This window comes from Flavobacterium sp. IB48 (assembly GCF_016405855.1).
GTDB lineage: Bacteria > Bacteroidota > Bacteroidia > Flavobacteriales > Flavobacteriaceae > Flavobacterium > Flavobacterium ginsengisoli.
The window spans coordinates 269,089-384,431 of the sequence record NZ_JAEFCA010000004.1 but is presented as its reverse complement, the minus strand read 5'-3'; the positions used below and the strand labels follow the sequence as shown (position 1 = coordinate 384,431).

At 32.4% G+C, this 115,343-nt stretch carries 109 protein-coding genes (2 of these 109 only partly in view); 69 read left to right on the top strand and 40 right to left on the bottom strand.

Going from position 1 to position 115,343, the window contains the following annotated elements; genetic code table 11:
- Positions 1-120: the end of a Gfo/Idh/MocA family protein gene (locus JC605_RS15195; protein ID WP_198857007.1), read on the top strand. 1,260 nt of this gene lie to the left of the window's left edge; 120 of the gene's 1,380 nt are visible here — the last part of the coding sequence; its start codon lies beyond the left edge, outside the window; the stop codon is at positions 118-120.
- A gap of 278 nt (positions 121-398) precedes the next feature.
- Here JC605_RS15195 and JC605_RS15190 read toward each other — a convergent pair whose 3' ends face one another.
- The 4 genes from JC605_RS15190 to guaA all read right to left on the bottom strand — a co-directional run bounded on the left by JC605_RS15190 (position 399) and on the right by guaA (position 6,463).
- The gene (locus JC605_RS15190) at positions 399-800 is read right to left on the bottom strand and encodes an OsmC family protein (protein WP_198857006.1); all 402 of its coding nucleotides are present in this window, start codon (positions 798-800) and stop codon (positions 399-401) included.
- Entirely contained in the window at positions 800-2,863 is a 2,064-nt protein-coding gene (locus tag JC605_RS15185; RefSeq protein ID WP_198857005.1) for a LysM peptidoglycan-binding domain-containing protein, read from the bottom strand. Before JC605_RS15185 ends, JC605_RS15190 begins: the two co-directional genes overlap by 1 nt.
- A 93-nt stretch (positions 2,864-2,956) precedes the next feature.
- On the bottom strand, positions 2,957-4,870 hold the full coding sequence (locus JC605_RS15180) for a LysM peptidoglycan-binding domain-containing protein (protein WP_198857004.1): 1,914 nt from the start codon (positions 4,868-4,870) through the stop codon (positions 2,957-2,959).
- 63 nt (positions 4,871-4,933) lie between these two features.
- A complete protein-coding gene (gene guaA, locus JC605_RS15175) occupies positions 4,934-6,463 on the bottom strand; it encodes a glutamine-hydrolyzing GMP synthase (RefSeq protein ID WP_198857003.1) in 1,530 nt (509 codons plus the stop codon).
- 347 nt (positions 6,464-6,810) lie between these two features.
- Here guaA and JC605_RS15170 point away from each other — a divergent pair, with 347 nt between their 5' ends.
- The 7 genes from JC605_RS15170 to JC605_RS15140 all read left to right on the top strand — a co-directional run bounded on the left by JC605_RS15170 (position 6,811) and on the right by JC605_RS15140 (position 15,411).
- Positions 6,811-8,151 carry a TolC family protein gene (locus JC605_RS15170; protein WP_233074124.1) on the top strand — a complete coding sequence of 447 codons (1,341 nt, stop codon included), beginning with the start codon at positions 6,811-6,813 and terminating at the stop codon, positions 8,149-8,151.
- Positions 8,152-8,161: 10 nt separating this feature from the next.
- A complete protein-coding gene (locus JC605_RS15165; protein ID WP_198857002.1) occupies positions 8,162-9,433 on the top strand; it encodes an efflux RND transporter periplasmic adaptor subunit in 1,272 nt (423 codons plus the stop codon).
- Between the two features lie 26 nt (positions 9,434-9,459).
- Positions 9,460-10,221, top strand: coding sequence for an ABC transporter ATP-binding protein (locus JC605_RS15160; RefSeq protein WP_198857001.1), 762 nt, complete (start codon positions 9,460-9,462; stop codon positions 10,219-10,221).
- Positions 10,208-11,428, top strand: coding sequence for an ABC transporter permease (locus JC605_RS15155; RefSeq protein WP_177210290.1), 1,221 nt, complete (start codon positions 10,208-10,210; stop codon positions 11,426-11,428). The genes JC605_RS15160 and JC605_RS15155 overlap by 14 nt, the downstream gene beginning before the upstream one ends.
- 145 nt (positions 11,429-11,573) lie before the next feature.
- Positions 11,574-12,101: a hypothetical protein gene (locus tag JC605_RS15150; protein ID WP_198857000.1), complete on the top strand. Its 528-nt coding sequence runs from the start codon at positions 11,574-11,576 to the stop codon at positions 12,099-12,101.
- 281 nt (positions 12,102-12,382) lie between these two features.
- Positions 12,383-14,119 carry a thiamine pyrophosphate-dependent enzyme gene (locus tag JC605_RS15145; RefSeq protein ID WP_198856999.1) on the top strand — a complete coding sequence of 579 codons (1,737 nt, stop codon included), beginning with the start codon at positions 12,383-12,385 and terminating at the stop codon, positions 14,117-14,119.
- A 29-nt stretch (positions 14,120-14,148) separates the two neighbouring features.
- Positions 14,149-15,411, top strand: coding sequence for an MFS transporter (locus JC605_RS15140; protein ID WP_198856998.1), 1,263 nt, complete (start codon positions 14,149-14,151; stop codon positions 15,409-15,411).
- Positions 15,412-15,464: 53 nt separating this feature from the next.
- Here the strand turns inward: JC605_RS15140 and JC605_RS15135 are convergent, their stop codons facing one another.
- Positions 15,465-16,142: a hypothetical protein gene (locus JC605_RS15135; protein ID WP_233074122.1), complete on the bottom strand. Its 678-nt coding sequence runs from the start codon at positions 16,140-16,142 to the stop codon at positions 15,465-15,467.
- Positions 16,143-16,499: 357 nt separating this feature from the next.
- On the opposite strand from JC605_RS15135, the gene JC605_RS15130 reads away from it, so the two are divergent.
- The 4 genes from JC605_RS15130 to JC605_RS15115 all read left to right on the top strand — a co-directional run bounded on the left by JC605_RS15130 (position 16,500) and on the right by JC605_RS15115 (position 19,651).
- Positions 16,500-17,423, top strand: coding sequence for a DnaJ C-terminal domain-containing protein (locus JC605_RS15130; RefSeq protein WP_198856996.1), 924 nt, complete (start codon positions 16,500-16,502; stop codon positions 17,421-17,423).
- A complete protein-coding gene (locus JC605_RS15125) occupies positions 17,420-17,725 on the top strand; it encodes a chaperone modulator CbpM (RefSeq protein ID WP_198856995.1) in 306 nt (101 codons plus the stop codon). The genes JC605_RS15130 and JC605_RS15125 overlap by 4 nt, the downstream gene beginning before the upstream one ends.
- A 151-nt stretch (positions 17,726-17,876) precedes the next feature.
- A complete protein-coding gene (locus JC605_RS15120) occupies positions 17,877-18,260 on the top strand; it encodes a RidA family protein (protein ID WP_198856994.1) in 384 nt (127 codons plus the stop codon).
- Positions 18,261-18,394: 134 nt separating this feature from the next.
- On the top strand, positions 18,395-19,651 hold the full coding sequence (locus JC605_RS15115) for a voltage-gated chloride channel family protein (RefSeq protein ID WP_198856993.1): 1,257 nt from the start codon (positions 18,395-18,397) through the stop codon (positions 19,649-19,651).
- A 410-nt stretch (positions 19,652-20,061) separates the two neighbouring features.
- On the opposite strand, the gene JC605_RS15110 is transcribed toward JC605_RS15115, so the two are convergent.
- Together JC605_RS15110 and JC605_RS15105 are read right to left on the bottom strand one after the other, a co-directional pair.
- On the bottom strand, positions 20,062-20,655 hold the full coding sequence (locus JC605_RS15110) for a hypothetical protein (RefSeq protein WP_198856992.1): 594 nt from the start codon (positions 20,653-20,655) through the stop codon (positions 20,062-20,064).
- 10 nt (positions 20,656-20,665) lie between these two features.
- Positions 20,666-21,910 carry a hypothetical protein gene (locus JC605_RS15105; RefSeq protein ID WP_198856991.1) on the bottom strand — a complete coding sequence of 415 codons (1,245 nt, stop codon included), beginning with the start codon at positions 21,908-21,910 and terminating at the stop codon, positions 20,666-20,668.
- A 254-nt stretch (positions 21,911-22,164) separates the two neighbouring features.
- Between JC605_RS15105 and JC605_RS15100 the strand changes: the two genes are divergently transcribed.
- The 11 genes from JC605_RS15100 (at position 22,165) to JC605_RS15050 (ending at position 31,969) form a co-directional block, all read left to right on the top strand.
- Positions 22,165-23,172: a bifunctional oligoribonuclease/PAP phosphatase NrnA gene (locus JC605_RS15100; protein ID WP_198856990.1), complete on the top strand. Its 1,008-nt coding sequence runs from the start codon at positions 22,165-22,167 to the stop codon at positions 23,170-23,172.
- A gap of 8 nt (positions 23,173-23,180) precedes the next feature.
- A complete protein-coding gene (gene gldI, locus JC605_RS15095) occupies positions 23,181-23,834 on the top strand; it encodes a gliding motility-associated peptidyl-prolyl isomerase GldI (RefSeq protein ID WP_198856989.1) in 654 nt (217 codons plus the stop codon).
- A gap of 15 nt (positions 23,835-23,849) precedes the next feature.
- Positions 23,850-24,926, top strand: coding sequence for a peptidylprolyl isomerase (locus JC605_RS15090; RefSeq protein WP_198856988.1), 1,077 nt, complete (start codon positions 23,850-23,852; stop codon positions 24,924-24,926).
- 29 nt (positions 24,927-24,955) lie between these two features.
- Positions 24,956-26,080 (top strand): peptidylprolyl isomerase, encoded by a 1,125-nt coding sequence (locus JC605_RS15085; protein WP_198856987.1) that lies wholly within the window; start codon positions 24,956-24,958, stop codon positions 26,078-26,080.
- A 221-nt stretch (positions 26,081-26,301) separates the two neighbouring features.
- Complete coding sequence (locus tag JC605_RS15080) at positions 26,302-27,201, top strand: DMT family transporter (protein WP_198856986.1); 900 nt, start codon at positions 26,302-26,304, stop codon at positions 27,199-27,201.
- An 88-nt stretch (positions 27,202-27,289) separates the two neighbouring features.
- Positions 27,290-27,646, top strand: coding sequence for a DoxX family membrane protein (locus tag JC605_RS15075; protein ID WP_198856985.1), 357 nt, complete (start codon positions 27,290-27,292; stop codon positions 27,644-27,646).
- A 25-nt stretch (positions 27,647-27,671) separates the two neighbouring features.
- Entirely contained in the window at positions 27,672-28,379 is a 708-nt protein-coding gene (aqpZ, locus tag JC605_RS15070) for an aquaporin Z (protein WP_198856984.1), read from the top strand.
- A gap of 42 nt (positions 28,380-28,421) precedes the next feature.
- Positions 28,422-28,661 (top strand): GlsB/YeaQ/YmgE family stress response membrane protein, encoded by a 240-nt coding sequence (locus tag JC605_RS15065; RefSeq protein WP_198856983.1) that lies wholly within the window; start codon positions 28,422-28,424, stop codon positions 28,659-28,661.
- A 113-nt stretch (positions 28,662-28,774) separates the two neighbouring features.
- Entirely contained in the window at positions 28,775-29,602 is an 828-nt protein-coding gene (locus JC605_RS15060) for a sterol desaturase family protein (protein ID WP_198856982.1), read from the top strand.
- A gap of 121 nt (positions 29,603-29,723) precedes the next feature.
- Entirely contained in the window at positions 29,724-30,002 is a 279-nt protein-coding gene (locus tag JC605_RS15055; RefSeq protein ID WP_095929894.1) for a DUF2805 domain-containing protein, read from the top strand.
- Positions 30,003-30,112: 110 nt separating this feature from the next.
- On the top strand, positions 30,113-31,969 hold the full coding sequence (locus JC605_RS15050) for a peptidase M61 (RefSeq protein WP_198856981.1): 1,857 nt from the start codon (positions 30,113-30,115) through the stop codon (positions 31,967-31,969).
- A gap of 104 nt (positions 31,970-32,073) precedes the next feature.
- On the opposite strand, the gene JC605_RS15045 is transcribed toward JC605_RS15050, so the two are convergent.
- Positions 32,074-32,517, bottom strand: coding sequence for a hypothetical protein (locus JC605_RS15045; protein ID WP_198856980.1), 444 nt, complete (start codon positions 32,515-32,517; stop codon positions 32,074-32,076).
- Between the two features lie 170 nt (positions 32,518-32,687).
- Positions 32,688-35,024, bottom strand: coding sequence for a GH92 family glycosyl hydrolase (locus JC605_RS15040; RefSeq protein WP_198856979.1), 2,337 nt, complete (start codon positions 35,022-35,024; stop codon positions 32,688-32,690).
- A 138-nt stretch (positions 35,025-35,162) separates the two neighbouring features.
- Here JC605_RS15040 and JC605_RS15035 point away from each other — a divergent pair, with 138 nt between their 5' ends.
- Positions 35,163-35,786, top strand: coding sequence for a M949_RS01915 family surface polysaccharide biosynthesis protein (locus tag JC605_RS15035; RefSeq protein WP_198856978.1), 624 nt, complete (start codon positions 35,163-35,165; stop codon positions 35,784-35,786).
- A 72-nt stretch (positions 35,787-35,858) separates the two neighbouring features.
- On the opposite strand, the gene JC605_RS15030 is transcribed toward JC605_RS15035, so the two are convergent.
- The 10 genes from JC605_RS15030 to JC605_RS14985 all read right to left on the bottom strand — a co-directional run bounded on the left by JC605_RS15030 (position 35,859) and on the right by JC605_RS14985 (position 45,794).
- Positions 35,859-36,215, bottom strand: coding sequence for a hypothetical protein (locus JC605_RS15030; RefSeq protein WP_198856977.1), 357 nt, complete (start codon positions 36,213-36,215; stop codon positions 35,859-35,861).
- A gap of 150 nt (positions 36,216-36,365) precedes the next feature.
- On the bottom strand, positions 36,366-37,544 hold the full coding sequence (locus JC605_RS15025; protein WP_198856976.1) for an AIR synthase related protein: 1,179 nt from the start codon (positions 37,542-37,544) through the stop codon (positions 36,366-36,368).
- Between the two features lie 153 nt (positions 37,545-37,697).
- Positions 37,698-39,182, bottom strand: a complete 1,485-nt coding sequence (locus JC605_RS15020) for a carboxypeptidase regulatory-like domain-containing protein (protein ID WP_198856975.1) — start codon at positions 39,180-39,182, stop codon at positions 37,698-37,700.
- Positions 39,183-39,237: 55 nt separating this feature from the next.
- Entirely contained in the window at positions 39,238-40,602 is a 1,365-nt protein-coding gene (locus JC605_RS15015) for a CsgG/HfaB family protein (protein ID WP_198856974.1), read from the bottom strand.
- Between the two features lies 1 nt (position 40,603).
- Positions 40,604-41,008 carry a curli production assembly/transport component CsgF gene (locus JC605_RS15010; RefSeq protein WP_198856973.1) on the bottom strand — a complete coding sequence of 135 codons (405 nt, stop codon included), beginning with the start codon at positions 41,006-41,008 and terminating at the stop codon, positions 40,604-40,606.
- Positions 41,009-41,024: 16 nt separating this feature from the next.
- Complete coding sequence (locus tag JC605_RS15005; RefSeq protein WP_198856972.1) at positions 41,025-41,324, bottom strand: CsgE family curli-type amyloid fiber assembly protein; 300 nt, start codon at positions 41,322-41,324, stop codon at positions 41,025-41,027.
- Between the two features lie 26 nt (positions 41,325-41,350).
- Positions 41,351-41,755 (bottom strand): curli-like amyloid fiber formation chaperone CsgH, encoded by a 405-nt coding sequence (gene csgH / locus JC605_RS15000; protein WP_198856971.1) that lies wholly within the window; start codon positions 41,753-41,755, stop codon positions 41,351-41,353.
- Positions 41,756-41,762: 7 nt separating this feature from the next.
- Positions 41,763-42,284 (bottom strand): hypothetical protein, encoded by a 522-nt coding sequence (locus JC605_RS14995; protein WP_198856970.1) that lies wholly within the window; start codon positions 42,282-42,284, stop codon positions 41,763-41,765.
- 69 nt (positions 42,285-42,353) lie between these two features.
- Positions 42,354-43,205 (bottom strand): hypothetical protein, encoded by an 852-nt coding sequence (locus tag JC605_RS14990; protein ID WP_198856969.1) that lies wholly within the window; start codon positions 43,203-43,205, stop codon positions 42,354-42,356.
- 399 nt (positions 43,206-43,604) lie between these two features.
- Entirely contained in the window at positions 43,605-45,794 is a 2,190-nt protein-coding gene (locus JC605_RS14985; protein ID WP_198856968.1) for a glutamine synthetase III, read from the bottom strand.
- Between the two features lie 429 nt (positions 45,795-46,223).
- Between JC605_RS14985 and JC605_RS14980 the strand changes: the two genes are divergently transcribed.
- Both JC605_RS14980 and JC605_RS14975 read left to right on the top strand, forming a co-directional pair.
- Positions 46,224-47,240 carry a glutamine synthetase beta-grasp domain-containing protein gene (locus JC605_RS14980; protein WP_177210321.1) on the top strand — a complete coding sequence of 339 codons (1,017 nt, stop codon included), beginning with the start codon at positions 46,224-46,226 and terminating at the stop codon, positions 47,238-47,240.
- 232 nt (positions 47,241-47,472) lie between these two features.
- Entirely contained in the window at positions 47,473-48,444 is a 972-nt protein-coding gene (locus JC605_RS14975) for a TerC family protein (RefSeq protein ID WP_198856967.1), read from the top strand.
- 82 nt (positions 48,445-48,526) lie between these two features.
- Here the strand turns inward: JC605_RS14975 and JC605_RS14970 are convergent, their stop codons facing one another.
- The 3 genes from JC605_RS14970 to JC605_RS14960 form a co-directional block, all read right to left on the bottom strand.
- Positions 48,527-49,048 (bottom strand): hypothetical protein, encoded by a 522-nt coding sequence (locus JC605_RS14970; RefSeq protein ID WP_198856966.1) that lies wholly within the window; start codon positions 49,046-49,048, stop codon positions 48,527-48,529.
- An 89-nt stretch (positions 49,049-49,137) separates the two neighbouring features.
- Entirely contained in the window at positions 49,138-50,007 is an 870-nt protein-coding gene (locus JC605_RS14965) for an alpha/beta hydrolase family protein (RefSeq protein WP_198856965.1), read from the bottom strand.
- Between the two features lie 259 nt (positions 50,008-50,266).
- Entirely contained in the window at positions 50,267-51,139 is an 873-nt protein-coding gene (locus JC605_RS14960) for an AraC family transcriptional regulator (RefSeq protein ID WP_198856964.1), read from the bottom strand.
- A gap of 450 nt (positions 51,140-51,589) precedes the next feature.
- On the opposite strand from JC605_RS14960, the gene JC605_RS14955 reads away from it, so the two are divergent.
- From JC605_RS14955 to JC605_RS14940, 4 genes are all read left to right on the top strand, one after another.
- Positions 51,590-51,955 carry a DUF3244 domain-containing protein gene (locus tag JC605_RS14955; protein ID WP_198856963.1) on the top strand — a complete coding sequence of 122 codons (366 nt, stop codon included), beginning with the start codon at positions 51,590-51,592 and terminating at the stop codon, positions 51,953-51,955.
- Positions 51,956-52,862: 907 nt separating this feature from the next.
- Positions 52,863-53,267, top strand: coding sequence for a T9SS type A sorting domain-containing protein (locus JC605_RS14950; RefSeq protein ID WP_198856962.1), 405 nt, complete (start codon positions 52,863-52,865; stop codon positions 53,265-53,267).
- 505 nt (positions 53,268-53,772) lie between these two features.
- Entirely contained in the window at positions 53,773-54,174 is a 402-nt protein-coding gene (locus JC605_RS14945) for a secretion protein (protein WP_198856961.1), read from the top strand.
- Between the two features lie 610 nt (positions 54,175-54,784).
- Positions 54,785-55,171, top strand: a complete 387-nt coding sequence (locus JC605_RS14940) for a secretion protein (RefSeq protein WP_198856960.1) — start codon at positions 54,785-54,787, stop codon at positions 55,169-55,171.
- A gap of 66 nt (positions 55,172-55,237) precedes the next feature.
- On the opposite strand, the gene JC605_RS14935 is transcribed toward JC605_RS14940, so the two are convergent.
- A complete protein-coding gene (locus JC605_RS14935) occupies positions 55,238-55,774 on the bottom strand; it encodes a hypothetical protein (protein WP_198856959.1) in 537 nt (178 codons plus the stop codon).
- 99 nt (positions 55,775-55,873) lie between these two features.
- Complete coding sequence (locus tag JC605_RS14930) at positions 55,874-56,329, bottom strand: hypothetical protein (RefSeq protein WP_198856958.1); 456 nt, start codon at positions 56,327-56,329, stop codon at positions 55,874-55,876.
- A gap of 287 nt (positions 56,330-56,616) precedes the next feature.
- On the opposite strand from JC605_RS14930, the gene JC605_RS14925 reads away from it, so the two are divergent.
- Complete coding sequence (locus JC605_RS14925) at positions 56,617-57,003, top strand: flagellar motor protein MotB (protein ID WP_198856957.1); 387 nt, start codon at positions 56,617-56,619, stop codon at positions 57,001-57,003.
- Positions 57,004-57,110: 107 nt separating this feature from the next.
- Here the strand turns inward: JC605_RS14925 and JC605_RS14920 are convergent, their stop codons facing one another.
- Both JC605_RS14920 and JC605_RS14915 read right to left on the bottom strand, forming a co-directional pair.
- Positions 57,111-58,682 (bottom strand): T9SS type A sorting domain-containing protein, encoded by a 1,572-nt coding sequence (locus tag JC605_RS14920; protein ID WP_198856956.1) that lies wholly within the window; start codon positions 58,680-58,682, stop codon positions 57,111-57,113.
- 104 nt (positions 58,683-58,786) lie between these two features.
- Complete coding sequence (locus tag JC605_RS14915; protein WP_198856955.1) at positions 58,787-59,206, bottom strand: helix-turn-helix domain-containing protein; 420 nt, start codon at positions 59,204-59,206, stop codon at positions 58,787-58,789.
- A gap of 190 nt (positions 59,207-59,396) precedes the next feature.
- Here JC605_RS14915 and JC605_RS14910 point away from each other — a divergent pair, with 190 nt between their 5' ends.
- The gene (locus JC605_RS14910; RefSeq protein ID WP_198856954.1) at positions 59,397-59,711 is read left to right on the top strand and encodes a hypothetical protein; all 315 of its coding nucleotides are present in this window, start codon (positions 59,397-59,399) and stop codon (positions 59,709-59,711) included.
- 479 nt (positions 59,712-60,190) lie between these two features.
- Here JC605_RS14910 and JC605_RS14905 read toward each other — a convergent pair whose 3' ends face one another.
- Both JC605_RS14905 and JC605_RS14900 read right to left on the bottom strand, forming a co-directional pair.
- A complete protein-coding gene (locus JC605_RS14905) occupies positions 60,191-61,708 on the bottom strand; it encodes a reverse transcriptase/maturase family protein (protein ID WP_198856953.1) in 1,518 nt (505 codons plus the stop codon).
- Between the two features lie 529 nt (positions 61,709-62,237).
- Positions 62,238-65,678, bottom strand: coding sequence for a methylmalonyl-CoA mutase family protein (locus tag JC605_RS14900; RefSeq protein WP_198856952.1), 3,441 nt, complete (start codon positions 65,676-65,678; stop codon positions 62,238-62,240).
- Positions 65,679-65,969: 291 nt separating this feature from the next.
- Between JC605_RS14900 and JC605_RS14895 the strand changes: the two genes are divergently transcribed.
- From JC605_RS14895 to purU, 6 genes are all read left to right on the top strand, one after another.
- Positions 65,970-67,529 carry a murein L,D-transpeptidase gene (locus JC605_RS14895; RefSeq protein WP_198856951.1) on the top strand — a complete coding sequence of 520 codons (1,560 nt, stop codon included), beginning with the start codon at positions 65,970-65,972 and terminating at the stop codon, positions 67,527-67,529.
- Between the two features lie 807 nt (positions 67,530-68,336).
- Entirely contained in the window at positions 68,337-68,684 is a 348-nt protein-coding gene (locus JC605_RS14890) for a hypothetical protein (protein ID WP_198856950.1), read from the top strand.
- 184 nt (positions 68,685-68,868) lie between these two features.
- Positions 68,869-69,291: a cytochrome c oxidase assembly factor Coa1 family protein gene (locus JC605_RS14885; RefSeq protein WP_198856949.1), complete on the top strand. Its 423-nt coding sequence runs from the start codon at positions 68,869-68,871 to the stop codon at positions 69,289-69,291.
- 109 nt (positions 69,292-69,400) lie between these two features.
- Positions 69,401-69,733 carry a hypothetical protein gene (locus tag JC605_RS14880; RefSeq protein WP_198856948.1) on the top strand — a complete coding sequence of 111 codons (333 nt, stop codon included), beginning with the start codon at positions 69,401-69,403 and terminating at the stop codon, positions 69,731-69,733.
- Positions 69,734-69,880: 147 nt separating this feature from the next.
- Complete coding sequence (locus JC605_RS14875; RefSeq protein WP_198856947.1) at positions 69,881-70,600, top strand: DUF4197 domain-containing protein; 720 nt, start codon at positions 69,881-69,883, stop codon at positions 70,598-70,600.
- A gap of 97 nt (positions 70,601-70,697) precedes the next feature.
- Positions 70,698-71,552, top strand: coding sequence for a formyltetrahydrofolate deformylase (purU, locus tag JC605_RS14870; RefSeq protein ID WP_198856946.1), 855 nt, complete (start codon positions 70,698-70,700; stop codon positions 71,550-71,552).
- 864 nt (positions 71,553-72,416) lie between these two features.
- Here purU and JC605_RS14865 read toward each other — a convergent pair.
- Both JC605_RS14865 and pyrF read right to left on the bottom strand, forming a co-directional pair.
- On the bottom strand, positions 72,417-73,217 hold the full coding sequence (locus tag JC605_RS14865; RefSeq protein ID WP_198856945.1) for an ABC transporter substrate-binding protein: 801 nt from the start codon (positions 73,215-73,217) through the stop codon (positions 72,417-72,419).
- 239 nt (positions 73,218-73,456) lie between these two features.
- Positions 73,457-74,278, bottom strand: coding sequence for an orotidine-5'-phosphate decarboxylase (gene pyrF / locus JC605_RS14860; RefSeq protein WP_198856944.1), 822 nt, complete (start codon positions 74,276-74,278; stop codon positions 73,457-73,459).
- Between the two features lie 221 nt (positions 74,279-74,499).
- Between pyrF and JC605_RS14855 the strand changes: the two genes are divergently transcribed.
- From JC605_RS14855 to JC605_RS14805, 11 genes are all read left to right on the top strand, one after another.
- The gene (locus tag JC605_RS14855) at positions 74,500-74,973 is read left to right on the top strand and encodes a Dps family protein (RefSeq protein WP_198856943.1); all 474 of its coding nucleotides are present in this window, start codon (positions 74,500-74,502) and stop codon (positions 74,971-74,973) included.
- Positions 74,974-75,081: 108 nt separating this feature from the next.
- Positions 75,082-75,267 carry a CsbD family protein gene (locus JC605_RS14850; RefSeq protein WP_198856942.1) on the top strand — a complete coding sequence of 62 codons (186 nt, stop codon included), beginning with the start codon at positions 75,082-75,084 and terminating at the stop codon, positions 75,265-75,267.
- Positions 75,268-75,424: 157 nt separating this feature from the next.
- A complete protein-coding gene (locus tag JC605_RS14845; protein WP_198856941.1) occupies positions 75,425-75,976 on the top strand; it encodes an AraC family transcriptional regulator in 552 nt (183 codons plus the stop codon).
- A 21-nt stretch (positions 75,977-75,997) separates the two neighbouring features.
- Entirely contained in the window at positions 75,998-76,447 is a 450-nt protein-coding gene (locus tag JC605_RS14840) for a response regulator (protein WP_198856940.1), read from the top strand.
- A 9-nt stretch (positions 76,448-76,456) separates the two neighbouring features.
- Positions 76,457-78,241: a CHASE3 domain-containing protein gene (locus tag JC605_RS14835; protein ID WP_198856939.1), complete on the top strand. Its 1,785-nt coding sequence runs from the start codon at positions 76,457-76,459 to the stop codon at positions 78,239-78,241.
- Between the two features lie 247 nt (positions 78,242-78,488).
- Positions 78,489-79,058 (top strand): DUF4142 domain-containing protein, encoded by a 570-nt coding sequence (locus JC605_RS14830; RefSeq protein WP_198856938.1) that lies wholly within the window; start codon positions 78,489-78,491, stop codon positions 79,056-79,058.
- A gap of 36 nt (positions 79,059-79,094) precedes the next feature.
- On the top strand, positions 79,095-79,742 hold the full coding sequence (locus tag JC605_RS14825) for a porin family protein (RefSeq protein WP_198856937.1): 648 nt from the start codon (positions 79,095-79,097) through the stop codon (positions 79,740-79,742).
- A gap of 34 nt (positions 79,743-79,776) precedes the next feature.
- Positions 79,777-79,929 (top strand): lmo0937 family membrane protein, encoded by a 153-nt coding sequence (locus tag JC605_RS14820; protein ID WP_111365189.1) that lies wholly within the window; start codon positions 79,777-79,779, stop codon positions 79,927-79,929.
- Positions 79,930-79,990: 61 nt separating this feature from the next.
- The gene (locus tag JC605_RS14815) at positions 79,991-80,275 is read left to right on the top strand and encodes a YtxH domain-containing protein (protein WP_198856936.1); all 285 of its coding nucleotides are present in this window, start codon (positions 79,991-79,993) and stop codon (positions 80,273-80,275) included.
- Between the two features lie 46 nt (positions 80,276-80,321).
- Positions 80,322-80,681: a hypothetical protein gene (locus JC605_RS14810; RefSeq protein ID WP_198856935.1), complete on the top strand. Its 360-nt coding sequence runs from the start codon at positions 80,322-80,324 to the stop codon at positions 80,679-80,681.
- Between the two features lie 28 nt (positions 80,682-80,709).
- Positions 80,710-81,084, top strand: a complete 375-nt coding sequence (locus JC605_RS14805) for a hypothetical protein (RefSeq protein ID WP_198856934.1) — start codon at positions 80,710-80,712, stop codon at positions 81,082-81,084.
- Positions 81,085-81,452: 368 nt separating this feature from the next.
- Here JC605_RS14805 and JC605_RS14800 read toward each other — a convergent pair whose 3' ends face one another.
- The 3 genes from JC605_RS14800 to prfA all read right to left on the bottom strand — a co-directional run bounded on the left by JC605_RS14800 (position 81,453) and on the right by prfA (position 85,591).
- Entirely contained in the window at positions 81,453-82,784 is a 1,332-nt protein-coding gene (locus tag JC605_RS14800; RefSeq protein WP_198856933.1) for a DUF5723 family protein, read from the bottom strand.
- Between the two features lie 316 nt (positions 82,785-83,100).
- Complete coding sequence (locus JC605_RS14795; RefSeq protein ID WP_198856932.1) at positions 83,101-84,234, bottom strand: lipoprotein; 1,134 nt, start codon at positions 84,232-84,234, stop codon at positions 83,101-83,103.
- Positions 84,235-84,514: 280 nt separating this feature from the next.
- Positions 84,515-85,591 (bottom strand): peptide chain release factor 1, encoded by a 1,077-nt coding sequence (prfA, locus tag JC605_RS14790; protein WP_119789747.1) that lies wholly within the window; start codon positions 85,589-85,591, stop codon positions 84,515-84,517.
- A 347-nt stretch (positions 85,592-85,938) separates the two neighbouring features.
- Here prfA and JC605_RS14785 point away from each other — a divergent pair, with 347 nt between their 5' ends.
- The 3 genes from JC605_RS14785 to JC605_RS14775 all read left to right on the top strand — a co-directional run bounded on the left by JC605_RS14785 (position 85,939) and on the right by JC605_RS14775 (position 89,203).
- Complete coding sequence (locus JC605_RS14785) at positions 85,939-88,056, top strand: hypothetical protein (protein ID WP_198856931.1); 2,118 nt, start codon at positions 85,939-85,941, stop codon at positions 88,054-88,056.
- A gap of 13 nt (positions 88,057-88,069) precedes the next feature.
- The gene (locus JC605_RS14780) at positions 88,070-88,810 is read left to right on the top strand and encodes an abortive infection system antitoxin AbiGi family protein (protein WP_198856930.1); all 741 of its coding nucleotides are present in this window, start codon (positions 88,070-88,072) and stop codon (positions 88,808-88,810) included.
- Positions 88,811-88,882: 72 nt separating this feature from the next.
- A complete protein-coding gene (locus JC605_RS14775; protein WP_198856929.1) occupies positions 88,883-89,203 on the top strand; it encodes a hypothetical protein in 321 nt (106 codons plus the stop codon).
- Positions 89,204-89,323: 120 nt separating this feature from the next.
- Here the strand turns inward: JC605_RS14775 and JC605_RS14770 are convergent, their stop codons facing one another.
- Positions 89,324-89,647, bottom strand: a complete 324-nt coding sequence (locus tag JC605_RS14770) for a hypothetical protein (protein ID WP_198856928.1) — start codon at positions 89,645-89,647, stop codon at positions 89,324-89,326.
- 111 nt (positions 89,648-89,758) lie between these two features.
- Between JC605_RS14770 and JC605_RS14765 the strand changes: the two genes are divergently transcribed.
- Positions 89,759-89,995 carry a helix-turn-helix domain-containing protein gene (locus tag JC605_RS14765; RefSeq protein ID WP_198856927.1) on the top strand — a complete coding sequence of 79 codons (237 nt, stop codon included), beginning with the start codon at positions 89,759-89,761 and terminating at the stop codon, positions 89,993-89,995.
- Here JC605_RS14765 and JC605_RS14760 read toward each other — a convergent pair.
- Together JC605_RS14760 and JC605_RS14755 are read right to left on the bottom strand one after the other, a co-directional pair.
- Positions 89,982-90,617 (bottom strand): transposase, encoded by a 636-nt coding sequence (locus JC605_RS14760; RefSeq protein WP_198856926.1) that lies wholly within the window; start codon positions 90,615-90,617, stop codon positions 89,982-89,984. The two genes, JC605_RS14765 and JC605_RS14760, sit on opposite strands and share 14 nt — an antisense overlap.
- Complete coding sequence (locus JC605_RS14755; protein WP_198856925.1) at positions 90,614-91,774, bottom strand: IS3 family transposase; 1,161 nt, start codon at positions 91,772-91,774, stop codon at positions 90,614-90,616. Before JC605_RS14755 ends, JC605_RS14760 begins: the two co-directional genes overlap by 4 nt.
- Positions 91,775-92,286: 512 nt before the next feature.
- On the opposite strand from JC605_RS14755, the gene JC605_RS14750 reads away from it, so the two are divergent.
- On the top strand, positions 92,287-93,111 hold the full coding sequence (locus tag JC605_RS14750) for a DoxX family membrane protein (RefSeq protein WP_198856924.1): 825 nt from the start codon (positions 92,287-92,289) through the stop codon (positions 93,109-93,111).
- Between the two features lie 74 nt (positions 93,112-93,185).
- Here JC605_RS14750 and JC605_RS14745 read toward each other — a convergent pair whose 3' ends face one another.
- The gene (locus JC605_RS14745) at positions 93,186-93,560 is read right to left on the bottom strand and encodes a GreA/GreB family elongation factor (RefSeq protein ID WP_198856923.1); all 375 of its coding nucleotides are present in this window, start codon (positions 93,558-93,560) and stop codon (positions 93,186-93,188) included.
- Between the two features lie 639 nt (positions 93,561-94,199).
- Here JC605_RS14745 and JC605_RS14740 point away from each other — a divergent pair.
- Genes JC605_RS14740 through JC605_RS14725 form a run of 4 tightly spaced genes read left to right on the top strand, consistent with a single transcriptional unit; the run spans position 94,200 to position 96,763 of the window.
- On the top strand, positions 94,200-95,360 hold the full coding sequence (locus JC605_RS14740) for a hypothetical protein (RefSeq protein ID WP_198856922.1): 1,161 nt from the start codon (positions 94,200-94,202) through the stop codon (positions 95,358-95,360).
- A 56-nt stretch (positions 95,361-95,416) separates the two neighbouring features.
- A complete protein-coding gene (locus tag JC605_RS14735) occupies positions 95,417-95,911 on the top strand; it encodes an SRPBCC domain-containing protein (RefSeq protein ID WP_198856921.1) in 495 nt (164 codons plus the stop codon).
- Between the two features lie 5 nt (positions 95,912-95,916).
- Positions 95,917-96,345 (top strand): copper resistance protein NlpE N-terminal domain-containing protein, encoded by a 429-nt coding sequence (locus JC605_RS14730; protein WP_198856920.1) that lies wholly within the window; start codon positions 95,917-95,919, stop codon positions 96,343-96,345.
- Positions 96,346-96,349: 4 nt separating this feature from the next.
- Positions 96,350-96,763 (top strand): lysozyme inhibitor LprI family protein, encoded by a 414-nt coding sequence (locus JC605_RS14725; RefSeq protein WP_198856919.1) that lies wholly within the window; start codon positions 96,350-96,352, stop codon positions 96,761-96,763.
- 70 nt (positions 96,764-96,833) lie between these two features.
- Here the strand turns inward: JC605_RS14725 and JC605_RS14720 are convergent, their stop codons facing one another.
- Entirely contained in the window at positions 96,834-98,321 is a 1,488-nt protein-coding gene (locus JC605_RS14720; protein ID WP_198856918.1) for a carboxypeptidase regulatory-like domain-containing protein, read from the bottom strand.
- A 232-nt stretch (positions 98,322-98,553) separates the two neighbouring features.
- Between JC605_RS14720 and JC605_RS14715 the strand changes: the two genes are divergently transcribed.
- The 5 genes from JC605_RS14715 to JC605_RS14695 all read left to right on the top strand — a co-directional run bounded on the left by JC605_RS14715 (position 98,554) and on the right by JC605_RS14695 (position 102,955).
- A complete protein-coding gene (locus JC605_RS14715) occupies positions 98,554-100,863 on the top strand; it encodes a type IA DNA topoisomerase (RefSeq protein ID WP_198856917.1) in 2,310 nt (769 codons plus the stop codon).
- A gap of 350 nt (positions 100,864-101,213) precedes the next feature.
- On the top strand, positions 101,214-101,690 hold the full coding sequence (locus JC605_RS14710) for a DUF6265 family protein (protein WP_198856916.1): 477 nt from the start codon (positions 101,214-101,216) through the stop codon (positions 101,688-101,690).
- 65 nt (positions 101,691-101,755) lie between these two features.
- Entirely contained in the window at positions 101,756-102,259 is a 504-nt protein-coding gene (locus JC605_RS14705) for a DUF6265 family protein (protein WP_198856915.1), read from the top strand.
- 11 nt (positions 102,260-102,270) lie between these two features.
- Positions 102,271-102,621, top strand: a complete 351-nt coding sequence (locus JC605_RS14700) for a hypothetical protein (protein WP_198856914.1) — start codon at positions 102,271-102,273, stop codon at positions 102,619-102,621.
- Positions 102,587-102,955 carry a hypothetical protein gene (locus tag JC605_RS14695; protein ID WP_198856913.1) on the top strand — a complete coding sequence of 123 codons (369 nt, stop codon included), beginning with the start codon at positions 102,587-102,589 and terminating at the stop codon, positions 102,953-102,955. The genes JC605_RS14700 and JC605_RS14695 overlap by 35 nt, the downstream gene beginning before the upstream one ends.
- 57 nt (positions 102,956-103,012) lie before the next feature.
- Here the strand turns inward: JC605_RS14695 and JC605_RS14690 are convergent, their stop codons facing one another.
- The gene (locus tag JC605_RS14690) at positions 103,013-104,173 is read right to left on the bottom strand and encodes an MFS transporter (protein ID WP_198856912.1); all 1,161 of its coding nucleotides are present in this window, start codon (positions 104,171-104,173) and stop codon (positions 103,013-103,015) included.
- A gap of 217 nt (positions 104,174-104,390) precedes the next feature.
- On the opposite strand from JC605_RS14690, the gene JC605_RS14685 reads away from it, so the two are divergent.
- The 5 genes from JC605_RS14685 to JC605_RS14665 all read left to right on the top strand — a co-directional run bounded on the left by JC605_RS14685 (position 104,391) and on the right by JC605_RS14665 (position 111,996).
- On the top strand, positions 104,391-106,697 hold the full coding sequence (locus JC605_RS14685; protein WP_198856911.1) for a TonB-dependent receptor: 2,307 nt from the start codon (positions 104,391-104,393) through the stop codon (positions 106,695-106,697).
- Positions 106,698-106,780: 83 nt separating this feature from the next.
- Positions 106,781-107,935: a PepSY domain-containing protein gene (locus tag JC605_RS14680; RefSeq protein WP_198856910.1), complete on the top strand. Its 1,155-nt coding sequence runs from the start codon at positions 106,781-106,783 to the stop codon at positions 107,933-107,935.
- 108 nt (positions 107,936-108,043) lie between these two features.
- Positions 108,044-108,769 carry a DUF4198 domain-containing protein gene (locus JC605_RS14675; protein WP_198856909.1) on the top strand — a complete coding sequence of 242 codons (726 nt, stop codon included), beginning with the start codon at positions 108,044-108,046 and terminating at the stop codon, positions 108,767-108,769.
- A 235-nt stretch (positions 108,770-109,004) separates the two neighbouring features.
- Positions 109,005-111,224 (top strand): TonB-dependent siderophore receptor, encoded by a 2,220-nt coding sequence (locus tag JC605_RS14670; RefSeq protein WP_198856908.1) that lies wholly within the window; start codon positions 109,005-109,007, stop codon positions 111,222-111,224.
- A gap of 145 nt (positions 111,225-111,369) precedes the next feature.
- Entirely contained in the window at positions 111,370-111,996 is a 627-nt protein-coding gene (locus tag JC605_RS14665; protein WP_198856907.1) for a hypothetical protein, read from the top strand.
- Positions 111,997-112,086: 90 nt separating this feature from the next.
- Here JC605_RS14665 and JC605_RS14660 read toward each other — a convergent pair whose 3' ends face one another.
- Positions 112,087-114,720 carry a valine--tRNA ligase gene (locus tag JC605_RS14660; RefSeq protein ID WP_198856906.1) on the bottom strand — a complete coding sequence of 878 codons (2,634 nt, stop codon included), beginning with the start codon at positions 114,718-114,720 and terminating at the stop codon, positions 112,087-112,089.
- 288 nt (positions 114,721-115,008) lie between these two features.
- Here JC605_RS14660 and JC605_RS14655 point away from each other — a divergent pair, with 288 nt between their 5' ends.
- On the top strand, positions 115,009-115,343 hold the 5' portion of the coding sequence (locus JC605_RS14655; protein WP_198856905.1) for a DUF1573 domain-containing protein. Its footprint extends 46 nt past the window's final position; the window shows 335 of its 381 coding nt (coding positions 1-335); the start codon lies at positions 115,009-115,011; its stop codon lies beyond the right edge, outside the window.

Genomic DNA, 115,343 nt, shown 5'->3' with positions numbered 1-115,343 from the left:
TGGTCTTGTTTAGGTCCTTTAACAGAAATCTCGCTTGATAACGGTTCTGCTCCTGTAGAAATCCCGGATTTTACCCGCGGAGGCTGGAATAAATTGAAAAAATTAGAGTTTTCAGAGTAATAAATATTTTGGTGGTTAGTTATTGCAGAAAAGGGTGCTCTTTGTTAAGAGCACCCTTTTCTATTAATTTATAAAATTCCTTAGGAACTATTTATGTTGTAGCAACGGATTTCAATCCGTTGAAAAAATGATATATCACAATTCAGGAGTTCCGTAGGAACGATTCATATTATAATTTTATAAAATGGATCGAACAGATGGTTCTTTTTCCTTTCTATTTCTTTTAAACTGGATTAAAATCCAGCCCTACAATATGGATCGAGCCTAATGGCTCTTTTTTACTTCCAGTTGAAGGTAATTTTCTTTTCGATTTCACTGCTTAAACTTAAAAATACTGGGCAAGTCATTGCAGCACGTTCTAAAATAGTTTTACTTTTTTCGTCAGCGTTGCTTTTCATTTGAAATACAATTTCGATTGCTCCAATTCTTCTAGGTTCTGCATTCATAATTTTAGTTACTTCTGCTGTAGATCCAACAAAATCAACTTCTAAATCACGAGCTTTGATTCCCATAATTGTCATCATGCAACTTGCTAATGCGTTCGCTACAGTATCTGTTGGAGAAAATGCTTCTCCTTTTCCGTTATTATCTAATGGTGCGTCAGAAATGATTTCGCTTCCTGATTGCACGTGAATTGAACTTGTTCTTAAATCTCCTAAATAGGTTACTTTTGATGTCATTAATTTGCTACTTTTAAAGTTAAGTCACTATCATAATATAAGATGTAAACGCCTTTATTAGCGTGTCCGCCATCTTCTTTTCTATAATATTGAAATTTATTATCTACTTGCTGAGTCGTCATCATATCAGCAGTTTCTTGGAATGTTTTTCCTTGAGACAAACGCATCATCGTGTCAAATGTAACGTCAAATCCTCTTGTTGCATAAGTTGTCGGATTTGCTTTGTTTTTTAGACGATACTGCTTTTCATAAATTAAAACGGGTTGTTCATCACTTTCACGAGTTACAGAAGGATACATTAATTTCAATTTTACCAAATTATCAAAACTAATTTCGTCTGTATCTAATGTGCTGTTTGGTTCCAAAATTACCAATTGAACTTGGCATGTTTTCTGAGAATCAAGTAAAGCTTTTATAGTGGCTTTAACCATTGCAGTATTACCTGTTTCCATTACCACATAATTCAATCGATTAGGAATCAATAAGCTTTTTAAATTAGCTACATCCAAACCACCAGTTTCTGTTAAAGAAGCAAATGCAACTCCTTTTTGGTTTTGTTTGATGTAATTAATAACCGATTCTTTTTTCTTATCTACTACCGCAACAATATTACCGTTTTTAGAACGCATATAATCAAAAATAGAATTTCTGATCACGTCATTTGAAGGTATTGTTTGATACAAATTGTCAATCGGATTGGCGCTATCTTTTGATAAAGGCGAAATTACCGGAACATCGTATGAACGCAACATGTTTGCTGTCGTTTCTGCATTACTTTGGTAAAATGGCCCAATTACAGCATCTGCATCTTGCAATTTCGGAGTTAAGCCTACAACATTAGAAGTTGTTTTAGTTTCTTGCGAATCGTAAATAGCAACATCAATTGGAAGTTTCAATGTTTTTGCAGAATCAATCGCCATCATAGCTCCGGCATAAAAATCTAGAGTCATGTTTAAGAACTTATCGTTTTTAATTCTGTTCGCTGTTCCAGAAGTATCACTTTGAACTTTAGCCAAATTAAACGGAAGCAATAGAACTACTTTTTTACGCTCATTAAGCCCTTTCTTTTTGGTCAATTCTACAATTTCTACGTTTTCATTTTCAGTCGATTTTACTTTATCAACAATTTTAATTCCTCCTCCCGTATTTTCAACCGGTTTGTACACTGAAGAATCAGCTGGTTTATCCGGTACTTGAGCCGCAACAATTGGAGCTGGAGCAATATATCCAGCAGGAACTTTCAAAACCATTCCTTCTTTTACACCTTCAGAAAGCGACGGATTTAATGCCACTAATTCATCTTGTGTTAAATGAAAAACCCTTCCTAAACTATAAAAAGTTTCTTTTGGCTTTACTTGATATTCCATGTAAGTAACTGCTTTTTTAGAAGTCTCAGCAGACTTTTTACTTTCTACAGCTTTTGCAGGAGTAGATTCTGTTTTAGGAGCTGTTCCTTTTATGGTTAATCTGTAACCAACTGGCAAGCTATTAACAATATCTGGATTTCTTTTTTCCAATTCATCAACAGTTATATTGTACTGTTTTGCAATACCAAATTTTGTTTCTTTTGGCTGTACATCGTGATATACATATTTTTCAGCACCTTTTTCTTTAACTGGTTTTTCTGCTGTTTTTGGCGTAGAGCCTTTTGCAGGAATAACCAATTTTTGTCCGATTTGAACACCCGTTTTTTCTAAAAATGGATTTGCCGCTTTTAAAGCTTCATCTGAAATTCCGTACTTATGCTCAATGCTGTAAAAGGTTTCTTTAGGCTGCACTTCATGGATTATTTCTTTTCCTGAAGCTGTAGGAGTTTTAGTTTCAGAAACTTCTTTTTTTGCTTCCCCTGTTTTTGTTGGAATCAACAGCACAGAGTTTGGCACCAATCCTGTTCTAGCATCTGGATTGAGCTGGTAAATATCGTAAGGTGTTACCTTAAATTTTTGTGCAATCTGATTAATTGTCTCACCGCTTGACACTTTATACTTAACCACTTTTTCTTGCGAAAATGCGCTTGAAGTTATAAAAAATACAAGAGACAATACTGTTAAATAATATTTCATAATAAGGCTTAAAACAATTTAATTTCTAATTCTAAAATAAGTTACAATTTTACTAAAAGCAAAATTCACGCCGTTTGTTTATTGCTGTAAAAATTACCTCAAATCGATTTCTACTTTAGCAATAATGATTTCTTTATATAACTCATCTTCTTCTTTTTTCTTGCATTTATAAAGCACTTCTTCCATGTTTTCATACTTATCGGCATAAACATAGTACGAAAGACTGTTAATATTGAAAAAGAAACTAGCATTAAATTCGCCAGAATCAATGAGTTTCATAATAAACTTATCGCGGTCAACTGCGTCTGTAAATATACCTAAAACTAAGTAATACCCGTTTGAAACTTCTCTAAGATTATCATAAACTTCTACTTTTACAGTTTTGTCAGTTCTTAAAGGATTGTCTTTCAATTCCTGTTTCATTTCTTCTAATGAAATTATTTTTGAATTTTCAGCGGTATTATTTTTCTTCTGTTTTTTAACCGCTTCGTCTTGGTATTTCTTTAATTTCACCAAAGCCAGTTTATCATCAAATTTTCTCGCTTCCATACTATAATAAGAGGCTTTGCTGATATGTCTTTTTACTTCAATTTTTTTCTGAGTATCCAAAGAATCTATTTTTGCAATCAAAAGCTGATTTTGCTTATCTCCCTGCTCCTGCTCTATTTTGTATTTTTTTATTTCTTCTAAAGATAAACGCTGCTGTAGAGATGTTGTATTATTGTTTTTTTCGCTTTCGCGGATTTTCTTCTTATATTCCTGATTTTCCTCAACAGCAATTTTCTCTACTTTGTTCATCAATCCGGCATAAACTTTTCTGTTTTCAGCCAATTCTTTTTTCAGCTGAGATGATAATTCATTGGTTTTATTGATTCCTTCTGAAGATTGTTTTTCTAACCTTTTTGATTCTTCAACATTTAAAATATCCATTCGCTTCAATTCCTTCAAATCGTCGTTCATTGAACTGACAAGCGAATCTAATTTTGCCATTAAAACATCCTGAACATTTTTATTGGCTTCTAAAACCAGACGCAATTTTTCAACCGAGTTTTCTTTCGAACCATTCATATCATTCAGATTTACTTTCAAATCATTAATTTTTATAATTTTCTGATTCATTTCTTTCTGAACAACCAAACGGTCTTTCAAATCTTCAATTTCTACTGTTTTCGCTTTTGTTTTTTCAACCACAACCTGTTTTTCAGCCAAAGCGAGCATTAACTCTTCGCTTTCATTTACTGGTTTAATTGCTGCGGTATTAATGGCTAATTTGTTCCCGACAATTAATCCGTTTACAATTTCTGGATTTTGAGATTCTAATTGATCAATTGAAATTCCGTATTTCTTTGCAATCGAAAATTTGGTTTCTTTTGGTTCAACGACATGGAAAACCGTTTCCTGATTGATGACACGAACTCTTCCGTCTAACGTTTTTCTTTTGTTTGGAATTGAAATGGTCTGTCCAATTTGCAATCCGTTAATTAAAATATCCTTATTTAGGTTTTCTAAATCCTCAACCGAAACATTGTATTGTCTTGCAATGCTAAATAAAGATTCTTTGGCTACAACTTGATGTGTACTTTTTGAAGAAACCGCAACTTCAGATTTGGCTGCACTATCTGAATTTTGAGGAATTATTAACTCTTGACCGATTTGAAGTCCGCCTGCCAAAATTTCCTGATTAGCATTCTGAAGTGCTTCAACTGAAACATGATATTGTTTTGACAAACCAAACAATGTTTCTTTCGGTGCAACAATATGGGTTTGCTGCTTTGAAGTTGTGTTTTCTGAGTGGTGAATTGGAATCTTTAAAACCTGATTGTCTTTGATTCCGTTTTGTGATTCGGGGTTGAGTTTGTAAATCTCCTCGATAGAAACCTTATACTTTTGGGCAATAAAATAAGCGGTTTCACCTTTTTGAATCTTGTGCTCGATAATTGAATCTTGCGCAGTTATTTTGTTAAAAGACAAAATAAACACAAGAGAAATTATTAAAAGTTCTCTCATAAATAGTAGGTTATAAAAAATTAAGGCCTTACAAATGTAAGACCTTAATTTTAAATTATGCTACTATTCCCACTCAATTGTTGCAGGTGGTTTTGAACTAATATCGTAAACTACACGATTCACGCCTTTTACTTTATTGATGATATCATTTGACACTTTCATCAAGAAATCGTAAGGTAAATGAACCCAGTCAGCAGTCATACCGTCTGTCGATTCTACAGCTCTAAGCGCTACTACTTTTTCGTAAGTACGCTCATCCCCCATAACACCAACACTGTTTACCGGAAGCAAAATTGCTCCAGCCTGCCAAACTTTATCGTATAATCCCCAAGATTTTAATCCTTCGATAAATACAGAATCTACATCTTGTAAAATCTGCACTTTCTCTGGAGTAATATCTCCTAAAATTCTAATTGATAATCCTGGTCCTGGGAAAGGGTGTCTTCCTAGCAATTCAGGATCTATTCCTAATGTAGCGCCAACTCTACGAACTTCGTCTTTAAACAACATTCTAAGTGGTTCTACAATTTTTAATTTCATATAATCTGGCAATCCACCAACATTATGGTGCGATTTAATTGTCGCAGATGGTCCTTTTACCGAAACAGACTCGATAACGTCTGGGTAAATAGTTCCTTGCGCTAACCATTTTACGTCTTCTAATAAGTGTGATTCATCATCAAAAACTTCGATAAAAACACGACCGATTGTTTTACGTTTCGTTTCTGGATCACTAATTCCAGCTAATTCGCCAAGGAAACGATCTCCAGCATCTACACCTTTTACATTCAATCCCATTCCTTTGTATTGATCTAATACATTTTGGAATTCGTTTTTACGAAGTAAACCGTTATTTACGAAGATGCAATATAAATTTTGTCCAATTGCTTTGTTTAATAAAACTGCTGCTACAGTAGAATCTACTCCTCCAGATAAACCAAGAACTACTTTATCGTTTCCTAGTTTTTCTTTTAATTCTGCTACCATTTCATCAACGAAAGCATTTGGAGTAAAGTTTTGAGGAACTTCAGCAATTTTAACTAAGAAGTTTTCCAGCATTTTCTTTCCATCTGTTGAATGGTAAACCTCTGGATGGTATTGAATTGCATAAGTAGTTTCGCCTTCAATTTTGTAAGCTGCAAATTCTACATCATGTGTGCTTGCAAGCTTTACAGCATTTGTTGGAAGTGCTTTGATACTATCGCTGTGGCTCATCCAAACTTGGCTATTTTCTGAAACTCCTTCAAAGAAAGTTTCGCCTTCTTTAATGTAAGACAAGTTTGCTCTTCCGTATTCTCTTGTGTTTGAAGCAGCAACTTCTCCACCACTAAAGTGTGCTAAATATTGTGCTCCGTAACAAACAGCAAGTAAAGGCATTTTACCTCTAATTTGCGATAAATCAGGATGCGGTGCATCTTCTCCTCTAACAGAGAAAGGACTTCCTCCTAAAATTACGGCTTTATAACTTGATAAATCACTTGGAATGTGATTGTAAGGAAAAATTTCGCAGAATATATTTAATTCGCGAACTCTACGCGCAATAAGCTGAGTATATTGCGACCCGAAATCTAAAATAAGTACGTTGTGTTGCATGCGCAAAAGTACTTTTTATATTTGAAATTGAAAAATTGATTTTTGATTTTTTTTCTGAAAGATCTTCAGCTTCTAAAACATCTAAAAAAATATCGAAAATTGCGTTCCTCATTCGATAAAAACATTAAGTTTTCTTTTCAATTTATTTAAGATTAAAATGGGATATAGCTCGTTTAAAGTGTTAAAATAATTGCTATATTTGATATAGTTATTCGTTTTAGCTACCAATATTATGGATAACAAACCTAATCCCACCTTTAAATCAAATTCTTAATACGCTTAAAGCATTTTATTATCTTAAGTCTCAGGTTATAATTTATTTTTTTTAATTTAAATTAAATTCAGGTATGAGGTCATTTATGATAAATACTTTAAAGGTAATTTTGATTTTTCAGTGCATGCAGATTACAGCACAAACTACTGAACAAAACCAATTGCCTGAAGTATGGAATCTTGAACAATGTATTGCTTATGCAAAGCAGCAAAACATTCAAATTAATACCTTACGGCTCACTACTAAATCGACAGAACAGGATTTACTATTGTCGAAAGCTGCAAAGTTTCCTAATCTTTTAGGAAATGCTTCGCAAACTTTTAATAATGCAAAAAATGCTGATTTAGTAGTAGGAGGTTTTCAGTCCCAATCAAGTTTTGCGGGCAATTATTCATTAGGATCATCTATGGTGTTGTATAATGGTGGTTATCTAAATAATGACATAAAACAGAAAGATCTCTATATCAAATCTGCGCAATTTAATGCCGAAGCTGCCGAAAATGATATTACCATTCAAATTACACAAGCTTATCTAACCATTTTGTTAGCAAAGGAAAATAGTGTGTACCTAAACGAGATTCTCGAAACTTCGAAAGCACAACTGAAACTAGGAGAATTAAAATACAATGCAGGAAGTATTGCTAAGAAAGATTATGTTTTACTAAAAGCACAATTGGCAACAGATAATTTTAATCTAATTACCTCGCAAAATACCGAACGTCAAAATGTTTTAACCTTAAAACAATTGCTGCAGCTTCCGTCAGGATATGAGTTAAATATCAGAAAACCAGAAATTCTGGACGCTACCCTACCTATAGTTAACCTTGAAGAAGCTCAAAAAACAGCCTTAGAACAAAGACCAGAAGTAAAAAGCAGTTTGATAGAAAAAGAAGCTGCCGATCTGCAATTACAAAAATCTAAAGCTAGTTTTCTGCCTACACTTAGTGCAAGCGGAACTTTGGCTTCGGGGTATTCAGACAATCAAAAAACACCATATCCAACTCAAATAGACAACAACTTTTATCAGCGTTTGGGGCTTTCTTTAACAGTTCCAATATTCAATAACCGAATAGCTAAAACTGGAGTCGAAAAATCAAAAATTGCTATTGATCAGTCCAAACTTAATGTTACCAATACAGAAACAGTATTATCGCAAAAAGTAGAACAGGCTTATATTAATGTACTCAATGCACAATCTCAATATACAGCAGCACAGGAACAACTTGATGCCAATACCGAAAATTATCGAATTGCAAACGAACAATTGCGATTAGGAGGCATTAGCACTGTAGATTATTTGCTCGAGAAAAATTTATATGTTCAGGCATTTCAAAATTTCATTCAGGCAAAATACAATTCTGTTGTAAGCTTAAAAATATACGATTTCTATAAAGGTGATCCAATCAAACTATAAAAAGAGCAAAATGAAAAAAAGTAAATTAGCAATTCTCATCATCATTGGAGTTTTACTCGTAGGATCTATAGCATATTTTATTTTTCATAAAGATAGTAATAAAGTAGAACTGATTACAGAAAAACCACATTACGGAGATATTGCAACGAGTGTAACCGCAACTGGAAAAATACAGCCTGTAGATACCGTTGCAGTAGGAACACAAGTTTCGGGAACCATCCAAAAAGTATTTGTTGATTTTAACTCAGTTGTAAAAAAAGGACAACTGCTGGCGCAAATAGACCAGTCTCTTTTTCTAGCTCAGGTACAGCAGATCGCTGCCAATTTGCAATTATCAAAAAACAACCTTGGTTACCAGCAATCCAATTTCAACAGACAAAATGAATTGTATAAAGCAGGCGGAATTAGTAGGGCTGATTATGAAACGGCAAAAAACCTTTATGATGTTGCGAAAGACAATGTAAACAGTGTTGCAGCACAATTGCGATCTGCAGAAAAGAACCTTTCGTACACCAATATTTATTCACCTATTGATGGAACTGTTTTATCTAGAAAAGTAAGCGAAGGGCAAACCGTTGCGGCGAGTCTTAATACGCCTACCTTATTTAGCATTGCTAAAGATCTAAGCAAAATGCAGGTTCGGGCATCTGTCGATGAAGCGGATGTCGGCAATGTAAAAGTGGGAGAAAATGCCACTTTTACCGTAGATGCTTTTCCCGATGATGTCTTTAAAGGAACTGTAATCGAAATACGTTTGGAACCCACTATTTCGTCAAATGTTGTTACGTATACTACCATTATCAATGCTCCAAATGATGATTTAAAATTAAAACCTGGAATGACAGCTAATATTATTATTTATACCAATGAAGTAAAAAACACCTTGCTTATTCCAGCAAAAGCCATTGCTTTCCAGCCTGATTCTACATTAGAAAAACAGTTTAAAATAAGGAAACTGTCTTTACGAAATCACAAAGGCGAACACAAAGGCAAAAACGGAAATAAATATGGTGGAAATTCAGGATTAAATAATAAAACTCTCGACACCATTGACCATAAAAAAGCAATTGTATGGAAAAAAGTAGGCGATTCGATAATTCCAAAACACATACGAATAGGATTAGATGATGATATTAATGTTCAAGTCATTAGAGGCCTAACAGCTCAAGATGAAATCATTACGGGAGTAAATGCATTAAAACAAACTAAAAGCGCTAAAGCGACAGAATCAAGTCCGTTTATGCCAAAACGAGGCGGCGGCGGCGGAGGAAGAAGACAATAGCAACAAACCACACAAAAGCAATTGTAATGAAAAAAAAGATTCTTGAAATACAAGACCTTAAAAGAGAATTCACCATGGGATCTGAAACCGTAAGAGCTTTAAAAGGCGTTTCTTTTGATGTCATGGAAGGTGAATTTATTACCATTATGGGAAGCAGTGGTTCTGGAAAAACAACTATGCTTAATATTTTGGGATGTTTGGACAAACCATCAGACGGGAATTATATACTCGATGGAGTCAATGTCAAATCATTATCCAAAACTGAACTGGCGGCTTTACGAAACACTAAAATTGTTTTTATTTTTCAGTCCTATAATCTTTTAGCGCGCACTTCGGCAATTGAGAATGTTGAATTGCCATTATTATACAATTCTAAAGTTTCTGCAAAAGAAAGACGAGAAAGAGCTATAAATGCTTTAGAAGCTGTAAAACTAGCTGATCGATTAGATCATTTTCCAAATCAGCTTTCGGGCGGGCAACAGCAGCGTGTAGCCATTGCGAGAGCTCTAGTAAATGACCCTGTGATGATACTTGCAGATGAAGCTACAGGAAATCTCGACACCAGAACTTCATACGAAATCATGGCGCTAATTCAAGAATTGAATTCGAAAGGAAAAACGATAATTTTTGTAACTCATGAACCCGATATCGCTGCCTTTAGCAGTAGAACTGTCACACTTCGCGACGGAAGAGTAACGAAAGACTTTAATAACCAAAACATAAAATCGGCCGTACAAATGCTAGCCGATTTTCATGTAGACGAAGATTATAAATATGAAAATAGCTAATCTTTTTCTAATCGCCTTAAAAGCGCTTCGACGCAATAAACTTCGTGCATTATTAACCATGCTCGGAATTATTATTGGTGTTGGCTCTGTAATCGCAATGGTTGCAATTGGTCAGGGATCCAAAAAAAGCATTCAGGATCAGTTGTCTAGTATGGGATCTAATATGATTACCATTAGACCAAATAGCAATGTATCGGCAGGAGCGCGTTTGGATATTTCGAGCGTTCAGACCTTAACACTTAGTGATGTTGAAGCACTTAAAAAAGAGTCAAAACATTTAAATGCAATTTCTCCTGCAGTTTCCAGCAAAGGTCAGGCAATTAATGGTGCGCTAAACTGGCCAACGAGTATGCAAGGCGTGAGTGTTGATTATCTCAAAATTAGAGATTGGCCACTTAAGGAAGGAATTATTTTTAGAGAATCTGATATTCATACCGCAAACAAAGTCTGCTTAATTGGACAAACCGTTGTAGACAATATATTTCCGTATGGAGTAAATCCTATTGGGCAAATCATTCGGTTTAATAAAATTCCGTTTCGAATTATTGGAGTTTTACAATCAAAAGGAGAAAATGCATTTGGGCAGGATCAAGACGATATTATTATTGCGCCTTATACCACAGTACAAAAAAGAATAACAAACTCTATTTATCTCCAAAATATTTATGCATCAACAACAGACGAAAGTCAAACACAATTGGCAACAGATGAAATCGAGCAGATTATGCGCACAGCACATCGATTAAAAGCCAATGACGATGACGATTTCTCTGTACGAACACAGGCAGAATTAATCAACACTTTTAGTTCAACAAGCCAACTACTAACAGTATTGTTAACCGCAATATCGGGAATTTCGCTCTTGATTGGAGGAATAGGCATTATGAATATTATGTATGTTTCGGTTACAGAACGAACCAAAGAAATCGGTTTACGTATGTCTATTGGTGCAAACGGAAGAGATATTTTATTACAATTTTTAGTGGAAGCAATTTTAATCAGCTTAACTGGAGGATTAATTGGAATAGTTTTAGGAATTATAGCGTCAGAATTAATACAATACTTTCTACACTGGCCTACTCTAATTTCCGAATCTTCTGTAATACTTTCATTTTTAGTTTGTGCTATCACAGGTATTTTCTTTGGTTATTATCCTGCATTAAAAGCATCAAAATTAGACCCAATAGAAGCATTGCATTATGAATAGCTTTTTTTTAAGATGCTAAGTTGCTAAGATTCTAAGCTACTAAGTTTTTTTTGATCTTAGAGAAAAACTTAGTGAATTAATACCTTTGCAAAAAATCCAAGCGTTCCAAAAAATCGTATCTACACAAAACCGTATAAATTTAACTATGAAATCAAAATTTATTGCCTTGACCGTTTTTCTGTCAATTTTATTTTCTTCTTGTAATACTGTAGATGACTTATTGACTTTTACTATTTCGAATAATGCTTCAATTAAAATTCAAAGCACCACTCCAATTAATCTTCCTTTAGAAATTATTACGCCAGAAGTCACAACCAATTCTTCAGCTGAATTTCAAAATAATAAAACAAAAGCAAGTTTAGTAAAAGATGTTAAAATCAAATCATTAAAACTAACAATTACAGATCCTTCAGACAAAACTTTTACGTTTTTAAAATCAATTCATCTGTATATTTCAACAGCCAATTCAGATGAAATAGAATTAGCTTACCAAGACAATATCAACGTCTCAAGCAATACAATCGATTTGATTTGTACAGATAAGAGATTGGATGAATACATAAAAGCAGATAGCTACAAAATAAGAACACAGGTAACATTAAAAGAGACTTTAACAAAAGATGTAACGGTAAAAGCAGATATGAAATTTAAAGTTACTGCAGATCCATTTTAATCTAAGACGCTAAGTTTATGAGTGACTAAGTGCATAAAATTTTAAATATAAAAAGAGAGGTTCTAAAAATATTAGGATCTCTCTTTTTATATTTTCACAAAATGAAAAACTTAACACCTTAGCAGCTTAGTTTCTTAACACCTTTAAAAGAAAACCAATTCTTTTCCTTAATTTTATAAGGCCCTTTACATCATTGCTTGATTTATATTAAAATATAAGTATTAAGAAAGTTAATCATAACCAATGTATACTTCTGAATATTAATTTTAAAAATATAACACATGAGTAAAATAGTTGCCGAACAATTAGTCGACATGTTAGTAGAAGCCGGAGTAAAACGTGTTTATGCAGTTACCGGAGACAGTTTAAATCATTTTAATGATGCCATACGCAGAAATGGAAAAATAAAGTGGATTCATGTACGCCATGAAGAAGTTGGAGCGTATGCCGCTGCCGCTGAAGCCGAACTCGACGGATTTGCTGTTTGCGCCGGAAGCTGTGGTCCAGGACATGTTCATCTAATTAATGGCCTGTACGATGCACATCGTTCTCACGTGCCTTTGCTTGCCATTGCTTCTACAATTAATACTGGCGAAATGGGTATGGATTATTTTCAGGAAACCAATACTATCAAACTTTTTGATGATTGCAGCTATTACAATCAAATGATTATGACAGCTGAGCAAGCACCTCGCATTATTCAAACTGCTATACAACATGCTTTAGGAAAAAAAGGTGTTGCAGTTATTGGTTTACCAGGTGATGTTTCTCAATTAAAAGCCGTAGAAAGCAACATCTCAACTCAGTTTTTTCATTGCAATCCTATAATCCGACCTTCTGATACTGAATTACAGCAATTGGCAAAAGCCATTAACGAAAGCACAAAAATAACTTTATTCTGCGGTATTGGAGCCGAAAAAGCTCATGATCAAGTCGTACAATTATCACAGCATATTAAAGCTCCCGTAGGATATTCTTTCCGCGGAAAAATGAGCATTCAACCCAACAACCCAAACGAAATAGGGATGACAGGTTTATTAGGGCTTCCGTCTGCTTACCATAGCATGCACGAATCCCATTTGGTTTTATTGTTAGGAACAGATTTTCCTTATGATAAATTCATGCCTTCTGATAATAAAATTATTCAAATTGATACAAGTTCTGAGCGTTTAGGCCGAAGAGCCAACCTTTATATGGGATTATGCGGCGACGTTGCCGATACTATAGAAGCTTTACTTCCGCTCCTAGAAACCAAAACCGATGATAGTTTTTTAAATGCTCAGTTAAAATTCTACAACACCGTAAAAGAAAACATGAATACTTATGTCAATGATAATGGCGGAGAAGACACAATTCAACCCGAATATGTAGCGCACATTATTGACAAATTAGCTTCTAAAGATGCGATTTTTACTGTTGATACCGGAATGTCGTGTGTTTGGGGTGCTCGTTTTATTAAAGGAACTGGCGAACGAAAAATGCTAGGTTCTTTTAATCATGGATCAATGGCTAATGCAATGCCAATGGCAATTGGCGCAGCTCTTGCTCATCCCGAAAAACAAGTTATTGCCATGTGTGGTGACGGAGGTTTATCAATGCTATTAGGTGATTTGGCTACGATACATCAATACGATATTCCCGTTAAAATTATTGTATTCAACAATCGCGCTTTAGGAATGGTCAAACTAGAAATGGAAGTTAATGGTCTACCTGATAACGAAACTAATATGGTTAATCCAGATTTTGGCTTAATTGCTCAAGCAATGGGTTTTCAAGGCATAAATGTTCATAAACCCGAAGAAGTTGAGATGGCAATTCAAAATGCTTTTACCCATAATGGGCCTGTATTATTGAATGTATTTACAAATCCGAATGCTTTGGCAATGCCTCCAAAAATAGAATGGGAACAAGTTGTAGGTATGGCAAAATCAATGACAAAATTAATGCTTGGAGGGAAAATGGAAGAAGTTTTTGATACCATAAAATCTAATTACAAACACCTTAAAGAAGGTTTGTAAAATTGTACCAATTTAAAAAGAGCCCTCTTATGGATACAAACAGTACAAAATCGTACACCAAATATTATGTCATTGCTTGGGTATTTGGTCTTATTTTTTATTTTTTAGATTATGTAATACGTTCTGCTCCAGCGGTAATGCTTCCAGAACTTTCGCAGACTTTCTCGGTAAATGAAATTAGATTAGTTACCATAATTGGCACTTATTATTACACGTATTCTACCTGCAGTTTAATTGCCGGAATCGCACTCGATAGATTTGGAGCCAAATATTCTCTCTTTGCAGGAGCTTTCATTTTGGGAATTGGCTGTTTATTATTTATGATTTCGAGTCAGTTTTCGGGTGTTGCTGGCCGATTGCTTCAAGGTGCCGGATGTGCTTTTGCTTTTCCGGGCTGTGTATATCTTGCCAGTAAAGGATTTTCGGCAAAATCGTTGGCAACAGCAATTGGATTTACACAATGTCTCGGAATGCTCGGAGGTTCTGCTGGGCAATTTGTGGTTGGGCCTTGGATAGAAGAAGGAATGCACATAGACATTTTCTGGCTTTCAATCGGAATTTTTACCATAATTGTTGCTTTCGGCCTTTGGTTTATAACTCCAGCCGATATAACAGAGAAAAAAACAGAAAGTGTAGTAAAAAAACAAGGCATTTTAGAACCATACAAAATCGTTTTTAGCAATCCGCAATCTTGGTTCTGCGGCATAATATCGGGATTATTATTTGCTCCAACTACAATATTTGCAATGACTTGGGCTGTAGATTTTTTTCAGAAAGATCGTGCTTTAGATTTTCATACCGCAACCATATCAAGTGCAATGGTAGCTTTTGGCTGGGTATTTGGATGTCCGCTCTTAGGATATATTACAGACAAGCTAAAAAGGCGAAAACCAGTTTTAGTAGCTGGCGCCTTATTGATGATTATAACCTTAATCCAGTTACTGTATTTTCCAGATATTCTGACCACTAAATACAGTATGTTCTTATTGGGTGTAGCTTCTGGAGCAGCCATGATTCCTTATTCAATAATAAAAGAAGCAAATCCAGATAATGTAAAAGGAAGTGCCACAGGAGCCATTAATTTTATAACTTTTGGCGTAACAACACTTTTAAGCCCATTATTTAGTCGCCTATTTGGTCAAACTTTAAATAATACTCTCAATAAAGCGCTACATTTTCAGCAAGCTGGTTTGTTTTGGATTATTGGCATTACGATAGCTATTTTGATAAGTTTTCTTTTGAAAGAAACAGGTGAAGGAAAACACGCAAATTCTACTAAGGTAGTTATCTAAAAAAAATAAGATAAGATCAAAAATGGTCTTATCTTATTTTTTTATATTCTTTTTTATTCCTCTTTTGTAACAACAATCGACGCTTTAAAACCTGCGGCGAGATTATCCCAATAATCATTTGTTACCAAATTACCCTTATCGTCGTATACTTGTATTTCTGCAGTATTACCTCCTAGCGTACCAATATTTAGAGCTTCAAAATCTAATTTGTTAAAACCTTGCCCAAGATTAATTTTTACTTGTTGGAAACTAGCATCTAATAAAATTCGGTCTCTTATAACTGCTCCATTGCAAGATACCTTCACTAAATCGCCATCAATTGCTCCAAAATCTCGAAACTTCACTATAAAATATTCTGATTTCGTTTTAAAGTCTCCCAACGAAATGTTTTTCTTTACTAAGACGCCTCTTCCTTCTCTTAAACCAGCATCTTTTAGACTTTTATCCAAATCCTTTTCCATTTTTGCTACATAACGATCGCCAGGATTAGCAAAATCGGTTTCTGTAGACATGGTAAATTTGCTTTTTTCTTCTCCAATCTGAAATTTTGATTTTGGAGTTATAGTTGTATTTTCAAAAACATTTGGCGTTTTAATACTTGGTATATCAAGTTCATTTGCCTGCGGATCTTTCACATCAGGAATCGGAGTCTTTTTAGGCTTTGCCGTAAACTTTCCCCCAGGAATTGCTTTGAATTTAGTATTAAATTCGACTTGGGCAGATACTGACATTGCAGTAAAAAATAATATGAAAAATAAAATGTGCTTCATTGAAAAAAGTATTATCGAATCGGCTTTTATAATTAATATAAACCAAAAGTCTAGCATCACAAAAATAGTATAATTTCGTTAGTTGCTACAACTTTAGGAGTTTTATAACATTAAATTAAGCTAATTTTTGGAATCAAAAAACCTGCCAAACTGATTTTTTAATTTGTAAAAATAAATTCCACCTCTCAAATTCCAAATTCTCAAAAACCCTTTTTAAGAACACTTCTTTTTTCTCTCAAACCAAACTCAGCATTTTGATTATTAACAACTTATTCTTACCTTCAAGTCTTTATTTACCATTTATAAAATCATAACAAAATGGATTATATAGATTATTACAAAGTACTAGATGTTACCAAATCGGCTACAGAGGCAGACATCAAAAAAGCATATAGAAAACTGGCACGAAAATATCATCCAGATTTGAATCCGAATGATAAAGAAGCCGAAAAAAAATTCAAAGAAATTAATGAAGCCAACGAAGTTTTAAGCAATCCAGAAAACAGAAAAAAATACGATAAGTACGGAAAAGACTGGAAACATGCCGACGAATTTGAAAAAGCAGGTTACGATCCTAATCAACAGCAAAGCAGACAACAAGGTGGTTATCAATATTCTGAGGGCGATTTCTCTGGTTTTGGAGGTGGAGACTTTTCTGGAAGTGATTTTTCGGAATTCTTCAATTCTATGTACGGCAGTGGCGGAAGAAGCAGATCGCAATCTAAATACAGAGGCCAAGATTTTAATGCAGAACTAGAATTAGATCTTGCAGAAGCTTACACAACGCATAAACGAAACTTGTCTGTAAACGGAAAAAACATTCGAATTACAATTCCTGCCGGTGTTGAAAACGGGCAAATAATAAAAATTCCAAACCATGGCGGACCTGGTGTAAATGGCGGTCCAAATGGCGATTTGTATATCACTTTTGTAATTTCTAACAATTCAGATTTTAAACGTGAAGGAAATAATCTGTATGCTGAAGCGCCGATTGATTTGTATACAGCAGTTTTAGGAGGAGAAACATACATTAATACTTTTGATGGAAAGGTAAAAATTAAAGTTCCCGCAGAAACACAACCAGGAACAAAAGTAAAACTGAAAGGAAAAGGTTTTCCCGTTTATAAAAAAGAGAATCAATTTGGTGATTTATACATCACATACACCATAAAAATTCCAACAAAACTGTCGGATAAAGAAAAAGAATTATTTGAAGAATTAGCAAAACTAAGAAAGTCATGAAAAATAAAAACTTAATCCAGATCAAACAGTTTTGTATTTATCACGAAATTGAAAATACGTTTATAACCGAACTTCATAATTACGGACTGATTCATATTATTACCCAAGAAAACGATGAATTTTTGGAACCTGAGCAACTTCCAACAGTAGAAAAAATGATTCGAATGCATTATGATCTCAAAATTAATCTAGAAGGAATTGATGCCATTGCCAACCTTCTGAATAAAATTGAAACCTTACAGCAAAATTTAAAAACGGTCCAAAATAAGCTTCGCCTTTACGAAGAAAAGCAAACCGAATAACGATTAAATATCACAAAAAAGCTTGATTTCTGAATTGATTTCAAGCTTTTTTTAATAGCTGTAAAAAGCATAATTCCTAAATTGCAGCAACTTTAATTAACCTGAATTTGCTTTTAAAACCATACAGACAAATTCGCAAAAATTATAAAAAATGAAAAGAGAAAACATCTTAACTGGATCTCCGTGGGAAGACAAAATGGGATATTGCCGAGCAGTAAGAATTGGCAACATCGTTGAAGTTTCTGGAACTGTAGCCATTGTTGACGGCGAAAAAGTAAAAGCTGATGACGCTTATGCTCAAACCTATAATATTTTAGAGCGAGTTGAAAAAGTTTTAGAAGATTTAAATGTAGGAATGAAAGATGTTATTAGAACTAGAATTTTCACTACTAATGTTTCTACTTTCGAAGAAGTGGCGAGAGCACATGCTTCTTTCTTTAAAGATATAAAACCAACAACAGGATTTTATGAAATCAGTAAACTGGTTGCTCCAGAATATTTGGTTGAAATAGAATTTACTGCTGTTGTTCAGTAATTTTTTCTGCCACGAATTACACCAATTGCATTTGTTATTTTTCTTATGCCGCAGATTAAATGGATTAAAATGATTTTTTTCCTTTTAATTCGTGAAAATTGGCGAAATTCGTGGCAAACTTTTAGAATTCATTAATGACTTCCTTAAATCTAAAACAATTCCTGCTTTCTCTTCCAAAATGGATTCTTATCTGTGCTTTAATCGGAATACTTTCCGGATCGGCTTCAGCATTTTTCTTAGTTTCTTTAGAATGGGTTACGCAGTTTCGAATTCAGCATGACTGGATTGTATGGCTTTTGCCTTTCGGCGGATTTCTGGTTGGATTGAGTTACTATTATTGGGGAGAATCTGTTGCAAAAGGAAATAATCTTTTATTGGAAGAATACGAAAATCCTAAAAAAGTCATTCCGTTTAAAATGGCTCCTCTAGTACTTTTAGGAACCTTGCTCACTCATTTATTTGGAGGATCTGCAGGACGAGAAGGAACCGCAGTGCAAATGGGAGGCGCAATTGCAGATCAGTTTACAAAATTTTTTAAACTAGACAATTCAGAACGTAAAATTTTAATCATTCTAGGAATCAGCGCGGGTTTTGCTTCTGTTTTCGGAACTCCTTTGGCTGGTGCAATTTTCGCTTTAGAGGTTTTATATTTCAGTAAAATCAATTTCAAAAGTATTCTACTCTCTTTCCTTGTTGCATACGCAGCTTATTTCACAGTAGAATTTTGGGAAATAAAACATACTCATTATAGCATTCCAACAATTCCAGAACTTAGTTTAAATAACGTTTTATATACAATAATCGTTGGAGTTTTATCTGGATTTGCTGCTTTATTATTTTCGAGAAGCACCCATTTTTGGGGTTCGCTTTTTTCAAAAAACATAAAATATCCACCGCTTCGTCCCGTAATTGGCGGAGTTGTTTTGGCTATTGCAATTGCAGGCTTAGGATTTACCAAATTCTCTGGATTGGGAGTTCCTGTAATTGTCGATTCATTTTCAAATCCAAATCAATGGTATGATTTTCTGCTTAAAATTTTATTTACTGGATTTACTTTAGGAGCAGGATTTAAAGGTGGCGAAGTAACGCCATTATTCTTTGTTGGAGCTACTTTAGGAAGTGCTTTATCAACTGTAATTCCGATGCCAATTGCTCTTTTAGCAGGACTAGGATTTGTTGCTGTTTTCTCTGGCGCAACCCACACTCCTATCGCCTGCACAATTATGGGAATGGAATTATTCGGAATTGCTCCTGGAATTTTCATTGCAATTGCCTGTACAATTGCGTATTTTTCTTCTGGTTCTGTCGGAATCTACAAATCGCAAATTGTAAAAGGCGCGAAATATAAACTGTATCAAAAGTTTCAGAAAAAAGAACTTGAGAATCTTTGAATAATAAAATAAAAAAAGAGACGAAGTACCAAACATTCTCAAGAGAAACAAAAATCCCTAGATTATTTCTAGGGATTTCTATCTGTTATTAATTATTTATTTGACTTTTTTATAAATTTTATATAATAAATAAGATAATACTATCAAAAACCAATACAAAAAAAATTGCTAATCCATTAACCAAGTAATCATAATCTTCGATAAGTAAATTTATAGATGGAAATTTTCAATTTCTTCGTTTTAAGAAATTCAAGATTAAAAAAACTAAACTGCCTATTAGCAATACAAGTAATGGAATATAAAAATAACTCACAATGAAATATGTATCTGAAATGCAAAAAATGAAACTATATTCTACGAAGTAGAAGAAGATCAACAACAAGACACAAACCGCAAAAAACATTAAAATTTTATTTTTCATTTTCTCGCATTATTAAATTATTAAAAAAAGCGTTAAACATATTGAAATAGCCAAAGTCTGCTTCTTGAAAACTTATATCTTCCATAACATAGTTAAGCATTTTATCAGGAAATTTATTGTAATATAATTTTTCTTCAACAATGTTTTCAAGTTTTAAGATAATTTCTTTTAGCTTTCTTTGCTCAAAATTAGCTGCCTCTAACTCAGCTATTCTATCTTTAGAAAAAACCAGCTCAATAATATTCTTTTGACATTTAATAATATAATAAGGAGCTAAGACACTAATCAGTAGTGATACTGTATATAACTCTCCATCTTCTATAATACCAAAATTAAAAGTCAGGCATTTATCGCCGAATTCGAATAATGTATGGTCTTGAAAATTTTTCAATGTATAATCATCTTCAAATTGTTCAAGGATATTTTTTGAACAAACTTCTTTGAAATCTGACTCAAAAGTTTTTAAAGTCTGATTCAATCTACGATACTGATCACTTACAAAATACTTTTCTTGTTCCCTTTCAAATGAGATATTTCTAGGATAAAAAATGTAAATTAAATTTTTTAAAACTTTTTCAATCATAATATATTTTTTATTGACAATTATCTGGCAACATAAAAGTTGTCTCGTAATCAGTTATCGGTAATTTTTCTGATGCAGTCCAATTTACCCTCCCTCCTGATGTAATCAAAGGATAATTATATATTAATCTTTCTTTAAAATATTGCTCAACAACCATTGGAGACACTTTTACTCTACCGTACATTTGAACCACTTCTCTTATCGTGATTTGAAGAGCTTTTGCTGATAATTCTGCAGCTAATCCTTGACTGATATTTGCTCCTCCTACCAAATGATTTGTTGGCATTCCAAAAGATATTGCCTGAGTAAACTTAGCGGAATGTATAAAATGGATACCTTTATCACTAAGCAATATTATCTTAAAACTAACATTTTTCACCAACGCTACTTGCCAAAGTGATGTTGTTTTTTTAAAATTAAAACTTTGACAACTAGGTGGTGCAATTTCCACACTGGCTGTATCACTATTTCCATTAGAACCACCGCCTGTAGGAGTATTCGGATTGCCATTTGAGCCTCCATCACCAAATGCCCCCGCAATGGTAAAATCTCTCGGAGCAGGGGCGGGAGATTTTTGTGTAACAATGACATTATTTAATGGAATTGCGGCGGTTCCGCCTTTCTGCAGTGTGTCGTCACGCTCTGAACCATAATTAGAACTGTCGTCAAACATTTCTATCATCTTAGCTGTTGCGACATTTTCATCAAGAAACGTCATAACAGCTGTTACATCTGCAATAACAAGACCATCTTTTAATCTAGCTCCTTTTAGAAAGCCATCTTTTAGATCCCAATTAATGATATAACCGCTAAACAAAGATAAATCACCAAACCCTAGTTTTTTCTGTTCATCAGTAATTTTCTCTTTTGACTCCGGAAAAATCTCCTGTAATATCGCTTGATACTTTGAATCAGATTCGCGCAAATATAACATTTTCTGCCCTTTGTAGTCAGAGGCTTCTGGATTGTCTTTAACTGGCACAGCAATTCCCGTAGAGCTATCTTCCAATTTAGTCACTTTTGCATTTTCCCAATAATAATCAAGATTTCCAAAAGCTTTACTAAATTCTCCTTCCTCAGATTTGCCAGTTGCTGAATCTGATTTATAGCTTTCAAACCATTCTTTAGCCTGAGTTATTTTAGGGTCTTCCCTTACTAATTGCCCATTGCCAATTTCTTCATTAGCACAATTAGTCGTTAACATAGAAGTGCCTAAAACTAAAAAAACAATTAGCATCTTTTTCATTCTTTTCATAATAAAATAATTTTCTGGTCAATATTTTGTTAAATTAACCTTTGATTATTTTATTGAAGGGATAAAAAAGTCATTTTAGTATCAAAATAAGACACTTTTTCAAGAAGATAAACTATAAAGATTTATTACCTTTTGATATAGGAAACTTGAAAGAATCTTAAAAATGAGAATTAAATTAAGACCGAATATTTTCAACCAAGACTGAACACTAAATTATTTTCAGCATTACATTAAAAAATGTAAATTCGCACACTATGAAAATACAAGATATTCAAGCGATTCAATTATTACTCGCCACCCCAAAAAAAATCGTCATAATTCCGCACAGAGGACCAGATGGCGACGCAATGGGATCAACATTGGGTTTGTACCATTTTTTAATAAAAAACAATCATCAGGCAACAGTAATTGCTCCGAACGATTTTCCTAATTTTTTAGCTTGGCTTCCAGGATCTGAAACAGTAAAAATATTCGAAAAAGAAACTGAAATCTGCACACAGCTTTTAGAAGAAGCTGAAATTATTTTTACGCTTGATTTTAATGCTTTTCACCGTACTGGCGAAATGATGGGGCAAGCTTTAGAAAAATTGAAAGCAACTTTCATTATGATCGATCATCATCAAAAACCTGATGATTATGCTGCTTATACTTATTCAGATACTTCATACGGATCTACTTGCGAAATGGTTTATAACTTTATCTCTTTCTTAAATAAAAAAGAAGATATCGATAAAACCATTGCAACTTGTATTTATACCGGAATTTTAACCGATTCTGGTTCATTCCGTTTTCCAGGAACAACAGGAAACACACACAGAATTATTGCCGAATTAATTGATTTGGGAGTTGAAAATACTCAGATTCCGGTATTGCTTTTCGACAATAGCTCTTTCAGCAGATTGCAATTATTAGGACGCGCTCTGCAAAATATGAAGATACTTGAAGATCATAAAACTTCATATACAACGTTAACACAAGAAGAGCTAGATTCTTTTAATTATGTTAAAGGTGATACAGAAGGAATTGTTAATTATGGTTTAAGTATAAAAGATATTGTTTTTACTGCTATTTTTATCGAAAATAAAGACGAAGGCATTATCAAGATTTCATTCCGTTCACAAGGAGGCTTTGATGTAAATCAATTTGCACGAGATCATTTCAATGGTGGCGGACATAGCAATGCAGCTGGCGGAAGATCTGAAGTTTCAATGGAAGAAACAGTTAATAAATTTGAAGATTTAGTAAAGAAATTAAAATTATAGTCCAAATCATGAACTACCTAAAACTTAGCATTTACACTTTGCTTTTTACAGTTTTATTAAGCAGCTGTAAACATCATGAAGAAGCCAGAAGACCTATTTCTAGAGCGTCGGGAACATTCATGAAAAAATCGGCTGACCGAAACAAAAAATTAGTGGCAAATGAAGAAGAGGTCATTAAGAAAATAATTAAAAGCAATCCGAAAGTAAAATATTACGCTACTCCAAAAGGCTATTGGTTTTATTATGACGAAAGAAATACAAACGAAACCACAGCTCCAAGAAAAGGTGATATCGCTTACTTTAATATGGAAGTAAAAGACATTAAAGGTAATACTATCTATTCTGAGTCAGATCTTGGGCCACAGACTTATTATGTAGACAAACAAGACATCATGATGGGACTTCGCGACGGAATCAAAAGAATGCATAAAAATGAAACTGTTACGTTTCTATTTCCATCTCACATGGCGTACGGATATCACGGAGACAATAAAAAAATTGGTACAAACGAATCTCTAATTGTTACTATTACGCTTAGAAATTTTGTTCCAGATCCTGCGGCACAAATAGCAAAACCTGCTACCCAACCTTCAGCCGCAACGCCAAAAGCAGCAGTTGCAAAACCTGCTCCATCAGCAAAAAAAGACACATTAACTCAATAAAAACAATATCTCAAAATGAAAAAGAGTATCTTATTATTATTAATAGCCGTAAGCTCATTTTATTCTTGTAAAGACGATCACAATAATCTTCCTGATGGTTTATACGCTGATATCGAAACAAACAAAGGGCATATTATTGTAGAACTTGATTACAAAAAAGCTCCTATAACAGTGGCTAATTTTGTGACTTTAGCCGAAGGTAAAAACGAGTTTGTAACGCACGAAGAATTAAAAAAGAAACCTTTTTTTGATGGTTTAAAATTCCATAGAGTTATTGAAAATTTCATGATTCAAAGCGGTGATCCATTAGGAACTGGTTCTGGAGATACTGGATATAAATTTAAAGATGAATTCTCAGATTTAAAATTTGACAAAGCTGGTATTTTGGCAATGGCAAACAACGGTCCTGGAACAAATAGCAGCCAGTTTTTTATCACTCACGTTGAAACTCCTTGGTTAGATAACTTACACACTATTTTTGGTCATGTTGTAAGTGCAAAAGATCAAGAAGTAGTAAATAAAGTTGTTCAAGGCGACAATATCGTTTCTGTAACTATTATCAGAAATGGTGAGGCAGCAAAAAAATTCGATGCTGTAAAAGTATTCCACGACTATTTTGCTGACATCGCAAAAGAACAGCAGAAATATGCTGGAGCTCAAAAAGAAAAAGTAGATTCTTATGCTGTCTTAAAAGCAAAAGCTACTAAAACTACAAGTGGTTTAGAATATGTAATTACAGAAAAAGGAAGCGGTAAAAAACCTGTTGCAGGAAATCAAATCTATATTAAATATGCTGGTTTCCTTGAGAACGGAACTCTTTTTGATACTAGCATTGAGGAAGTTGCAAAAGAATTTGGAAAATTTGATCCAGCAAGAGCACAACAGAACGGATATCAACCAATTCAATTTCAAGCTGGTAAAAAAGACGGTTTAATCCCTGGTTTTATCGAAGGAGTTGAACAATTATCTTATGGAGACAAAGCTGTTCTTTTCATTCCATCTCACTTGGCATATGGAGCTACTGGTGCAGGAGGTGTAATTCCGCCAAACGCTAACATTATTTTCGAAATCCAGATTTCAGAAAAACCATAATTAAATTATAGACTTAAAATTTAAAAGCAATGAAATTTAAATTTCTATTTTTATTTTGCCTAGCAATAGTAAATATACAAGCTCAAACTAAAAAGCCTGCGGCAAAACCAGCAGCAAAACCTACAAGTACAGCAGTTGCATCAACAAACTCTGATGAAGGAATTTTTGCAACAATTTCTACTACAAAAGGAGACATTGTCCTTTCTTTAGAATATGTAAAAGCTCCTGTAACTGTTGCCAACTTTATTACTTTGGCAGAAGGCACAAACCCGAACGTTAAAGCATCTCTTAAAGGAAAACCATTTTATAACGGATTAAAATTTCATAGAGTTATTAATGATTTCATGATTCAAGGTGGTGATCCTGACGGAAATGGTTCTGGAGGTCCAGGATATTCATTCAAAGATGAATTTGTTGACGATTTAAAATTTGAAAAAGGCGGTGTTCTTGCAATGGCAAATTCTGGTCCTGCAACAAACGGAAGCCAGTTTTTTATTACACATAAAGACACTCCTTGGTTAAACGGAAAACATACGATTTTTGGTCACGTAGTTTCTGGAATGGATAACGTAAATAAAATTGTTCAAGACGATGTAATGACAAAAATTGTTATTACACGCAAAGGTGCAGCAGCAAAGAAATTTGATGCTCTAAAGGTTTTAAGCGATGATGTTAAAAAAGAAGCTGCTAAAAAAGAGGAAGCTAAAAAAGTAGTTACAGCTAAAGCGGCTTATTTTAAAGATGCAAAAGCAAAAGCAACAGCGACTGCTTCTGGTTTAAAATATGTAATTACTCAAAAAGGTACTGGCGTTAAAGGTGCTGAAGGTTCTACAATCTACTTTCACTACGCAGGATATTTTGAAGACGGTAATTTGTTTGACAGCAGTATGGCTCAGGTAGCAAAAGCATACGGAAAATACGATGCAAATAGAGATGCCCAAGGCGGTTATAAAGCTTTTCCTTTTACAGTTGGTAAAAAAGACGGAATGATTCCTGGATTTCTTGAAGCTCTTGATATGATGACAGACGGAGAAAAAGCAATTTTCTTCTTGCCTTCAAACTTAGCTTACGGAGAAAAAGGTGCTGGAGGCGTAATTCCACCAAATGCAACCTTAATTTTCGAAATCGAAACTTATCAAAACCAGCCTAACTAATTATTAGAGAGTACATTTATTCTTTACAAATAAAAAGCCATCAGGATTATTCTTGATGGCTTTTCTCTTTTATTATTATTTTCTTTTTTTGAATAATTCTTAATTCAAGACTTCAAAACCGATTTATTTTGTCATTAAATTACTATTTTCAACATAGTACGATAAAATCCTAAACAAAATAACTTACCTTTGCCGGCTTAATTTTTTTAAACAGATAATTTATGACGTCGCAAAATAATGTATTAAAAGGTGTTTTTCTTGTTGCTCTAGGAGCAACTACTTACGGAATGTTGGCTACTTTTGTAAAAATGGCCTATTCTGAAGGATACACAACTGCAGAAGTAACGACATCACAGTTTATATACGGAATTTTAGGTATTCTTATAATCAATCTGTTTCAGCGCGTTAAAAACAAGAATTCGGCTGTAAAAGCATCTCCAAAAAATATTTTCAATTTAATGCTTGCAGGAACTTCATTAGGAATGACCAGCTTATTTTATTACTTGGCTGTAAAATACATTCCTGTTTCTATTGGAATTGTTTTATTGATGCAAACCGTTTGGATGGGGGTTTTGCTCGAAATGTTTTTAGAAAAGAAGTTACCTTCCAAACAAAAAGTAATTGCTGTTTTCATAGTTCTTTTCGGAACTGTTTTAGCTACAAATCTTATACATAATGATATCGAACTAGACTGGAGAGGTTTAGGTTGGGGAATGCTGGCTGCTGCTTCTTTTACAACAACTATGTTTACTGCTAATCGTGTTGCTACCGAAATTTCTTCAGCTCAAAGAAGCCTTTATATGCTTCTTGGTGGTGCTATTATTGTTTTTTCGTTTGCTTTTGCAACACAAGTAACAGCTTTCAATCTTGACATTTTCTTAAAATGGGGAATTGTCTTGTCTTTGTTTGGAACCATTATTCCGCCACTTTTAATGACTGCAGGTTTTCCTCTAACAGGAATTGGATTAGGAAGTATTGTTTCTGCACTTGAACTTCCTGTTTCTGTAACAATGGCTTATGTATTATTAGATGAGAAAGTGATCTTCTCTCAATGGGTTGGTATTGTCTTGATTATACTTGCCATAATTATTATGAATGTAAATTTTAAGTCAAAAAAATAACTCAAAATATGCATTGTTAAAAAAATCATATCTGTAATGCAATAATTGTTAATTTTTTTCATAAATTCGTGATAAACAACTAAATATCATGAACTTACCTTGGCATTTATATTTAATGGCTTCCTTATATATTCTTGCTGGGATAAATCATTTTAGAAAACCTGGAATGTATATAAAAATCATTCCGCCCGCATTTAAAAACCCCAAATTAATAAATATTTTAAGTGGTGCCGCTGAGATTATTCTAGGCATCTTTCTAATCCTGCCTTTTACTACAAATTTTGCCGCCTGGGGAATTATAATGCTATTAATTGCTGTTTTTCCTGCCAATTTGTACATGCTTCAAAATAAAAAAGCAGGCTCTGGTTTACCAAAATGGATTTTATTTGTACGTTTGCCCTTACAAGTTATTTTAATTTATTGGGCTTACCAATATACATTCTAACATTAACCATTTAAATTATTTTATTATGAAAAAATTATTTGCAGAGTTTTTTGGAACTTATTGGCTTGTTTTTGGCGGATGCGGAAGCGCTCTTTTTGCAGCAGGAATTCCAAATTTAGGAATCGGATTTGCAGGTGTTGCACTAGCTTTTGGTTTAACTGTACTTACAATGGCATATGCTGTTGGCCATATTTCTGGCGGTCATTTTAATCCTGCTGTTTCTTTTGGTTTATGGGCAGGCGGGAGATTCTCTGCTAAAGATCTTATTCCGTACATCATTGCACAATGTGTTGGAGCTGCTGCTGCTGCAGGAACTTTATACACTATAGCCTCTGGAAAAGCTGGTTTTGCAATTGATAGTACAAAAGCGGGAGCCTTTGCTTCTAATGGTTTTGGGGCTTTTTCTCCTGATGGTTATTCGTTACAAGCTTGTTTCATCGCCGAATTTGTGCTTACCTTATTCTTCTTATTAGTGATTTTAGGAGCAACTGATAAATTTGCAAACGGAAGATTTGCAGGAATCGCAATCGGTCTGGCTTTAACCTTAATCCATTTAATCAGTATTCCAATTACCAACACTTCTGTAAATCCAGCTAGATCTTTGTCTCAAGCAATTTTTGTGGGCGGAGAACCATTATCTCAAGTTTGGCTATTTTGGGTCGCTCCTATTCTTGGTGCATTAGCAGCTGGTTTCCTTTATAAAACATTACTACAAAATCATAACGAAGCTTAATATTGCTTTAAATAATCATAACCTTAAATTTAAAAATTAAATATGGCGTTTTTATATTTCTTACTTATTGGTGCAATTTCTGGCTGGCTAGCTGGTCAAATATGGAAAGGTGCAGGTTTCGGATTAATTGGTAATATTATTGTTGGAATCATTGGCGGATTCATTGGCGGATGGATTGCAGGCAAACTCGGTATTGGCGGCGGCGGGCTTCTTTGGCAGATTATAATTGCTGTAGGAGGTGCTTGGGTTTTATTATTTATAATAAGCCTCATCAAAAAATAATACCATAAATAATAATTTCTAAAGAGAAAATCGGATATATTTATATTTGGTTTTCTCTTTTTTTTTGAATAAAACCGAAAGAAAGTTTTAATTAATTCAAATATTTGTGTACCATGAATGACATTATTAATTATTTTTCTACAATTCCTTCTTTGCATAGAAGTTTGATTTTGGTTGGTGGAATTACCATTTTCTGGCTCATCGAAAACAGTTTTCCTTTGTTTAAAATGCAGTACAAAAAATGGCCTCATGCAGGAATTAATTTCTTCTTCACGTTTACCACAATTGTCGTCAATTTTATTCTGGCTTTTATTTTGATAAGAACCGCCGCATGGACCATCGACCATAATTTTGGAATTCTGCAGTGGTTACCTCAAATGCCAATTTGGCTTTATACCATAATTGGATTATTGCTCTTGGATTTAATTGGTGCTTATTTAGCGCATTTGGTTGAACACAAGGTAAAAATTCTGTGGCAATTTCATTTAATACATCATACAGACACTTGGATCGATACTACAACAGCAAACAGACACCATCCGGGAGAGAGTGTAGTTCGTTTTGTTTTTACTACTTTGGGTGTTTTGATTGTAGGCGCTCCAATGTGGATGGTTTTTCTTTATCAGTCATTGTCTGTTATTGCTTCACAATTTAACCACGCCAATATTTTGCTTCCAGACAAATTGGATATTTTCTTGAGTTATTTTATTGTTTCTCCAAATATGCATAAAGTGCATCATCATTATGTTTTGCCCTATACAGATAGTAATTATGGAAATATTTTTTCTGTTTGGGATCGCCTTTTTGGAACCTTTACCTATTTACCCAAAGATCAGCTCATTTATGGCGTAGATACTCACATGCTACCCGAAGAAAACAATGAATTAAAGAATCTGTTAAAAATTCCATTTCAAAAATCAAGATCCTTCAAAAACAGTTAAAATCATTAAAAAAATTGAACTCTACTGAACCAACTTATTATTTTTTTTTTTAATATTGATACAGAAATTGAAAATCAATCTATTAATAATTAACACCCTATTTTGAATTAATTTTCACGAGATGAAAAAGAGTAGCCGCAAAGAATTAACTCCGGAACAAATTGAAAGACTTGTTTCGCTAGCTTTAGAAGAAAGAAATCCATTTGAAATTATAAAGAAAGAATTTGGATTGGCAGAAAAAGAAGTCCTAGACATCATGAAAAAGAAAATGCCTCTTGAAAAATTTGAGATGTGGAAAAAGAAGGCAATTGCAAATAAACCAAAACCAAAACCAGTAAAAATAGATGATTTTGATGAAGATTTGGATGGAAAGTATTATATCAAGAATAAATTAGACTAACATAAAGCTCCTGTTTTTCAGGAGTTTTTTTTTATTTTTTAAATTAATGTGATTTTTTAGTAACTTTTCTAGACTTTTTGTGTCAAATATAATTAACTAAACATATACAAATGAAAAAAATACTTTACACCTTAGCTCTAGCGGTCACTTTTTGGAGCTGTAAAACAGGGAGCACAGGAGCCGCGAAAAGCAATATAGTTGAAGTTAATATCAATCTAACTGATGTTAAGGACGATAAAGTTTTAGTAACAGTTACACCACCAGCCATTAAAACCGATGAAATTGTTTATAGTATTCCGAAAACAGTTCCTGGTACATATTCAACAGATAATTACGGAAAATATTCAGAAGATTTCAAAGCATTTGATGCTAAAGGAAATCCACTTACTGTAAAAAGATTAGACGATAATTCTTGGTCTATTTCAAACGCAAAAACATTAAAGAAAATCACTTATCTAGTAAACGATACTTTTGATACAGAAAAAGGAACCGGATTTGGGAATGATGACGTTTTTTCTCCAGCTGGAACAAACATCGATGCTGGAAAAAATTTCATGGTTAACACTCATGGTTTTGTAGGGTATTTTAAAGATAAATTAGATATTCCGTACAAAGTCACTATTACACATCCTGAAACGCTTTGGGGAGCTACTTCTATGACAGATCAAGATGCAAGCAATACTTCTGATGTTTTTACAACTTCTCGTTATGCTGTTTTGGTAGAAAACCCAATTATGTATTCTAAACCTGATTACACTACTTTTAATGTAAACGGAATGGATATCTTAATTGCAGTTTACTCTCCTACTGGAAAATACACTGCTGAAAGCATTACTCCAGAAATGAAAACTATGATGACAGCTCAGAAAAACTTTTTAGGAAAAGTCAATTCTACTAAAAAGTATACTGTGTTATTGTATTTATCTAGCATGGCAAAGGATGATGCTCACGGTTTTGGAGCATTAGAGCACCCAACGGCTACAACTGTAGTTTTGCCTGAGTCTATGCCAAAAGAAAAATTGGTAGAATCTATGAAAGATGTAGTTTCTCACGAATTCTTTCATATCGTTACTCCTTTAACCATTCACTCAAAAGAAATTCAGTATTTTGATTACAATGCGCCACAAATGTCTGAGCACTTATGGATGTACGAAGGTGTAACAGAATATTTTGCTAATCTTTTCCAAATTAACCAAGGTTTAATTGACGAAGCTGAATTCTATTCTCGTATTGCTGATAAAATTGAACAGTCTAAAAGTTTAGACGATACAATGTCATTTACTGTAATGAGTAAAAATGTTTTAGAACAACCATACAAAGACCAATACTTAAATGTATACCAAAAAGGAGCTTTAATTGGTATGTGTATTGACATTATCATTAGAGAAAAAAGTAATGGCGAAAGAGGAATTTTAGATTTGATGCACAAATTATCTGATGAATATGGTATTGAAAAACCTTTTAATGACGATGAATTATTCGCAAAAATCACTTCTTTAACTTATCCTGAAGTTGGTGACTTTTTGAATAAATATGTTGCTGGAACAACTCCAATTCCTTACGATTTTTATTTAGCTAAAGTTGGCGTTACAAAATCAACTGAGAAAAAAGCTGGAAATCCGTTTATTAAAGGTCAAACTCCATACATCACAATTGACAAAGCAACAAAAGAAATTGCTGTTCGTCCTGATTCAGAATCAATTGCATTCTTTAAAAATTTGAATTTAAAAGGTGGAGATAAAATTTTAGCTGTAAACAATAAATCATACAACTTAGATAACATTTATGATTTAATTACTGAAAGTGAAAACTGGAAAGAAAATGATCCAATTACTCTTAAAGTAAAACGCGGTACAAAAGAAGAAACTATCAAAGGAACTGTAAAACTACCTTTTGAAGAATCTGAAACTTTTAAAGCAACTGATGCTTCAAAAGAAAAACTTAAAAATGCATGGTTAAAAGGATAATTTCATTTTACTATATAAAAAAAACCGACAAGTGATTGTCGGTTTTTTTATTGTCTTCTAAGAACTTTGTCAAAGTTTAAAACTTTGACAAAGTTTTCGATGTGCTATTTCTTCACAGGAAATTTCCAGTCAAATTCGTCTTTACTATTAATGATTGCTCCAATTTCGAACTTTACAACCTCATCATATTCTGTTTGAAGAATAAACCAATTATCTTCGTTGAAGTAATTTTCGAAAGTATCAAAAGTTTCTTGATTGTATTTTGTAATTCCTTTTGCTGCAAAATCTTTCTTTACATCAGCAATTTTTCTTCCTATTAATTTGAATCCGAAAACTTCTAAATCATTACTTGAAGCTACCAAATAACCTAATTTCAAATCTTCCTCCTCATAAAATGTCAATCTGATTTTGTGCGCATTATACACAAAAATCACATTATCGTCTTCGTCTTTATAGTTTTTATCAGGTTTTCCTAAAACAGCTGTTACGTCATTCTGCTTCATTCCAAAAAGCAATTTATCAATTCCTGATTTTAGATTTATTTTCATATCTAGTTTTCTTTATTTGAAGTGCAAATTTCGTGAAGTTTTTTGTTGTTTCGCCACGAATTGCACAAATTTTCGCGAATTAAAATATTATCATTTGTCAGGCTGAGCGGAGTTGAAGCCATTTTAAGCTAGAAAGCCCTTCGACTCCGCTCAGGGTGACAGACGTAAAACTAATTTTGATATTGCTTCTTATTAGGTTTACTGCTCATATAAAACGTAATCTTTCCACCATTTATAACATCTGCATGTTTTAAAAACGGCCTTTCTAATTGTTTACCGTTCAGTAAAACTTTATTCACAAATACATTTTTATCAGATTGATTTACGGTTTTTACTTCAAAAGTTTTTCCATTTTCCAAATTTAAAATGGCATTTTTCAGCAAGGGACTTCCTAGCGCATATTCATCAGAACCTGGAGCAACTGGATAAAATCCTAAACTGCTAAAAATATACCAAGCACTCATTTGACCAAAATCGTCATTTCCGCCTAAACCATCAGCGCCATTTCTGTACATTTTTTTCAAAATCATTCTAATTTTATCTTGCGCTTTCCAAGGCGAATCTGTCCAATTGTATAAGTAGACAACATGATGCGAAGGCTCATTTCCGTGAACATAATTCCCTATGATTCCGTCTCTTGTAATATCTTCTGTATTTTCAAAATATTTATCAGGAAGATGCATATTGAACAATGAATCTAAACGAACTTTAAATTTCTCATTTCCTCCCATCAATTGAATCATATCAGCTGGATCTTGCGGAACGTACAAACTATAATTCCAAGAATTTCCTTCAATAAAACCTTGTCCGTGCGTATCTAATGGGTCAAATTCTTTCTTGAAAGTCCCATCATTCAATTTTGGACGCATGAAACCTGTTTTTTCGTCATACACATTTTTATAATTTTTCGATCTTCCAATGAATTCATTATAAACATCTGTTTTTCCAAGTTTTTTAGCCGCTTGCGCGATTGCCCAGTCATCATAAGCATATTCTAAAGTTTTAGAAACCGAAGCACCGTTTTTATCTTCTGGAACATACCCTTTATTCATGTAAAATTCTAATCCATCATAATAAGGTACTTTTGCAGTATTCACACAAGCTTGAAGCGCTTTCTCGGCATCAAAACTAATATTGCCTTTTACAATGGCATCTGCCACAACCGAAACAGAATGGTACCCAATCATGCACCAGTTTTCGTTGGCATAATGCGACCATATTGGAAGCATTTTATGAACACTCTGATCTGAATGCGCCAGCATCGAACTCACCATATCGGCGTTTCTTTTTGGCTGGACAATATTAAATAAAGGATGTAAAGCACGATAAGTATCCCAAAGCGAATAACTGGTATAATTGGTAAAGTTTTCGGCTTTATGCACATTCATATCAAGACCTTTATAGTTTCGATCTAAATCCATGTATTCTGTGGGACCTAAAAATGCGTGATACATTGCGGTATAAAAATTAACCAAATCTTCTTTTTGAATGGTTTCCACCTGAACTTTATTCAATTCTTTATTCCAAACTTCCTGACTTTGTTTTTTTACTTTTTCGAAATCCCAATCTGGAGTTTCTTTTTTCATGTTTTCTAATGCTCCAGCAGAACTTACAGGCGAAAGAGCCATTTTGATTTTAATTTTTTCACCTTCATTCGTATCAAAATCAAAAAATAGTTTTAAGTTTTGACCTGCCATTTCTGGGAAGTTTTTCGTTTGATCGAATTTTCCCCAAAAACCTCTGTAAACACTTTTTTCTTGAACAGCTTGTCCGTAGCTTTTAATAGGTTTATTGAAAGACATGGCAAAATAAACTGTTCTGGTTCTCGCCCATCCGTTTGTCTGACGATATCCTGTTATTAAAGTATCGTTTTCTACACGAACAAATGTCCAAACATTCTTTTTATCGTAATTGTAAATTCCTGAAGTTAAATCTAAAATAATATGTGCATCATTAGATTTTGGAAAAGTATACTGATGCATTCCAATACGAGTTGTGGCTGTCAATTCTGCTTTAATTTTATGATCTTCTAGAAAAACGCTGTAATAAGCTGGCTCTGCTTTTTCTGTTGCATGCGAAAATGCCGATCTATAACCGGATAATGGTTTAGACGCCACACCAGGATTTAATTGCAGTTTTCCCGTTGTTGGCATAATTAAGAAATCGCCTAAATCTGAATGTCCAGTTCCGCTAAAATGCGTGTGACTGAAACCTACAATTGTTTTATCTTCATATTGATAACCAGCGCAGTATTTATAAACCTCTCCATTATATTTTCCGTTTAAGCTATAAGCAATTGTATCGGTTTCTGGGCTCAATTGCACGCTTCCAAAAGGAACTGTTGCACCTGGGTAAGTATGTCCCATTTTAGCTGTTCCAATCATTGGGTCTACATATTGAATAAGATTTAACTTTTCGGTCGCCTTCTTTTGTCCTTTTATATGATTACTCGAAAGCATTAAAGCCAATACTCCGAAAAGAAAATTACAGCATTTTGTTTTAATCATTTTTTATTGTTTTTCTTTGAAATCTTTGTTGTTGTTTTAATGTAGAAAAGTACAACAAAATCTATTTTTAAAAAACATAAATTTAGCAGAACTCGAAAGGTTTAAATATCTTTGATATACAAAAAGTCTAGCGAAAACATGAAAAAATATATTTTAATTCTACTTTCTTTTTATTCCTCTTTTATTTTTTCTCAAAAAGCAGAAAGCCGCAGATTAACTAAACAAGAAATTTCGGAACGTGAACTTGAAAACACAACCAATTTCCCTATTTATAGAGCATTTGAATTTAGCGATAAAAGCGGAGTTTACGAATTGGTTCTAGGCGAAAATCAAAAAGTAATTTCTAAAAAGGATACTTTAAACACAAAAATACAAGCTGTTTGTGTAATTAATGACCACGGCGGACTTTTAGATCAATGGAAAATTAATGATTTGCTTGAAGATACTCTGCCAAAAGAAACAAACATTTGGTTTTGGACAAAATATTGCAGTACAAAAGATATTGATGGAGACGGTTATATTGAACCTATTATTGTTTATGGAACTCGCAACGAAGATGGCTATATAAGACGCGTAAAAATTATTACGGTTTATAAAAAGAAAAAATATGTTATTCGTGCAGTTGAATGTGATTTTGATAATTGCAGAAGTTTTGAAAAAGATCAAAATTGGAATACGCTTCCGCAGAAAATAAAATTATACGTTAATCAATTGACTGAAAAAATAAGAAAAGAACAGGATGTGCTTTTAAAAAATGGGTAATTTTAATGGCGAATTGTGAATGATTGATGTTGATTCTTAATTAATAATTCACAATTCACCATTAACAATTATCTATTCATTCATTTCATCATAACGTTCTGGAACTTGCGGGTCGTAAAGCGGACATTTGAATTCTTCCATGATATCTACTAATTTATTCATGGTTTTTCCTTCTGTTCCGTAGCAGTCAATTTTTATGCTTTGAGGTGTTGTAATAACTTGAAATGCACCTTTTCCTTTTGGATTTTTCCAGCTGTCTTCATCCACTCTTTCCCATTCAGAAAAGACTGAATTGATTCTGTTTACGATTACTTCAATTTGAAGTGCAGCCAGACCTTCAACTTCTTGTTTTTCTACAAGAGCTTCATAAACTTCCTGATTGTTCAGGTAAATTTCGTCTAGGTATCTCCAAAAAAGTAATTCGTACATAGTTAAATATTTTTAAACCATATGAGTGATATAAGAAAATATAAATTTTTTCTGAGTGAAATCGAAAGCTGTCATTAATAAGGCTTCGACTTTGCTCAGCCTGACAATCTAACTTAAAATGAACTTATATCACTTATATGGTTATTTTTTTTAATAATTAAATGTTCCGTATTCGCTAGTAATTGTAAGCTTTTTAGAATCTGAAGCTTCTACTCTACCTACAATCTGCGCATCAACATTAAATGATTTCGAAATTTCGATAATATCTTGTGCAATATTTTCTGGAACGTAAAGCTCCATTCTGTGACCGCAGTTGAAAACCTGATACATTTCTTTCCAATCTGTTTTTGATTGTTCTTGAATTAATTTGAACAATGGCGGCACCGGAAACAAATTGTCTTTTATAACATGTAAGTCTTTTACAAAATGTAAAATTTTAGTTTGTGCACCACCACTGCAATGTACCATTCCGTGAATATCTTCTGGAGTATATTTATCTAAAATTTTCTTTATAATTGGTGCGTAAGTTCTTGTTGGAGAAAGCACTAATTGTCCGGCATTGATTGGACTGTTTTCTACTTCATCTGTCAAGTTTACTTGTCCTGAATAAATTAATTCTTCTGGAACGGCAGCATCGTAACTTTCTGGATATTTCTTAGCCAAATATTTTCCGAAAACATCATGACGTGCAGAAGTAAGTCCGTTACTTCCCATCCCTCCATTATATCCTTTTTCGTAAGTTGCTTGTCCGAAAGAAGCCAAACCAACAATTACATCTCCAGCTTTAATATTTGCATTGTCTACAACATCACTACGTTTCATACGAGCTGTTACAGTAGAATCTACAATAATGGTACGAACTACATCGCCAACATCTGCTGTTTCTCCTCCTGTTGAATGAATGGTAACTCCAAATGATTTTAATTCGTTGATTAGTTCCTCTGTTCCGTTGATAATTGCAGAAATTACCTCAGCTGGAATTAGGTTTTTGTTTCTTCCAATTGTCGAAGAAAGTAAGATATTATCTGTTGCGCCAACACACAATAAATCGTCAATATTCATGATTAAGGCATCTTGAGCAATTCCTTTCCAAACAGAAAGATCTCCAGTTTCTTTCCAATACATGTATGCTAAAGACGACTTTGTACCCGCTCCGTCAGCATGCATAATTAGGCAGTGATCATTGTCCTGAGTTAAATAATCAGGAACAATTTTACAGAATGCCTGCGGAAATAAACCTTTGTCAATATTTTTTATAGCGTTATGTACGTCTTCTTTTGATGCCGAAACACCTCTTTGTGCATATCTTTTGCTAGAATCTGAACTCATGAAAATTAGTTTGTGTTGATGTGCTGCAAAGATAATCCCTTTTTTTAATTCTTTGCCTTATTCGATTATTTGATTGATAAAAAAATCGGCAGAAGTTTATATTCTGCCGATCTCCCGAAATAAAATTGGTTATGAAACTTTGGCTTGATGCTTTTATTCCCAGTCGGGCATTGAAGCTCCTGTAAATAAGATTACTCTAGAATTTGCAACTCCTATTCCGCATTTAACGATATTTTTTACTGAAATTCCATCATTTGAAGTGTTCATAAAGATTAGCTCGGCTTCATTTGGTGAATACCTAACATCCAAGTCATTTGATCCTGAAGGCTTTTCTGTAGTAATTTCATATGAATTACCTAAAAGAAAACTATATTCAAAAATTTTAGAATCTAATTGACGATAATTATTGTTTTCAAATCCTGAAACATCTCTAGTATAAACTAATTTCAAGCCAGAAACTGAAAAACTCAAACCGCTAACAGCACCTGGTAAGCTAGCCAATATTGGAGTTACAACTACTCCCGACGGATTTATAACATAAATTTCTACGCCATAGCCATTTATATCATTTACTTTTAAAGCTATTTTACTTCCATCTGCACTCCAATCACATTCTGAAATAAATTTACCGTTTGGGGTCTGGAATATTTTGGCGACTCCACTTCCATCGCTTTTTATCCTATATAATTTATCAAAGTTCGGATAAATAAATTCGCTTCCAGAAGCATTCCACGAATACCCTATATAATTTGCATTAAACCCAGCAATAGGAATAGAACTTGTTACTTTTTTTATGTTTGTTCCGTCAAAATTCATCGTATAAATATCATTTTGCGAACCTGTTGTTCCTATAAATGCTATTTTTTGAGCCTGATTATTTCGTCTTGGTCGCCAATAATTTTTATCAGAACTTGTTAATTGGTATTGTTTTCCCGTATCATCTGCTGTAAAAATTACGTTGTTTCCATTTATGGTTTTCACAAATAAATGCCTTGTTGCTGGAAATGCAATTGTAGAAAATGCGCTTATTGTGCTTAAAACTGGTGCATTTACTCCATCACTTACAGAAACTTGCCAATAATATTTTGTGCCATACATTAAATTTGTCAGTGCCAGTTTTTTGTCTTTTATATCTGTAAAAACCGCGATATCGCTATTTTTATCATTTCTCAGATTTATCGTGTATGTCATCGTATCATTATCAGGATCGGCAACAGTCCAACTGAGTTCTAAATTTATAGGCTGACTTGTGCTATTATCTGTTGGAGCAGCCAAAACCGGAACTGTTGGAGGTTTGTTATTTGCTGTCGATTTGCTTAATTCGAATACAATTTCAGAAGTGTTATTGGCTGTTACAGTAACCGCTTCGAACTTTGCTGTAAAACCATCCTTTTGGGCTTGAAAAGAATATTCGCCCACTTTTACATTCGAAACCGTAAATTTTCCTTCAGCATCTGTAAAAACAGTGCTAGTTGTTGGACTTGATAATATTTTTACATTTTCCATTGGTTCAAAAGTATCACTATTGACTACTTTTCCGGTTACAGTTCCAAACTGAGATTCTCCAATTTTCTCTTCGCTGCAGGAAACCAGACCTAATAAAAAAAGTACACTTGCTATTTTATATAAATACTTCATTATTACCTTACTTTTAAAATTTAAACTTCTTTCTTACATCTTCGAAATGACCGATTTACTTTTTCTTTTTCTTCACAAAATAATAAGTCAGTCCTAATCCAAATTTATAATAGTAATCATCTCGGGTTCCAGCAACTATATAATCGATATTATCACTGAAATTGATATTTTGCTCCGCAAATAATTTTATTCCTATTCTATCTGAAGCCAAATATTCAAGACCTCCTCCATATTGGACTTTGCCATATGTATTTTCAAATTTCCTATTCATTCCATATCCGCCACCTACATATAAATAAGGCGTAAGACGGTCTTTAGGAAGTATGACCCATTCCATATTAAGATCGTATGTAATGTATCCGACATCGACTAAATTTTTATTGGCAAGATTTACCACATTTGTAGAAGCGCTGATATTAAAACTTGGAGTAATAAAGAATTTTAAAGCTCCGCGTCCAAAAGGTCTTAAAAGCGGATCTTGATAATCTCCATCCATTAAAGTAGCTCCACCAGAAAGTTCTATAGCAAACTGGCTTCTTCTATTTTCTAAGACCCTATCATAAAGTCCTGTAACATCTGCCGTTTTGGTTTCTTCTGCGTATGCTTTTAATAAATTGTCAACCTGCCATTTTGGTGCATCGGCTTCCCAGATATTGTCTTTTATTCCTTCTAAAACCAATGATTCTACCGCTTTTTCTATCGCTTCTGTTACAGCCATGTGTACGGGTTCATTAGTTGTATATCCGGTTTCTACTTCCAAAAGCCTTTTAAAATTTACATATCTAAAAAGACTCTCGTCGATAGCCTGAGACAAAATAGTTTTTGAGATATAAACAGATTTTAGAATTTTTCCGTTTGAAGTAGAAATCATTCTTAAGTATATTGTAACACGATCCTGGCGATATTTCACAGAAGCTCCAGCTCCAAAATATCGAGCACCAAATCCGCCTGTAATAATATTGGAATCATAGGAAACTATACCTCCTTCTAACAAAACTCCTGCATACAATAATGGAGTTAACTGGGGTTCGTTCGGATTTGCATTTTTTACATATTCCTGTCTCGTGGCTCGAATAAGATTTCGCTCCTGCAATAAGTTTCCAATATTTTCGCGCTCAATTGGCACAAACCATTTTGAGTCTTCTAGCGCTTTTATTAGAATAGACGTTGCGCCCTGAGTTACAGCAGTACTAAAACTGCTTCCGTTTTCCTGAGGTTTATATTGTCCAGTCTGGTCTCTAAATTTATAGACACCAACTACAACTTGCTCTTTAGGTTTTGGTAAATCTTTTAATAATGAAGTCGCAGGCGTTCCTTCTCCCAAAACAGCTTTTTGTACTCCTGTGGGTTGATTATAATAAGCGCCGCAACCAGTAAAAAGAAATCCAAATACAATAAATAAATAGTAATGGAATCGCATATTATTGATTTGGGATGATTACTTGGGTTTGTTCTCCTGTATTGGTATCTAGGATATTTAAAGTTAATCCGTCAGAAGATGGATAGACATCTACTGAATAACTTCCGAATGTATAAGAGCCTTCTTTGATACCATCTGTACCAAATTGCTGTTTATAAAGAGAACTAGAAATCTGACTTAGCAATTGTGAGTTTAAATTGGCTTTAAATCGTTCTAAATCAGTTTGGGGTTTGGTTTCTGCTGTTTTGTCCTTTTGTTTATTTTGCGCTTCTGCACTACTTAGAAGCCACTGATAGTTAAAAGTATCTCCTCCAAAAGCTGGATTTACAGGTTTGTAAACTAAAGCTTGAGCATTTATAAATGGAGAAATAAGCAGAAAAACTGCAAGGATTAAAATAAATTTCATGTCGCTAATAATAAAATTAATACTGAGTGAAATATTTGCGTTGTTTTTCTTTTTCTTTCAAATAAGTAAAAGTGGTATTTACAGCTTCCTCTGCAACTGCATCTAAAAACTCATCATCAGGCCTTACTAAAAAATCATAGATAACCTCATTATCTATAGTTATAGATATTGCTGTATTTCTGGCAAAACTGTATTCTTCACTTATTGTAACTATTTTTTCGGCATTTATCCCAATATCATTGTATTTGTAATAATATCTGTCGTAAAAATCTTTTCCCATTTTTGTTTTGGTATCATCGGTAATGATACCTCTCAAAACAAATCCGTCAACAGGAAGAACTATTACATCGTCTTTTTTTTTTCTTCGCCCAAAACGACACGATCTTTCGCTATAATTTGCTTGTCTTCATCGTAAAACAAAAGCAAAATGATTACCTCATCATCTGCTGTCAAATTAATTTGCGATGTAGACAATTTCTGAATTTCGTTGGGTTGCAAAGTAAAAACACCAACTTGGTCATTATTAGACTGATTATTACTTTTATTATTATTTTTTATAACAGACAAGCGATAAGCTGCACTTCGAATTACTTCTGTTAAGTTTTCGGCAGTACCAGTAATTTTTACACTGTTTTCTACTCTTTCAATTTCGATTTTGGCTTTTATCTTATCCTGTGGAACTTGCCCATAAACAAGAAAAGAAAAAAACAATAGAAAGATTATGATATGTCTGTTTATAAAATACATCTTTATTTTATTTGTTTATAAGAATAATAGAAGCGCCATTTCCTGTCTGTGTAATTTTCATGTTTTTTGACAACGAATTGGTTCCTATATTTTGAATGCTTTGATTATCTCCCTTTTGAATCATTTCCATATTAACATTGTAATTGGTATGCAATGTAAAATCGGAAATTTTGTTGTTATCGCCTTGCTGAATAACACTTTGAGTAATTGTTTTTGCACTTTTATCTAATGCTAACGCATTATTATCACCATTTTGATCTATTGCAACTTTTGTATCATTCGATTTTAAAGAAGCATAAATTTTATTAAAATCGCCAACCTGCTGAATTTGCACTCCAGATTGGATTCTTGAATTTAAATCGCTTTGTTCTTTTTTACTCAAATTGGAAACAATGCTAAAAGCTTTCTCTTTTGAATTAAAAAGCGATGAACTGTAATTTTTAAATTCTGAACCTTCTTCTTTTTCCTGAGCATAAAATACAGGACTGTAAAAGAATATTAATAGTATATATAAAATGAAAGATTTCATCTTGATTCTGTTTTAAATTAAAAAAAATGCGATAGTCGTTTTACGACTATCACATTTTTATCTTTTCAATTAGTTACTTTGAGTAACACTAATTATGTTTGAGTTTCCTAGAGAGAAATTAATGCTACTGTGCGCTGCACCTGTTTGAGTAACTGTAGCTTTGTTTAAGTTACCAATTTGCAATGTATCTTCTCTCAACTTAGTACCATTTTGAACAGATGTAGCTTCGTTTTTATCTCCATATTGATAGTGATATGACTTGTTGCCGTCTGATGCTGAAGTACCACCTGGAGAAGTTTGTGTTTGAGAAGATTTGTTTTGAACACCACCTTGGCTTGCATAAGCAAGATTATTATCTCCATTTTGTGTTTGAGTAGCTTCGTTTTGGCTGTGTGGTCCAAATGGCACAGCAACTAATGCTACTTGACTTAATTGAGTAGGATTAAAAGGAAGTCCTGTCGGTTTTTCATTACCAGTTGTACCTTGATCAATAGTAGCGGTATTATTATTTCCTTTTTGAGTTTGAGTTGCAACATCTTTACCTCCAAGTGCTGATGGGATTGTAGATTCTACAATTTGGTCTTGCCAAATAGTTGCTTTATTCCAGTTTCCTGTCTGACTTTGTGTTGCTTTGTTGTCATGGTTACTTTGAGAAATAAAAGCCCCGTTGTTGTCTCCTTTTTGTTTTACATCTGCCATGTTACTTTTGGCATTGTAAGTTGCTGGTTGAATTCCTTGATAAACTTCTGATTTGTTTGTGTTTCCTAATTGATCAATCTTTGAATCATTCGTTTGACCATTTTGATTAACAATACCTTGATCAGAATCTCCAACTTGGTTTACTGATGAAGTGTTTCCTTGAGCGATTGCCGCTACTCCTACAAACAGCATCGCTGAGATGCTTAAAATTACTTTTTTCATAATAAATATATTTAATTGGTTATTAATACAACTTATTATGTAGGTAATTTGCAGATTCGAAATTTTGGGGAAAAGACGGGGACTTTACAACTCCATTTGAAAACAAATTTTAATTTATTTTCTCAACTTCATGACCAAAATTATAAAACTTCTCCAAAACAAGATTCAGTATAAATACCTATTTTACAAGATATTAACCTCTTTTCGACAAACTGTAAAACTATCTCGATGAACTGCCAAAAAGCTTATAAATTTTCATAGGAAAAAAGGTACTTATTACAATTTGTTTACATTTAAAGCATCTGTAACAAAGAAAATATCAATTAAATAGGGGCTTTATTACTATTTAAGCAAAAAAAGCCTGTCTTAGAAGACAGGCTTTAACAAATTGTTTCTTAATTATTTAGTAAACAATAATTCTCTGTATTTGGTTAATGTCCAACTTTCGTCATCTACCAATAATTCCAATTTATCGCAGTGATTACGAATCTCGTCAAAATATGGTTTTACGTTATTGCAATACGCCTCTGCCATTTTTTGAGCATCAGTTAATTGATTTGCTTTCTTTCTTTCATTAGTCATTGCCAATACCTTAGAATTGATTCCTTCGATATGGCCTGAAATTTCTTTAATCAAAACAATCTGCTCTTTTGCTAATGCATCAAATTCTTTTGCAAAAATTTCTTTTAATCCTTTTACATTTTCAATTAATGTATTCTGATAACGAATTGCAGTCGGAATAACATGGTTTCTTGCAATATCTCCTAAAACACGACCTTCAATCTGGATTTTTTTAGTGTATTCTTCCAATTCAATTTCGTAACGTGCTTCGGCTTCTACATGATTAAAGATTCCTAATTCTTCAAACAATTCCAAAGCTTGTTTCGAAACTTTTGCTTTTATCGCTTCTGGAGTTGTTTTAAAATTACTCAATCCTCTTTTTGCAGCTTCTTTTTCCCAAGCTTCGCTATAACCGTCACCTTCAAAAAGAATCTTTTTAGATTGTTTGATGTATTCTCTTAGAACATTAAAAATAGCATCGTCCTTTTTCATGTCTTTCGACTCGATTAGGTTTTCTACTTCATTTTTAAAGTCAATTAACTGTTTTGCCACAATTGCATTCAAAGTTGTCATTGCATTTGAGCAGTTCGAGTTTGAACCCACAGCTCTAAACTCAAATTTATTTCCTGTAAAAGCAAAAGGCGAAGTTCTATTTCTGTCTGTATTGTCTAATAATACATCTGGAATTTTACCAACAACATTCAATTTAAGATCTGTTTTTTCTTCTGGCGAAAGTTTTCCTGTAGTTACGCTTTCTAATTCAGATAACACTTTTGTCAATTGTGCTCCGATAAATACAGACATAATTGCTGGCGGGGCTTCATTTGCTCCTAACCTATGGTCGTTACTTGCTGTTGCGATAGAAGCTCTTAATAAAGTTTCGTTATCGTTTACCGCTTTGATTGTATTAATAAAGAAAGTCAAAAACTGTAAATTGCTCATTGGCGTTTTGCTCGGACTTAATAAATTAACTCCTGTATCTGTAGCCAATGACCAGTTATTGTGTTTTCCAGAACCATTTACTCCTTTAAAAGGCTTTTCGTGAAATAATACTTTAAAATCATGACGTTCTGCAACTTTCTGCATAACATCCATTAATAAAGAGTTATGATCTACTGCAAGATTTGTTTCCTCAAAAATTGGAGCCAACTCAAACTGATTTGGCGCGACCTCATTATGACGCGTTTTTACCGGAATACCTAATAGCATACATTCCTGCTCTAAATCTCTCATATAAGTAAGAGCTCGAGTTGGAATAGATCCGAAATAATGATCGTCTAATTGCTGCCCTTTTGCAGACGTGTGCCCTAATAAGGTTCTTCCTGTCATCATTAAGTCTGGACGAGAATTTGCCAAAGCTTTGTCAATCAAGAAATATTCTTGCTCCCAGCCTAAAGTTGCTGTTACCTTTTTTACGTTTTTGTCAAAATATTTACAAACTTCTGTAGCCGCTTCGTCAATTGCAGATAATGCTCTTAATAAAGGTATCTTATTGTCTAAAGCCTCACCTGTATAAGCAATAAATACTGTTGGTATACATAAAGTTGTACCATATATAAAAGCTGGTGAAGTCGGATCCCAGGCTGTATATCCTCTTGCTTCAAATGTATTTCTGATTCCGCCATTCGGGAAACTAGATGCATCTGGCTCTTGCTGTACCAATTGTGCACCTCCAAATTTTTCTACAGATTCATTTCCATCATAAGAAGTTTCAAAAAAAGCATCGTGTTTTTCTGCTGTTGTTCCTGTAAGTGGCTGAAACCAATGTGTATAATGTGTTACACCTTTAGAAAGAGCCCATTCTTTCATTCCCATAGCAATATAATCAGCTAGTTTTCTGTCGATTTTAGTTCCGTGTTGGATAGCATCTCTTACTCCTTTAAATGCATCTGAAGTTAAATATTGCTTCATTGCCTTTTCATTAAACACATTTGCCCCAAAAAGATTTGATTTTCGGCCAATTTCTTCAAAATGCACCGGCTTTCTGTTAGAAGCTTGTTGTAAAGCTTGGAAACGTAATGTTGACATGGTTATGTATGTTTTAAATTCGTACTAATTTTCATTAAAAAATGATCAGCAAATATAAACAAATAAAGAACCTATTTAAAATATAAATTTTAGATTTTTGAAATAGAATTTCTCAACATAAAACGCTTTTTTCAAAGAATAATGAATTCAAATCACAGAAATATAACAAAACTGTACGGTAATATTGATTAAATAAACATTTTTTCATAATTCCTTAACTCAGAAATTCAAAAATGTTCCTTAATTATTACGAATTTGTTTTTTTAAGGTTATTAAAATTGCTTTTTTTAAAATATACCCCTATCAAAATTGCGCTTATCCAAAAAATTATAGTTCATAAAACAAAACAGCCCCCTAATTTTTGGGACTGAAAAAATAAATCTATATTTGACCCAACGAAAAAAAACAAAAAAATTAATTTATATTATTATGGCTAAAATTAAGTTAGAGTACATTTGGTTAGATGGATATGAACCAACTCAAAATCTTAGAAGTAAAACTAAAGTTGAAGAACACGAAAACTTCAAAGGAACATTAGAGGAGCTTGGAAACTGGTCATTTGATGGATCATCTACAAGACAAGCCGAAGGAGGTTCTTCTGACTGTTTATTAGTTCCAGTTGCAATCTATCCAGATCCAACTCGTATCAACGGATGGTTAGTAATGTGCGAAGTTATGTATGCTGACGGAACACCACACCCTTCTAACGGTAGAGCTACAATTGATGATGATAATGATGATTTTTGGTTTGGATTCGAACAAGAGTATTTCATTATGGATACTAAAACTCAACTTCCACTTGGTTTCCCAGTTGGAGGATACCCTGCTCCACAAGGGATGTACTACTGTTCTGTAGGTGGAAAAAACACACACGGTAGAAAATTAGTTGAAGAGCATGCTGATTTATGTATCGCTGCTGGAATCAACTTTGAAGGAATCAACCAAGAGGTTGCTTGCGGACAATGGGAATTCCAATTATTCGCTAAAGGAGCTAAAAAAGCTGGAGACGAAATCTGGGTTGCTCGTTACCTATTAGACCGTTTGACTGAGAAATATGGTTACTATATCGAATATCACCCAAAACCTCTAGGAGATACTGACTGGAATGGTTCTGGTATGCACGCTAACTTCTCTAACACAGTTCTTAGAACATGTGGTTCTCAAGAAGTTTACGAGAAAATCTGTGAAGCTTTCCGTCCTGTTACTGCTGAGCACATTGCAGTTTACGGAGCTTACAACGATCAGCGTTTAACTGGTAAGCACGAAACTGCTTCTATCCACGATTTCTCTTATGGAGTTTCAGACAGAGGATGTTCTATCAGAATTCCTTTAATGACTGTTCAAAAAGGTTGGAAAGGATGGTTGGAAGACAGAAGACCAGCTTCAAACGGAGACCCTTACAAAATTGCTGCTAGAATTATCAAAACTGTTAACTCAGCAATATAATTTAAAGCTTACAATATATTCTACAAAGTGCCATCGTAATTGTTGGCACTTTTTTTATGCATTAACCCGACAGGTTTTAAAAATCTGTCGGGTTAAACAAGAAAAAAAACCTCATAACTTTATAATACTTAACATTTTACAAGTAACAAATATTACTTAATTTTAAGATTAAATTTAATTTTTAAGTTAAAGTTCAAAACTTATCTTTGTATATCATTAAAAAAAATAATTTATGATAGTCTGGTCTCTCTTTTTACTTGCTGTAATTTTTATTCTTGCTTTAGACCTTGGTGTCTTTAACAAAACACCACATATTATTAGTACTAAAGAAGCCAGCAAATGGACTCTTATTTGGGTTACTTTATCCTTCCTGTTTTCGGGAGTAATTTACTGGCTGTATACCACAGATTATATCGCGAACCCAGATAAGTTAAAACCTGCAGTTGCTTCAATGAAATTCATTACCGGATATTTAATTGAGCTTTCGCTAAGTGTTGACAACATCTTTGTTATTGCTATTATTTTTGCTTCATTCAAAATTCCGCAAAAATACCAGCACCGCGTTTTGTTCTGGGGAATTCTAGGAGCAATTGTTTTCCGTGGTTTGATGATTTTCTTTGGTGTAATGTTAATTAGCAAATTTACTTGGACAACCTATGTCTTTGGTATTTTCTTGATTTTTACTGCTATAAAAATGTTATTTTCTGGTGAAGATGAAGATTTTCATCCAAAAGATTCGTTTGTATACAAAACATTAGGAAAAATCATTCCGATTACATCAGAGATGGATGGCGAGAAATTCTTTATCTCAACCAAAACTGCAAAAAAAGCTGCAACTCCATTATTTGTTGCCTTGATTGTAATTGAGGTTATGGATGTGCTATTTGCTGTAGATAGTGTTCCTGCAATTTTAGCCATTACAAAAGATCCTTTTCTAGTATTTAGCTCTAACATTTTTGCCATTTTAGGATTGCGTTCTATGTATTTCTTCTTAGCAAATATGTTGGCAAAATTCAGTTATTTAGAATACAGCTTAGTAGCTATTTTAGCTTTTGTTGGATTAAAAATGTTACTACACGATTATATTGAAGTTCCAGAATGGGCTTCTTTAGGATTTATTGCTTTATCACTTTTAGTTGGAATTTTGGTTTCTCTAAAATTTGGACCAGAAAAGGTTTTAAATGATTCGTCAAGCGAAGAATAATTAGCTTAGAAAATATAATATAAATAAAAAAAGGAAATCTTACGATTTCCTTTTTTTATTTATATTATAATTGAACTAAAACTTAGTTTAACTTCTTAACGTTACTGTCATCAATATTGTATTTTGCAATAACAGCATTATAATCTGAATAATCGGCCTTATTGACAGATTTAGCAGTACCATTTTCACCTTCACCAGGAACAAGTACAATTCTAAATGTTTTGCCTAATCTGAAATTATTAGGTAATTGAGAAAAGTCACTTATACTACCATCAATAAAAATCCTAACATTAGTTCTTGAAAAGTCAAAATTGTATTGAGCCGTTTCTAAGCCATCATTAAAATAATATATTTGAGGCAATAATGCCCATCTATCTCCACCACTTGTTCCAACTAACTCGTAAACCAAAACATTATCACTAGCTAACATTCCTTGAATCGAAACATTTTTCTCATAATTTGGTCCAACAAAATCTGTTGTAACTTCAAAAACAAAAGGTAATGGAGTACTAGGTCCCGGAGGTCCTGGAGGCCCTTCTGGTCCTTCACAGCTAGAAAATGCAATTAAACCGATAACTGCAAATAAGGTAAGTATCTTTTTCATAATTATTTTTTTTAAGGATTATACTATAAAGGTATTCCAAAAATTAAACCAAAAAAAATGATTTGGCTTATTTTAAAATTAAAATTCCTTTATTTTTTTGCAGTAACCTGATTCTTAGATAGTATTTTATTGAAAAATAACACATGATACGGAAGCGAATTTTCCCAATAATCCCAAGTATGAGCTCCTGGCCTTTCGGTATAATCGTGGTCAACTTTATTATAAACCAATCTTCTGTGTAATTCTCGGTTTGGTTCAATTAGAAAATCGTCTACTCCGCAATCTATTATTAACGGTAGTTTATTTGCTTTTAATTTATCAGCCATTCTCAAAACAGAATTCTGCTCATACAATTCTGTATTTCCGCTTTTGTCTCCAAAAACTGGCTGCATTAATTTTACAATCTGAGCCGATGAATCTCTATTCAACATTGTACTCATATCTACCGCACCGCTCATACTTCCTGCCGCACAAAACAAATCAGGATGTCTAGCAGATAAATATAAAGCGCCATGTCCGCCCATAGAAAGTCCTGTAATTACTCTTCCGCTTCTATTACTAATTGTACGATACGTTTTATCTACTTTCTGAATTACTTCTTGCGTAATAAAAGTTTCAAATTGGCTTTCTTTATTTACAGGACTATCAATATAAAAACTAAACGTCTCTCCTTCTGGCATTACAATAATCATATTGTATTGGTCAGCCAGATTGTGAACCAATTTTTTGTTTGGAGTATTTTTAAGCCAATCGCTAAAATGTCCGTATGCACCATGCAAAAGATACATTACAGGATAAGTTGTTTTGCTTTTAGCATAAGAATTTGGCAAAACCACAGCAGCCTTATAAGTTTTACCCATTGCGGTACTTGCAACTTGAAGTGTGTCTACTTTTGCAGCATATGTCATGGTGGTAAGACAAAGCAAAAATGCAGACAATAGCATTTTAAGTTTCTTCATTTTGATATTTTTTTCTGATTAGGGTTTGTAAATATAACTTTTTTAGAATAAAATATATGAAAAATCCGACTGGTTTTGGATGCCACGAATTACACGAATTTTCACTAATTAATTTAAATACTCTCTTGGCAAAATGCAAAATAGTACGTAAACCTAAAAAATAAAAAAACCGATCAGCTTTTGACTAATCGGTTTTTGTATTTCTTTTACAAATTCTAAAATTTAATTCGTGGCAATTCGTGTAATTCGTGGGAAAAAATCAACTAATAATAATCTTATGCTCATGTCGGTATTGCGAAGCGCTTTTACCAGTGTATTGTTTAAATGATTTACTAAAGTGACTGAAATTATTAAAACCGCTTTCGTAACAAACTTCGTTAATACTCATAGGCTGTTCTGCCAAAAGCTTAGAAGCATGAACTAAACGATATTCATTTACAAACTCGGTAAATGTTTTATTCGAAATCTTTTTGAAATAACGGCAAAACGAAGGCGTAGTCATACTTACCAGACTCGAAACCTCATCTATAGAAATAGATTCCTGAAAATGATCTTTCACAAAATTGAAAACCACATTCATACGATCGTTGTCTTGTGTTTGCAGTTCCATCGAAAACCCATCAGCATTTAAGATGGTATATTCTTCAGCCGATTCCAATTCGTCTAAAACACTCAAAAGCGTTATAAGTCTTTGAAATGGCGGTTCATTTTCCATCATTTCAATTTTACTTCCGATACGTTTTTTTGTTTCACCACCAAAAGCGATTCCGCCCTTAGCCTGTTTCAAAATATTTTGCACCCTTTTCATTTCAGGAGCAACAAAAAAATCGCTTCCTAAAAATTCAGGTTTTATATGAATTACGGTTTCCGTTGTATTTCCTGTTTGTTCATTTGTAAAACCGCAATGTGGCAAATTAGCTCCTATTAAAAGTAAACTACCATTGGTATAATAAGAAACATGGCTTCCTATTTGTCTTTTTCCAGCCCCGCCATTTATATAAACCAACTCAATTTCTGGATGATAGTGCCATAAATGAGCTTTACTATTGGTCTTTTCGGCGTGTTTAGTGTAGGTAAAAGAACTTCCGTATGAGTTAGTTATCACTTCAAGAGCTGGGGCAATAGTCTTCATGATAATTTCTTTAAAAAATAATAGCAAATTTAACAAAAACACCTAAAATAATTTAAATTTTAACCTACAACGGTTTCGTAAATGCGAATTTTACATTAAAATAACGTTCTTAACACTGCAAATTTCACATCGAAATCGGCTTTTTTTTAGAGTCTTATTTTTTTTCCTGACTTTTTTTTTATTTATCCTATTTAAAACTTGATTTTATATAGATATGCTAAAAATTGTAAGAAAAACGGAAATTTTATGAAGTATTTAGTTTTTGAAAAACTTTGAAGAAAAACAATCAAATTAACAAAAACACAACATTAAAGTCAAATTTTAACATATAACGGTTTCGTAAATGAGAATATAGCATAGAAATCGGAAAATATAGATGTTAAAATACCACACATGCTGCTATAACTTTGCATCAGAGAAATGAACGAAAAAAATTTAATACTATAGAATATGAAAAAGATTATGAAATTAAGTTTAGTATGTGCAGTACTTCTAACAGGAATGAGTACTTATGCAATTGATGGTAATGAAGCATTAAATCTTCATGTATTAAAAGGAAATGGCAAGGTAATTGCTTTTGGAATTAATCAATTACAAAAAGCTGTTATTAGTATATATGATACAAATGGTAACTTAATCTATACTGAAAACGCTTCTGGTAAAACTGGAATCTTAAGAACTTTCAGTTTAGAAGAATTTCCACAAGGAAAATATATTTTAGAAGTTGCTGATAGCTTCAAAAAAGTAAAATACGATATTACTGTAGATGCAAATAGTTCTACTTTGTCTTCAAAAGGAACTACTTCATTGAACTAAGAAAATATTAAGGTTAAGTGCAATTCTTCACGGCACTTAAAATTTTATACTCTAATACAGTATAAAAAGTGAGGTTAGATAGTTAGTAAGTTAAAAACTTTCAAAAGTTTTAAAAACAGCTCTTTGTGGTTACTGAGCTGTTTTTTTTTTGCTCTTTACTTTTTTGAGTTATAAAATTTTACTGCATTTTTTTTTACCGCAAAGGCCACAAAGATTTACGCAAAGTTCGCAAAGGTTTTTTATCAAAGATCTTGCATATAAATGCAAAGTTCGCAAAGCTATATTAGGATAAAGCTTTGCGAACTTTTTTATTTTATAAAATTTACTCAAAAAAATCTTTATAAACTTTGCGTAAATCTTGTGGTTACTAGGCTGTTTTTTTTGCTCTTTACTTTTTGAGTTATAAAAATTCTACCGCAAAATTTTTTTAAACGCAAAGTTCACAAAGTTTTACGCAAAGTTCACAAAGTTTTTTCATCAAAAATCTTGCATATAAATGCAAAGTTCTCAAAGCTATATTAGGATAAAGCTTTGCAAACTTTTTTATTTTATAAAATTTACTCAAAAAAACCTTTGTGAACTTTGCGTAACCTCTGCGCCCTTTGCGTTACATTACACAATCTAAATAAAAACTTAGAACCTCAGCATCTTAGCACCTCAGCCCCTTTCTTCTTCCTACATTTTTTAAAGAAATCTTTATCGCAATGTAAATTTAAAATCATCAAAAACGTTGAAAAATAATAAGTTTTTTAGCAAAAATGATAAATATAATTCAAATTTTAACCTATAACGGTTTCGTAAATGAGAATATAGCATCGAAATCGGAGAATATAGTATTGTTTTTTTACTTACAACTGAAGTAATTTAGCATCAGAGAATTAGAACTATTAATTTAAAACTAAATACCATGAAAAAGATTGTTAGATTGAGTTTAGTAGCAGCATTGCTTTTCACAGGAATTAGCACATATGCAATTGATGGAGTAGCAGATTTTAATCTGCATGTACTTAAAGCTAATGGCAAATCGATCACTTTTGGTCTTAACCAAACGCAAAAAGCCAACTTAGCAATTTACGACAAAGAAGGAAATCTAATTTATTCTGAAAGTGCTTCAGGTAAAGATGGAATTTTAAGAACTTTCAGTCTAGAAGAATTTCCAGAAGGAACTTATTTCTTAGAAGTAGAAGACAATACAAAAAAAGCAAAATACGAAATCACAATAACTGATGATTCTACTGTTTTATCTAAAAACGCAGTTTCTTCGGTTTACAAACCAGGTTTTGCTAAAAATACAAGTGTGGCAGCACGCTAAAAAAGTTTATGCTTTCATAAAGTATAAAAGTGAGGTTAGATAGTTAGTAAGTTTAAAAACTTTCAAAAGTTTTAAAAACAGCTCTTTGTGGTTATTGGGCTGTTTTTTTTTTGCTCTAAGTTTTTTTACCGCGAAGGCACAAAGAATTACGCAAAGTTCGCAAAGCTTTTTTCACAAAGCTCTGCGAACTTTGCGTTTTTATAAACCTCTTGCATAATAATTCTTAGCGTCTTTTTGAATAAATCTTTGCGCACTTTGCGGTTAAACATACCATTCTATATGTAAATAAATTCTTAGCTCATTGTAAATTCAAAATCAAGCAAAACATTGAAAAATAATAACCTAATTAACAAAAACGTTAAAAATAATTCATGTTTTAACCTATAACGGTTTCGTAAATGAGAATATAGCATAGAAATCGGAAAATACAGTTGCGCATTTTCATGTATTACATAAGTAATTTAGCATCAGAGAATTAGAACTAATAATTTAAAAACTAAGTACCATGAAAAAGATTGCAAAAATGAGTTTAGTAGCTGCGTTGCTTTTCACAGGAATTAGCACTTACGCAATTGATGGAACGTCGGAGTTTAATCTTCACGTAATGAAAGCTAATGGAAAACTGATTACTTTCGCACTTAACAAAGTACAGAAAGCCAACTTAGCAATTTATGACAAGGACGGAACACTTATTTACTCTGAAACTGCTTCAGGTAAAGAAGGAATTTTGAGAACTTTTAGTCTAGAAGAATTTCCAGAAGGAACTTACTTCTTAGAAGTTGAAGACAGCGTAAAAAAAGCGAAATACGAGATCACAATTGGTGATACTGCCTCTCTATCTAGAAATGCAGTTTCTTATGCTTACAAAGCTGGTTTCGCTAAAAATTCGAGTGTTGCTGCACGCTAATTTTTATACTCCAAAAAGGTATAAAATAAGGTTAGAAAAAATTAAAAATTACATTTTTATTGTTTAAGAAACAGCTCTTGGTTGGTTACAGAGCTGTTTTTTTTTTGCTTTATACTTACTGTATTTTTTTCTATCGCAAAGTTCGCAAAGATTTTCGCAAAGTTCGCAAAGATTTTCGCAAAGCACACAAAGATTTTTTGTCACAAAGTTTTATCCTTATAGCTTTGCGAACTTTTTTATTTTATAAAATTACTCAAAAAAAAACTTAGCGTGCTTTGCGAAAATCTTAGCGCACTTTACGTTAATTAATATATCATTTTTACTTACAGAGCTGTTTTTTTTATTTCTAAAATTGATGAAAAATAAATTTCAGTCTGATTTAAGAAAAGTATTCTTATTAATAAAATAAGTGGCTTTAAAACACTTAAAAAAATATTAAAATTTCAAAAACCGCGAGCCCAGTAATTACGTACATAGTTCAAACAAAATACAGAAATAGTTTCAATTCAGCAAGTTAACAGTTAAAAAATGCCAATTTATTGCTAAAAATTAAATTTGTATTTGTAGTTTTACGCGTTCCACATTTAGTAATTAACAATTTAAAAAAAACATGACAAAATTTACCAAAGCTGGTTTAGTTGCTGCCTTTTTTTTAGCGACTGTGTTTACCTATGCCATTGATGGAAAAGGTGATTACATTTTAAATATCAAAACAGGAAACGGAAAAGTAGTTAGCTTTACTTTAGACACTGTAGAAAATGCATCTTTCTCTATTTATGACGAGAATCACAACTTACTTTATGCGGGAGAATCTGCAGCAGACAAATTAGAGGTTTCAAAAACAATTAGTTTAGAAAGTTTTCCTGCTGGAACTTATGTTCTTGAAGTGAAAGCAAACGACAAAGTTGCGAAACACGAAATTAAAGTTGCTGCTAAAAAAGTAAAGACTGTAAAGTTAGACGAATCTGTTAACCAGAGTCCATCTTTTCGTCGTTAATTTTTTGCCCCCTAAGAATTAGAAAGCAGCTCGTACCAGGAGCTGCTTTTTTTTTATCATAGCATTTTATGCTTTTAAATTATCTGGAAGAGAATCAAAAGACGTCTGAAAAGCAAAGTCTCCTATTATGACTCCTTGCGCCAACAACAAATGGCCATTAGGGCTGGCAAATTCAGAATCTCCAACAGAAATGTTATGAATCACTCCTTTATAAGTTCCAATTGAAATCATGTGAATAAACACAGGTTTGCCTTGCCAATCAACAAGCTCTTGTCCTGGTCCTAATTTTGAACCTATAGTGTATTTGCCATTTGCAAGTAAAAAAGGTTGGTCTGAAGTGCAGATAATTTCTTTGTCATATCCTAAAGTAATATAAAGTGCAGTAATATACCATTCAGGAGTGCCTTGACTAAAAGTAACTTTCGTTTCTGATGAAGATAGTTCAAGTTTGCCCGATTCCACTTTTGCAGAAAATGCCAAAACTGAGTCTCCTCTTTGCAAATTACTGATAGCTCTTTCTCCTGAAGGAGTAGCAATTTTAGTGTCCCCTGCCGTACATTTAAGGGTTAAATCATTTAATAGTTGATTAGAATCTGGTTCCATAGTTTTATGTTTTTAAGTCCCATCCAAAATACATCATTAAAAACACTTCGTTTAAAGTATAAATACCTGTTTTTAAAGCAACAAGCAATACAATACTATTTAAATATCAGGCAATTGTTTTCTTAAGTTTGAACCTATTTTTACGAGTTTCCAAAAAAAATCAGTTTCTGATGTCAATATTATTTTTTGAGATTCTTTAAAAACATAAGAATGTGCAAAAGCATAAATATAGTCCAGTAAATCGATCAATCTGAAACTTTTCCTGTATTCTGGCCTCACTTCTATGCTGTTGGCAAAACAAACATTCTCAGATTCTTGATCTCCTATAAAAAATAATCCTAAATGATCTGAAAGCATTTTTATTACTTCAGTATTTACAGTTGTACATTCTTGAGTTTGTTTATTCAATAAAAAATCAAGAGTAAAAGACAGATCGCTATTACGTCCTTTTATTTTTTGAGTACAAAGCTCTAGATCGTCAAAATCTGAAAATGTAGTCTTTGATTCTTCATCTTGCAAAACCTCTATTTTATTTAAATATAGCTGTACTATCATCTTGAAAATCTTAATTGATATAAAATTATTTTTTTTATAAATAAAATGTAAAACACATAGAAATCAATTATTTTAAAGAACGAAATATAATCGATAAAATCAAAAAAACATCGTTAAAAAACAACTTATATTACTGATTTACATATATTTGTACAACATAAATAACATTACGCATAAAATAAGAAGCCAAAATTGACGTTTGATTATTGATTAATGCTGTTTTTTTGACAGCAAAACTATTTTCAAAAACAATTTAAAATACGAATGCCTGAACCAAACTAAAACCTATGCAAAAAAAACTTGTTATTTTAGTATTGTTAATCGTATTTTCGTTTCGTGCAGCCGCACAAACTGAAACTTTTTATAAAACAGACAAAATCGGCGAAAAATATGCTTATGTCGATGTTATCAGAACCTACGAAAAGGTTGCTGCAAAGGGCTACAAGTCTGTAGATTTATTTCAGAAACTAGGAAATTCTTCTTATTCGAATTGCGAACTAGAAAAAGCTGCCGAATGGTACAGCGAACTCTTTGCTCTAACCACAGATTTAGATCCTGTTTATTATTACCGATACGCAGAATCGTTACGTTCGATTTCTGAAAATGAAAAAGCAGACGCACTTATTGAAAAATTAAAACATAAACCAAAAACTTCGATAAAAAAGAAAGTCTAATTTCTTGAAGCTGATATAAAAAAACCTCTCATTTCTGAGAGGTTTTTTATTTTCTAATTTTATTATTCTCATGCCATAGATGTCTCGTGCATTACTTTATGTTCCCTTTAGTTTTTTAATATTTTCTTCGAAATCAAAGCTCCATTCACTTTTGCTTTCAATAGATATGGACCTTGATTCAATTTAGAAATATCAATTTTATTATTTAAATCCAATATCGGAGTGCTTACCAATCTGCCATTCCAATCAAAAATTTGCAAGCCTTCAATCTGAGTATCATTTTCGGCTTTTATACTTATAAAGTCTCTTGAAGGGTTTGGATAAACCACTAAAGATGATTTATTTTCTATTACTGGAACATTTAAATTATTAGCATATTTCCATAATTTATTATCTTTTGCATAGTACAGGTAATCCTTAAAAGAAACAATACTTAACACATTGTCTAATGCACCAATTTGCTGAAGTGAATTTGAACTTAAATTTAAAATAAACCCTTTTGTAAAATTATTTTCAACTACTGATGCTATATAATATTCATTATCATTAATTTTCAAAAGCGTAGAGGCGTCTATCCTGTCTATAAAAATAAAAGGTTTTTTTATACCGTTTGATATTTCTCCAAAATTTTTCACTGTATTGTCTACAAGATTTAATGACACTAAAGATGCCCCTCCTGTTTCATTTTCTGTAGAAAAAAGCAAAGAATTATCTGTTTTAGTAAAATTTGAAGGAGAAAAATAGTGATCACTTACTTTACTATATACTTCGGCTACATTGCTATTAACTGAATCAAATTTCCATATCGACAATTTGTTCAAATCGGCAGAAAAAAACATAAAATACAAATTATTGTTTGCTTCGATAACACTACTATGATGTACTAAATATTGTTGGGCTACCCAAACGTTACCTATCACTTTTGTGTTTTCAAGCGTTCCATCAGTTTCATGTAAATAATTTCTGCTGACAAAATACAATTTATTATTGTGTTCTATATATTGTGTCAATCCGGATGTACCTTGAGGATAAGATCCATTTCCATCTATTTCTGATGTTATCGGAAAAGTGCCTTCTGAAGTACCATTACTTCTCCAAACTCTAGAATCGTTTGTACCATAAGGCTGAAATGTAAATATAAAGGTGTTATTGCATTTGCCTTGAAAAGATGGTGTGTTCCAGATTGACATATTATCTTTAACCAATACTGTAGCTCCTGATGTTGCATCTGTTTTCCAGACTTGTAAGTTATATTCTTCTTGAATTAAAAAATAAATCGAATTGCCAACAGCTGTAAGACTTGAAGTTCTTCCATTAATAAAACTTGTTACTTTTACAGTGCCAGTGTCAGTTCCATCAGTTTTCCAAATCTCTCCAAGAGAACTTTTATCTTTTGCTATAAAATAAAAAACATCATTAATTACTGCACCAGTTTCCAATGTACCTGATACAGAAGACTCTGTACCTGTATAGATGTCTTTTATTAGTTTTGTGCCAGAAGTAGTTCCGTCACTTTTCCATATTTCTCGACCAGTATCAGCTTCACTAGCTTCAAATATAAGCTTATCGTTGATTTTTCTTAAACTCCACGGATAGCTTGTAAAATCATATATCTTTTGCTGTGCATTAGATTGAGGAAGAATACAAAGTATAAAAAATAAAAGTAGTTTTGTTTTCATTCAGTTTATTTAGTAAGTTTCTTATTAAATGTAAATATAGAAGTAAAAATCTATAAACAAAAAAACCTCTCATTTCTGAGAGGTTTTCTTTTATATAAAATTTACTATTTCTGATTTAGCAATTTTTCTAAATACTCAATTTTATCTTTTTCTGCTTGAAGCAAACGTTCGTAAAGCTTTTTATTTTCCTCAAAAGATTCTACTAATTTATCTAATGGATTGAAAGTACATTTGTTATTATGAATACTTCCGAAACTACTATCTGATACCGCTTCATTAAAAGTATTAAAATAATTAATTGCTGCTTCATCTGAAAAATTCTTAATTGCATCAACTGTAACACCAAGAGCTTTTGCTATTTCAGAAAGTCTATCTTCTTCTATAGTTTCGCTGTTTTCAATAGTAGATATTGTTTGCTGACTTATTCCCAAAGCCTGCGCTAAAGCTTCCTGTTTCATATCACGAAGTTCACGAATACGGCTTATTTTTCGCCCTATGTGATTTGGTTTTGTTAGTGTGCTCATAATTCAAAGATAATAATTAAGTGTGAAAACTTCCACGAGTAACAAACTTATTTACTACAGTACGATACCCGCAGAATCGGTTTGGTAAAATACAATCTATTTCTTCCTTCGCCGAATCAAACAAAAGTACAATTTTTCTTATAATAATTTCATAAAAGTCAAATTGTAAATCATTTAAAATATACCCCTTATGGAAACGAACGAAACAGAAAAGCTACAAAAACTGCAAAAATTAACCGCTCAGTATTTTACAACGCTAAAACCAACCAACGAAGCCAATTCTTATACCGCACAATTTAAAGTGATCAATTATTTAGAACTCGGCTGCCTCATTACCGATTTGCTGAAATTATGCATTCTAGCACTTGATAATGACATGCATAATTTTTCTAAAAAGGATAAAAGTACAACTATTAATGTAAGCCTGATTTTGGAAACGATTCTACATTTGTTTCCTATGGATGAAATGGAGTTTTTGGGGTTTGTTGGGGAGATTGTTGAATAGTTATATTTCAACCCAATTAGCACACAATCTTGTCATTTCGACGTAAGGAGAAATCTTCACGAAAAACTCGACAAAGATTGGCGACATTCTATATGGAGCTACTTGTGGAGATTTCTCCCTTCGGTCGAAATGACAAACTTTATGGAATTTTGTTGTTTTGCTGGCGCGAGTGTCTCGCTCGTGCATTACTTTGCGTTCACGAGCGAGACGCTCGCGCTAGCAGGAGGGAGATGGTTGAATAGTTATATTAACCCCAATTAACATACAATCTTGTCATTTCGACATAAGGAGAAATCTTCACGAGAAACTCGACAAAGATTGGCGACATTCTATATGGAGCTACTTGTGGAGATTTCTCCTTACGTCGAAACGACAAACTTTATGGAATTTTGTTGTTTTTGCTGGCGCGAGCGTCTCGCTCGTGCATTACTTTGCGTTCACGAGCGAGACGCTCGCGCTAGCAGGAGACAAAGAAAATATCATAATCGACTTTCATGATATCTCATTAATCTGTGAAAACTTTTCCAAATTTTTCTACTTTGTCTTTTTATGGCATCAGATCTATTTATTGATTTCATGCTATCATTTGCTTTATAAAGATAACTCAAATAATTTCCCCAATAATATTCTTTTGTTTTCAAGTATACTCTTGGATTATCTTTTGATGGGCGAAAAATTAATTTTCTACTTGCCCCTTTATATGTAAATCTTTTATATAATCTAGATTTAAAAATGTCCCTATCTGGATTTTTGCTGTTAATTGCCAAAGATGTAGATTTTTTAAAAGATCTTTTCATTGATCTATAAAACTTAGAGAAACCCGAAGTTTTAACTAAAATTTTTTGCCCATTATATTCAAAACCTAAATACTCTAAAGTTTTATTAAAATTAGGTTCTTTTGTTTTTTCGTCTATTTCAAAACCTAAAAATTTTCCATTTAATTCTTCAAATCTGTAAACTTTAGTCTTACTTTCACTAATTTCTAATTTTACTAAATTCTGAATTCTGTCTCTAACAAACTTAATTATATCATCTTCAAATTCTTGCTCGCAAATAATAATTAAATCATCACTATATCTTTGATAAAAACCTTTGTTCGATACAATCTTATCATACACCTCCTGATCAAAATCCATCATATAAACATTCGCTAATGTTGCGCTTATCGGACTACCTTGAGGTATTCCTTTAGTGCTATTGGCAGAGATAATAAGATTTAAATTATTCTTTAAAAAATCACTTTTACTACAATAAGCAACAGCATTTTTTTCTTTGAAATATTTATTAGAATTAATTTTTATTCTTTTGTATTCTTTTTTATCTGAATTAGGAATACCTTTTTCCACAATCATAGTTCCCAAATAACTATTAAATAATTGATCTGATTCTACGTATCGTAGATTTGTAAGTGCTTTAAATACATTAAAATGGCAGTCTGGTAAGGTTTTCTCATTTAGTAGTCTACTCCACTGTTTTTTTAATATTTTATGGTTTAAATTATCAAAAAAAGATGTTACATCTGCAACAATTACACTGAGTTTTTTTTCTTTATTCTTTTCAATATATTCAAAAGTATCTTTAGCAAAATCAATATTACATTTGTTTTTCTCTGAACCCTCAAATAGTGGAATTTTGCGATAAGCAACGATTGAATTATTGAAATTTTTTAGTTTCATCAATTCTTTATAATTTTCACTTAGTAGATAATTGTAATATGAAAATATCAAAGAATCTAAATGAGATGAATAATAAATGTTTCTGATTTTAGGAGTTCCTATAATTCGTCTTCTTTTTCCACTAGGATTTCTGGTATTTGTAGATAAATCAGCACGATATTTTCTTTGAACAATACATTTATGTACTAAGGGTAAAAAACTATGTTTTTTAATACAGTTTTCATCTTGTACATACCTCTTAATCCATTTATAATCTTTTTGTGTTATTGGTTCTCCAATATGAGGATAACGTTTTAATTTAAACCATTCTTCTATTTCCATATAAAAAAGGAGGGCCAGATTAATAGTAGCAGGTTTAGAATGCACATGCCTTTCGAAGCTTTCACATAAAATGCTATTTCAACACTACTCTCTTCAGGTATCGAAATTGTTATCTTTGTAATAAATCACTTAAACATCATTAAAATGCTTAGAAATAGATTCTTCAGATTCAACCTCAAGAAGCAAACAGCTTTAACACTGTTAGCAACCATTTCTTTACTTCTCTCTATTTATTTAAAGGGAAATTTGGAAATTGGTATTTTCTTTCCCGACTAACGTATATCTTAGAAGGTATTACCGAGTAAAACGTAACATTCTGACCTTCTGGCCCATATTTGATTTCATTTTAAAAATATTCTTTGTTCATTTAAAGCATAATCTTTGTTTTGCCTAAATATTAAGAAACTGATATTTAGCAAACATATAAAAAACCTTCCTAAAAAAATTACGGTAAACCGTAAACAATAAAATAAAAACAAAAAACCTCCCAATAATCTTGAGAGGTTTTCCATATCATAAAAAAAAATCCTTACATATTCCTTCTATATTGCCCACCAACCTCAAACAACGCCGAAGTAATCTGACCTAAAGAACAAACCTTTGTAGCTTCCATTAAATGGTCGAATAAATTTTCGTTTTTAATAGCCGCTTGCTGTAACGTATTTAAATGCTCGTTTACTTTTGCTTCGTGGAAATTATGCAAGTTATCCAACATTGTAATTTGATATTGTTTTTCTTCTTCTGTAGCACGAATAACTTCTGCCGGAATTACCGTTGGTGAACCTTTAGAACTCAAGAAAGTATTTACACCCACAATTGGGAAATCGCCGTTGTGCTTTAAAGTTTCGTAATACAAACTTTCTTCCTGAATTTTAGATCTTTGGTACATCGTTTCCATTGCGCCTAGAACTCCGCCACGTTCTGTGATTCTGTCGAATTCTTGAAGAACTGCAGCTTCCACTAAATCGGTTAATTCTTCGATGATGAACGAACCTTGAATTGGGTTTTCGTTTTTTGCTAAACCTAATTCTTTATTAATAATCAACTGAATCGCCATTGCACGACGTACAGATTCTTCTGTTGGTGTTGTAATCGCTTCGTCGTAAGCATTTGTGTGCAATGAATTACAGTTGTCATAAATCGCATACAGAGCCTGTAAAGTCGTTCTAATATCATTAAAATCAATTTCCTGTGCGTGTAACGAACGTCCAGATGTCTGAATATGATATTTCAGCATTTGCGCTCTTTCGTTGGCTCCGTATTTGTTTTTCATGGCTTTTGCCCAAATTTTACGTGCCACACGTCCAATTACTGAATATTCAGGATCTACTCCGTTTGAGAAAAAGAACGATAAGTTTGGTCCAAAATCGTTGATATTCATGCCTCGGCTCAAATAATATTCCACGTAAGTGAAACCATTTGAAAGTGTAAATGCCAATTGCGTAATTGGATTTGCTCCTGCCTCTGCAATATGATATCCAGAAATTGAAACCGAATAGAAATTACGAACGTTTTTAGTAATAAAATATTCCTGAACGTCACCCATTAAACGCAAAGCAAATTCGGTTGAGAAAATACAAGTATTCTGCGCCTGATCTTCTTTTAAAATATCGGCCTGAACCGTTCCACGAACTTGAGCTAACGTTTTTACTTTTATTTCGTTATACACTTCCAAAGGTAAAACCTGATCTCCCGTAACCCCCAAAAGCATTAATCCTAAACCGTTGTTTCCGGCAGGAAGTTCGCCTTGATATTTCGGTCTTTCGATTCCTTTGTCTTTATATAATTTGTTGATTTTAGCTTCAACTTCTTTTTCTAATTCATTTGCCTTGATGTAAATCTCACATTGCTGATCGATTGCCGCATTCATAAAGAAACCTAACAACATTGGCGCAGGCCCATTAATTGTCATACTTACCGAAGTTAAAGCATGAACCAAATCGAAACCTGAGTATAGTTTTTTAGCATCATCTAAACAGCAGATTGAAACTCCTGCATTTCCAATTTTTCCATAAATATCTGGACGTAAATCTGGATCGTTTCCGTATAAAGTAACACTGTCAAAAGCTGTCGAAAGACGTTTTGCAGGCATTCCCGCGCTTACATAATGGAAACGTTTGTTGGTTCTTTCTGGTCCACCCTCGCCCGCAAACATTCTTGACGGATCTTCGCCTTCACGTTTAAACGGATATAATCCAGAAGCAAAAGGAAATTCTCCAGGAACATTTTCCTGTAAATTCCAACGCAAAATATCGCCCCAGCCTTCATATTTAGGCAAAGCAATTTTCGGAATCTGCAAATGTGATAAACTTTCAGAATGCGTTGCAATCTTGATTTCTTTATCACGAACTTTAAACGAGTAAACTGGATTTTTGTATTTCGCTACTTTTTCATCCCAATTTAGGATAATTTCCCAATTGTACGGATCTAAGTCCATTTTTACTTTATCGAATTGATTTAGCAAAAGATTTAAAAAGATTCTGTTTTCGTCGTGCTCAGCAATTCCGCTTGGCAAAACAGTTGAATCGTCGATTCCTGCTTTGGTAATCTGCGGAACTTTTCCAGAAACCGATTCTATGGTTTTGAAAATTCCGTATAATTTCTGTGCTACTTTTTGCTGTGAAATGGCTGTTTCGTCATAACTTCTGTTATTCTCTGCAATTTCAGATAAATAACGCGTTCTGTGTGGCGGAATTACGAAGATTTTCTCACTCATTTCTTTCGTGATTTCAAAAGTCGATTTCAAATCTGAAGCCGTTTTTTCAACCACTTTATCCATAATCGCTTTGTAAAGCGTGTTCATTCCCGGATCGTTAAACTGCGAAGCAATCGTTCCGAAAACTGGCATTTCGTCTGGGCTTTTGTCCCAAAGATTATGGTTTCTTTGATATTGTTTTTTTACATCGCGCAAAGCATCCAACGCGCCACGTTTATCAAATTTATTTAAAGCCACTAAATCGGCAAAATCAAGCATATCGATTTTTTCCAATTGTGTTGCCGCTCCAAACTCTGGTGTCATTACATATAAAGAAACGTCTGAATGATCCATAATCTCAGTATCAGACTGACCAATTCCTGAAGTTTCCAGAATAATCAAATCATATTTTGCAGCTTTCAAAACCTGAATCGCTTCGGCTACATATTTAGATAAAGCCAAATTTGACTGACGTGTTGCCAGCGAACGCATGTAAACACGAGGATTATTAATCGCATTCATACGGATTCTGTCTCCTAAAAGCGCTCCTCCCGTTTTTCTCTTAGAAGGATCGACAGAAATTAATCCGATTGTTTTTTCTGGAAAATCAATTAAAAATCGGCGAACCAATTCGTCAACCAAAGAAGATTTTCCTGCACCACCCGTTCCTGTAATTCCTAAAACTGGAATTTTTGAAGTGGCATTGCTTTCGTGAATTTTATCAAAAACTGGTTTTGCAATTTCTGGGAAGTTTTCGGCTGCAGAAATTAAACGTGCAATTGCCGTTGGAATTTTATTTTCGATATGATCGATTTCTCCGTTCAGTTTATCTCCAATAGGAAAATCAGCTCGCTGAACCAAATCATTAATCATTCCTTGAAGTCCTAAAGAACGGCCGTCATCTGGAGAATAAATTCTTGTAATACCATATTCGTGTAATTCTTCAATTTCGCTAGGAAGGATTACTCCGCCGCCGCCGCCAAAAATCTTAATATGTCCTGCTCCTTTTTCGCGGAGCAAATCATACATATATTTAAAGTATTCGTTGTGTCCGCCTTGGTACGAAGTCATTGCAATAGCATTGGCATCTTCTTGAATTGCGGTATTTACCACTTCTTCAACACTTCTGTCGTGACCTAAGTGAATTACCTCAACGCCCGTAGACTGTATTATACGACGCATGATATTGATGGCAGCATCATGTCCGTCAAAAAGCGAAGCAGCAGTAACAATTCTTACTTTATTTTTAGGAATATATGGTATTTGTTGTTCCATTTTATGAATATGATAATTTTATGCGACCAATGTACAAAATATTTTAATATTTGATTAAGACAATAGCTTTATGTTAACAAAAATAAATCGATTTCGTAAACCGATAAGGTAACAATTTACGTAATTAATTGATATAGTTAAAGAAAGCTTAAAGACATGGCAATTTCGCAACATTTAAATAAAATCAGGAAACATGTTTTGAGTACTCCAATAGTAATTTAGCAGTGTAGAAAAGCCCCAAATTTTTACCTATGACTTACATAGAAAAGTAATAACGTAAAAATTAAAAAAATGAGAACATTTTATTCATTCACCGTAATTTTAGGTTTGAGTTTTTTTGTATTTTCTTTTAGTAAACTTGAAAGCACTAATACTACATATACAAAAACTTCAAACAACACAATCGTTTACCATAACAATCATGATGTAGACGAAATTTCGAACGACTTCTTTAAAAGATATTCTGATTTGAAAAAATATAAATCTGATGTGATGTCGTTGTACAAAAACAGAACTCTTGGAACGATTTGGTTTGATGAAGACGAAATCAGCGAATTTGGAACTGTTTTGTATGAAAAAGCAAAAAAAACAAATGATTTGGTGATTCCTTATCAAAAAGAAATTGATCAATTGTTTAGCTCTTCATCAGACAAAAGCACTCTTTCTCAAACTGATGCAGACATGTTATTAAGTTCTTTGTATGTTTTATACACCAAAAAAAATAACGCAGATAAGAAAAAACTAGCTTACAATGAAATGCTGAAAGATTTCTTGAACTATAGCACAATCGAAGAAACAGCTACAGTTGATGCTAATGCAAAAGTGGAGTATGATCAATATTACAAATTGCAAGATATTCTAAAAAAATACAAAAGATTAGAAAATTCTAGCAAATGGAAACCAATTGTTCCTGCTGAAACTCCATACAAAGATTTACGTCCAGATGCGGTTTCAAATACTATTGCACAGGTTAGAACTCGTTTGTACTTATTAGGAGATTTAAAAAATGATTCTAAAAGTGATGTTTATGATCGTGAATTGATGGATGCCGTAATGAAATACAAAGTTCGTAATGGTTTTAAACCCAATTATATTTTAGCAGAAGAACATATTAAAGAAATGAATGTTCCGCTTGAAGATAAAGTTGCGACTTTAAAACTTAATATGGAAAGATGTCGTGAAATTTCGGCTTTAATTGCTGCTAGCGATGAGTATGTATTGGTAAACGTGCCTTCTTATGAATTGATTTATGTGAAAAACGGAAAAGTTCAATTGACTTCGCCCGTATTTGTGGGAGCGCCTTTAACTAAAACAACCATTTTTAATGGTGAAATTGACAGAATTGTTTTTAGCCCTTATTGGACAGTTCCGCAAAGCATTGTACAAAATGAATTAAGATCTAAAATTGCTTCAGATCCAAATTATCTTGCAGAGAAAAACATGGAAATGATTAACGGACAAGTAAGACAAAAACCAGGACCAGACAATTCTTTAGGATTAGTAAAATTTATGTTTCCAAATCCAGATGATATTTATATGCACGATACGCCATCTAAAACTTTATTCGATTTTGAAAAAAGAACTTTCAGCCACGGATGCATTAATGTGAAAATGGCTAAAGAATTAGCTGTTGCAATGCTGAAAGATTATCCTGAATGGACTCAAGAAAAAATAGATAAAGCTATGGCAGGTAAAGTAGAAAACAGTTTTAAACTGACAAAAAAAGTACCTATTTATATTACTTATTTTACTTCATTGGTAAATGAAAAAGGTGAAGTTGGTTTCTTTCAAGATGTTTATGAAAAAGATGGCAACTCTAAAAATACGGAAACATCTATTACTGTAAATTAATTCTATTTAGAATTAACATAAAATCGGAAGCTCACAATGTGGGCTTCCGATTTTTTTTTCGTCAATAAAAAAACCTTAATGTGCTGTTTTTGAATCTTTTAGGTCTAAAAATATATTTAATCGCTCTATACCTTTGTCTCATATTAATACCACTAATTTTTATTGATCATGAAAACTGAAAACATTGAGGGATTAACACTTTTTGAAATTAATTTGTTGATACAACAAGGCGGAAGATTTGTAATGTTTCCTAATATAATGTCTAAACTTAAAAGCATTTATTTTGTTCGCCCTAAAGAAAAAATATTCAAATATACCTTAAAGCATTTTTTTTAAAATATCTCGAATAGATGGCGAGACTTTCCTTTAAGACCATTTTATATTTCAAAATCTTTATTTTATCTGGCAATAGGCGGTAAAGATTATACAAGTAAAGTATTGGCCGATTTAAATCGAGTCAATCCAATTTACAATCCAAATTTATATTGCTTGCAATACGTTTAAAGCCCTTTTTTGTCCCAAACAAATTATAATTTTTCAAGGCAAAAAAGCAATTTAAAAGCACGATTGAAACAAACGAATTGCTTTTTGCTCTTGAAAAAATTACAATCTGAAATCATTTTATTCACTTTGCAAGATGCCTTTTTTACTCAACAGAAAACATAAAAATTTACTATTAGTATATTAGAAATAACGTAAAATGTTATTCTTAAATCTTTTAAGGGTAATATTATTTTAACTTTTTTTCTTCTTTTGCTTTATTGTTTAGCCACATTTTTTTTATAACCGTTTAAAAATTAAACCATTATGAAAACAAATAATATAGAAGGTCTTACGCCATTTGAAATAAATCTTTTAATTCAGCAAGGAGGAAAGTTTATCATTTTTCCATTTATTATTTCTAAAATGGTAAAAAGGATTAAAGAAACTAATATCTATTTTATTCGACCAAATGAAAGTACATTCAAATATGCTATTAAACACTTTTTTTTGAATTTATCGCTAAGCTTGCGCATTTTTCCTTTGGCTCCAATTTATATTATAATGTCATTTTTTTATTTAATGAAAGGCGGAAAAGATTATACAGAAACTATGTTAGAAGATTTAAACACCAATAGCCCAATTTACAAGCCTCAATCTAAATTATCATACTAATAAAGTCTCAAAAAAAAACTTAAAATCATCTCATTTTTTTATGAGATGATTTTTTTTTCAAATTCATACAAAAACCAATTCTAATAAAGATCTAAAAATCAATAGTTTTAATTTAAAAACATGAAATACATAAGATTTTATCCTTATTTTAGCTTCTGTTATTTTCACCTAAAAACTCAACTTTATGGAAGATTCAAACGAGTTAGTACAAAAACAAAGCTGGCTAAACCGAAACTGGAAATGGCTTATTCCTAGCGGATGTTTAACTCTTTTAGTATTAGTCGCTTTATTTATTGGAGGAGTTTTCTATGAAGTAACTTCAGTACTTAAAGATTCTGAAGCTTATAAAGAATCTATGATAGCCGTAGAAAATAACAAACTTGTAGTTGAAAAACTCGGATCTCCTGTAGAAACAGACGGAATGGTTTCTGGAACTGTGACTTCGCATAATAACATACGAACTTGCGATGTACAAGTTCCACTTAAAGGTCCAAAAGGCAAAGGAACTTTATTTGTTGTAGGCGAAAAAAGAGGTACATGGAAATACAGCGAAATGTCGGTCTACATTGAGAAAACAAATGAGAAAATTGATCTTTTGAAAAAGTAATTTTATGGAGAAATATTTTTTCCTTTTGTTTTTAGTCTGTTTTATTTCATGCAATAAAATTGAAACTCAATCAAGCTTAAATAAAAAAGATCTAAATTTTATAAAAAGTTTGAATCTACTTGACAAAGACGAAACTATCTACAAATTTTATAGTGAAAACACCAAAGAAACAGCTGGTAACTTTTTCACTAATAAAAGAGTTGCCTCTTACTGGATTGATAAACGAAAAATGGAAAGAAATGAAGTAGTTTTTGCATTTTATAATGATATTATAAAAATTGACACAGTAAATTATGCAGGTGTAACTTATTGTCCTTATGCGCTTATTACAAAAAAGGACAAAAGTACATTTAAAGTTAGTGTTGATGGAAAAAAAACAGAAGTAAAATCTTTTTTTGAAGATTTGCTTTTCCAATGGAAAAAGAACTCAAAAAATATTTAAAATCTATTTCTGCTTGTAATTTTTCTCTCGTTTTTAAACAATTGTAATTTGTGTTAGTTATCAAACAAAATCTTTCTTCTCTCTTAATAAAATTGTGGCGTTGTTTTTGAATAAGTAGTACTTTTGAAACTTAAATAAAACCCCATAATGAAAAAGATTTTACTATTAGCCGTTACGTTTTCGCTTACTTCTTGCGCACAGGTACAACAGACTTTAAATCAATTGCCTCAAATATCTTCTCAGCTTCCGGGAGTTGGAGGAGTTGATATTGCTTCTGGTTTAAAAGAAGCGTTAAACAAAGGAATTACAGAACAAGTAAGCAAATTAACCGCAGTAGATGGATTTTACAAGAATGAAGCTGTAAAAATTTTAATGCCAGAAGAGCTTCAAAAAGTAGATGCAACCCTTCGTAAAGTTGGATTAAGCTCTCTTGCAGATGAAGGAATCAAAATGATGAATCGCGCTGCAGAAGATGCTGTAAAAGAAGCAACCCCGATCTTTGTTTCTGCTGTAAAAAACATGTCATTTACTGATGCTAAGAACATTCTTTTAGGAAATGATAGTGCAGCAACAACTTATTTGCAAGGCAGTACAACAACTGCATTATATGCCAAATTTAATCCCGTAATTAAAAGCTCTTTCGAAAAAGTAGGCGCAGATGCCGTTTGGAAAAACATCATAACGAAATACAACACTATTCCGCTAGTAAAAAAAGTAAATCCAGATTTAACTGATTATACAACCAATCAAGCTTTATCTGGTGTTTTTAAAATGATTGCCGTAGAAGAAAAGGAAATTAGAAATAATATCTCTGCAAGAACAACGCCTTTATTAAAAAGTGTTTTTGCTCTTCAGGACGGAAAATAATTTTTTTAAGGCTCAAAGAAATAGAGCTAAAGGTTCAAAGTTTTTTACTAATGAATCTTGTATAATTAACTGAAAAATCAAAAACAAAACGACCAAAATGCAAAAAATAACGATACTTATTCACTGCAAAGACCAAAAAGGAATTATTGCTGCAGTGACTACTTTTATTGCTAAGGTAGAAGGAAACATTACTTACATTGACCAGCATGTCGATGTAGAGCAAAATGTATTTTTCATGCGTTTAGAATGTGAATTTACCAATCAGAGCAGTAATATTGACCACATAAAAGAAAAATTCAGCAAGACTATTGCTGCCGATTTCAATATGTCTTGGGATTTGTACAATCAGGAACAAAAACCTAAAATGGCTTTGTTTGTTTCTAAATATGATCATTGTTTATTTGACATTTTAGGCCGTTACAGCGCAGATGAATTAGGAGTCGAAATTCCTATGATAATAAGCAATCATAATGATTTACGTTCAATTGCAGAACGTTTTGATATTCCGTTTCACTATGTTCCTTTTACAAAAGACAATAAAGAAGAAGGTGAAGCTAGACAGATAGAACTTTTAAAAAGATATCAAATCAATTTTATCGTTTTGGCGCGTTACATGCAGATTGTTACTCCAAAAGTGATTTCGCTTTACGAAAATAAAATTATTAATATCCACCATTCGTTCTTACCTGCTTTTCCAGGTGCAAAACCTTATCACTCGGCTTTTAAACGCGGTGTAAAAATTATTGGTGCAACAAGCCACTACGTAACAGAAGAATTGGATGAAGGTCCGATTATCGAGCAAGATATCGCAAGAGTTTCTCATATTCACTCTGTAGAAGATTTTATCATGAAAGGTCGTGATTTGGAACGCATTGTTTTAGCAAGAGCTATTAAATTGCATGCCGAAAGAAAAACTATGGTTTATAGCAATAAAACTGTTGTTTTTTCTTAAGGTTCAAAATTACTAAGAACTCTAAGATTTTCTAATCTTTGAATATAATTTAACCCGATAGGTTTTAAATCCTGTCGGGTTATTTTTTTTTCACAATCTTTCCATATTAGGAGTTTCAGCATCTAAACACTTAAAAACGTTATCAGGATAGCAAAATGGCCTTTGTCAAATTTCTAAATAAAACTGAGAATTAGTAAATTTTGATAAATTGAGATTATTTAGCACTGCAGAAAGCTCAAAACGACGATCTAAAAAATCTTAACGTATGCTCAACAAAGTAATAACAAAACCTTAACAGCATAAGATTGATATATGTCGGACATTTGTAGTGTAATAAACTGGTTATTTATTATTTTGGTTTTGGTTAGTTAAATGATGCCGGCTTCTTCGAGATGCCGGCATTCTTTTTTTATCATCATTTGGTTTCATGTTTTGGGTTTTCTTAATTTCAAGTTTACCTTATTTTCTTCTTGGTTTACTTACCAAAAGCGTACATTTTCTGTATTGCAAACTTTTTCAAAATATACATTAACTTATTTTCAACAAAGTAATAACAAGACCTTAACAGCATAAGGTTTATTTATTTCGGACATTTGTAGTGTAATAAACTGGTTATTTATTATTTTGGTTTTGGTTAGTTAAATAATGCCGGCGTCTTCGAGATACCGGCATTTTTTATTTCAAGCTTTTTGTTGCTTACTGCTTTACTTTGAACTTATTTTAACCGCAAAGAGCGCAAGGTCTTTTGCAAGGTTTTTAAATAAAACGCAAAGTTCGCAAAGCAATAAAAAAAGCTTTGCGAACTTTGCGTATAACTTAGCATAGTTTGCGTTTAAGTTTCTAAAAACCTGAAACAAACAAAAACTAATTCTTTAATCTTTCGTGAAGTAATTTAAAATATTGAAATGCTTTTAACAATCTACTGCCATGCCAGGAAAACATTTCGCCATCGACAAAAATGGTTTTGGCATGATGCGTAAATCTTCCAATTTCAAAAGCATCTTCTTCTTTAAAAGGATAAGGTTCTGAAGAAAGAAAAACAATATCAGGATCGCCTTCAATACGCATTTTCTTTAATTCAATTTCGGGATAACGTCCTTTGTCTTCGTAAATATTTTTAAAATGATTCAGTTTAAGCAGTTCATTTATATAGGTATCCTTTCCTGCAACCATATATGGATTTTTCCAAATAAAATAAGCCGCTTTCTTTTCTTTTATATTCTGAATATAATTTTTGAAATCGCTCAAGGCGAAAGCCAACTTATCGTTCCATTTTTGCGCTTCGGTTCTACAGTTGAATAATTGTCCGAAATCTGAAATCATCTGGAAATTATCTTCAATAGAAACGATATTTGTTACCCAAACTGGGCAGATTGCCCTTAACTGCTCTACAATTTCTTGCGTGTTTTCTTCTTTATTGCAAATAATAATATCTGGCTCAAGAATCTTGATTTTCTCGAAATGAATTTTCTTAGTACCGCCAACAGTCTTTTTGGTAGATTTAAAATGAAACGGATGAACGCAGAACTTAGTTATTCCGATAATTTTTTCTTCCAAACCTAAATCATATAATAATTCGGTTTGAGAAGGTACAAGCGAAATAATACGTTTTGGAGCAGTTTCAAAAGAATGTAAAGTACCTAGCTGGTCTTTTATTTGCTTCATAATTGTTGATGTGTGTGTGTGTGTGTGTTTTAACGCAAAGTGCGCTAAGTTTTTTCGCAAAGTGCACAAAGAAATTATCTGTAATCTTGTAAAAAGTCTTTTAAGTTCTCAAAGAAAAATTTAAGTATTGCTTTATCTATGCTTTGAGAACTTAAAAAAACTTTAATTCAAAAAGATAAAACTTTGCGAAAACCTTTGTGCACTTTGCGTTAAAACTATGTTCAAAGCTAACTTTAAACCTAAGACTTAGAATCAATAATCTCAGCCATTTCCTGCTGTACTTTCAAAGCTTCTTCTCTAGCCTTCTCTGCAAAATCGGTTCCTTTTGAAGCGTAGATGATAGCTCTTGCCGAATTTACCAAAAGTCCCACTTTATCATTCATTCCATATTTGCATACTTCAGATAAACTTCCGCCTTGAGCGCCAATTCCGGGAACCAATAAGAAACTGTCTGGAACAATTTTTCTAATTTCTGCAAAATATTCTGCTTTTGTTGCACCAACAACATACATTAAATTTTCGCTGTTTTTCCAAGTTTTAGAAGTCTCTAGAACTTTTTTGTACAATTCTTTTCCACCAGTATCTAAAGTCTGAAAATCGAAAGCGCCCTCGTTAGAAGTTAAAGCCAACATAATAGTATGTTTATTTTCGAATGCTAGAAAAGGCTCAACAGAATCCTTGCCCATATATGGAGCAACCGTTACACTATCAAAATTTAGATCTTCAAAAAAAGCTTTTGCATACATGCTAGAAGTATTTCCTATATCTCCGCGTTTTGCATCTGCAATCGTAAAAATATCAGGATAATTTTCGTTGATATAATTGATTGTTTTTTGCAAAGACATCCAGCCTTTTATTCCATATGCTTCAAAAAAAGCTGTATTTGGTTTGTATCCCACGGTTAAATCGTGAGTTGCATCGATTATAGCTTTATTAAACTCAAAAATAGGATCTTCTGTTTCTAATAAATGCTGCGGTATTTTTGTCAAATCAGGATCTAAGCCAACGCATAAAAATGATTTTTTTTGAAGAATTTGTTCGTGTAGTTGTTGTGTTGTCATATTGTATTTTGCTAGTGCGGCAAAATTACAAATTATAATTGTGAATTGTAAATGGTTAATTGCAAATGGCCGAAATGGCGTCAAAGAGTAAATTATTTAATTGTTCGGTTTCCTAACTATTTAACTAATGCATTGAATTTCTGCAATATCTATACAAAATTGTGTAATAAAAAGGTTGAATTTGAAAGTAACTTTGAAATAAACCCTTTAAAAAGACAGTTATGAACCCAAATATCGGAATTACACCAAAGAACCTAAAAAAGAGTGCCTCTATACTGGCTACGATTTTGTCTAATGAAATGACATTGTACGTAAAAACAAGAAAATTTCACTGGAATATTTCTGGAAATAGTTTTATGGAACTGCATAAATTGTTTGAAGAGCAATATCGCGTGCTTGAGGCTAATATTGATGAAGTTGCAGAACGCATTAATCAGTTGGGAGAAAAAACGATTGGAACAATGAAAGAGTTTATAGATAACTCTACCTTAAAAGAATCTCCAAAAGAATATGCTTCGCAAAAAAATATGCTGTCTGAACTTTTAGAAAACCATGAACAATTGGTTACAGAATTTAGAGGCTATATTCCGATTTTTGAGAGTGAAAATAATGATATAGGTTCTGCCGATTTTGTGACAGGATTACTGCAAGAACACGAAAAAATGGCTTGGATTCTGAGACGATATCAGGAATAACAGGCATAAAAAATGAAAATTATGCAACAGTCCAAAAAATAAATGTAACAAAATGTTGTTTGAGAAGTTGCAATTTTACAATACAATAAATGACAAAAAAGAGATACCATGAATACTACAGAAATAAAAGGAAACTGGAATGAGCTGAAAGGTAAACTGAAACAAAAGTTTGCAACTCTAACAGATGATGATTTGATGTTTGCTGAAGGAAAAGAAGACGAAATGTACGGAAGACTTCAGAAAAAACTGGGAAAAACAAAAGAGGAATTTCATCAAATCCTGTCAGAATTGTAAATCCTTACAACTCAATCAGGGAAATACCGTCTAGTAAAAATATTAGGCGGTATTTTTTTGAAAAATTTATTTTAAAATCACATTTTCATGTAATTCTATGCTATTTAAAAGCAAAAACACCAAATAAAATAAGTATCTTTAACCAAATTTCTATAAAATGAAACTATTTATAAAGTTCGATATCAATACCATTTGCTCTCTTTATTTAAAACAAAACTTAGAAGAAAACAATATAAATTTTACAACTCTAGGATTTGGAGAAATTGAGATTGAAGACAATCTTGATGCCGAAGCATTGGAGAAATTAAAAACTAAATTGGCTCCTTGCGGTTTTGAAGTAGTTGAAAATCAAAAAAGTGTACTTGTCCAAAAAATAAAAGATGCGATTATTGAGCTTGTATTTATGGATGATAGCAATAATTACAAAAGTTCTGTGTTTTTGGCAGAGAAGCTAAACCACAGCTACGGATATTTATCTAATGTTTTCTCAGAAGTAACATACTCTTCTATAGAAAATTTTATTATTTTACAGAAAATTGAAAGAGCAAAACAGCTAATCATTATCAATGAAATGAGTTTGACTGAAATTGCTTTTTTACTAAATTATTCTAGTGTTGCGCATTTGAGTACACAGTTTAAAAATACAACTGGTATTACTCCATCTGCTTTTCAGAGAATTATTAAGAAACGAAGAGAAAATTTAAAATAAAACCCAAATACCACAATCAAAATGCAAAAAAACGCATTACACATTTTATTGGCCGATGATGATGAAGATGACCGTCTTTTCTTTAAAGATGCATTTGAAGAAATAAAAATACAGACAAATGTAAATTTTGTCCACGACGGAATGCAGTTAATGGATCATTTAATGAATACAGACAATAAACTTCCTGATATTTTGTTTCTAGATTTAAACATGCCTAAAAAAACAGGTAAAGAGTGTTTAATTGAAATTAAAAAAACGGACCACTTAAAAGATATAATTATTGCCATTTACTCTACTTCTTCGTCTGAAGAAGATATTGAAGACACATTTATTCAAGGCGCTAATATTTACATCAAAAAGCCTAGCGATTTCAATACGCTGAAAAAAATAATTAATGAAGTCGTAACTGTAAACTGGCACTATCATACCTCTGGGTTAAACCGTGATAATTTCTTGCTGCGACTAAAATAGAGCATACCAATGAAATGGATACCAAATTTTAATTCTTCAAACTCTTTGAGAGTTATTTTTGTAATCGCAGTTTTCATTCTGTTATTTCTTTCTTCAATTGCTTACAAACATAATCAAGACTTGAACGAATCGAGTAAATTGGTTATGCATACCTACGAAATCAACATACAGCTCGAACGCTTAATGTCGGCTATAAAAGATGCAGAAACGGGCCAGCGAGGATATATTATCACTCGCAATGCCCGTTTTCTAACTCCTTACATTTACTCGAGAGATAAGGTAAATACTTCTTTTATTACCTTAAAAAAACTAACTGCTGATAATGAGCCGCAACAGGAAAATCTTCAAAAGCTTTTCAAACTCATTACCCAACGCTTTGTTTCTTTTGAGAACTGTTTAAAATACAGCGATCCAAAAACATACGACAAAAGAAAACTCGACAATCACATGTTTGGCGGAAGGATCTTAATGGAAAACATTCGCTTTAAGGTCGACGAAATGAACGATATTGAAAAAACATATCTCAAAAAAAGGCTTAAAATTTACGATGCCGAAATCTCATTAAGTCCGCTTTTTTCTATTTCACTGTTCTTGGTTGCTTTAAGCTTCATTTTATTATCTTACAGACAAATTAGCCGCGATTTTGAGCGCTTGAAAGTATTCAATAAAAAGCTTTTAATCTCAAGCGGATTAATTTCTGAATCTGAAAATATCGGTAAATTCAGCACTTGGCAATGGGATTTGGATTCTGATAAAATAGATTTCTCAGACAATCAGTTTCGATTATTAGGCCTTGAGCCAAAATCTTTTGCTCCCAATAAAGCAACACTTTTAAAATACGTGCATCCAGATGATAAAGAATCTGTTGCAAAGGCAATTGACGGAATTATAGAAAAGAAACATCTTCCGTTTGTATACTACAAAATTGTACGTCCCGATTTTGAAGTTCGTTATTTTAAAACTACGGGCAAACTCGTAACCGACCAACAAGGAAGCAAAATTTTACTTGGAATTAATTTTGATATTACAGACGAACATCTTCTTAATATTGAACTTCAGGAAAGAAATAAAGAGTTGGAGAAAAGTAACAAAGAGTTGGCTTCATTTAATCATGTGGCAAGTCACGATTTGCAGGAACCACTGAGAAAAATACAAACTTTTATTTCGAGAGTTTCTGATGCCGATAAAAAAGTCATGTCTGAAAGCGGCAAAAATTACATCACTAAAATTGAAAGTTCAGCAAAAAGAATGCGTGTTTTAATAGACGATCTTCTTTTGTTTTCGAGAACGAATACCACGAAAAAAGAGTTCATCAAAACAAGCCTTAATGACCTTTTAAGCAATGCAGAATCTGAATTGGCAGAAATAATCGAAGAAAAGAAAGCAGTGATTAAGGTTTCAAAACTTCCAAAACTTTCTGTAATTCCATATCAGATCGAGCAGCTATTTATTAACTTAATTGGAAATTCATTAAAATACAGTAAGCCTGATATTGAACCAGAGATATCAATTTCTAGCGAAAAAGTAAATTCTTCCGAGTATCCAGAAATATTAGAACAGTCTATAAAGAAATTTCATAAAATTACTTTTACAGATAACGGAATGGGATTTGATCCTCAGTTTAAAGAAACTATTTTTATTCTTTTTCAGCGTCTTCATTCTAAAACAGACTATCCAGGAACCGGAATCGGATTGGCAATCTGCAAGAAGATTGTAGAAAATCACAAAGGCCATATTACAGCCGATAGCACTTTAGGCAAAGGCTCTGTATTTACCGTATTCCTGCCCGATTAAAATTTTATTTTAATTTGTAAGAAAAAAAATCGCTACATTATACTAAGAGCAAAAAAAGAAATTATAGATTTTTCTATAATTTCTTTTTTTTTACACCAAACTTAAACTTCACAAACCTTTGATTTTAAAAGGATAAAACCCAAAAATAATTCTGTTATGGGAATTATATAACGATTCATTTTTATGCTGTAAAGGAAAATCTTTCATTCGTTAGCATCTTTGTAATGTAATACTTTAGGAACTAATAATGAAAGCAATTTCCCCATTAAAAGCTACTTATCTTAAAGTCTTTTTCTTATTTGTATTAGTGGTCTGCATCACGTCATGCAGAAAAATTAATCCGATTGAAAATACTTTGAAAAATCAAGCTTTTGCAAAAAATGACAGAGAAGAAACGGAAGTCTTCTTTTTTATTTCAGCGGCGAATATTAGCAAATCTATTATTTCAAAAAGTCAAATTGCACAACAAAAAAGTTCAGATGTAATTGTTCAGGAATTAAGCAAAAGAATAGAAATTGAAGAGAATCAGTTGCTACAAGAAGTAACCAAAATGGCCACATCTAAGCTCATTGTCATTACTGAAATAAACGCCATGCACAAACGAGACCTGTACAACCTCATTGATGCTAGCAACAAAGATTTTAACAGCATCTATCTCGACGCCACAACAGAAGCTTTATGTGATCAAATTGAATTACTTGAAAAGATTTCTAAGGAAACAAATGATAAACAAATTTTGGAACTGGTTCTCCGTTTTTTGCCCGAACAATACAAACTCTTACGAGAGACTGAAAGAATAAAAAAACAAAATGAATAAACGCCTATTATCTATCTATTAACTAAATTTTTTACTATGAAATTACAAGCCAATTTTTTATGCGCCTTAACACTTTTTTTATCAGCTTCGTTTGGAATGCTGCACGCTCAGGACAATAATGTAAATACCGAATTTGGTGTAAAAGGAGGATTCAACATGTCTAATCTTTACGGCAGCGGAGATGATGTAGATGACAACAATGTTTTATACGGATTTAATGCCGGAGTTTATGCTACACTTCCTATTTCAGATTTTGTAGCAATTCAGCCAGAACTTTTGTTTACCACAAAAGGGGCAAAATTAGAATACAACAACGCTCTTGCAAGTGGGGATGCAAAATTTAGACTTAATTATATCGAGCTTCCGCTTTTAGTGCGAGTTAATGTGACAAAAAACTTTAACATTCACGCCGGTGGTTACGCTTCTTATCTAGTAAGCTCTAAAGTAAGCGGAAACGGAAGTATTGATTTTGACCAAGATATTGACACAGATGATCTTGCCAAATTTGACGCAGGTATTTCTGCTGGTGTTGGAGTAGATTTTAACCCAATTAGCGTAGGATTACGTTACAATTACGGTTTAACCACTGTAGGTAAAGAAAGAACGGTTGCAGGAACAACATATACATTTCCTGACGCAAAAAACAGCAACTTGACTTTATATCTTTCTTATAAGTTAAATTAAAAGAATTGATTATTAACCATTAAAATAAAAAACCATGTCAAATTTATTATATACAATCGCAGTGATTCTGGTGATACTTTGGGCTCTTGGGTTCTTTGTTTACAGTTTCGGAAGCATTATTCATATTCTTCTTGTAATTGCCATTATTGCCGTATTGCTTCGACTAATTAAAGGTCGAGAAGTATAAAATCACACTTTTTATTAAATCAACAAATTATTAAATATTAATCCATTAAAATTAATTTATTATGAAAACTAGTAGCACAATTTTAGGAATTTTAGGAGCCGCAGCGGCGGGAGCATTCATAGGTGTTTTATTTGCACCAGACAAAGGGTCAAACACAAGAAAAAAAATCAAAGATAAATCAAAAGATTACGGTGATAATCTAAAAACAAAATTTGATGGTATTGTAAACACAATCACTTCAAACGGTAAAGAAATTATCGAAGAAGGAAAATCTAAACTTAACCAAGTTAAAGAAGATTACAATACGCTGAAAGACGACGTTAAAACAGTAAAATCAAACTATTAATCGAGATATTAATTAGTGAAATTTTCAAACCATAAAACCCTATATCATGGAACCAAATGCAACAACAAACGAGGACTTAAATCTTTATGAAAAAGCTGAAAACTATGCTAAAACAAGTTTAGAATTACTAAAACTGAAAACAGTATGTTCAGTTGCTGACGGTGCTTCATCATTGGCTTCAAAGATAGCGATTGGTATTGTTGTTGCATTTTTTACTTTGTTTCTAAATATTGGCATTAGTTTATGGATTGGAAAAGAACTTGGAGAGTACTACTATGGCTTTTTTATCATGGCATTATTTTATCTTATTGTAGTGATTGTGGTTGTGAAATCGCATCATAAATTGATAAAAACTCCTATTGGTAATACGATCATTTCAAGTATACTGAAAGAAACCAATAAATGATTTAATTATTAATAAACATAAAAAGACTATGGAGGCTATTTACAATATTGATCAGTTAAATCAAAAAATTGAGGAATTAGAAATTCGCCAAGATAAAGAATGGTGCGATATAAAAGACGAAATCGACGAGATTAAGAACAATTTAAAACCTATTAATCTAATTAGAAATACAGTGGAGGAAATTAACGAAACTGTTGGTTTTAAAAGTCATATTGCTCAGTCGGCAATTAGTATCGGAATTGGTTATCTGGCAAAAAGATTTATTGTCGGCAAAGGCGATTCGATGTTCAAAGGTGTTTTGGGCTCAATCGTTCAGCTTATCGTAACAAATCTGGTTTCGAAACCTCATCATGAATCTTCCGAAGAAGAAGAATCATCACAATACGAACCGTCTAGAGAGTAATTTGTTTAACTTAATTTTAATTATTATGGAAAAGTTTAGCGAAATAATGATAAAAAACGGTGTATACGTTTACTCGAATCTATATAAATGTTTTGAATACACAAGGATATTTCTAGGTGTCTAATTCCATCATACGTTTTTGGGGAAACAAGTGATGGAAAAGGACCTTAATTATATATTTAAGGTGCTAAGTTGCTAAGATTCTAAGGTTCTAAGTTTTATACTTCGATTTTTTTAATCTTGCTTACTAATCTTAAAAATAAAAAAACCGCAACTACAAAGTAGTTGCGGTTTTTTTTATGTCTTTAATTTCAGAAACTTAGAAACTTAGAAACTCAGAATCTTAGAATCTTAGCATCTCACAAACTCTACCTATAATCCTGATAAATCGGTAATTTCAAACCTGCGTAAATGTTACAGCCTTTTGAAGTGTTTGAAAACAGATTGGTAAATAGAGTTCCAGAACCAATAAATAATGGACCTGCTCTAAAACCAGCTCCTATTTGCGTTCCGCTGTATTGCATATACGTTACAGGAACATAAAAGCTAAATTGTCTTGTTTCGTATCTTGGCGAAAAAGTTACCGAATTGGCAATTGCAGTTCCGTTTACTTTTTTGGCATCTACTAAACTGAAATCCCCACTTAAATTCAAATAAAATCTTTGATTGATATTCCAATCAAAATTGGTGTGCAAAGCCGTTGGTAAATTTGCTTTCACTCCTTTTCTAGAAGATATTTTAGTATAGTTAGCGTCAAAAAATTCAAAAATATCATCTGCATCCTCAATATCTTGCTGCGTTACTCTTCCTGTTATATTATAAGTATTCTCTACAATATTTTTATAGTTTAGTTTTCCAATATCGGTTATAGAAGCTGCTGCTTTAAACTTATATCGGTTTCCTGCGCAAGAATGACAATTTGTACGATATTCATAAGTAAAACCTAAATCTACTCCTACTCCTGCCGATCCCATATCAAACTTTGGATCATTTCCGTTGGCATAATCATAACTCGCCGCTGTTTTTATTGTTCCTGTCGAATAATATTCGCTCAACGAAGGATTTGCTTCATTTTTAGTAAAAGCTACGTTCAAATCATTTCCGTTAATATAACCGTTTACGCCCGCCATTAAGTATTTTAAAGTAATTCCGCCTTTTACAAAATGATCATCACGATCGAACAAAACCGTCGCATAACTCGCTCCAATTTCAGCCCAAGAATTCGAAACACCATTCGGATTTCCGCCTGCAATTAAAAAATTATCAGAAGCATTTACATCTTTATTAACCTCATCAATAAGCTGTCCGTTTATGCCAACTAGATTTGTAACACTACGCACACGCGTAAAAAGTGCAACGCTATGCAAAGGCGTAATATTAAACATAACAGACGGCCCCATAATATCAGCATTAAAATTCCCCCTATTATTCGATTTGAAATTCCTGCTCGCTTGAGTATCCAGATCGTAACCGCCGTCTAATATATTGGCAAAATTAACTCCGTATAAATCATTTTGCCCAGTTCCGCTTACAGATACAAACGTAACGTCGGCTTTATACTTCGAATCCACAATATTAGAAGGATTAAACAATGCCGACTGAATTCCAGCAAAATTATCATCTCTAAATCCGAAATACGATTGCGATCGCGCATAAAAAAAGCTTCCAAAGAAGCAAAATAGAAGTAAAGTTCTCTTCATAAATTAGATTGGTTTTGGTTGGTTTAGTATTCTTTTTGGGTATAAAAGCATGACAAATATGAGATAAAAAATTCAGCAAAAAAAGCTAGTTTTCTTTAGGTTCTAAGATGCTAAGATTCTAAGAAACTAAGTTTTACGCACTAGTCTTATAAATCTTACTTCGCAATATTCTTCTGTAGTATTGGTCTTAATTTATGACACTCTTTTTAAAGAAATAAAGCCTTAAAAATCTAAAATTCCGAACATTAAATTTTCATTAAAAAAGCGATGCTAATTTTTATCCATAAAAAAGCCGAACATTTGTTCGGCTTTTTTTTTATTCCTCTATGTATTCGTATGTCATTGAATCATCTTCACTTAACATCTTCGTTAGATAACCGTCCGGTGTATATTCAAACGTTCTATCCCAATAAACAGAATACTCTCCATTCATATCTGTGTAACCGCTATGTGTAAAATTCATGTACAAAAAAGGATTTAAAATCAACTCTTGCGAGATCAAAAAAGGTTTACGATCACTCTCGTAAATACTTACTTCTGTATCACGGAATGATTGTGCTGAATCTGTAACAACACTTGTCAATTTATTTTTTTCATATGTATAAGTTGTTATGTCAAAAAAACTTGTACCTGTACCTGTTTTGCCAGACGCTTTACTAAGTCTTCCCTGATTATCGTACTCATAGATATATATCCTAACTTGATTAGTACTCGAAACACTTGTAGCTTTAGTTATAAAATTGTTCTCATATTCATAACTTATTTTAGTATAATTTCCATTATCATTCGTAACAGTTTTTTCTATTAATCTCGAACCATCATATTTATAATCAGTAGTTAAAACCGAAGGCTTTAAAGTAACTTGATCTTTATAATTGCGAATTGACTTTATTAAAAGAGTATCTGCATAAGTGTATTCAACAACATAATCTAAATCGCTCACATTCTTTGATGTATAGATTACTTTCGAAACCAGTTTTGCAATTTTGTTTTGAGAAGATTCAGATATATCAAACTTATAAGAACCACCCGAAAAACTAATTACAACATTTGCAGCAGTTGAATCTGTTTTTGCTGAAATTGTACAAGTATACGCCACATTGTTGATTTGAAAACTATAAATAGTCTTTAATACCTCTTTAACAATATTAGTTACTTTGTATTCCACCGTACTATTATCAAAAATATTGGAGAACCCGATAGTTTGAGTTCTTGGATAGAAAATAACTGAAACAGGTTTTATAGTTTCAGTGCCAGAGCCTACTTCAGCAGTTTTTGATGTCTGTCCTGTAGATTTTGTGATTTTAGCTCCATAATAAGCCTTATATTTTGACTGCGTTGGTTTTACGTCAGCATAAACAACTTCTGGCTGCGAATTATCATCCTGCGAATCATTAGAACACGATGTTAGTCCTAAAGCAAGAACAAAAAGTAAAATTATTTTCTTCATATATTTTGTTAATAAATCCCGTTTATCATGTCGGGTAATAGCATGTTTTAAATTTAACTTAATATTTTTCTTATAAACGCGCCGAAAATACATTTTTTTTCTTAAAAACACTAAGATACCTCGAAACAAAATATTAAGTTTTTTCTCAAATATTACAACCTTCTAATTCTAAGGTTTTTCACAAAAAAAAAGCCGAACAAATGTTCGGCTTAATATTATTACAAAGTCCTAAAAGAAAACTTAGAATCTCAGCATCTTAGAATCTTAGCATCTCAGAAATTTAGTAAACTTCCGAAGCTTCTTTCAATTTCTCCATGTTGTTAACCAACTGAAGCTCAGAAACGATTTTCTGAATATCACCATTCATGATGTTTCCTAAATCGTAAAGCGTTAAACCAATACGGTGATCGGTTACACGACCTTGCGCATAGTTGTACGTACGGATTTTTGCCGAACGGTCTCCAGAACTTACCTGAGAACTACGTTTTTTAGCATCTTCTTCCTGCTTTTTAGCTAATTCCATTTCGTACAAACGAGAACGTAATACCATCAAAGCTTTATCTTTATTCTTATGTTGCGATTTCTCATCCTGACATTGCGCCACCAATCCTGTTGGAATGTGCGTTAAACGTACAGCCGATTTCGTAGTATTTACCGATTGTCCTCCAGGTCCAGACGAACAGAAGAAATCTACACGAACATCGTTCATATCTACCTGAACATCAAACTCCTCAGCTTCTGGCAAAACCATAACCGTTGCAGCCGATGTATGCACACGACCCTGAGTTTCTGTCTGCGGAACACGTTGTACACGGTGAACACCCGCTTCAAACTTCAAAGTTCCGTATACATCTTCTCCAGTAACTTCAAAAATAACCTCTTTGAAACCTCCAGAAGTACCCTCGTTCATATCTACAACAGATGATCTCCATCCCATAGATTCGCAATATTTCGTGTACATTCTAAACAAGTCACCAGCAAAAATACTCGCTTCGTCTCCACCCGTTCCGGCGCGGATCTCCACCATAACGTTTTTCGCGTCTTCAGGATCTTTAGGAATAAGCATAAATTTGATTTCCTCCTCCAATTCTGGCAGACGTTCTTTTGCTTCATCCAATTGCATTTTGGCCATTTCCACCATTTCAGCATCGCTTCCGTCAGCAATAATTTCGTTTGCTTCGTCGATGTTTGCTAAAACTATGATGTACTCTTCTCTCTTTTCAACAAGCGCTTTTATCCCTTTATATTCTTGGTTAAGCTGCTTATAACGTTTTTGATCAGAAATAACATCCGGCTGAATAATCAAATCCGAAATCTCATCGAAACGCTGCTTTACATATTGAAGTCTATCTAACATTTTCTTTTTCCTTTATTTGGACCGCAAAATTACAAAATTTTTGTGAAAAATTCTAGAATTGATTTTTTGTGTTTTTCGAGGGAAATTTTGATGGTTTTGCTTTTTGAAAATCAGGTGTTTTTACTTGGTGTTGGATTTAAATTTAATACGACGTTTGTCTGTAATATAAATTCTTTTAGAATACCCTTTCTCTTAGTACTAAACATTTTAAATTTCTTTGCGAAATTTACGGTTTTCCGTAAGTTTTTAGAAACAAAATAAGTTATGTTTGAATAATAATAATAATAATAAATCCTAAATACACCCAATAAATTACATAATTTTCAATTTATTTAAGTCAAAAATACATGAATACAGTAGATAAAGATAATTTTTTTAATGCCGTTGAATCTTTAAAAAAATATAGACGAGCAGACCTTGTTGATGAAAGGGGAAAAAATCTTTTAGAAAAACTTTACACAGATTTACTTCCAAGCGAGCATATTTTAAAGAAAAGTTTAAAAGACAATACTACTTATTTAGTTGGAAGAAAAGGAACTGGAAAGTCTACAATCTTTTTAAGAATCGAACAAGAATTACGAAAAAAAGATTTTTACTTACCATGCTATATTGATGTTAAAACTGTCTACGAATCTGCTCAAACAGAATATATCAATTTAGATTATCTTACAGAATACTTAGATCCTAAATCATTACAAAAATATTTAATAGAACGAAGTTTCCTTCAAAGTGTTTTATCTAGACTGTTAGTTGAAATTAATTTGCGATATGATACTTTTTTTAACAATCTTTTAGATGTTATTTCTACATCTAAATCTACAAAAGTAAAAGAAAAAATTGAAGCACTTAAAAGTAAAATTGAAGATAATGAGGTTTTAAAAGAAATAGAAATTCCAATCATAAAAAATATCGCTTTTAACAAAAAAAACTCAAATTCAACATCAAAAGAGCACCAAACTCAAGCAGGTGTAGAAGTTAAAACTGGTCTATCTGAAAAAGTCATAGAGGGAATTACCGAAATTAATAATAATTTCTCAAAAAAAGAAGGTCTCAACAATAAATCTGAGATAGAAACAAATTTCTCTTCAGTTTACATGCAGATCTTCCAAATAAAAACATTTATCGAAGAAGTTAAAGATGTTTTAAAAGATCTTAATATTAAACATATTGTAATTCTATTAGATGACTTCTCAGAAATAGATGACACAGCTATTGAAACTTTTGTAGATGTTTTGTTAGCTCCATTAAATAACTGGTCCGAAGAATTTATTAAATTTAAAATTGCCGCATATCCTAATAGAATTCATTACGGAAAGATTGATCCAGGAAAAATCGATATTATAAATCTTGACTTCTACAATTTATATTCAGAATTTGAAAGAAATAAAATGGAAGAAGGAGCTATCGATTTTACAAAAAGATTAATAGAAAAGAGAATTCATTTTTTTACAGGTAAGTCCTCTAGTGAATATTTTGACACCAGTAGGAATACAATTGAAGAATTTTATGAGTTAATTTTTCAATCTTCAATGAACGTACCGCGAATTATAGGCTATATCCTCTCATATTGTTATCAAAGTAAAATTATCTATGATAAAAAAATAAATAAAAGCGATATAGAATCCGCTGCACAAAAATATTATGAAGATAAGATCGAACCATTTTTCCACAAGACCACATTTTCATTAATGTCAATAAATGAAAAAATTGATATTCTGCAATTAAGAGAATTACTCCTAAAATGCACTGAAAAACTTACTGAAATTAAACGAAAAATAACAAGCTCTGAATATTCTGGTGAATCATATATCATTGGTCTACCTTATGCAAGTCATTTTCATTTTATTCCTGAGTTAGAAAAATTTCTAAATACGTTAGAACTTAACTATTTTATAAGTAAGTATACAGAAATGAGTGATAAAGATGGAAAACTCGTTTCAATTTACTGCATCAACTATGGTCTAGGTGTTAAAAATAATTTAATGTGGGGAAAGCCTAAAGGTTCAAAGCATCGAAAATATTTTATCGAAAGACCATTTAATTTTAATCCTTTGATAAAAGAATTTTTAGCATCTTCTAAAAGAACGCATTGCATTAATACAGAATGTAATCAAACTTTTACACAAGATCAAATTCCATTATTAGAATTTACAAATTATAAATGTAATAAATGTCATAGTGATGTTATTTCTGAAAGTATCGATGAAAATATTCAAAACGAACTAAAACAGATTGAAGATAAAGATTTATTACCACAAACCGATATAAATATAATCATGGAACTTGCGAGTCAAAACAAACCATTAATAGCAAGAGAAATCGCAGAAGAACTTGATCTATCCTCACAATCAATAGGTCAAAAAAACAAAATGTTAGATTTAAAAAAAGGTTTAATTAAAAGAAATAAAGATGTAAACCCATTTTCTTATGAATTAACTGAGTTAGCAAAAAACATGTACAAATAAATTCGATAAATAAATGGCAATTAGCACAAATTCTGTAATACATTATACAAATAGAATTGATAATTTAAAAGGAATAATTTCACAAAGTGGTTTTAGATTAAAATATTGTTTAGAAGAAGTAGATATATTATCTAATTCGCCTTTTAATGTTGCATTACCAATGATATCATTTTGTGATATTCCTTTATCAGGTATAAAAAATCATATTGATGCTTATGGCTCATACGGCATTGGATTAACAAAAAATTGGGCTAAAGAAAACGGAGTAAATCCAGTATTATATCTAGAAAGAAAATCTAAAATCAGTACTAACTTAAGAAACCAAGGTCAACGCTTAGTGGATAATGATCCGATGGATATGGCGTTATTAAATGAATTTGCAGGTTTTTTAAGTTATTGTAAAAATTATGAAGGTCGTCTAGTTAGGGGAAAAATTAATACTGACTCATATAGATTCTATGATGAACGCGAATGGAGATTCATAGCAGATGAAAATGATATTAATGGACAACTCGCTATTATTAATGGCGAGGATTATTTAAAAGACAAAGATTCTCACAACGCAAAAATAAAGGATTGCTATGTTAAATTTTCGTATGATGACATATCTTATATCATTGTTGACAATGAGAATGAAATTCCAGAAATTTTAAATGATATTCATGATGCATACGAAGATATAGCAACAGCAAAAAAGCTGAAAATTCTAGCGACAAAAATTTTAACAAAAAACCAAATTTGGAATGATTTTTAAACGACATTTTTTATGAACATGAATTATAAATAAATAGAACAACATGAATAATTATAAAATATATAAAAACAAATGAAAGATTTTTTTAAAAATTTATTTCGCAAATCAGGTGACGAAATTGATAATTACGAATACAAAGGAGCTGAAGACATTATAATAACCTGCTCATCATTAAGGGCCTGCAACAGGCATTCAGATGCAATAAGACTATATGAAAAGTTTGAACAAAAAATTGCTACTAGCGACTATGATATGCCTGGTTTAACTACTATCATAAAAATCTGTGAAGAAAATTCAGCAATTGATAAAATGATAAATTATGCTAAAGCTTTAAAAAAAATCGCTCCAGACCATCCTTGGGTAATTGAATTAAGCAAGAGATATACATTATAATTATTGATACCCGTTAGCACAGATTTGCAATCCATGCCCACAACAGTAAGACACAATACAAATAAATTAAAAAGCCAATCTTTGTAGGCACGAATTGCAAATCCGCGCTATCGTACTTGTTTATAAATGAACCTTACACAAATCATCCAACAACTCCATTTCATCTTCTGGCAATAACTGCAAGGCAATTTCAAGCAAAGTCATTACATTGACATTATTGTCTTTTGTAAAACTCGACAAACCGTTTGCATCAGGATTAAGCAAAATAATACTTGCTTTTAGCAAATCTGAAACCATTAGATTTAATTCGTTATAAGAAGATACTTTTAGCGGTATTGTAAACGAGTTGGTTTCTTTTGGCACTGGTTTTAGTTTGCTGAAATACCTTCCTTTATTTATTAATTCTAGCAATTCTTCTGCTCTTTCTTTATTTTGTATCTCCATTTTATATAAGATTTAATTTACAATTTTAAACAAATATATAAAATATCAGTTGAAAACAATCGATTTTTAACAATCATATCAAAACAATCTATTACTTGTAATTTCATTTCTATGAAAAGAGAAAGAAAAAGTGAAATTCCTGAAGTTGTAAAAGAACTGGGAATTAAGATAAAAGATGTGATTGAGGATAATAAATTAAAGACAAGAGAAGTTGCACATGACGCTGAGATGGATGTGGAAAATTTAAGAAAATACCTTAAAGGTTCACAAGAAATGAAAGTAAGCACTTTGTTTAAAATTGCTCAAGCTTTAAAAATTCACCCAAGCGAATTAATTAAGGATTTGTAATATTTTGTTGTTGCTTTATTGCTAAATTATTTTTTCGTATTGAGACGTATATGCCTAATTCTCTCATACATCTTAGCACAGTTGTATGTGATAAAAAATATCCTGATTTTTGTAGTTCTATAACAATACGATGGCAACCATAAGTTTCTTTAGAAGCAGAAAAAATAGAATTAATTTCATTTTTTAAGTTTATACGCCATTTTTGAGTTTCTGTAAGCAAACCTCGTTTCCATGTGCGGTAGGTACCTCTATTTACATCTAATGTTCTGCACATTAATTTTATTGAATATTTTTTTTCATTTTCTGCCATAAAATGAAAAATGAAAGGTTTTCCGAGGAAAATATATTTACTGGCATTTCTAATGATTTCAAACTTTAAATCCACATCTTTAATTTGTTTTTCAAGATCGTAAATTTTCTTCTCTTCAGAAGTTAAAGTTAGATTGCCATATCCAGGAAAACATCCTGTTCCATATTTTTTATACTCTTTTCGCCAAAGAGAAAGAAGATTTTTATCTATTTGCAAATCTCTTGCCGTTTGAGCCGAATTTCGATTTTCATAACTTAAGAAGACTGCCTTTAATTTGAAATCGCGGTCATAATTTGCTCTGGTCTTTTTCATAAATTATAATTATTAAATTCCTCGATTGTCTTGTAATTAAGACTGGAATGTATTCTTTTTTTATTATACCAGTTTTCTATATATTCAAGTATGACGATTTTCAATTCACCTGTTGTTAGTAATCTCTTCTGTTTATAAATTACTTCTCTCTTTAAAGTATTAAAAAAACTTTCCATAACAGCATTATCTAAACTGTCTGCTGTTCTGTTCATACTAGGCTTGCAATTATATTCAGCTAATTTATTAGTAAACAATTTACTCGCATACTGAGATCCTTTATCAGAATGGAATATTAATCCGTCTGAAATAGGACGATTAATTATTGCTTTTTCAAAAGCAGGTAAAGTTGTAACCTTAGTAGAAAGTTCACAACTCAAATGCCATCCTACTATTTTTCTATCATACAAATCCATAACAACAGTGAGATATGAAAACCTTCTCTTTATTTGAATATAAGTAATATCTGAAACCCAAACTTTACAAGGTTCATCTACTTTAAACTGTCTTTTTAATAAGTTGGAAGCAATACATAAATTATGCTTTGAATCAGTTGTAACTTTGAATTTCTTTTTTACTTTACTCCTCAAACCAAGCTCTTTCATCCAAAACGATACCTGTGCTTCAGAAATTTTAAATCCTCGATTATTAAGTTCTCTTGTAATTAATATAACTCCTTTATACTGCTTGAATTCAAAAAATATAGAATCTATTTCTTTTTTAAGCAGATTAACGCGGATTTCTCTTTTTGAAAAAGGTTGTTTTGTCCATAAATAATAGGTTGAATGTGAAGCTCCTAAGACCTCAAACATTGTATATAAAGGATATTTATCTCTATTCTGATGTATGAAATTACAAATTACATGTTTGCCTTGATTCATATATTTAAGACCTTTCTCCAGTATTTCTAACCGCAGTTGAGAATCTGCAAGCTTTTTTTCTAATTCATAGATTTGCTTGTTTTCGTAATATACTCTTTTAATACCTACTCCTAGAAAACTCCCTTTACCAAACTTTAGGTAAGCGCTACGCCATTTAGAAAGCATTTTAGGATTAATGCCTAATTCTTCTGCAGTTTCTGAAACGGTCTTTCTTATATAGCTTAATAGAACTGCATTCTCTTTGAAGATTGGGTCGTAATGTCTAACATTTTCATTCATATTAAGAAGTTTTATTATTAATTTCATTTATATAAAAAAATAACAATCTAATTTACAACAAATTAGAACACAATCTTCATAGAACTACTTGCGGAGATTTCTCCTTGCTAGCGCGAGCGTCTCGCTCGTGAACGCAATCTACGTAGGAAGTCTATTTTCTCATTCTATTCTCTTCTAGTTTTGTCATTTCGAGGAACGAGAAATCTTCGCGAGTAACTCTACAAAGATTGGCAAGTATGCTTTGCGGAATTTCTAATGTGATTTGCTTCGCCAGTTTGCTATCGCTCGAGTCTCGTTCCTCGAAATGACAAAACTTTGTGGTTACAATATGGAAAATCTTTGTAGAGCTACTTGCGAAGATTTCTCCTTACGTCGAAATGACAATATTGTGCAGAGAAACTGGCGAGAGACAAACTAAACGAAAAACCAATCCTCATTAAATCAGTATTTTAGTAAGAAATTTATATATTTGGTTACACCAAAAACCAATTTACTATCTAAAACCACTATTAATGAAAGGACTTATTAAACTCGGCCGTTTATTTTACGGTATCGGCATTATTGCTTTGGGAGTGCATCAGCTTATTATTAAAGATTTTCGATCTGAAATTCTGTCTCCTTTTCCCGCTTGGGCGCATCAATATTCTGTTTTTTCTATCCTTACCGGAATTGTTTTAATATTAGCAGGAATTATTATTTCGGGAATCGTTACCACTAAGTTTATCGACACCAGAAAAGTCTGTCTTTATTTAGGTTTTGCTTTTCTTGCTGCTTTTGTTGTTTCGCATCTTCCGTTTATTTTCGTTTTTAATACCGATAAAACCAACGCCACACAAATCTGGATCAATGCTATTGAGGAACTAACGTATAGCGGCGGAGCGTTTGTATTGGCGGGTTCTTATAGTGCTAATAAAAGCGAAAGCAAATTCGACAAATTTCTAGAAAAACTTATTCCTGTTGGACGAATTTTCTATTCGCTTTTAATGCTTTTGTTTGGGTTAAGTCATTTTCTTTTTGCTGAGTTTGTGTCTACAATGGTTCCGAAATGGCTTCCAGGAACTATGTTTTGGACTTATTTTGTAGGTGTTGCACTTATTTGTTCGGGCATTTCGATAATTTTCAAGCTTTGGATAAAACCTATTTCGCTTCTTTTGGCTCTAATGCTTTTACTTTTTGTACTTTTCTTCCATATTCAAGATGCTGTTGCAAACCCAACTGTTGGTGGCGGAAATGAAATTGTACGCGCTATTATTGCTTTACTTTTCTGTGGCATTGCATTGGTAATTGCATTAACAAACGATTCTAAAAAAGAGCTTTTAACTTCGGAAGCAATTTAAACTCAAATAATAAAAAAACATCCCGCAAAGAGATCTTCTTTTTGGGATGTTTTTTATTTAAAGCAAAAATTAGTTTACACCTCTTGTACTTTAAGAATCTCTAGTTTCAGATTCCCTTTTTTAGCAGGCCATTCGATAATATCGCCTTCTTTGTAGCCTACCATTGCAATTCCTTCGTCTGAAAGAACAGAAATTTTGTTTTTGCTTACTTTTACATTTTCTGGACCAACTAAAAGAATTGTTTTTTCTTCATTTTTATTGTGGTCTTTGTATGTAACTCTTCGGTTTATCGAAACAATATCTTCGGGCAAGTTTTTTCGCAATACTTGAGAAGCGTTTTTTAATTGATTCAATAACAATTCTTCTTCCTCTATTGTTACTTTTTTTCTTCTAATATGGTCTTTAATTAAATCGTATGTTCCTGTTGTTAAAATTATATTTTGTGACATGACTTTCTTGTTTACTTCAATTTAAGTAAAGGCATGATACAACTCTATTACCAAATTCCACATAAAGTGATAATTCAGTATTATCATATCCTGAAAAATTGAAGATTAAATAAATAGATTAAAATCGTAAAAGATTCCCCTGCCTAGAGTTGTGACAGGGTAAAAGAAATAAACTCTTTTGAACTTTTTAAGAAAGTATCGTCATGCAAATACAGCAATGTGCACATTAAGCACATCAAAGAACTGTTTATTAAATAAAAATTTGCAGTGATCATTATAATATCAAATTATTTTAGCAATATACGCCTTTTTTATCTTACAAAAAAATAAAGAGTCTACGGAACTCGATTTTGAACTTCTAGTGCAGTTCTAAAGAATAGACAAAATAATGTGGCATCTTCTTTTTTCCTGTTTTTTTAATATTATAAAAATAGATTCTCAATACATTTACTCTATCTGTTTATCATTCATCAATCACCAAAAACAAACTAAACATGGTCAAAAATCCGTTTCCTTGGATCGAATAGAAACATTTTCTACAGCTTTTTTTCTGAAATAAAAGCTAGAGGAAATATCTTATATTTGCTAGAAATAAAATCACTTATCTTGAAAAAGTAAAGCCATAATTAAAACCAAAACATGTCAATAACAACTACCATTATACTAGGTCTGTGTATTACTTTTATAATTATATACATTACAATTAATATAGATAAATTTAAACCTAAAAAAAGATCTGAACATCAAGATCTTATTGATAGTATTCATGCAAAAATTGCTAAAGCAAATGGAGCTTCGATAGAACAATACTCACTTGAAAATTTGTCCATTGAAAATACAAAAAAACAAGATTTTTATGCCGAAGTCGAATTTGTAAATAAAAATTGTACAAATCTAGAGGACTTTATTATTAATGACGAAATTAACGAATTTGATTTGTTGAAGCTTGCTGATTTAAATGGAATTGACTTACAGATTCGATCAGGATGGTTTCCTTTAGTTATTGAACTTATTAAAAAATTAAATGCTTACGGTTGGAATAAAAAAGTGACTTGCATAAAAGAAAAATATGCAGGCCTTAGATTTCATGCCGAATGTGTTTATGGTGATGCTATTTCAAATATTGTTGAAAAGTACGAAAACAAATCTCAAAATGTTTGCGAAACTTGTGGCGAACCAGGAGAAATTAGATCTAATTCTGGTTGGGATTATGTCGCGTGCAGAAAACACTATTTAGAGAATCGCGGCAAAATAACGATTGTAGAATCTGGTTTTAATTTGAATGACAATTTCTTTCCTTGGAAAGAAATTAAAAATGCAAATTTTGAAGATTTAATGGGAACTGATAAATATAATTTTCTGAATATCGAATTCAACAATGCAACAGTTAGACATGCTGGTTGGGAAGATCGAAAATTATACGTTTCAAAATATGTTATGGGATTTGGCAATTTTTTAAATCATTTACCAAAATCTATTAATAACCTAGATTATAGCTACATAGAAAATTTTAAAAGTTTAGAAAATTGTGAAATATGTGGCTATCAGGCAGTTTATTTTGACGAATGTGAATGTTGTGAAAATGAAACCTGGAACAGCTACATAAAAACTTGGCGAGTAAAGAACGAAGAAATAGAAGAAAAAAAGCTTTCTCACTATCATTACAAGCAATTGAACTGGGCTATGCATAAAAATGATGTTTTTGAAAGCACACAAAATAATTATCCAAAAAATCCTGATCATAAAATACTTTATACGGAAAAAGAATTAGAGGAACGTCTTGAATATTTTGAATCTTAAAATTTGAGCTTAATTTTCAAATATTTAGTACAAAAAAGAACTAAAAACAGTTTACTATGGAAAATTTCGATTGGACTTCTTTTACAAAGAAAATAGCCGTAAGAGCCGAACTGTCTGACATTTACAATGCTTGGACAAAAGCTGAAGAACTTGAAAAATGGTTTCTTGAAAAGGTATCTTTTTTTGATGGTAATCAAGAACCTTTAAGCAAAGGCAAAAATGCAGAAAAAGATAATATGTATGAATGGCTTTGGTATTTGTACGATGATTCTATGAAAGGAAAAATCGTATCCGCCAACGGAAAAGATCAATTGCAATTTACGTTTGAAGGAAATTGTCTTGTAGACATCAATTTAAGCGAAAAAGAAGATTATACGATTGTAGAACTTCGCCATCATAATATTCCAACAGATGATTATTCTAAACAATACATTAGATTAGGCTGTTCAAACGGCTGGCATTTTTATCTCACAAATCTTAAATCGGTTTACGAAGGTGGATTGGATTTGAGAAATAAGGACAGCAATTTGAATCCAATGATTAATAATTAAGCGCTATGAAAGTACTAATTACATTTTTCCTCTTAGTTTTTAATCTAACTTTATTTGCACAATCCAATCAATTTGCTGGCGAATATTCTCGTTCACTTTCTGAGAAAGAGAAACATACAATCGAATATAAATTAACTTTAAATCCCGACGGAACTTTTGTATTTCATTCGTATTCAAAATTACAAGACGGAAATCCAACGGAAGACAATAAATATGGAAAAGGAAAATGGAGTGCAAAAGACAATCTGATTACTTTTTCGGCAAACAAAAAAGAAGATTTAGACTCAAAATATACTCTAGATTTTAATAATTCGACAGCTCGATTTATTACCAAAAATTCGAGAGATAAAAGTGATAAAGTTGTTAAAACAAAACTTCAGTTTTTAAAATCAGAAATTTTCTGGATGAAGATCATAGACGTTTTTAAATTGTAAATGAATGAAAAAAGTACTTATCTTAAGTTTTCTGTTTCTATCAATCGTAGTGTTTTCACAAAACAAAAAAGAAAACCCAATAGATGCCTTAGAATCAAAATGTCTTAATAAAGAAAATATTTCTAATTCAGACATGTGCAATTGTACTATTCAAGCTCGCGAATCTTGGGACAAAGAATTGAATAAATATTATAATTTACTAAAAACGAAACTTCCAAAAGAAGCTTTTGAAACTTTAAAGGAGTCTCAAAAACAATGGCTCGCTTATCGCGATAAAGAATATGCTTTTATTTCAAAATACTTTTACGAAGTACAACAAGGAACCATGTGGTATGCCGTTGCCGAAAACAGAAAGAAAGATATTGTAAAAACGAGAGCGCGAGAAATGGAAGAATATTATAAAATGTTTGAGTATTAAAAATATAGATTTTATAAAAAAAGCTGCAAGAATGATTTCTTACAGCTTTTTGTTTTATACTATCTCGTTTTTAGAATGAACTTACAAAAGTCGCAGAAGCATCTTTTAAATTCTTCCATTTCTCATTTGCGTAATCTACATCATCTACGGCTATTTGAAGAGTAGGACTATTAGATTTAAAAGTTCCATAAGTAAATTTTACATTACTTCCATTTTTCAAATTTAATGTACTTAAGAGATTATTGTCACAAAACAAATAATCACTACCTATAGTTGCAATTAGAGGATTATTAGAAAGATCTAAAGTAGCAATCTTATTATAAGAAATGCTTAAGCCTATTAATTTTGAATTTTTGCTCACATCTAAACTTGTTAGCATATTATTTCCACAAGTTATTCTCACTAACTCACTACATTTACTGATATTGATTGAAGTTAATTTATTATACGAACACGAAATACCAGTTAAAGCAGTATTCGTGGTCAGATCTAAAGATGTTAAAGCATTTTCATGACACATTAAATCTTTTAAAGCTGTATTTTTAGTAAGATCCAAAGTAGTTAACTGGTTGTTATTAACCCATAAAACTTCTAAAGCTGTATTTCTAGAGATATCTAAGCTTCTTAATTTACCATCATTAGCATATAAATTTGTCAATGCTGTGTTTTTATAAAGGTCTATAGAAGTTATACTAACTCCAAATGATAGCTGTGTTAATGCTATATTTTTGGTAACGTCTAAGGTACTGAGAGGATTTCTGTCACAATATAATACCTTCAAAGCTTTATTATTAGAAACATCTATATTAGTTATTAAATTAGAACTAAACTCGCAGCTTTCTAAAGCAGTATTTTTAGAGATATCTAAAACAGCTATCTTATTAAATGAAACATCAAGGAATTTTAATGCTGTGTTTTTCGACACATCTATTGAGGTTAGTTTTATAACCGAAGTACCATATATATTAGAACATGAGAAACGTTCCAAAGCTTTGAAATCCTGAAGTCCTGTTAAATCCGCTACACCAGAATCATTTAAATTTAAATTCTTAACTGATACAATTTTATACGTTGGGACACTTCCGTTAACAGGACCAGCATCATATCCTAATTTTATAAGTATCTCTTCAAATTTAGCATCTGGTATAAATGTCAAAGTCGTATCATCACCAGTCAAAATAATTGGTATATGAATTGTTTTACCAGCTTCAACAACAATCTGAGTAGTTTTACTTGCATGTAACGGAAAAGAAGCAACAAGAACAACATTGCCAGGAGGAATATTTTCAAAGACAAAAGTTCCATCAGTTCCAACAACTGTATTTATATCTTCCCTCTCTGTTTGTTTTAAAATTATTGTAGCGCCAGCAAGAATCGCATTATCATCTTTTACCGTTCCTGTAACTGTACCAATAGCCTTATCTGGTAATGTTGGCGCAGTAGAAGTATCATCATCTTTACTGCATGACGAAAATAAAAAGGTTAAAGCAAAAAATAAGAATAAAATTTTCTTTGCTTTTTTTAACTCCAAAAATTCAATGATAAAATAGGTCTTCATAAAATTCATTTATTATAATTAAATTCCTACAAAATAACACATAAAAACAATCAAAACCAATATATTAACAAGAAAATTAGCTGCTTTAATTATTTTATAAATTAAAAACTTTTGGAGGTGTCAAGTAGGAATTTTTCTAACTGAAAAATCAAACTTTGTTTTCTTATCTTCCCGAATAACTAGCCCTCCAAAAAAAATCGTTATTTTCGCTCTTCAATAAGAAAAGGAAAAAATGAAGGTCTGTATTGCTGAGAAACCAAGTGTAGCACGTGAAATCGCATCTGTTTTGGGCGCTAATACCAAACATGACGGATATTATGAAGGCAATGGCTACGCCGTGACTTACACTTTTGGGCATTTATGCACCTTAAAAGAACCCAACGATTATAAACCCCACTGGAAAAGCTGGGATTTAAACAATCTGCCGATGCTTCCTGAAAAGTTTGAAACCAAAGTCGTTCAAAATTCTGGAATTCAAAAACAGTTTAAGATCATTAAAAGTCTTTTTGAGAAAGCCGACGTGGTTATAAACTGCGGGGATGCTGGACAAGAAGGAGAATTGATTCAGCGTTGGGTAATGAACGAAGCACATTACAAAGGTGAAATTCAGCGATTATGGATTTCATCTCTTACTACAGAAGCGATTAAAGAAGGTTTTGAAAACTTAAAACCCTCTTCGAATTACGATAATTTATTTTATGCTGGATTTTCTAGAGCTATTGGAGATTGGCTTTTAGGAATGAATGCTACACGTTTGTACACCGTAAAACATGGTGGCTACAAACAAGTTTTGTCTATCGGACGCGTACAGACACCAACATTGGCAATGGTTGTAGAGCGTTTTAGAGAAATCGAAAACTTTAAACCTCAGCCGTATTGGGAATTGCAGACTTTGTATAGAGAAACACTTTTTAGTTATGAAGAAGGCCGTTTTCTAAACCAAGAAGATGGACAAATTATAGCAGCAAAAGTCAAGGAAAGTGATTTCGAAATTGTTTCTGTTGAGAAAAAGAACGGAAACGAATATGCTCCAAAACTTTTCGATTTAACAGGTTTGCAGGTATATTGCAATCAAAAATTTGGCTTTTCGGCCGAAGAAACATTGAAAATTGCACAGACTTTATATGAACAAAAAGTAATTACGTATCCCAGAGTTGATACGACTTTTTTACCAGGAGACATTTATCCGAAAGTACCTGGAATTCTCCAGAAATTAACCAATTATGCTGAATTGACTCAGCCTATTTTGGAGAAAAAAATCAAAAAATCGCCAAAGGTTTTCAATGATAAAAAAGTAACCGATCACCATGCGATTATTCCAACTGGAATTCAGAACAATTTACCGCATAATCAACAGCAGGTTTACGATATTATTACGCGACGTTTTATTGCTGTTTTTTATGATGATTGTTTGGTTGCAAATACGACAGTAATTGGAAAAGCTGCCGATGTGACTTTTAAAGCAACTGGAAAAGAAATCTTGAAAAAAGGTTTCCGTGTTGTTTTTGAAGACCCGAATGCGAAGGAAAAAGAACCCGATTTATTGCCGAGTTTTACTGTGGGCGAAAAAGGTCCTCATGAACCTTCGTTTCTTCAAAAAGAAACCAAACCACCTAATCAATTTACTGAAGCGACTTTACTGCGCGCTATGGAAACTGCAGGAAAACAGGTTGATGATGAAGATTTACGTGAATTGATGAAAGAAAACGGAATCGGTCGCCCGTCAACTCGAGCGAATATTATCGAAACGCTTTTCAAACGTCAATATATCGTTAGAAACAAAAAGCAAGTTTTACCAACTTTAACTGGAATTCAGTTGATCGATACTATTCAGAACGAATTGGTAAAATCAGCCGAGCTTACCGGAACTTGGGAAAAGCAATTGAAAGATATTGAAAAAGGAACTTTTACCGCTGCTGCATTCATTAGAAACATGAAACGCATGGTTGAAGCTTTAGTCTACGAAGTGCGAAGCGAGACCAAACATGCTAATATTTCGCATGCTGCAATGATTCAAAAACCTGTTGTAAAAGCCGAAAAAGAGAAGAAAAAATCCTCTGGAATTTCAGCAGAAACTTGTCCGAAATGCCAAAAAGGAAACCTGATTAAAGGAAAATCTGCTTTTGGATGCAGCGAATACAAAGCAGGTTGTGACTTTGTATTGCCTTTTGTTTTTCAAGATAAAAAAATCACCGAAAGCCAATATTTACGATTGGTTCAAAAAGGTTCAACAGTAAACATTAAAGGTTTCAAAACCGAATCTGGAACTGTTGAAGGTTTAATTCGTTTTGAAGAAAACTACAAACTGAAATTAGAACCAAAGAAAACAGATAAAAAAGCAGAACCGAAAGAAAGTTCCGATGCTTTAATGTGTCCTAAATGCAAAAAGGGAACTATTCTAAAAGGCAAAACAGCTTATGGCTGTGCCGAATATAAATCAGGTTGCGATTTTAAAGTTACTTTTGATGAAGTGCGTGCAAAACTAGAAAACCAAAAACCTACTAAGGAATTGGTTTATTCTATCTTGAGCGCTAGCGTTTGATTTTTTTTGCCACGAATTTCCACGAATTTCCACGAATTTCCACGAATTATTTTTTGAAAATTACTGTGTTTATATTATTTGCCACAGATTAAAATGATTAAAATGATTCTTTACTCTGTGTATTTTACCAATAATTGCACAAATTTTTTCCCGCAGATTTAGCAGATTTTACAGATTTTTATAATGTAGAGTATAAAATAAATCTGCTGAATCTGCTAAATCTACGTGAGACAAAATCATTTTAATCCTTTTAATCTGTGGCAGATATAAAAAAAGAAATTCGCCAGAATTCGTGAAATTTGTGGCAAACATTTTTTTCATACATTAGTGCTATCAAAAACCTTATAAATATGTTTCAGAAAATTACTCTTTTAGCTCTTGTAATAGCTTCGGTTTCTTGCCAAAAAAAAGAAACCATTGAAAAAGACAAAATCAAAAAAGCCGACTGGTTAATCGGGAATTGGGAAAATACTTCTCCAGAAGGTGTTTTGTCCGAAAACTGGCAAAAGTTAAACGACAGTACTTTTAGCGCTTCTTCTTACTTTATTAAAGGAAAAGACACGCTTCATTTTGAAACTATTGTTTTGGCGCAAATTGGCGAAACACTGACTTACAAAGCAACAGTAAAAGGTCAAAACGAAGATCAGCCTGTTTTCTTCCCTTCTACTTCTGAATCGGATAAACAATTTGTTTTCGAAAATCCGAAACACGATTATCCTCAAAAAATTACTTATACAAAAGGCACGAACAATACTTTGACGGCAGAGATTTCTGGAAATTTGAATGGAAAACCGAGTTCTGAGAAGTTTGTTATGACGAAGAAATAAAATGAATTTGGGCTAAAACCTACCGATAGTTTTCCTCTTACTAAAATTATAAAACACAATGAATCATGAAATTAAACAGCATTTTATTTCCGACACTTATAACTTTAGTAATTTTCTCTTCTTGCAAAAAAGAAGTCAAAACCGAAACTCCTGTAAAAACCTACCCTAAACTTGCAAAAGCAGAATGGTTTATTGGAGAATGGGGAAATAAATCGGCTGAAGGCGAACTTACCGAACGCTGGAAAAAAGAAAATGATTCGGTTTATTTAGGAGAATCTTATTTTGTGGTGGGACAAAACGACACCGTTTTTTCAGAACATGTTCGTCTTGAAGAAACCAATGGAAAATTGTCTTACATAGTAACAGTTCCTGGTCAGAATAAAGAATTGCCTGTTAGCTTTAAAATGACCTCAACGACAGATAATCAAATAACTTTTGAAAACCCAAAACACGATTATCCGAATAAAATCATTTACAATCTGGTAGAAAAAGACTCCTTAATCGCAGAAATTTCAGGACTGAAAAATGGCAAACCCAATACTGAAAGATTTGTTATGGCAAAGAAATAATTGTTTTTTGAATGTTTACAATCGTCCTTTCTTTTTTCGGTATTATTATCGTAGTGAATCTCTTTTTGTATATAAAGTATTCAATTATTCCAAAATCATTTATACCTCTTGAAAGCAAAATAGTTCGCTTTGAAGAAAGGATAAAATGGCGCGATGCTACAGGAAGTCCAAGCAATCCAGAAGTATCACCTACTTACTTTGTGCCAATTATAGAATATACTTTTAATGATAAAAAATATATTTATGAGGGTAAGCTTCCGATAACGTTTGCAACTTATAATTTCAATCGCAAAATAGCATTATACATCAATCCCAAAAAACCATCTGATGTCAGACATAAAATTAAATACTATTGGGAGTGAATTATGGAATGGCTACAGCAAGCACAATGAAACTAGAGCTTTTTTAATCCACTTAATTGAAAGCGGAATTACTTCTTTTATTTTTAAATACAATCGAATAGAAAAATCAATGTACACCACGTTTGATTTTAGGCTTTATTGCATAGAAAATCAAGTCGAAAAAGAACTATTCTATGTTAATTGCAGCTCTACCAGAAAGACTTTGCTTTCTTTCTTGCAAATCCTGAATCATATTAATGAAAACTATAAAATTGATTTGGTAAATGAATTTGCTAATGATGGTTATTTTTACGATGCCAAAAAGCTAGAAATTGTACGATATATATACCCTTAATTTTCAAGGAAAAAGAACTAAATATAAAAACCTTAGAATATTAGTACCTAAAAAAAATTATTCATTCTCCCCGATCTTATTCACCATAAAAATCATTAGAATTCCAAGAAGCGCCATAATAAGAAATGCCCATTTCATACTTAGATATTCGGAAATAAAACCAACCATTGGCGGAACCAGCAAAAATCCTAAATAACCAATTGTTGATATTGAAGTTAAGGCAGAACCACTACTTAAATTTGAAGATCTTCCAGCAATGCTAAACACTAGCGGAACTACACAAGAAACCCCAAATCCGATTAAAACGTAACCGAAAATAGTTGGGTAAGCATATGGGAGGATAAAACAAAGTCCGAAACCAGCTGTTATTAAGATTCCGCTGTAAAGCAGGATTTTTTTAGTCCCAAATTTCATTACACCATAATCGCCAAAAATACGTCCTAACGTAACTGCAGAAGCAAAAAATACAAATGCGGCACTGGTTAATTTTGGAGAAGCTTTTAATATGTTTTCGAAATAAATTCCACTCCAATCGTACATGGTGTTTTCGCAAGCCATAGAAACAAAGCAAATCAGTGAAAATTTTACTAGATTTTTTTCTGGCATCGAGAAAAACTTCTTCTTAACCGGAACAGGCTCATTATGAATACTCATTGGATAAAAACAAGCCGTAAGCGCAAGCATAAAAATACTCACTCCCAATAAATGATGCGACGGTGCAATGTGCTGTGTTACCATTACATATCCTAAACCAGCTCCAGAGAAAACTGCAATACTCCAAACCGCATGAAAACGTGTTATAATAGACTTTGGATACAATTTTTGAACTTCAAGAGATTGTGCATTTATTGATAAATTGAAAATATTACGAGAAGCTCCAAAAAATAAAAGTATAATTACCAATTGCCAGACAAATGCTGCCAAACCAGGCAAAGAAAGGGCAACATTGAACATAACTGCTCCAAGAAGCATTATATAACGGCTGCTGTATTTATTCAATAGTTTTCCTGTAAAAGGCATTGTTAACATTAAACCGATCGGAAAAGCAAATAGAACCGCTCCAAATTCGGCTTCAGACAAATGCAATTGGGCTTGTATATGTGGAATTCTTGAAACCCAAGAAGAGTAGCCGAAACCTGATAGAAAGAAAAAAACAGTGTTAGCAATACGATATCCTCTAGGCGTATTTTGAATCTTTTTAAAGAATGGTAAAATCATGAAGTCATTTTTCAGACAGCAAAATTAAGGCTTTTTAAAGTTTATCCCACCACAATTTCGAATAAGAATTTTGATTAATCGCTCTAGAATAAACATTTAACAATTTAACCTGCAAATGGCAGAAATAAAAATTGTTAAAGTTATTTTAATTTTTACATTTGCATTGTTTTTATTTATTCTAAATAAAATTTAATTATAAACCAATTAAAAATTAGCAATGAATTACCTCAGTTTGAAAACTTCGCGTTTTCTATTTTCTATCAGTTTTTTATTTTCGTTCTTATCAATTTTTGCTCAACAAAATCACGGAAAAATTAAAGGAACCATAACTACCTCAGACGGCGACGCTGCGGCGGGAGTAAATATTATTCTTAAAAACACAAAATATGGCACCGTTTCTAATGATGATGGTACTTTTGATTTTAATAAAGTAAAAGCCAATTCTTATACATTACAAGTATCTTTAACTGGTTATGAAACTCTAGAAACTGAAATTACAGTTACTGAAAACGAAACCTCAACAGTCAATTTACAACTAAAAGTTTCTAATAAAGAATTAAAAGAAGTTGTTATTAGCAGTCCGAAAAGCATTATGTCTAAAAAAACAGACTACGTTGCCAGAATGCCTCTTAAAAATCTTGAAAATCCGCAAGTATATAGTGTAATCCATAAAGAACTTTTGTTAGATCAAGTTGCTGTAGATGTTAGAAGTGCAGTACAAAACTCTCCTGGCGCAGTTCCTGTTACTTATCCTTCTGGTGGAGTTGGCGTAACTTTTAGAGGTTTTACTACAGGAATTAATGCTAGAAACGGAATGGAAACTGCTACAAATCGTTCTTCTACAGACCTTGCCAATGTCGAAAGAATTGAAGTTCTAAAAGGTCCATCAGGAACTTTATTTGGATCAACTATTTCATCTTTTGGAGGTGTAGTGAACTTGGTAACTAAAAAACCTTTTGAAACCGCAGCCACAGAAGTTTCTTATACTATGGGAAGCTATAACTTAAATCGTTTTACTGCAGATATCAATACGCCTTTAAAGAAAGATAAAAGTGTTTTATTTCGACTAAATGCAGCGGTTAACAGAGAAAAAAGTTTCTTAGATTTTGGTTTCAATAATACTTTTGCCTTCACGCCAAGTTTGACTTACAAGGCAAGTGATAAACTTACTTTCAATATTGACGCAGAATATATTAGCTCAAACAACACAAGACGTACTTATCATAGATACGATCCTAAATCAGGAATTACAAATCCTGGAGATTTGATGGTAGGTTACAGAAAATCACTATTTTATGATGACAATGACGCTAAAACTTCGGCAAATAAAGTTTTTGCTCAAGCAGAATATCAAATATCTGAAAACTGGAAATCGACTACTCTATTCTCTTTTATGGGAGAAAATGTAGAACGCAGCTACCAAACTTATACTCTTTGGCTAACTCCATACTTAGCGGCGAGAAGAGTTGGTAACTGGGGACCTATTTACAATAACTACACTAATATTCAGGAAAATATAAACGGTCAATTTAAAACAGGAAGCATCAAACATAAACTTTTGGTAGGTGCAAATTACAGTTTTAATAAAAACAGCTTCTCTTCTGGAATTACAGCTTATATTGATACGGTTGATGTTAGAATGCCTTTTGATCCTATGAGAAGAAAAACGGTTGATGCAACATTAAAACAAACTGCTTATCCTACTGATGGCGACCAGACTTTTAGCATTTATGCTTCTGATGTAGTTAATTTTACGGATAGATTATCTGCAATGTTAAGTTTACGTATGGACAATTATAAACGTAAAGAAGTTGAAGGTACTGAAGCTTATAACCAGACTGCATGGTCTCCAAAATTAGGTTTGGTTTATCAGGTTGTAAAAGATCAAGTTTCTCTTTTTGCAAATTATATGAACGGATTCCAAAATTCACCTCCCGCAACACAACCAGATGCAACAAAATTGATTTTAGATCCTGTTTATGCTATACAATATGAAGCAGGTATAAAAGCAGAAGCATTTAATAAAAAATTAAGTGCCACTTTAAGCTATTATAATATTACTATTGATAATGCGATTCGATACGACTCAAATGGTTTTGCATTTCAAGATGGAGTTCAAAAAAGCAAAGGTTTAGATTTTGAGTTAATAGCCAATCCAATAAACGGATTAAATATTATTGGAGGATATGCATACAATGAAAATCGCATCGAAGAGTCAGGAGCAATAGCACCTGGAGCTCCAAAAAATGTAGCTAACTTTTGGGCAACTTATGCTTTGCAAAATACGGTTAAAGGTTTAGGTGCTGGTTTTGGGTTAAATTATGTTGGAAAAAGCTATCTATTTGAAGACAATATTTTCTACATGCCATCTTATACAACAGCAAATGCAACAGTTTTTTACGATCAACCGACTTGGAGAATTGGTTTAAAATTCAACAACATTTCTAGTGAAAGATATTGGGATTTTTACGGAAATTCTCAAGCATTGTCAAACTTCTTAGTGAATCTAACATTGAAATTCTAAGGTCATTTATTTTCAAAAAACACCTCTGTACTATCTGCAGAGGTGTTTTCTATTTTAACACCTATCTTATTTAACCTTTTACAATGACTTTTAAAAAGCTACTATTAAAAATACATTTATGGCTAGGTTTATCATCAGGTCTTATCGTAGTTATACTAGGAATTACAGGCTGTTTATACGTTTTTGAAGAAGAACTGCGTCCTATAATTCATGACTATTATTATGTCGATCAGGTTAAAGATAAAAAACTGCCTATTAGCCATTTAATAACGATTGCGCAAGAAGCAAACAAAAAGATCCATCCGAAGCAGACATTTTCTGGATGCAGGACATTTAGTGATGATCGACGTACTGTTGTTGCTTGGTTTTATGAAGAATTGGACAAAGATGCGATCTGGTATTGGAATCAGTATCAGACAAACTATGTTTACTTAGATCCCTACACAGGAAATGTTACAAAAATAGAAGACTATAATTTTGAGTTTTTTGTTTTTGTACGAATGCTGCATCAAACACTTTGCTTAAACAGTAAAATTGGCGATCCTATTACAGGTACAGCAACCATTATATTCATAATTTCCTTAATTACAGGTTTAATTCTATGGTGGCCTAAAAATAAAAGTGCGGCAAAACAACGCTTTTGGTTTCAATGGAAAAACACTACAAAATGGAAACGTAAAAACTACGATTTGCATAATATTCTAGGATTTTACATGATGATTTTCACTTTGATCATTGCCTTAACCGGATTAGTATGGGCTTTTGAATGCTACGATAAAGGAATTCAATGGTTATTTAATGGCGGAAAAACATTTGCCAAAGAAGAAAGAATCGTTTCTGATACTACAAAATATACTCCAATCAGTGCTACTGATAAGATATATAATGCTACTCTAAAAGCACATCCTAAAGCCATAAGCTACTTTTTATTTACACCTGCAGAAAATGATTCTTTGGCGACTGTTCAAACATTTATTCGATACGAAAATCGTTTTGATGATACATCAATGTTATTTGACCAATACAGCGGAAAGAATCTTAAAGTTACCACTTATAAAGACAAAAATAATGGCGAGAAATTCAGATTTATAAATTACGATCTGCATGTTGGAAGTATTCTCGGATTTCCAGGAAAAGTTCTTGCTTTTTTTGCCAGTCTAGTTGCTGCAAGTTTACCTCTAACCGGCTTCTTAATTTGGTGGGGACGAAATAAAAAAAAGAAAAAAACGAGCAGCTAGTACTTTCTCCCTAATTTATTGGTCTTTTTTATGATTTTTATTTTTAATTATTCTAAATAAGACTTATGTTTGTAAAAAATATCATTCTAATAATTTAAACTTGATCTTATGAAATCAAATACTTTAAAAACATTAAGCTTTTTATTTCTAATGCTTTTTGCCGCACCACAGCTTTTTGCCCATGCTCTTTGGATCGAAACTAAAGCAACAGGAACAAAAGGAAAAGCTCAAGAAATTTCTGTTTATTTTGGAGAATTCTCTGATAACGATATTACAAAAGCTGATAAATGGTTTTCTGATTTAAAAGATTTTTCATTGGTAGTAATTTCTCCTTCAAAAAAAGAAACAAAACTGACTGCAAAAGCTTTAGATAATAAATACCAAGCATTCTTTACACCAGAAGAAGACGGAGTTTATACCATTGTAATGCATCATACAGTTGGAGACGTCTACGGGACAATGAAATTAGATTATAACTCTAGTGCAACTGTAGTTGTTGGAAATAAATCTGCAGGAAATGTCGCTACAGCTAACAATAATAAAATTAGCGTATTCTCTGAAAATGCTGATATCGCGAAAAAAAATACAGTAATCAACGTCTCTGCTTTATATGAAGGAGCTATTGCAAAATCTCAAAAAATTAAAGTAATCGCTCCAAACGGATGGGAAAAAGAATTATGGACAAATGATAAAGGAGAAATCACTTTTACTCCTATCTGGTCTGGAAATTATATGGTTGAGTTTGCTTATACTGAAAAATCTGCAGGTGAACATAACGGTAAAAAATACGACGAAATCTGGAAAATGGCTACATACCAAATTGCAGTAAAATAATTTAAGAAAATTTCATTCTTAGAGTTTAATTTCAATTTAAAAAAACCTTGTTTAACGGCAAGGTTTTTTTGTTGCTATTTATACTAAATTAAAATAATATTAGAAAATTCTTAAGACAATCTTAAGAAAACAATAAGAAAGGTTTAAGTAAGAAAACGCCCCATAAATTTCATTAACACAATCATGCCATTGTATATTTGCGGCGATCTATTTTTATTGAATCTAAATAAACAACATGAAATATAATTTACTATTTGCATTAGGCTTATTAAGTTTTGCCTCTTACGCTCAAGACTATTCAAGCACTGAATCTACTTCATCTGTAAACGATACAGTTAAGAATAAAAAAGGGGAAATTTTAAATGAAGTAGTTGTTACTAAAACCAAAGAACCAAAACCAGTAACAGCAGTTCGCTCTGGATTAAAACCAATGGATAATCCACAAAGCATACAAGTTATTGGTTCTGAAGTTATCGAACAGCAGCAAGCTATTAGATTAAGCGAGGTTCTTAAAAATGCTAACGGTGTTTACGTTGGTTCTGCTCGTGGTGGTGCTCAAGAATCTTTTTTCTCTAGAGGTTATGACATGTCTACAAACAATATGTTTAAAAACGGATTCCGTTATAATGCAGGGTCAATTCCTGATGTTTCTGGACTAGATAAAGTAGAATTTCTTAAAGGAGGTTCAGCTTTATTATTTGGAAACGTAGCACCTGGAGGAATTCTAAATTTAGTAACTAAAACACCTCAATTTAAAAGCGGTGGAGAAGTTTCAATGCAAATTGGAAGTTACTCTTATTACAAGCCAGCATTTGATTTGTATGGAGGTCTTACTAAATCAATTGCCTTTAGAATAAACGGTTCTTACGAAAACTCAGAAAGCTTTAGAGATGTCGTAAAAAATAAACGTGTATATGTAAACCCATCGTTGCTTTTTATCATTAATCCTAAAACTCAAATTACAATTCAAGGAGATTATTTAAGCGCAGATTGGACACCAGATTTTGGAACGGGAATTATTGGCACACAAATTCTTGATTTGCCTAGAAATGCTTTTTATGGATCTCTTTGGTCTAATGGTAATACAAAATCTGCTAGTGCGTCTGTATTGTTAAATCATGATTTCAATAAAAATTGGAAGCTTAATTTCAATAGCTCTTACCAAACTTATGACAGAGCTTCAAAATCTACAGCACAATTATCTTCTGTTAAAGAAAACGGAGACTGGACAAGACCTTTAGTTCAAAACGATAACTCAGAACAAATTTTAGGAGATCAATTAAGTCTTCAAGGAAACTTTAATACAGGATCAATAAAACACCAAATATTTACTGGTGCAGACTGGGAAAACTCATTTGCAACGGCTTATACTTTTGCATTTAATCCTGCAAATTATGATACAATCAATCTTTTCAACTTTGATCCGTCAACACAAAGAAATGATATTCCAGATGCGAGAGCAACTCAAATTGCAAAAACAGAAACCAATCGTTTTGGTGTCTATTTTCAAGATTTAATCTCAATTACAGAGAAATTCAAAGTATTGGCAGGTGTACGTTGGTCATGGCAAGAAGCTGAAGTTACAACTTATAAAGAAACAGCAACTGGTGCAGGAAACCCAGAAAATGCAATACCAACAGTTGGTGACAAAAAACTTGATAATGCATTTTCTCCAAAATTTGGATTAATATATCAACCAAGAAAGGAAGTTTCATTATTTGCCAGCTATTCTACTTCATTTACACCAAACACAGGAACTACAGCAGATTTAAAACCAATTGAACCTTCTATTATTGATCAATACGAAGCTGGTATTAAAACTGATTTCTTAAAAGGATTATTAAGCACAAATGTTACGGTTTATCAAATTACCAACAGCAACTTAGCTCAAACTGCCGAATTTAAAGCTGATGGAAGTTTAAACACGGATGCAAACGTAAAAGTTTTAAGTGGTGAAACTAAAAGTAAAGGTGTTGAAGTTGATGTTACGGCAAGACCAATTGACGGACTTAGCATTATTGCAGGATACAGCTACAATGATATGCGTTATACTAAAACATCTGGTTTAAACGGAAGTTTTATTGAAGGTGATCGTCTTGTTAGAACTCCAGCAAACACAGCAAACTTAAGTTTCTATTACACTGTACAAGAAGGTCTATTAAAAAATTTATCTGTTGGAGCAATTGGAAATTACATTGGTGATCGTTTAGGAGGTTGGAATGATCAATACAACACAGATACAGTTAAATATCCTGACGGAATCTACCATAGAGAAATTCCTTTGGAAGGTTATGTTACTATTGATGCATCTGTTGGATATGCTTGGAGAAAATTCTCGATTCTTTGCAAATTATCAAACATCACAAACGAATTAAATTATACTGTTCACGAGAACTATAGTGTAAACCCAATCGCTCCTCGTCAAGTTATGACAAGCTTGCGTTACAAGTTCTAAAATATTGAATTAGAGTTTTGATTTTATCCCAAGATTTTTAAGTAAAACTAAAAATCTTGGGATTTTTAGTTTTATTACAAAAGTAATACAAAACTTACTTTTATTTTATTTTTTAATAAAATGCACTATTTTTGCATTTAACAATATGAAACATGAATTACAACTTATCATTTCAGGAAAGAGCAAAGTTAAGCATGGAACAATTATCCAAGCAGCAGCCAGTTACCTTAGAAGAAGCCAAAGCTCAAGTAAAATGGCTGAAGGGTTCAAGCATTTCAAAAAACAAGAAAAAGAGACCTTAGAAAGGTTTATAGAATTAAATAGTCTTTGGATTTTAGATATTAATCTTGAAGATTATCTTTCTGAAGGAGCAGAGCAAAAAGTCTATTTAAAAGACGGAAAACATGTAATCAAACTTAATGATTCTATTTATTACAATTCTTGGATAGATTACTTCAACAATTTATTATTAAATAACTTCTTTTTTCCAGATACAGCATACAATTTATTAGGCTTTTTCAAAAACGAAGATATTATATATGCAGTTGTTGAACAGCCTTTCGTAAAAGCAACTGAACCAACAGACTTAGAAGTTGTAAAGAAGTTTATGCTTGTAAACGGTTTTCTAAATACCAAAAACAACGATTACTATAATCCTGACTTAGGAATTATTCTTGAAGATCTTCACGACGAAAATGTATTAACAGAAAATGGCATACTTCAATTTATAGACACTGTTTTCTATATTAAAGATAATTTCTACGAAAATTAAAATTTTGCGATTCAAAGTGCCTCGGAATGATACAAGATAAAAAAAGCTGTCCACTTTGGACAGCTTTTTTATTTTAAATCAATCTGATTCTTATTTCAAACCAGCCAAACTCTGCTCAATTGTAGCAATTTTTGCTAAAGCGTCAGCTTGTTTTTGTTTTTCTAGATTAAGGACTTTCTCTGGAGCTCCGTTTACGAATTTCTCGTTTGAAAGTTTCGCTTCTACAGATTTCAAGAATCCTTTTGTATAATTTAATTCTTCTGTCAGTTTTGCAATCTCAGCTTCAATATCGATATTTCCTGTAATCGGGATGAAGTATTCATTCGATTTTACACGGAAAGACAGTGCGCCGTCTACTTTTTCAGAAACATATTCGAAAGCAGAAACGTTTCCTAATTTCGTTATGATTGAATCAAAATAAGTAGAAACATTTTCGCTATTGATTCCTTTTAATTCAATTGCATCTTTAAACGGAATATTTTTATCTTTTCTGATTGTTCTAATTCCAGAAATTACTTCAATTGAGTTTTCAAAATCAGCAATTAATTTAGCATCAAATGGTTTTACTTCTGGCCAAGTAGAAACAATTAAAGCCTCTTCCGGAGTTCTTTCAGCAATTAACTGCCAAATTTCCTCTGTCAAGAAAGGCATAAATGGGTGTAATAACTTCAAGTTGTTTTCTAACATTTCGATCGCTTTCGCGAAAGTTACGCTGTCAATTGGCTGTTGGTATGCTGGTTTGATCATTTCTAAGAACCAAGAACAGAAATCATCCCAAACCAATTTATAAATTGCCATAAGAGAATCTGAAATTCTGTATTTCTCAAAATTATCTTCGATGTCAACTAAAGTCTGCTGTAATTTCGCTTCATACCATTCGATTGCCACTTTTGATGATTCTGGCTGTGCGATAGTTTCAGAAACTTCCCACCCTTTAATCAATTTAAAGGCATTCCAGATTTTATTTGAAAACGCTTTTCCTTGACTGCACAATTCTTCATCAAACATGATATCGTTTCCTGCAGAAGCACTTAAAAGTAATCCCACACGAACTCCATCAGCTCCAAAAGCATCGATCAAATCTAAAGGATCAGGAGAATTTCCTAATGATTTAGACATCTTACGACGTTGTTTGTCACGAACCAAACCAGTCAAATATACATTTGTAAATGGTTTTTCACCTGCATATTCGTAACCTGCAATGATCATTCTCGCCACCCAGAAAAATAAAATATCCGGACCAGTTACCAAGTCATTTGTTGGGTAATAGTATTTAAAATCTGGACTTTCTGGATCCATGATTCCTCCAAAAACTGACATTGGCCATAACCAAGAAGAAAACCATGTGTCTAACGCGTCAACATCTTGTTTTAAGTCAGATGTTGTAAGTGAGTTGTTAGATGTTTTTTCTTTTGCTAAAGCTAAAGCGTCTTCGATGTTTTCAGCAACTACGAAATCTTCTTTTCCGTCTCCATAATAATACGCTGGAATTTGTTGTCCCCACCATAATTGACGAGAAATATTCCAATCGCGAATGTTGTTTAACCAATGTGCATAAGTATTTTCGAAACGTTTTGGATGCAATTTAATTTCTCCTGTTTCTAAAACCGACTTAATTGCAGGTTTTACTAATTCTTCCATTTTCAAGAACCATTGATCTGATAATCTTGGTTCTATTACTGCTTTTGTTCTTTCAGAAGTTCCAACTTTATTTAAGTGAGTTTCTGTTTTTGCTAAAGCTCCAATTTCTTCCAGTTCTTTTGCAATTTCTGTACGAACTACAAAACGATCTTTTCCTTGATAATGTAATCCGAAACTATTTAAAGTTGCATCTTCATTAAAAATATCAACGATTTCTAGGTTGTGTTTTTCTCCTAAAGTTTTATCGTTCATATCGTGAGCAGGCGTTACTTTCAAACATCCTGTACCGAATTCAACATCAACATATTCGTCTTCAATAATTGGAATTACTCTTCCACAAATAGGAACGATCGCTTTTTTACCTTTCAAATGTGTAAAACGCTCATCATTTGGATTGATACAAATTGCTGTATCTCCAAAAATAGTTTCTGGACGAGTTGTAGCAATCGTTAAGAAATCTTCTGAACCTTCAATTTTATATTTTAAGAAAAATAATTTTCCTTGTTGTTCTTCGTAAATTACTTCTTCATCAGATAAAGTCGTTTTAGCTTCCGGATCCCAGTTTACCATACGGTATCCTCTGTAGATTAATCCTTTGTTGTATAAATCTACAAACGATTTAATTACAGATGCAGACATATCTGGATCCATAGTAAATTTAGTGCGTTCCCAATCGCAAGAAGCACCTAATTTCTTAAGTTGTTCTAAGATTGTTCCACCATATTTATCTGTCCATTCCCAAGCATGTTTTAGGAATTCTTCACGGGTCAAATCGTTTTTATTGATTCCTTCTGCTTTTAATTTCGCTACCACTTTTGCTTCAGTTGCAATAGAAGCGTGATCTGTTCCCGGAACCCAACAAGCGTTGAATCCTTTAAGACGTGCACGGCGAATTAAAACATCCTGAATCGTATTATTCAACATATGTCCCATGTGAAGGACTCCAGTGACGTTTGGCGGCGGAATTACAATGGTGTACGGTGTTCTATGATCTGGTTCTGAATGAAAATAATTGTTTTTCATCCAGTAATCATACCATTTACTCTCAATCGTCTTAGCGTCAAATTGTGCTGGAATTGTCATTTACTAGGGTTGTTTAATCGTTAATTTGTTTAACCGCTTAATCGGTTTTGATCATCGAATTTCAAATTGATTTGTTTTCTTATTTCTGTTTTAAAAAATCATTTATAAATCAATCTCAACGATTAAACAAATAAACGATTAAACAGTTAAACAAAAAAACTGGTTCAATTTTTGTATTTATAACTGACAGCAAAAGTAAATAATTAAGTAGACTATAAAAAGAGAAATAATAATTTGTGTGTTAATTAAAAGAATGTATATTTACTTACAATAAAAAAAAGATTTCATATGAAAAATACAGCCTCTTTTATTGCAGTCTTATTGTTTAGCGCAATAAGTTTTGCACAAAACGGCCCAAAAATTGAATTTGCAGCCTCAGACAATACAATTGATTATGGAAAAATTTCTAAAGGCGACAATGGGCTTCGTTCCTTTGAATTTACAAATACTGGTGATGCTCCATTATTAATTACAGGTGCAGAATCTACAGTAAGTTCTATCATTGTAACAAAACCTGCGGCAGCAATTTTGCCAGGCAAAAAAGGAAAAATTGATGTAAAATATAATATGGTAGCAGGACCTATTCGTAAAACAATTACTGTTGAAACAAACGCAGTAAACTA

Bases quoted from the DNA above. Each gene is read 5' to 3' on its own strand.
- JC605_RS15190 (WP_198857006.1), bottom strand. From the start codon at position 800: ATGACATCAAAAGTAACCTATTTAGGAGATTTAAGAACAAGTTCAATT.
- JC605_RS15185 (WP_198857005.1), bottom strand. From the start codon at position 2,863: ATGAAATATTATTTAACAGTATTGTCTCTTGTATTTTTTATAACTTCA.
- JC605_RS15180 (WP_198857004.1), bottom strand. From the start codon at position 4,870: ATGAGAGAACTTTTAATAATTTCTCTTGTGTTTATTTTGTCTTTTAAC.
- guaA (WP_198857003.1), bottom strand. From the start codon at position 6,463: ATGCAACACAACGTACTTATTTTAGATTTCGGGTCGCAATATACTCAG.
- JC605_RS15170 (WP_233074124.1), top strand. From the start codon at position 6,811: ATGAGGTCATTTATGATAAATACTTTAAAGGTAATTTTGATTTTTCAG.
- JC605_RS15165 (WP_198857002.1), top strand. From the start codon at position 8,162: ATGAAAAAAAGTAAATTAGCAATTCTCATCATCATTGGAGTTTTACTC.
- JC605_RS15160 (WP_198857001.1), top strand. From the start codon at position 9,460: ATGAAAAAAAAGATTCTTGAAATACAAGACCTTAAAAGAGAATTCACC.
- JC605_RS15155 (WP_177210290.1), top strand. From the start codon at position 10,208: ATGAAAATAGCTAATCTTTTTCTAATCGCCTTAAAAGCGCTTCGACGC.
- JC605_RS15150 (WP_198857000.1), top strand. From the start codon at position 11,574: ATGAAATCAAAATTTATTGCCTTGACCGTTTTTCTGTCAATTTTATTT.
- JC605_RS15145 (WP_198856999.1), top strand. From the start codon at position 12,383: ATGAGTAAAATAGTTGCCGAACAATTAGTCGACATGTTAGTAGAAGCC.
- JC605_RS15140 (WP_198856998.1), top strand. From the start codon at position 14,149: ATGGATACAAACAGTACAAAATCGTACACCAAATATTATGTCATTGCT.
- JC605_RS15135 (WP_233074122.1), bottom strand. From the start codon at position 16,142: ATGTCAGTATCTGCCCAAGTCGAATTTAATACTAAATTCAAAGCAATT.
- JC605_RS15130 (WP_198856996.1), top strand. From the start codon at position 16,500: ATGGATTATATAGATTATTACAAAGTACTAGATGTTACCAAATCGGCT.
- JC605_RS15125 (WP_198856995.1), top strand. From the start codon at position 17,420: ATGAAAAATAAAAACTTAATCCAGATCAAACAGTTTTGTATTTATCAC.
- JC605_RS15120 (WP_198856994.1), top strand. From the start codon at position 17,877: ATGAAAAGAGAAAACATCTTAACTGGATCTCCGTGGGAAGACAAAATG.
- JC605_RS15115 (WP_198856993.1), top strand. From the start codon at position 18,395: ATGACTTCCTTAAATCTAAAACAATTCCTGCTTTCTCTTCCAAAATGG.
- JC605_RS15110 (WP_198856992.1), bottom strand. From the start codon at position 20,655: ATGATTGAAAAAGTTTTAAAAAATTTAATTTACATTTTTTATCCTAGA.
- JC605_RS15105 (WP_198856991.1), bottom strand. From the start codon at position 21,910: ATGAAAAGAATGAAAAAGATGCTAATTGTTTTTTTAGTTTTAGGCACT.
- JC605_RS15100 (WP_198856990.1), top strand. From the start codon at position 22,165: ATGAAAATACAAGATATTCAAGCGATTCAATTATTACTCGCCACCCCA.
- gldI (WP_198856989.1), top strand. From the start codon at position 23,181: ATGAACTACCTAAAACTTAGCATTTACACTTTGCTTTTTACAGTTTTA.
- JC605_RS15090 (WP_198856988.1), top strand. From the start codon at position 23,850: ATGAAAAAGAGTATCTTATTATTATTAATAGCCGTAAGCTCATTTTAT.
- JC605_RS15085 (WP_198856987.1), top strand. From the start codon at position 24,956: ATGAAATTTAAATTTCTATTTTTATTTTGCCTAGCAATAGTAAATATA.
- JC605_RS15080 (WP_198856986.1), top strand. From the start codon at position 26,302: ATGACGTCGCAAAATAATGTATTAAAAGGTGTTTTTCTTGTTGCTCTA.
- JC605_RS15075 (WP_198856985.1), top strand. From the start codon at position 27,290: ATGAACTTACCTTGGCATTTATATTTAATGGCTTCCTTATATATTCTT.
- aqpZ (WP_198856984.1), top strand. From the start codon at position 27,672: ATGAAAAAATTATTTGCAGAGTTTTTTGGAACTTATTGGCTTGTTTTT.
- JC605_RS15065 (WP_198856983.1), top strand. From the start codon at position 28,422: ATGGCGTTTTTATATTTCTTACTTATTGGTGCAATTTCTGGCTGGCTA.
- JC605_RS15060 (WP_198856982.1), top strand. From the start codon at position 28,775: ATGAATGACATTATTAATTATTTTTCTACAATTCCTTCTTTGCATAGA.
- JC605_RS15055 (WP_095929894.1), top strand. From the start codon at position 29,724: ATGAAAAAGAGTAGCCGCAAAGAATTAACTCCGGAACAAATTGAAAGA.
- JC605_RS15050 (WP_198856981.1), top strand. From the start codon at position 30,113: ATGAAAAAAATACTTTACACCTTAGCTCTAGCGGTCACTTTTTGGAGC.
- JC605_RS15045 (WP_198856980.1), bottom strand. From the start codon at position 32,517: ATGAAAATAAATCTAAAATCAGGAATTGATAAATTGCTTTTTGGAATG.
- JC605_RS15040 (WP_198856979.1), bottom strand. From the start codon at position 35,024: ATGATTAAAACAAAATGCTGTAATTTTCTTTTCGGAGTATTGGCTTTA.
- JC605_RS15035 (WP_198856978.1), top strand. From the start codon at position 35,163: ATGAAAAAATATATTTTAATTCTACTTTCTTTTTATTCCTCTTTTATT.
- JC605_RS15030 (WP_198856977.1), bottom strand. From the start codon at position 36,215: ATGTACGAATTACTTTTTTGGAGATACCTAGACGAAATTTACCTGAAC.
- JC605_RS15025 (WP_198856976.1), bottom strand. From the start codon at position 37,544: ATGAGTTCAGATTCTAGCAAAAGATATGCACAAAGAGGTGTTTCGGCA.
- JC605_RS15020 (WP_198856975.1), bottom strand. From the start codon at position 39,182: ATGAAGTATTTATATAAAATAGCAAGTGTACTTTTTTTATTAGGTCTG.
- JC605_RS15015 (WP_198856974.1), bottom strand. From the start codon at position 40,602: ATGCGATTCCATTACTATTTATTTATTGTATTTGGATTTCTTTTTACT.
- JC605_RS15010 (WP_198856973.1), bottom strand. From the start codon at position 41,008: ATGAAATTTATTTTAATCCTTGCAGTTTTTCTGCTTATTTCTCCATTT.
- csgH (WP_198856971.1), bottom strand. From the start codon at position 41,755: ATGTATTTTATAAACAGACATATCATAATCTTTCTATTGTTTTTTTCT.
- JC605_RS14995 (WP_198856970.1), bottom strand. From the start codon at position 42,284: ATGAAATCTTTCATTTTATATATACTATTAATATTCTTTTACAGTCCT.
- JC605_RS14990 (WP_198856969.1), bottom strand. From the start codon at position 43,205: ATGAAAAAAGTAATTTTAAGCATCTCAGCGATGCTGTTTGTAGGAGTA.
- JC605_RS14985 (WP_198856968.1), bottom strand. From the start codon at position 45,794: ATGTCAACATTACGTTTCCAAGCTTTACAACAAGCTTCTAACAGAAAG.
- JC605_RS14980 (WP_177210321.1), top strand. From the start codon at position 46,224: ATGGCTAAAATTAAGTTAGAGTACATTTGGTTAGATGGATATGAACCA.
- JC605_RS14975 (WP_198856967.1), top strand. From the start codon at position 47,473: ATGATAGTCTGGTCTCTCTTTTTACTTGCTGTAATTTTTATTCTTGCT.
- JC605_RS14970 (WP_198856966.1), bottom strand. From the start codon at position 49,048: ATGAAAAAGATACTTACCTTATTTGCAGTTATCGGTTTAATTGCATTT.
- JC605_RS14965 (WP_198856965.1), bottom strand. From the start codon at position 50,007: ATGAAGAAACTTAAAATGCTATTGTCTGCATTTTTGCTTTGTCTTACC.
- JC605_RS14960 (WP_198856964.1), bottom strand. From the start codon at position 51,139: ATGAAGACTATTGCCCCAGCTCTTGAAGTGATAACTAACTCATACGGA.
- JC605_RS14955 (WP_198856963.1), top strand. From the start codon at position 51,590: ATGAAAAAGATTATGAAATTAAGTTTAGTATGTGCAGTACTTCTAACA.
- JC605_RS14950 (WP_198856962.1), top strand. From the start codon at position 52,863: ATGAAAAAGATTGTTAGATTGAGTTTAGTAGCAGCATTGCTTTTCACA.
- JC605_RS14945 (WP_198856961.1), top strand. From the start codon at position 53,773: ATGAAAAAGATTGCAAAAATGAGTTTAGTAGCTGCGTTGCTTTTCACA.
- JC605_RS14940 (WP_198856960.1), top strand. From the start codon at position 54,785: ATGACAAAATTTACCAAAGCTGGTTTAGTTGCTGCCTTTTTTTTAGCG.
- JC605_RS14935 (WP_198856959.1), bottom strand. From the start codon at position 55,774: ATGGAACCAGATTCTAATCAACTATTAAATGATTTAACCCTTAAATGT.
- JC605_RS14930 (WP_198856958.1), bottom strand. From the start codon at position 56,329: ATGATAGTACAGCTATATTTAAATAAAATAGAGGTTTTGCAAGATGAA.
- JC605_RS14925 (WP_198856957.1), top strand. From the start codon at position 56,617: ATGCAAAAAAAACTTGTTATTTTAGTATTGTTAATCGTATTTTCGTTT.
- JC605_RS14920 (WP_198856956.1), bottom strand. From the start codon at position 58,682: ATGAAAACAAAACTACTTTTATTTTTTATACTTTGTATTCTTCCTCAA.
- JC605_RS14915 (WP_198856955.1), bottom strand. From the start codon at position 59,206: ATGAGCACACTAACAAAACCAAATCACATAGGGCGAAAAATAAGCCGT.
- JC605_RS14910 (WP_198856954.1), top strand. From the start codon at position 59,397: ATGGAAACGAACGAAACAGAAAAGCTACAAAAACTGCAAAAATTAACC.
- JC605_RS14905 (WP_198856953.1), bottom strand. From the start codon at position 61,708: ATGGAAATAGAAGAATGGTTTAAATTAAAACGTTATCCTCATATTGGA.
- JC605_RS14900 (WP_198856952.1), bottom strand. From the start codon at position 65,678: ATGGAACAACAAATACCATATATTCCTAAAAATAAAGTAAGAATTGTT.
- JC605_RS14895 (WP_198856951.1), top strand. From the start codon at position 65,970: ATGAGAACATTTTATTCATTCACCGTAATTTTAGGTTTGAGTTTTTTT.
- JC605_RS14890 (WP_198856950.1), top strand. From the start codon at position 68,337: ATGAAAACAAATAATATAGAAGGTCTTACGCCATTTGAAATAAATCTT.
- JC605_RS14885 (WP_198856949.1), top strand. From the start codon at position 68,869: ATGGAAGATTCAAACGAGTTAGTACAAAAACAAAGCTGGCTAAACCGA.
- JC605_RS14875 (WP_198856947.1), top strand. From the start codon at position 69,881: ATGAAAAAGATTTTACTATTAGCCGTTACGTTTTCGCTTACTTCTTGC.
- purU (WP_198856946.1), top strand. From the start codon at position 70,698: ATGCAAAAAATAACGATACTTATTCACTGCAAAGACCAAAAAGGAATT.
- JC605_RS14865 (WP_198856945.1), bottom strand. From the start codon at position 73,217: ATGAAGCAAATAAAAGACCAGCTAGGTACTTTACATTCTTTTGAAACT.
- pyrF (WP_198856944.1), bottom strand. From the start codon at position 74,278: ATGACAACACAACAACTACACGAACAAATTCTTCAAAAAAAATCATTT.
- JC605_RS14855 (WP_198856943.1), top strand. From the start codon at position 74,500: ATGAACCCAAATATCGGAATTACACCAAAGAACCTAAAAAAGAGTGCC.
- JC605_RS14850 (WP_198856942.1), top strand. From the start codon at position 75,082: ATGAATACTACAGAAATAAAAGGAAACTGGAATGAGCTGAAAGGTAAA.
- JC605_RS14845 (WP_198856941.1), top strand. From the start codon at position 75,425: ATGAAACTATTTATAAAGTTCGATATCAATACCATTTGCTCTCTTTAT.
- JC605_RS14840 (WP_198856940.1), top strand. From the start codon at position 75,998: ATGCAAAAAAACGCATTACACATTTTATTGGCCGATGATGATGAAGAT.
- JC605_RS14835 (WP_198856939.1), top strand. From the start codon at position 76,457: ATGAAATGGATACCAAATTTTAATTCTTCAAACTCTTTGAGAGTTATT.
- JC605_RS14830 (WP_198856938.1), top strand. From the start codon at position 78,489: ATGAAAGCAATTTCCCCATTAAAAGCTACTTATCTTAAAGTCTTTTTC.
- JC605_RS14825 (WP_198856937.1), top strand. From the start codon at position 79,095: ATGAAATTACAAGCCAATTTTTTATGCGCCTTAACACTTTTTTTATCA.
- JC605_RS14820 (WP_111365189.1), top strand. From the start codon at position 79,777: ATGTCAAATTTATTATATACAATCGCAGTGATTCTGGTGATACTTTGG.
- JC605_RS14815 (WP_198856936.1), top strand. From the start codon at position 79,991: ATGAAAACTAGTAGCACAATTTTAGGAATTTTAGGAGCCGCAGCGGCG.
- JC605_RS14810 (WP_198856935.1), top strand. From the start codon at position 80,322: ATGGAACCAAATGCAACAACAAACGAGGACTTAAATCTTTATGAAAAA.
- JC605_RS14805 (WP_198856934.1), top strand. From the start codon at position 80,710: ATGGAGGCTATTTACAATATTGATCAGTTAAATCAAAAAATTGAGGAA.
- JC605_RS14800 (WP_198856933.1), bottom strand. From the start codon at position 82,784: ATGAAGAGAACTTTACTTCTATTTTGCTTCTTTGGAAGCTTTTTTTAT.
- JC605_RS14795 (WP_198856932.1), bottom strand. From the start codon at position 84,234: ATGAAGAAAATAATTTTACTTTTTGTTCTTGCTTTAGGACTAACATCG.
- prfA (WP_119789747.1), bottom strand. From the start codon at position 85,591: ATGTTAGATAGACTTCAATATGTAAAGCAGCGTTTCGATGAGATTTCG.
- JC605_RS14785 (WP_198856931.1), top strand. From the start codon at position 85,939: ATGAATACAGTAGATAAAGATAATTTTTTTAATGCCGTTGAATCTTTA.
- JC605_RS14780 (WP_198856930.1), top strand. From the start codon at position 88,070: ATGGCAATTAGCACAAATTCTGTAATACATTATACAAATAGAATTGAT.
- JC605_RS14775 (WP_198856929.1), top strand. From the start codon at position 88,883: ATGAAAGATTTTTTTAAAAATTTATTTCGCAAATCAGGTGACGAAATT.
- JC605_RS14770 (WP_198856928.1), bottom strand. From the start codon at position 89,647: ATGGAGATACAAAATAAAGAAAGAGCAGAAGAATTGCTAGAATTAATA.
- JC605_RS14765 (WP_198856927.1), top strand. From the start codon at position 89,759: ATGAAAAGAGAAAGAAAAAGTGAAATTCCTGAAGTTGTAAAAGAACTG.
- JC605_RS14760 (WP_198856926.1), bottom strand. From the start codon at position 90,617: ATGAAAAAGACCAGAGCAAATTATGACCGCGATTTCAAATTAAAGGCA.
- JC605_RS14755 (WP_198856925.1), bottom strand. From the start codon at position 91,774: ATGAATGAAAATGTTAGACATTACGACCCAATCTTCAAAGAGAATGCA.
- JC605_RS14750 (WP_198856924.1), top strand. From the start codon at position 92,287: ATGAAAGGACTTATTAAACTCGGCCGTTTATTTTACGGTATCGGCATT.
- JC605_RS14745 (WP_198856923.1), bottom strand. From the start codon at position 93,560: ATGTCACAAAATATAATTTTAACAACAGGAACATACGATTTAATTAAA.
- JC605_RS14740 (WP_198856922.1), top strand. From the start codon at position 94,200: ATGTCAATAACAACTACCATTATACTAGGTCTGTGTATTACTTTTATA.
- JC605_RS14735 (WP_198856921.1), top strand. From the start codon at position 95,417: ATGGAAAATTTCGATTGGACTTCTTTTACAAAGAAAATAGCCGTAAGA.
- JC605_RS14730 (WP_198856920.1), top strand. From the start codon at position 95,917: ATGAAAGTACTAATTACATTTTTCCTCTTAGTTTTTAATCTAACTTTA.
- JC605_RS14725 (WP_198856919.1), top strand. From the start codon at position 96,350: ATGAAAAAAGTACTTATCTTAAGTTTTCTGTTTCTATCAATCGTAGTG.
- JC605_RS14720 (WP_198856918.1), bottom strand. From the start codon at position 98,321: ATGAAGACCTATTTTATCATTGAATTTTTGGAGTTAAAAAAAGCAAAG.
- JC605_RS14715 (WP_198856917.1), top strand. From the start codon at position 98,554: ATGAAGGTCTGTATTGCTGAGAAACCAAGTGTAGCACGTGAAATCGCA.
- JC605_RS14710 (WP_198856916.1), top strand. From the start codon at position 101,214: ATGTTTCAGAAAATTACTCTTTTAGCTCTTGTAATAGCTTCGGTTTCT.
- JC605_RS14705 (WP_198856915.1), top strand. From the start codon at position 101,756: ATGAAATTAAACAGCATTTTATTTCCGACACTTATAACTTTAGTAATT.
- JC605_RS14700 (WP_198856914.1), top strand. From the start codon at position 102,271: ATGTTTACAATCGTCCTTTCTTTTTTCGGTATTATTATCGTAGTGAAT.
- JC605_RS14695 (WP_198856913.1), top strand. From the start codon at position 102,587: ATGTCAGACATAAAATTAAATACTATTGGGAGTGAATTATGGAATGGC.
- JC605_RS14690 (WP_198856912.1), bottom strand. From the start codon at position 104,173: ATGATTTTACCATTCTTTAAAAAGATTCAAAATACGCCTAGAGGATAT.
- JC605_RS14685 (WP_198856911.1), top strand. From the start codon at position 104,391: ATGAATTACCTCAGTTTGAAAACTTCGCGTTTTCTATTTTCTATCAGT.
- JC605_RS14680 (WP_198856910.1), top strand. From the start codon at position 106,781: ATGACTTTTAAAAAGCTACTATTAAAAATACATTTATGGCTAGGTTTA.
- JC605_RS14675 (WP_198856909.1), top strand. From the start codon at position 108,044: ATGAAATCAAATACTTTAAAAACATTAAGCTTTTTATTTCTAATGCTT.
- JC605_RS14670 (WP_198856908.1), top strand. From the start codon at position 109,005: ATGAAATATAATTTACTATTTGCATTAGGCTTATTAAGTTTTGCCTCT.
- JC605_RS14665 (WP_198856907.1), top strand. From the start codon at position 111,370: ATGAAACATGAATTACAACTTATCATTTCAGGAAAGAGCAAAGTTAAG.
- JC605_RS14660 (WP_198856906.1), bottom strand. From the start codon at position 114,720: ATGACAATTCCAGCACAATTTGACGCTAAGACGATTGAGAGTAAATGG.